The organism is Pseudomonas sp. UBA5568 (assembly GCF_002425525.1).
Classification (GTDB): domain Bacteria; phylum Pseudomonadota; class Gammaproteobacteria; order Pseudomonadales; family Pseudomonadaceae; genus Aquipseudomonas; species Aquipseudomonas fulva.
The window spans coordinates 1-112541 of record NZ_DIMK01000054.1; the positions used below are offsets into that span (position 1 = coordinate 1).

At 61.6% G+C, this 112541-nt stretch carries 114 protein-coding genes, 1 tRNA gene, 2 pseudogenes and 1 riboswitch (1 of these 118 running past the window's edge); of the genes and pseudogenes, 67 read left to right on the forward strand and 50 right to left on the reverse strand.

Features of this window, described 5'->3' with window-relative positions; translation table 11 throughout:
• The 26 genes and pseudogenes from B2S33_RS17395 to bfr all read left to right on the forward strand — a co-directional run.
• Positions 1-135: pseudogene (locus tag B2S33_RS17395) on the forward strand (50S ribosomal protein L2); the annotation flags it as partial.
• Between the two features lie 16 nt (positions 136-151).
• Positions 152-427: a 30S ribosomal protein S19 gene (rpsS, locus tag B2S33_RS17400; RefSeq protein ID WP_003255482.1), complete on the forward strand. Its 276-nt coding sequence runs from the start codon at positions 152-154 to the stop codon at positions 425-427.
• A gap of 11 nt (positions 428-438) precedes the next feature.
• Positions 439-771: a 50S ribosomal protein L22 gene (rplV, locus tag B2S33_RS17405; protein WP_003103908.1), complete on the forward strand. Its 333-nt coding sequence runs from the start codon at positions 439-441 to the stop codon at positions 769-771.
• A 13-nt stretch (positions 772-784) separates the two neighbouring features.
• The gene (gene rpsC, locus B2S33_RS17410; RefSeq protein WP_023535026.1) at positions 785-1471 is read left to right on the forward strand and encodes a 30S ribosomal protein S3; all 687 of its coding nucleotides are present in this window, start codon (positions 785-787) and stop codon (positions 1469-1471) included.
• A 12-nt stretch (positions 1472-1483) separates the two neighbouring features.
• Positions 1484-1897 (forward strand): 50S ribosomal protein L16, encoded by a 414-nt coding sequence (gene rplP, locus B2S33_RS17415; protein WP_003255479.1) that lies wholly within the window; start codon positions 1484-1486, stop codon positions 1895-1897.
• Positions 1897-2088 (forward strand): 50S ribosomal protein L29, encoded by a 192-nt coding sequence (rpmC, locus tag B2S33_RS17420; protein WP_002555481.1) that lies wholly within the window; start codon positions 1897-1899, stop codon positions 2086-2088. Before rplP ends, rpmC begins: the two co-directional genes overlap by 1 nt.
• A 2-nt stretch (positions 2089-2090) precedes the next feature.
• Positions 2091-2357, forward strand: coding sequence for a 30S ribosomal protein S17 (gene rpsQ / locus B2S33_RS17425; protein WP_023534981.1), 267 nt, complete (start codon positions 2091-2093; stop codon positions 2355-2357).
• Between the two features lie 23 nt (positions 2358-2380).
• Complete coding sequence (rplN, locus tag B2S33_RS17430) at positions 2381-2749, forward strand: 50S ribosomal protein L14 (protein WP_002555479.1); 369 nt, start codon at positions 2381-2383, stop codon at positions 2747-2749.
• A gap of 11 nt (positions 2750-2760) precedes the next feature.
• Positions 2761-3075, forward strand: a complete 315-nt coding sequence (rplX, locus tag B2S33_RS17435) for a 50S ribosomal protein L24 (RefSeq protein WP_003255476.1) — start codon at positions 2761-2763, stop codon at positions 3073-3075.
• A 20-nt stretch (positions 3076-3095) separates the two neighbouring features.
• Positions 3096-3635 carry a 50S ribosomal protein L5 gene (gene rplE, locus B2S33_RS17440; RefSeq protein ID WP_023535025.1) on the forward strand — a complete coding sequence of 180 codons (540 nt, stop codon included), beginning with the start codon at positions 3096-3098 and terminating at the stop codon, positions 3633-3635.
• A 13-nt stretch (positions 3636-3648) separates the two neighbouring features.
• Positions 3649-3954: a 30S ribosomal protein S14 gene (gene rpsN / locus B2S33_RS17445; RefSeq protein WP_023534988.1), complete on the forward strand. Its 306-nt coding sequence runs from the start codon at positions 3649-3651 to the stop codon at positions 3952-3954.
• 209 nt (positions 3955-4163) lie between these two features.
• The gene (rpsH, locus tag B2S33_RS17450; RefSeq protein WP_008089805.1) at positions 4164-4556 is read left to right on the forward strand and encodes a 30S ribosomal protein S8; all 393 of its coding nucleotides are present in this window, start codon (positions 4164-4166) and stop codon (positions 4554-4556) included.
• Positions 4557-4568: 12 nt separating this feature from the next.
• Positions 4569-5102 carry a 50S ribosomal protein L6 gene (gene rplF, locus B2S33_RS17455; RefSeq protein WP_009681972.1) on the forward strand — a complete coding sequence of 178 codons (534 nt, stop codon included), beginning with the start codon at positions 4569-4571 and terminating at the stop codon, positions 5100-5102.
• Positions 5103-5112: 10 nt separating this feature from the next.
• On the forward strand, positions 5113-5463 hold the full coding sequence (gene rplR, locus B2S33_RS17460; RefSeq protein WP_008089801.1) for a 50S ribosomal protein L18: 351 nt from the start codon (positions 5113-5115) through the stop codon (positions 5461-5463).
• Between the two features lie 3 nt (positions 5464-5466).
• Positions 5467-5967 (forward strand): 30S ribosomal protein S5, encoded by a 501-nt coding sequence (gene rpsE, locus B2S33_RS17465; protein WP_003255465.1) that lies wholly within the window; start codon positions 5467-5469, stop codon positions 5965-5967.
• A gap of 2 nt (positions 5968-5969) precedes the next feature.
• Positions 5970-6146 (forward strand): 50S ribosomal protein L30, encoded by a 177-nt coding sequence (gene rpmD / locus B2S33_RS17470; RefSeq protein ID WP_023535007.1) that lies wholly within the window; start codon positions 5970-5972, stop codon positions 6144-6146.
• 3 nt (positions 6147-6149) lie between these two features.
• A complete protein-coding gene (rplO, locus tag B2S33_RS17475; RefSeq protein WP_023535012.1) occupies positions 6150-6584 on the forward strand; it encodes a 50S ribosomal protein L15 in 435 nt (144 codons plus the stop codon).
• Positions 6585-7916, forward strand: coding sequence for a preprotein translocase subunit SecY (gene secY / locus B2S33_RS17480; protein ID WP_003257108.1), 1332 nt, complete (start codon positions 6585-6587; stop codon positions 7914-7916). It abuts the gene before it with no gap.
• A 28-nt stretch (positions 7917-7944) separates the two neighbouring features.
• Positions 7945-8061 carry a 50S ribosomal protein L36 gene (rpmJ, locus tag B2S33_RS17485; RefSeq protein ID WP_002555468.1) on the forward strand — a complete coding sequence of 39 codons (117 nt, stop codon included), beginning with the start codon at positions 7945-7947 and terminating at the stop codon, positions 8059-8061.
• 131 nt (positions 8062-8192) lie between these two features.
• Positions 8193-8549 (forward strand): 30S ribosomal protein S13, encoded by a 357-nt coding sequence (gene rpsM, locus B2S33_RS17490; protein WP_009681976.1) that lies wholly within the window; start codon positions 8193-8195, stop codon positions 8547-8549.
• Between the two features lie 18 nt (positions 8550-8567).
• A complete protein-coding gene (gene rpsK, locus B2S33_RS17495) occupies positions 8568-8957 on the forward strand; it encodes a 30S ribosomal protein S11 (protein ID WP_003255454.1) in 390 nt (129 codons plus the stop codon).
• Positions 8958-8972: 15 nt separating this feature from the next.
• Positions 8973-9593 carry a 30S ribosomal protein S4 gene (gene rpsD / locus B2S33_RS17500; RefSeq protein WP_003257114.1) on the forward strand — a complete coding sequence of 207 codons (621 nt, stop codon included), beginning with the start codon at positions 8973-8975 and terminating at the stop codon, positions 9591-9593.
• A 22-nt stretch (positions 9594-9615) separates the two neighbouring features.
• Entirely contained in the window at positions 9616-10617 is a 1002-nt protein-coding gene (locus B2S33_RS17505) for a DNA-directed RNA polymerase subunit alpha (RefSeq protein WP_003255452.1), read from the forward strand.
• 42 nt (positions 10618-10659) lie between these two features.
• A complete protein-coding gene (gene rplQ / locus B2S33_RS17510) occupies positions 10660-11046 on the forward strand; it encodes a 50S ribosomal protein L17 (protein WP_003255451.1) in 387 nt (128 codons plus the stop codon).
• A gap of 171 nt (positions 11047-11217) precedes the next feature.
• On the forward strand, positions 11218-12657 hold the full coding sequence (locus tag B2S33_RS17515; RefSeq protein WP_197874202.1) for a catalase: 1440 nt from the start codon (positions 11218-11220) through the stop codon (positions 12655-12657).
• Positions 12658-12820: 163 nt separating this feature from the next.
• Positions 12821-13285, forward strand: coding sequence for a bacterioferritin (gene bfr, locus B2S33_RS17520; RefSeq protein WP_023534970.1), 465 nt, complete (start codon positions 12821-12823; stop codon positions 13283-13285).
• Positions 13286-13380: 95 nt separating this feature from the next.
• Here the strand turns inward: bfr and uvrA are convergent, their stop codons facing one another.
• Positions 13381-16215, reverse strand: a complete 2835-nt coding sequence (gene uvrA / locus B2S33_RS17525) for an excinuclease ABC subunit UvrA (protein WP_028687678.1) — start codon at positions 16213-16215, stop codon at positions 13381-13383.
• A gap of 129 nt (positions 16216-16344) precedes the next feature.
• On the opposite strand from uvrA, the gene B2S33_RS17530 reads away from it, so the two are divergent.
• The 3 genes from B2S33_RS17530 to B2S33_RS17540 all read left to right on the forward strand — a co-directional run bounded on the left by B2S33_RS17530 (position 16345) and on the right by B2S33_RS17540 (position 18963).
• Positions 16345-17739, forward strand: a complete 1395-nt coding sequence (locus B2S33_RS17530) for an MFS transporter (protein WP_023534992.1) — start codon at positions 16345-16347, stop codon at positions 17737-17739.
• A gap of 9 nt (positions 17740-17748) precedes the next feature.
• A complete protein-coding gene (locus tag B2S33_RS17535) occupies positions 17749-18300 on the forward strand; it encodes a single-stranded DNA-binding protein (protein ID WP_023534972.1) in 552 nt (183 codons plus the stop codon).
• A 216-nt stretch (positions 18301-18516) separates the two neighbouring features.
• Positions 18517-18963: a hypothetical protein gene (locus tag B2S33_RS17540; RefSeq protein ID WP_050587330.1), complete on the forward strand. Its 447-nt coding sequence runs from the start codon at positions 18517-18519 to the stop codon at positions 18961-18963.
• 58 nt (positions 18964-19021) lie between these two features.
• Here the strand turns inward: B2S33_RS17540 and B2S33_RS17545 are convergent.
• A pseudogene (locus B2S33_RS17545) lies at positions 19022-19321 on the reverse strand (transposase); the annotation flags it as partial.
• Between the two features lie 165 nt (positions 19322-19486).
• Here B2S33_RS17545 and fdnG point away from each other — a divergent pair.
• The 7 genes from fdnG (at position 19487) to B2S33_RS17580 (ending at position 28687) form a co-directional block, all read left to right on the forward strand.
• On the forward strand, positions 19487-22555 hold the full coding sequence (gene fdnG, locus B2S33_RS17550) for a formate dehydrogenase-N subunit alpha (protein WP_288650734.1): 3069 nt from the start codon (positions 19487-19489) through the stop codon (positions 22553-22555).
• On the forward strand, positions 22555-23505 hold the full coding sequence (gene fdxH, locus B2S33_RS17555; protein ID WP_028687677.1) for a formate dehydrogenase subunit beta: 951 nt from the start codon (positions 22555-22557) through the stop codon (positions 23503-23505). Before fdnG ends, fdxH begins: the two co-directional genes overlap by 1 nt.
• On the forward strand, positions 23502-24158 hold the full coding sequence (locus B2S33_RS17560) for a formate dehydrogenase subunit gamma (protein WP_288650736.1): 657 nt from the start codon (positions 23502-23504) through the stop codon (positions 24156-24158). Before fdxH ends, B2S33_RS17560 begins: the two co-directional genes overlap by 4 nt.
• A 4-nt stretch (positions 24159-24162) precedes the next feature.
• A complete protein-coding gene (fdhE, locus tag B2S33_RS17565; protein ID WP_197874201.1) occupies positions 24163-25083 on the forward strand; it encodes a formate dehydrogenase accessory protein FdhE in 921 nt (306 codons plus the stop codon).
• Positions 25084-25238: 155 nt separating this feature from the next.
• Positions 25239-26666: an L-seryl-tRNA(Sec) selenium transferase gene (selA, locus tag B2S33_RS17570; protein WP_280078111.1), complete on the forward strand. Its 1428-nt coding sequence runs from the start codon at positions 25239-25241 to the stop codon at positions 26664-26666.
• Positions 26663-28570, forward strand: a complete 1908-nt coding sequence (gene selB, locus B2S33_RS17575; protein WP_288650838.1) for a selenocysteine-specific translation elongation factor — start codon at positions 26663-26665, stop codon at positions 28568-28570. The genes selA and selB overlap by 4 nt, the downstream gene beginning before the upstream one ends.
• Before the next feature lie 21 nt (positions 28571-28591).
• Positions 28592-28687 (forward strand) — tRNA-Sec (locus B2S33_RS17580).
• Between the two features lie 3 nt (positions 28688-28690).
• Here B2S33_RS17580 and B2S33_RS17585 read toward each other — a convergent pair.
• On the reverse strand, positions 28691-29677 hold the full coding sequence (locus B2S33_RS17585; RefSeq protein ID WP_028687674.1) for an asparaginase: 987 nt from the start codon (positions 29675-29677) through the stop codon (positions 28691-28693).
• A 134-nt stretch (positions 29678-29811) separates the two neighbouring features.
• Positions 29812-31254: an alanine/glycine:cation symporter family protein gene (locus B2S33_RS17590; protein ID WP_059183593.1), complete on the reverse strand. Its 1443-nt coding sequence runs from the start codon at positions 31252-31254 to the stop codon at positions 29812-29814.
• Positions 31255-31432: 178 nt separating this feature from the next.
• Here B2S33_RS17590 and B2S33_RS17595 point away from each other — a divergent pair, with 178 nt between their 5' ends.
• From B2S33_RS17595 to B2S33_RS17605, 3 genes are all read left to right on the forward strand, one after another.
• A complete protein-coding gene (locus B2S33_RS17595) occupies positions 31433-32242 on the forward strand; it encodes a helix-turn-helix domain-containing protein (protein WP_028687672.1) in 810 nt (269 codons plus the stop codon).
• 149 nt (positions 32243-32391) lie between these two features.
• Positions 32392-33276 (forward strand): sugar nucleotide-binding protein, encoded by an 885-nt coding sequence (locus B2S33_RS17600; protein ID WP_033695074.1) that lies wholly within the window; start codon positions 32392-32394, stop codon positions 33274-33276.
• Positions 33269-34204 (forward strand): NAD-dependent epimerase/dehydratase family protein, encoded by a 936-nt coding sequence (locus tag B2S33_RS17605; protein ID WP_288502093.1) that lies wholly within the window; start codon positions 33269-33271, stop codon positions 34202-34204. Before B2S33_RS17600 ends, B2S33_RS17605 begins: the two co-directional genes overlap by 8 nt.
• 88 nt (positions 34205-34292) lie before the next feature.
• Here B2S33_RS17605 and B2S33_RS17610 read toward each other — a convergent pair whose 3' ends face one another.
• The 5 genes from B2S33_RS17610 to B2S33_RS17630 form a co-directional block, all read right to left on the reverse strand.
• Positions 34293-34976 carry an OmpW/AlkL family protein gene (locus B2S33_RS17610; protein WP_023534960.1) on the reverse strand — a complete coding sequence of 228 codons (684 nt, stop codon included), beginning with the start codon at positions 34974-34976 and terminating at the stop codon, positions 34293-34295.
• A gap of 108 nt (positions 34977-35084) precedes the next feature.
• Complete coding sequence (locus B2S33_RS17615; RefSeq protein ID WP_033695077.1) at positions 35085-35570, reverse strand: DUF3299 domain-containing protein; 486 nt, start codon at positions 35568-35570, stop codon at positions 35085-35087.
• 135 nt (positions 35571-35705) lie between these two features.
• Positions 35706-36971 carry an ABC transporter permease gene (locus B2S33_RS17620; protein ID WP_027915120.1) on the reverse strand — a complete coding sequence of 422 codons (1266 nt, stop codon included), beginning with the start codon at positions 36969-36971 and terminating at the stop codon, positions 35706-35708.
• On the reverse strand, positions 36971-37681 hold the full coding sequence (locus tag B2S33_RS17625; protein ID WP_288650739.1) for an ABC transporter ATP-binding protein: 711 nt from the start codon (positions 37679-37681) through the stop codon (positions 36971-36973). Before B2S33_RS17625 ends, B2S33_RS17620 begins: the two co-directional genes overlap by 1 nt.
• A complete protein-coding gene (locus B2S33_RS17630; RefSeq protein WP_027915122.1) occupies positions 37682-38260 on the reverse strand; it encodes a DUF2796 domain-containing protein in 579 nt (192 codons plus the stop codon).
• Positions 38261-38387: 127 nt separating this feature from the next.
• Between B2S33_RS17630 and B2S33_RS17635 the strand changes: the two genes are divergently transcribed.
• Positions 38388-38747, forward strand: coding sequence for a hypothetical protein (locus tag B2S33_RS17635; RefSeq protein ID WP_104926564.1), 360 nt, complete (start codon positions 38388-38390; stop codon positions 38745-38747).
• 195 nt (positions 38748-38942) lie between these two features.
• On the opposite strand, the gene trxA is transcribed toward B2S33_RS17635, so the two are convergent.
• The 3 genes from trxA to B2S33_RS17650 are packed head-to-tail and all read right to left on the reverse strand — an operon-like array spanning position 38943 to position 40959.
• On the reverse strand, positions 38943-39815 hold the full coding sequence (trxA, locus tag B2S33_RS17640; protein ID WP_027915124.1) for a thioredoxin: 873 nt from the start codon (positions 39813-39815) through the stop codon (positions 38943-38945).
• Between the two features lie 31 nt (positions 39816-39846).
• Complete coding sequence (locus tag B2S33_RS17645; protein WP_027915125.1) at positions 39847-40506, reverse strand: class I SAM-dependent methyltransferase; 660 nt, start codon at positions 40504-40506, stop codon at positions 39847-39849.
• A complete protein-coding gene (locus B2S33_RS17650) occupies positions 40507-40959 on the reverse strand; it encodes a YbaY family lipoprotein (RefSeq protein WP_288650741.1) in 453 nt (150 codons plus the stop codon).
• 105 nt (positions 40960-41064) lie between these two features.
• On the opposite strand from B2S33_RS17650, the gene nrdR reads away from it, so the two are divergent.
• From nrdR to B2S33_RS17710, 12 genes are all read left to right on the forward strand, one after another.
• On the forward strand, positions 41065-41529 hold the full coding sequence (gene nrdR / locus B2S33_RS17655; protein ID WP_027915127.1) for a transcriptional regulator NrdR: 465 nt from the start codon (positions 41065-41067) through the stop codon (positions 41527-41529).
• Positions 41530-41531: 2 nt separating this feature from the next.
• Positions 41532-42662 carry a bifunctional diaminohydroxyphosphoribosylaminopyrimidine deaminase/5-amino-6-(5-phosphoribosylamino)uracil reductase RibD gene (gene ribD, locus B2S33_RS17660; RefSeq protein WP_023535003.1) on the forward strand — a complete coding sequence of 377 codons (1131 nt, stop codon included), beginning with the start codon at positions 41532-41534 and terminating at the stop codon, positions 42660-42662.
• A 40-nt stretch (positions 42663-42702) separates the two neighbouring features.
• Positions 42703-43368 (forward strand): riboflavin synthase, encoded by a 666-nt coding sequence (locus B2S33_RS17665; RefSeq protein WP_023534964.1) that lies wholly within the window; start codon positions 42703-42705, stop codon positions 43366-43368.
• An 18-nt stretch (positions 43369-43386) separates the two neighbouring features.
• Positions 43387-44478 carry a bifunctional 3,4-dihydroxy-2-butanone-4-phosphate synthase/GTP cyclohydrolase II gene (ribBA, locus tag B2S33_RS17670; protein ID WP_027915129.1) on the forward strand — a complete coding sequence of 364 codons (1092 nt, stop codon included), beginning with the start codon at positions 43387-43389 and terminating at the stop codon, positions 44476-44478.
• Positions 44479-44570: 92 nt separating this feature from the next.
• On the forward strand, positions 44571-45047 hold the full coding sequence (gene ribE, locus B2S33_RS17675) for a 6,7-dimethyl-8-ribityllumazine synthase (protein WP_023534949.1): 477 nt from the start codon (positions 44571-44573) through the stop codon (positions 45045-45047).
• Positions 45044-45544: a transcription antitermination factor NusB gene (gene nusB / locus B2S33_RS17680; RefSeq protein ID WP_288650742.1), complete on the forward strand. Its 501-nt coding sequence runs from the start codon at positions 45044-45046 to the stop codon at positions 45542-45544. Before ribE ends, nusB begins: the two co-directional genes overlap by 4 nt.
• A gap of 18 nt (positions 45545-45562) precedes the next feature.
• Positions 45563-46537, forward strand: a complete 975-nt coding sequence (gene thiL / locus B2S33_RS17685) for a thiamine-phosphate kinase (RefSeq protein ID WP_027915131.1) — start codon at positions 45563-45565, stop codon at positions 46535-46537.
• On the forward strand, positions 46534-47037 hold the full coding sequence (locus B2S33_RS17690; protein WP_023535011.1) for a phosphatidylglycerophosphatase A family protein: 504 nt from the start codon (positions 46534-46536) through the stop codon (positions 47035-47037). The genes thiL and B2S33_RS17690 overlap by 4 nt, the downstream gene beginning before the upstream one ends.
• Positions 47038-47050: 13 nt before the next feature.
• Entirely contained in the window at positions 47051-47791 is a 741-nt protein-coding gene (locus tag B2S33_RS17695) for a substrate-binding periplasmic protein (RefSeq protein ID WP_027915132.1), read from the forward strand.
• Positions 47792-47924: 133 nt separating this feature from the next.
• A complete protein-coding gene (ribA, locus tag B2S33_RS17700; RefSeq protein ID WP_023534989.1) occupies positions 47925-48542 on the forward strand; it encodes a GTP cyclohydrolase II in 618 nt (205 codons plus the stop codon).
• Positions 48539-48958, forward strand: coding sequence for an MFS transporter (locus B2S33_RS17705; RefSeq protein WP_288650744.1), 420 nt, complete (start codon positions 48539-48541; stop codon positions 48956-48958). The genes ribA and B2S33_RS17705 overlap by 4 nt, the downstream gene beginning before the upstream one ends.
• Positions 48958-49776, forward strand: coding sequence for a cobalamin-binding protein (locus B2S33_RS17710; RefSeq protein ID WP_288650745.1), 819 nt, complete (start codon positions 48958-48960; stop codon positions 49774-49776). The genes B2S33_RS17705 and B2S33_RS17710 overlap by 1 nt, the downstream gene beginning before the upstream one ends.
• Here B2S33_RS17710 and B2S33_RS17715 read toward each other — a convergent pair.
• The 8 genes from B2S33_RS17715 to B2S33_RS17750 form a co-directional block, all read right to left on the reverse strand.
• Positions 49748-51619 carry a TonB-dependent receptor domain-containing protein gene (locus B2S33_RS17715; protein ID WP_280077149.1) on the reverse strand — a complete coding sequence of 624 codons (1872 nt, stop codon included), beginning with the start codon at positions 51617-51619 and terminating at the stop codon, positions 49748-49750. The two genes, B2S33_RS17710 and B2S33_RS17715, sit on opposite strands and share 29 nt — an antisense overlap.
• A 176-nt stretch (positions 51620-51795) precedes the next feature.
• The gene (gene dxs, locus B2S33_RS17720; RefSeq protein WP_288650746.1) at positions 51796-53691 is read right to left on the reverse strand and encodes a 1-deoxy-D-xylulose-5-phosphate synthase; all 1896 of its coding nucleotides are present in this window, start codon (positions 53689-53691) and stop codon (positions 51796-51798) included.
• A gap of 118 nt (positions 53692-53809) precedes the next feature.
• Positions 53810-54697, reverse strand: coding sequence for a farnesyl diphosphate synthase (locus B2S33_RS17725; RefSeq protein WP_236167186.1), 888 nt, complete (start codon positions 54695-54697; stop codon positions 53810-53812).
• Positions 54694-54936 (reverse strand): exodeoxyribonuclease VII small subunit, encoded by a 243-nt coding sequence (locus B2S33_RS17730; RefSeq protein ID WP_023534977.1) that lies wholly within the window; start codon positions 54934-54936, stop codon positions 54694-54696. Before B2S33_RS17730 ends, B2S33_RS17725 begins: the two co-directional genes overlap by 4 nt.
• Positions 54937-55062: 126 nt before the next feature.
• On the reverse strand, positions 55063-55713 hold the full coding sequence (ribB, locus tag B2S33_RS17735) for a 3,4-dihydroxy-2-butanone-4-phosphate synthase (protein ID WP_023534985.1): 651 nt from the start codon (positions 55711-55713) through the stop codon (positions 55063-55065).
• Between the two features lie 80 nt (positions 55714-55793).
• Positions 55794-55935, reverse strand: a riboswitch (FMN riboswitch).
• Positions 55936-55993: 58 nt separating this feature from the next.
• Complete coding sequence (locus B2S33_RS17740; protein ID WP_288650747.1) at positions 55994-56914, reverse strand: alpha/beta hydrolase; 921 nt, start codon at positions 56912-56914, stop codon at positions 55994-55996.
• 80 nt (positions 56915-56994) lie between these two features.
• Positions 56995-58341: a HAMP domain-containing sensor histidine kinase gene (locus tag B2S33_RS17745; RefSeq protein ID WP_028687659.1), complete on the reverse strand. Its 1347-nt coding sequence runs from the start codon at positions 58339-58341 to the stop codon at positions 56995-56997.
• The gene (locus B2S33_RS17750; RefSeq protein WP_027915140.1) at positions 58341-59033 is read right to left on the reverse strand and encodes a response regulator transcription factor; all 693 of its coding nucleotides are present in this window, start codon (positions 59031-59033) and stop codon (positions 58341-58343) included. Before B2S33_RS17750 ends, B2S33_RS17745 begins: the two co-directional genes overlap by 1 nt.
• A 183-nt stretch (positions 59034-59216) precedes the next feature.
• Here B2S33_RS17750 and B2S33_RS17755 point away from each other — a divergent pair, with 183 nt between their 5' ends.
• A complete protein-coding gene (locus tag B2S33_RS17755; protein ID WP_028687658.1) occupies positions 59217-61391 on the forward strand; it encodes a TonB-dependent siderophore receptor in 2175 nt (724 codons plus the stop codon).
• 298 nt (positions 61392-61689) lie between these two features.
• Here the strand turns inward: B2S33_RS17755 and B2S33_RS17760 are convergent, their stop codons facing one another.
• The 8 genes from B2S33_RS17760 to B2S33_RS17795 all read right to left on the reverse strand — a co-directional run bounded on the left by B2S33_RS17760 (position 61690) and on the right by B2S33_RS17795 (position 70372).
• The gene (locus B2S33_RS17760; RefSeq protein ID WP_027915144.1) at positions 61690-62391 is read right to left on the reverse strand and encodes a LexA family transcriptional regulator; all 702 of its coding nucleotides are present in this window, start codon (positions 62389-62391) and stop codon (positions 61690-61692) included.
• 182 nt (positions 62392-62573) lie between these two features.
• Positions 62574-63101: an inorganic diphosphatase gene (gene ppa / locus B2S33_RS17765; RefSeq protein ID WP_023534987.1), complete on the reverse strand. Its 528-nt coding sequence runs from the start codon at positions 63099-63101 to the stop codon at positions 62574-62576.
• Between the two features lie 92 nt (positions 63102-63193).
• Positions 63194-64009: a zinc-dependent peptidase gene (locus B2S33_RS17770; protein ID WP_110607339.1), complete on the reverse strand. Its 816-nt coding sequence runs from the start codon at positions 64007-64009 to the stop codon at positions 63194-63196.
• A 15-nt stretch (positions 64010-64024) separates the two neighbouring features.
• On the reverse strand, positions 64025-64672 hold the full coding sequence (locus B2S33_RS17775) for a DedA family protein (RefSeq protein ID WP_023535016.1): 648 nt from the start codon (positions 64670-64672) through the stop codon (positions 64025-64027).
• 295 nt (positions 64673-64967) lie between these two features.
• Entirely contained in the window at positions 64968-65786 is an 819-nt protein-coding gene (gene eutC, locus B2S33_RS17780; protein WP_027915146.1) for an ethanolamine ammonia-lyase subunit EutC, read from the reverse strand.
• Between the two features lie 12 nt (positions 65787-65798).
• Entirely contained in the window at positions 65799-67193 is a 1395-nt protein-coding gene (locus B2S33_RS17785; RefSeq protein ID WP_027915147.1) for an ethanolamine ammonia-lyase subunit EutB, read from the reverse strand.
• Positions 67194-67239: 46 nt separating this feature from the next.
• Positions 67240-68688 (reverse strand): ethanolamine permease, encoded by a 1449-nt coding sequence (gene eat / locus B2S33_RS17790; RefSeq protein ID WP_027915148.1) that lies wholly within the window; start codon positions 68686-68688, stop codon positions 67240-67242.
• Positions 68689-68851: 163 nt separating this feature from the next.
• A complete protein-coding gene (locus tag B2S33_RS17795) occupies positions 68852-70372 on the reverse strand; it encodes an aldehyde dehydrogenase family protein (RefSeq protein WP_023534991.1) in 1521 nt (506 codons plus the stop codon).
• Between the two features lie 254 nt (positions 70373-70626).
• Here B2S33_RS17795 and B2S33_RS17800 point away from each other — a divergent pair, with 254 nt between their 5' ends.
• The 4 genes from B2S33_RS17800 (at position 70627) to B2S33_RS17815 (ending at position 74898) form a co-directional block, all read left to right on the forward strand.
• Positions 70627-72573, forward strand: a complete 1947-nt coding sequence (locus tag B2S33_RS17800) for a sigma-54-dependent Fis family transcriptional regulator (RefSeq protein ID WP_128610109.1) — start codon at positions 70627-70629, stop codon at positions 72571-72573.
• A 65-nt stretch (positions 72574-72638) separates the two neighbouring features.
• Complete coding sequence (gene mpl / locus B2S33_RS17805; RefSeq protein ID WP_059183607.1) at positions 72639-73988, forward strand: UDP-N-acetylmuramate:L-alanyl-gamma-D-glutamyl-meso-diaminopimelate ligase; 1350 nt, start codon at positions 72639-72641, stop codon at positions 73986-73988.
• A complete protein-coding gene (ubiX, locus tag B2S33_RS17810) occupies positions 73985-74614 on the forward strand; it encodes a flavin prenyltransferase UbiX (RefSeq protein WP_027915152.1) in 630 nt (209 codons plus the stop codon). Before mpl ends, ubiX begins: the two co-directional genes overlap by 4 nt.
• Positions 74611-74898, forward strand: a complete 288-nt coding sequence (locus B2S33_RS17815; protein WP_027915153.1) for a YceK/YidQ family lipoprotein — start codon at positions 74611-74613, stop codon at positions 74896-74898. Before ubiX ends, B2S33_RS17815 begins: the two co-directional genes overlap by 4 nt.
• Before the next feature lie 35 nt (positions 74899-74933).
• On the opposite strand, the gene B2S33_RS17820 is transcribed toward B2S33_RS17815, so the two are convergent.
• The 7 genes from B2S33_RS17820 to B2S33_RS17850 form a co-directional block, all read right to left on the reverse strand.
• On the reverse strand, positions 74934-75578 hold the full coding sequence (locus B2S33_RS17820; protein WP_023534952.1) for an oxidoreductase: 645 nt from the start codon (positions 75576-75578) through the stop codon (positions 74934-74936).
• A 27-nt stretch (positions 75579-75605) separates the two neighbouring features.
• Complete coding sequence (locus B2S33_RS17825; protein WP_027915155.1) at positions 75606-77339, reverse strand: C13 family peptidase; 1734 nt, start codon at positions 77337-77339, stop codon at positions 75606-75608.
• A gap of 186 nt (positions 77340-77525) precedes the next feature.
• Positions 77526-78593 carry a 2,3-butanediol dehydrogenase gene (locus tag B2S33_RS17830; protein WP_225806720.1) on the reverse strand — a complete coding sequence of 356 codons (1068 nt, stop codon included), beginning with the start codon at positions 78591-78593 and terminating at the stop codon, positions 77526-77528.
• 49 nt (positions 78594-78642) lie between these two features.
• On the reverse strand, positions 78643-79749 hold the full coding sequence (locus tag B2S33_RS17835; protein WP_128610111.1) for an acetoin dehydrogenase dihydrolipoyllysine-residue acetyltransferase subunit: 1107 nt from the start codon (positions 79747-79749) through the stop codon (positions 78643-78645).
• On the reverse strand, positions 79746-80768 hold the full coding sequence (locus tag B2S33_RS17840) for an alpha-ketoacid dehydrogenase subunit beta (protein WP_027915158.1): 1023 nt from the start codon (positions 80766-80768) through the stop codon (positions 79746-79748). Before B2S33_RS17840 ends, B2S33_RS17835 begins: the two co-directional genes overlap by 4 nt.
• 33 nt (positions 80769-80801) lie before the next feature.
• Complete coding sequence (locus B2S33_RS17845) at positions 80802-81779, reverse strand: thiamine pyrophosphate-dependent dehydrogenase E1 component subunit alpha (RefSeq protein ID WP_023534974.1); 978 nt, start codon at positions 81777-81779, stop codon at positions 80802-80804.
• 22 nt (positions 81780-81801) lie between these two features.
• The gene (locus B2S33_RS17850) at positions 81802-82854 is read right to left on the reverse strand and encodes an NAD(+)/NADH kinase (protein WP_288650749.1); all 1053 of its coding nucleotides are present in this window, start codon (positions 82852-82854) and stop codon (positions 81802-81804) included.
• 282 nt (positions 82855-83136) lie between these two features.
• Here B2S33_RS17850 and B2S33_RS17855 point away from each other — a divergent pair, with 282 nt between their 5' ends.
• Positions 83137-84990: a sigma-54-dependent Fis family transcriptional regulator gene (locus B2S33_RS17855; protein ID WP_028687647.1), complete on the forward strand. Its 1854-nt coding sequence runs from the start codon at positions 83137-83139 to the stop codon at positions 84988-84990.
• A 211-nt stretch (positions 84991-85201) separates the two neighbouring features.
• Here the strand turns inward: B2S33_RS17855 and B2S33_RS17860 are convergent, their stop codons facing one another.
• From B2S33_RS17860 to icmH, 5 genes are all read right to left on the reverse strand, one after another.
• Positions 85202-86404, reverse strand: coding sequence for a DUF6708 domain-containing protein (locus B2S33_RS17860; protein ID WP_050438002.1), 1203 nt, complete (start codon positions 86402-86404; stop codon positions 85202-85204).
• Positions 86404-89010: a T6SS effector BTH_I2691 family protein gene (locus B2S33_RS17865; protein ID WP_042139571.1), complete on the reverse strand. Its 2607-nt coding sequence runs from the start codon at positions 89008-89010 to the stop codon at positions 86404-86406. Before B2S33_RS17865 ends, B2S33_RS17860 begins: the two co-directional genes overlap by 1 nt.
• Positions 88998-89900 (reverse strand): DUF4123 domain-containing protein, encoded by a 903-nt coding sequence (locus B2S33_RS17870; protein WP_288650751.1) that lies wholly within the window; start codon positions 89898-89900, stop codon positions 88998-89000. Before B2S33_RS17870 ends, B2S33_RS17865 begins: the two co-directional genes overlap by 13 nt.
• Entirely contained in the window at positions 89897-92083 is a 2187-nt protein-coding gene (locus tag B2S33_RS17875) for a type VI secretion system Vgr family protein (protein WP_140174241.1), read from the reverse strand. The genes B2S33_RS17870 and B2S33_RS17875 overlap by 4 nt, the downstream gene beginning before the upstream one ends.
• Before the next feature lie 116 nt (positions 92084-92199).
• Positions 92200-92928: a type IVB secretion system protein IcmH/DotU gene (icmH, locus tag B2S33_RS17880; protein WP_414707733.1), complete on the reverse strand. Its 729-nt coding sequence runs from the start codon at positions 92926-92928 to the stop codon at positions 92200-92202.
• Positions 92929-93552: 624 nt separating this feature from the next.
• On the opposite strand from icmH, the gene B2S33_RS17885 reads away from it, so the two are divergent.
• Positions 93553-94299: an SDR family oxidoreductase gene (locus B2S33_RS17885; protein WP_028687497.1), complete on the forward strand. Its 747-nt coding sequence runs from the start codon at positions 93553-93555 to the stop codon at positions 94297-94299.
• Positions 94300-94315: 16 nt separating this feature from the next.
• On the opposite strand, the gene B2S33_RS17890 is transcribed toward B2S33_RS17885, so the two are convergent.
• The 4 genes from B2S33_RS17890 to B2S33_RS17905 all read right to left on the reverse strand — a co-directional run bounded on the left by B2S33_RS17890 (position 94316) and on the right by B2S33_RS17905 (position 99666).
• Positions 94316-95959, reverse strand: coding sequence for a PAS domain-containing sensor histidine kinase (locus tag B2S33_RS17890; protein ID WP_050587321.1), 1644 nt, complete (start codon positions 95957-95959; stop codon positions 94316-94318).
• A gap of 484 nt (positions 95960-96443) precedes the next feature.
• Positions 96444-97853, reverse strand: coding sequence for a GntR family transcriptional regulator MpaR (gene mapR / locus B2S33_RS17895; protein ID WP_027914888.1), 1410 nt, complete (start codon positions 97851-97853; stop codon positions 96444-96446).
• 49 nt (positions 97854-97902) lie between these two features.
• A complete protein-coding gene (gene ccoG, locus B2S33_RS17900; protein WP_288650752.1) occupies positions 97903-99306 on the reverse strand; it encodes a cytochrome c oxidase accessory protein CcoG in 1404 nt (467 codons plus the stop codon).
• Positions 99307-99426: 120 nt separating this feature from the next.
• Positions 99427-99666 (reverse strand): DUF3203 family protein, encoded by a 240-nt coding sequence (locus tag B2S33_RS17905; RefSeq protein WP_059183964.1) that lies wholly within the window; start codon positions 99664-99666, stop codon positions 99427-99429.
• 275 nt (positions 99667-99941) lie between these two features.
• Here B2S33_RS17905 and B2S33_RS17910 point away from each other — a divergent pair, with 275 nt between their 5' ends.
• Positions 99942-100448, forward strand: coding sequence for an MgtC/SapB family protein (locus B2S33_RS17910; RefSeq protein ID WP_028687493.1), 507 nt, complete (start codon positions 99942-99944; stop codon positions 100446-100448).
• Positions 100449-100981: 533 nt separating this feature from the next.
• Here B2S33_RS17910 and B2S33_RS17915 read toward each other — a convergent pair.
• Together B2S33_RS17915 and B2S33_RS17920 are read right to left on the reverse strand one after the other, a co-directional pair.
• Positions 100982-101881: a hydroxymethylglutaryl-CoA lyase gene (locus B2S33_RS17915; protein ID WP_027914892.1), complete on the reverse strand. Its 900-nt coding sequence runs from the start codon at positions 101879-101881 to the stop codon at positions 100982-100984.
• Between the two features lie 19 nt (positions 101882-101900).
• Entirely contained in the window at positions 101901-102299 is a 399-nt protein-coding gene (locus B2S33_RS17920; RefSeq protein WP_288650753.1) for a MerR family transcriptional regulator, read from the reverse strand.
• Between the two features lie 227 nt (positions 102300-102526).
• On the opposite strand from B2S33_RS17920, the gene ggt reads away from it, so the two are divergent.
• The 3 genes from ggt to sodC all read left to right on the forward strand — a co-directional run bounded on the left by ggt (position 102527) and on the right by sodC (position 105883).
• Positions 102527-104317, forward strand: a complete 1791-nt coding sequence (ggt, locus tag B2S33_RS17925; protein ID WP_288650755.1) for a gamma-glutamyltransferase — start codon at positions 102527-102529, stop codon at positions 104315-104317.
• A gap of 69 nt (positions 104318-104386) precedes the next feature.
• Positions 104387-105268 carry a LysR substrate-binding domain-containing protein gene (locus B2S33_RS17930; RefSeq protein WP_027914895.1) on the forward strand — a complete coding sequence of 294 codons (882 nt, stop codon included), beginning with the start codon at positions 104387-104389 and terminating at the stop codon, positions 105266-105268.
• Positions 105269-105367: 99 nt separating this feature from the next.
• On the forward strand, positions 105368-105883 hold the full coding sequence (sodC, locus tag B2S33_RS17935; protein ID WP_023535661.1) for a superoxide dismutase family protein: 516 nt from the start codon (positions 105368-105370) through the stop codon (positions 105881-105883).
• Positions 105884-105942: 59 nt separating this feature from the next.
• Here the strand turns inward: sodC and B2S33_RS17940 are convergent, their stop codons facing one another.
• The 3 genes from B2S33_RS17940 to B2S33_RS17950 form a co-directional block, all read right to left on the reverse strand.
• A complete protein-coding gene (locus tag B2S33_RS17940) occupies positions 105943-106779 on the reverse strand; it encodes a bifunctional allantoicase/(S)-ureidoglycine aminohydrolase (protein ID WP_023535538.1) in 837 nt (278 codons plus the stop codon).
• A gap of 106 nt (positions 106780-106885) precedes the next feature.
• The gene (locus tag B2S33_RS17945) at positions 106886-108277 is read right to left on the reverse strand and encodes an LLM class flavin-dependent oxidoreductase (RefSeq protein WP_288650757.1); all 1392 of its coding nucleotides are present in this window, start codon (positions 108275-108277) and stop codon (positions 106886-106888) included.
• 14 nt (positions 108278-108291) lie between these two features.
• Positions 108292-109272, reverse strand: coding sequence for an aliphatic sulfonate ABC transporter substrate-binding protein (locus B2S33_RS17950; protein WP_288650759.1), 981 nt, complete (start codon positions 109270-109272; stop codon positions 108292-108294).
• A 196-nt stretch (positions 109273-109468) separates the two neighbouring features.
• Between B2S33_RS17950 and B2S33_RS17955 the strand changes: the two genes are divergently transcribed.
• Positions 109469-110350: a hypothetical protein gene (locus tag B2S33_RS17955; RefSeq protein WP_128610453.1), complete on the forward strand. Its 882-nt coding sequence runs from the start codon at positions 109469-109471 to the stop codon at positions 110348-110350.
• A gap of 31 nt (positions 110351-110381) precedes the next feature.
• Here B2S33_RS17955 and B2S33_RS17960 read toward each other — a convergent pair whose 3' ends face one another.
• Complete coding sequence (locus B2S33_RS17960) at positions 110382-111389, reverse strand: GlxA family transcriptional regulator (protein ID WP_288650760.1); 1008 nt, start codon at positions 111387-111389, stop codon at positions 110382-110384.
• 220 nt (positions 111390-111609) lie between these two features.
• Here B2S33_RS17960 and B2S33_RS17965 point away from each other — a divergent pair, with 220 nt between their 5' ends.
• From B2S33_RS17965 to B2S33_RS17975, 3 genes are all read left to right on the forward strand, one after another.
• Positions 111610-111822: a PLDc N-terminal domain-containing protein gene (locus B2S33_RS17965; RefSeq protein ID WP_023535666.1), complete on the forward strand. Its 213-nt coding sequence runs from the start codon at positions 111610-111612 to the stop codon at positions 111820-111822.
• A gap of 142 nt (positions 111823-111964) precedes the next feature.
• Positions 111965-112393 (forward strand): RidA family protein, encoded by a 429-nt coding sequence (locus B2S33_RS17970; protein ID WP_027914900.1) that lies wholly within the window; start codon positions 111965-111967, stop codon positions 112391-112393.
• Between the two features lie 88 nt (positions 112394-112481).
• A protein-coding gene (locus B2S33_RS17975; RefSeq protein WP_288650761.1) for a DMT family transporter crosses the window boundary here: on the forward strand, positions 112482-112541 show its beginning. The gene runs 834 nt beyond the window's last position; the window shows 60 of its 894 coding nt (coding positions 1-60); the start codon lies at positions 112482-112484; its stop codon lies beyond the right edge, outside the window.

A 112541-nucleotide genomic window follows, 5' to 3' on the forward strand; every position in this document is an offset into this window, starting at 1 on the left:
CACCCACATGGTGGTGGTGAAGGTCGTACCTCCGGTGGTCGTCATCCGGTATCGCCATGGGGCTTCCCAACCAAGGGTGCTAAAACCCGTGGTAATAAGCGTACCGACAACATGATCGTCCGTCGTCGCAAGTAACTAGAGGGATACGACAGTGCCACGTTCTCTGAAAAAAGGTCCTTTTATCGATCTTCACCTCTTGAAGAAGGTCGAAGTGGCGGTGGAGAAGAACGATCGCAAACCAGTTAAAACCTGGTCGCGTCGCTCGATGATCCTGCCACAAATGGTCGGTCTGACCATCGCGGTTCACAACGGTCGCCAGCATGTTCCAGTTCTCGTGAACGAAGACATGGTCGGCCACAAACTGGGCGAGTTCGCCGGTACCCGCACCTATCGCGGGCACGTGGCTGACAAGAAAGCCAAGCGTTAAGGGGTAAGGAAATGGAAGTAGCCGCTAAGTTGTCGGGCGCTCGAATCTCCGCCCAGAAAGCCCGCTTGGTCGCCGACCAGATCCGCGGGAAGAAGGTGGGCGAAGCGCTCAACCTGTTGGCCTTCAGCAGCAAAAAAGCCGCTGAAATCATGAAGAAAGTCCTCGAGTCGGCCGTAGCCAACGCCGAACACAACGAAGGCGCAGACGTTGATGACCTGAAGGTCTCCACCGTCTTCGTCAACGAAGGGCGTTCGCTGAAGCGCATCATGCCACGTGCCAAAGGCCGTGCTGATCGCATCGTCAAGCGGTCTTGCCATATCACTGTCAAGGTTGCGGACAAGTAACGGAGTCGATCAGATGGGTCAGAAAGTACATCCCACTGGCATTCGCCTGGGAATCGTCAAGGAGCACACCTCCGTCTGGTACGCAGACGGTGCTACTTACGCAGATTACCTGTTGAAGGATCTGAAAACGCGTGAGTACCTCCACGACAAACTAAAAAGCGCGTCCGTAAGCCGTATCGATATTCATCGTCCGGCTCAAACTGCACGCATCACCATCCACACCGCTCGTCCAGGTATCGTTATCGGGAAGAAAGGTGAGGATGTCGAGAAGCTGCGCCAGGACCTGACCAAGCAGATGGGTGTGCCTGTGCACATCAACATCGAAGAGATCCGCAAGCCGGAACTCGACGCCATGCTGGTTGCGCAAAGCGTAGCTCAGCAGCTGGAACGCCGCGTTATGTTCCGTCGCGCCATGAAGCGCGCCGTACAGAACGCCATGCGTATTGGTGCCAAGGGCATCAAGATCCAGGTGAGCGGTCGTCTCGGCGGCGCTGAGATTGCTCGTACCGAGTGGTATCGCGAAGGTCGTGTGCCTCTGCACACCCTGCGTGCCGATATCGACTACAACACCTACGAAGCTCACACCACTTACGGTGTGATCGGTGTGAAGGTTTGGATTTTCAAAGGCGAAGTTATTGGTGGTCGCCAAGAAGAACTGAAACCACAAGCACCAGCGCCTCGTAAAAAAGCTGCTAAGTAAGGGGTACGCCAAATGTTGCAACCTAAGCGTACAAAATTCCGCAAGCAGATGACTGGCCACAACCGTGGTCTGGCACTGCGCGGTAGCAAAGTCAGCTTCGGCGAATTCGCCCTGAAAGCTGTTGCTCGCGGTCGCCTCACCGCCCGCCAGATCGAGTCCGCACGTCGTGCGCTGACCCGTCACGTAAAACGTGGCGGCAAGATCTGGATCCGTGTATTCCCGGACAAGCCGATCTCCAAGAAACCTCTCGAGGTTCGTATGGGTAAAGGTAAGGGTTCCGTTGAGTACTGGGTTGCCCAGATCCAGCCAGGCAAAGTCCTGTACGAGATCGAGGGTGTTTCTGAAGAGCTGGCGCGCGAAGCTTTCGCTCTGGCCGCTGCGAAGCTGCCTCTCGCCACCTCCTTTGTTAAGCGGACGGTGATGTGATGAAAGCGAATGAACTTCGTGAAAAATCCGCACAGCAACTGAACGAGCAACTGCTCGGCTTGCTGCGCGACCAGTTCAATCTGCGTATGCAGAAAGCAACTGGCCAGTTGGGGCAGTCGCACCTGCTCTCGCAAGTCAAGCGTGACATCGCTCGCGTGAAGACTGTGCTCAACCAGCAGGCAGGTAAGTGATCATGGCTGAAGCTGAAAAAACCGTCCGTACGCTGACTGGCCGTGTCGTCAGCGACAAAATGGACAAGACCATCACCGTTCTGATCGAGCGTCGCGTTAAGCACCCGATCTACGGTAAATACGTTAAGCGTTCGACTAAGCTGCACGCGCACGACGAAACCAATCAGTGCAAGATCGGCGACAAGGTTTCCATTACCGAAACCCGTCCGCTGGCCAAGACCAAGTCCTGGGCACTGGTTGAAGTCCTCGAACGCGCTGTTGAAGTCTAAGGGCTAGGGGTCGGAGAAATTTTATGATTCAGACTCAATCCATGCTCGATGTGGCCGATAACAGCGGCGCTCGTCGCGTCATGTGCATCAAGGTGCTCGGCGGTTCTCACCGCCGTTACGCCGGCATCGGTGACATCATCAAAGTTACCGTCAAGGAAGCAATTCCGCGCGGTAAGGTCAAAAAAGGCCAAGTGATGACTGCTGTTGTCGTGCGCACCCGTCACGGTGTTCGTCGCGCTGACGGTTCCATCATTCGTTTCGACGGCAACGCTGCTGTTCTGCTGAACAACAAGCAAGAGCCGATCGGCACTCGCATCTTCGGGCCAGTGACCCGTGAACTTCGTACTGAGAAGTTCATGAAGATCGTCTCGCTCGCCCCTGAAGTGCTGTAAGGAGATCCGACATGCAAAAGATTCGTCGTGACGACGAGATCATCGTGATCGCCGGCAAAGACAAAGGTAAGCGCGGTAAGGTGCTGAAGGTTCTCGCTGACGACCGTCTGGTCATCGGTGGTGTGAACCTGGTCAAGCGTCATACCAAGCCTAACCCGATGGCGGGCGTTCAGGGCGGTATCGTCGAAAAAGAAGCGCCTCTGCACGCTTCCAACGTTGCCATCTTCAACGGTGAAACCAACAAGGCTGACCGCGTTGGTTTCAAAGTAGAAGACGGTAAGAAAATTCGTGTCTTCAAGTCGACCCAAAAAGCGGTTGATGCTTGAACACTGCTAGGTAGAAGACCATGGCACGACTGAAAGAGATTTACCGGAACGAGATCGCTCCTAAGCTTAAGGATGAACTTAAGCTGTCGAACGTGATGGAAGTTCCGCGCGTTACCAAAATCACCCTGAACATGGGTCTGGGCGAAGCGATCGGTGACAAGAAGGTCATCGAGCACGCTGTTGCCGACCTGGAAAAGATCACCGGTCAAAAGCCGGTCGTGACTTTCGCTCGCAAATCCATCGCTGGCTTCAAAGTCCGCGAAGGCTGGCCGATCGGCGTCAAGGTGACCCTGCGTAGCGACAAGATGTACGAATTCCTGGACCGCCTGCTGGCGATCTCCCTGCCTCGGGTTCGCGACTTCCGCGGCCTGAATGCCAAGTCCTTCGACGGTCGTGGCAACTACAGCATGGGCGTGAAAGAGCAGATCATCTTCCCGGAAATCGACTACGACAAGATCGATGCTCTGCGCGGTTTGGACATCACCCTGACCACCACTGCTCGTTCGGACGACGAAGGCCGCGCTCTGCTGCGTGCTTTCAAGTTCCCGTTCCGCAACTGATTGGAGTAGGAAAATGGCCAAGAAGAGCATGAAAAACCGTGAGCTGAAGCGTCAGCAAACGGTAGCCAAGTACGCTAAAAAGCGCGCTGAGCTGAAAGCGACCATCGTCAATCTGAACGCCTCTCCTGAAGAGCGTTTCGCTGCCGTTGTCGCTCTGCAAAAGCAGCCTCGCGATGCTAGCGCTGCACGCCTGCGCAACCGTTGCCGCCTGACCGGTCGTCCTCACGGTGTATACCGTAAGTTCGGCCTGGGCCGTAACATGCTGCGTCAAGCGGCAATGCGTGGCGACGTACCAGGTCTGGTCAAGGCCTCCTGGTAATCGCTGCAGGTTGAGTCGTCGGCGTAGGGGGTTAATCTTCCGACCGCCGGTGACGCTTCCCACGAACAAGCCCCTACATGGGGCTTGTTTCGTTTCTGGCTTGTGTCTAGAATGACCGGCTCACCTGAGCCTGGGCTTCTTGCCCTGCCTGTTCAGGTGGTTGTGATAGCCGCAAGGCTAATAATTCTTGTATCAGGAGCATCTAGCCCATGAGTATGCAGGACCCGTTAGCGGACATGCTAACTCGCATCCGTAATGCCCAGATGGCTGAAAAGTCCGTCGTAAGCATGCCTTCCTCCACCCTGAAGGTCGCGGTTGCCAAAGTTCTGAAAGATGAAGGTTACATCGCTGGTTACCAGGTAACTGGTGAAGCCAAGCCTTCCCTGTCGATCGAACTCAAGTACTTCGAAGGCCGTCCGGTCATCGAGGAACTGAAGCGCTCCAGCCGTCCAGGCCTGCGCCAGTACAAGTCCGTCACAGATCTGCCGAAAGTACGTGGCGGCCTGGGCGTGTCTATCGTCTCCACCAACAAAGGTGTGATGACTGACCGCGCTGCGCGCGCTGCCGGTGTCGGCGGCGAAGTTCTGTGCACAGTGTTCTAAGGGGAGATAGGCATGTCTCGCGTCGCTAAGAACCCCGTTAAGCTGCCAGCAGGCGTCGAAGTAAAATTCGCCGGCCAGCAGCTTTCGGTGAAGGGTGCCAAGGGCACTCTCGAACTGAACGTTCACTCGTCTGTTGAAGTTACCGAAGAGTCCGGCGAACTGCGCTTCGTCGCTCGCAACGGTGATCAGCAAGCTCGCGCCATGGCCGGTACTACCCGCGCTCTGGTGAACAACATGGTCCAAGGCGTAAGCCAAGGCTTCGAGCGCAAGCTCCAGCTGGTCGGTGTTGGTTACAAGGCACAGGCAAAAGGCACCGTCCTGAACCTGGCTCTGGGCTTCTCGCATCCAGTGGACTACGAACTGCCAGCCGGTATCACCGCAGAAACCCCAAGCCAAACCGACATCCTGATCAAGGGTATCGATAAGCAGCTGGTGGGTCAGGTGGCCGCTGAAATCCGCGATTTCCGTCCGCCAGAGCCTTACAAAGGCAAGGGTGTGCGTTACGCGGACGAAGTAGTCCGTCGTAAAGAAGCCAAGAAGAAGTAGGGCCTAGCAAATGACCGACAAAAAAGTTACTCGACTGCGTCGCGCTCGCAAAGCACGTCTCAAGATGCACGAACTCGAAGTCGTGCGCCTGTGCGTGTTCCGCTCCTCGCAGCATATCTACGCCCAGGTCATTTCGGCCGACGGCAGCAAGGTTCTGGCAAGCGCCTCGACCTTGGACAAAGACCTGCGTGATGGCGCCACTGGCAACATCGACGCGGCCACTAAGGTTGGCAAGCTGGTAGCTGAGCGTGCGAAAGCCGCCGGTGTATCTCAAGTTGCCTTTGACCGTTCCGGCTTCAAGTACCATGGCCGCGTCAAAGCGCTGGCTGATGCTGCTCGTGAAGGCGGGCTGGAGTTCTAAGTTATGGCAAATAACGATCAAAAGCGCGACGAAGGCTACATCGAGAAGCTGGTTCAAGTTAACCGCGTTGCCAAAACCGTAAAAGGCGGCCGTATCTTCACCTTCACCGCGCTGACCGTGGTGGGTGATGGCAAGGGTCGTGTTGGCTTCGGCCGTGGCAAGTCGCGCGAAGTACCTGCCGCGATCCAGAAAGCCATGGAAGCTGCTCGTCGCAACATGATTCAGGTAGACCTGAAGGGCACCACTCTGCAGTACGCCACCAAGGCCGCCCACGGCGCCTCGAAGGTTTACATGCAGCCTGCCTCGGAAGGTACCGGTATCATCGCCGGTGGCGCAATGCGTGCCGTCCTGGAAGTTGCTGGTGTTCAGAACGTTCTGGCCAAGTGCTACGGTTCGACCAACCCAGTGAACGTGGTTTACGCCACCTTCAAGGGTCTGAAAGCCATGCAATCTCCTGAATCCATTGCTGCCAAGCGCGGCAAGAGCGTCGAGGAGATCTTCTGATCATGGCAACCGTTAAAGTAACGCTGATCAAAAGCACCGCCGGCCGTCTGCCTAACCACATTCTGTGCGTTAAAGGCCTGGGTCTGCGTCGCATCGGTCACACTGTAGAAGTCCAGGATACTCCCGAGAACCGCGGGATGATCAACAAGGCTTACTACATGCTGAAGGTCGAGGGTTAATCAATGAAACTCAATGATCTGAGTCCAGCGCCGGGTTCCCGTCGCGAGAAGCATCGTCCGGGCCGTGGTATCGGTAGCGGTTTGGGTAAGACTGGTGGCCGTGGTCACAAAGGTCAGACCTCCCGTTCCGGTGGCACCATCGCTCCGGGCTTCGAAGGCGGTCAACAGCCGCTGCACCGTCGTCTGCCGAAGTTCGGCTTCGTTTCCCTGAAAGCCATGGACCGCGCAGAAGTGCGTCTGTCCGAGTTGGCCAAAGTGGACGGCGACGTGATCTCCGTGCAATCCCTGAAGGATGCCAACGTGATCGGCCAGAACGTACAGCGTGTGAAAATCATGCTGTCTGGCGAAGTCACTCGCGCAGTCACCATCAAGGGTATCGCAGCCACCAAGGGTGCGCGTGCGGCTATCGAAGCAGCTGGCGGCAAGTTCGAGGAATAAATGGCTAAGCAAGGTGCTCTCTCTTCGCTCGGTAAGGGCGGGATGTCGGAACTCTGGGCTCGTCTGCGCTTTCTGTTCATGGCGATCATCGTCTATCGGATAGGTGCGCATATCCCGGTTCCCGGCATCAATCCGGACCGTCTGGCGGATCTGTTTCGGCAGAATGAGGGGACCATTCTTAGCTTGTTCAACATGTTTTCCGGTGGCGCGCTTGAGCGCATGAGCATCTTTGCATTGGGGATCATGCCGTACATTTCGGCATCGATCATCATGCAGCTGATGACCGCGGTCAGCCCGCAACTGGAGCAGTTGAAGAAGGAAGGTGAAGCTGGCCGTCGCAAGATCAGCCAGTACACCCGCTACGGCACCGTTATCCTGGCGCTGGTCCAAGCCATTGGCATGTCCATTGGCCTGGCCAACCAGGGCGTGGCGTTTTCTGTAGGCCTCGGCTTCCATGTCGTTGCCGTCTCCACCTTTGTGGCAGGCGCAATGTTCATGATGTGGCTGGGCGAGCAGATCACCGAGCGCGGTGTGGGCAACGGTATCTCGATGTTGATTTTCGCAGGTATCGTTGCCGGTCTTCCGAGAGCAATCGGGCAGTCTTTCGAGTCTGCACGCACGGGTGATATCAACATTTTCGCCCTGGTCGCTATCGGTTTGCTGGCAGTAGCGATCATCGGTTTCGTGGTGTTCATCGAGCGTGGTCAGCGGCGTATTGCCGTTCATTACGCCAAGCGCCAGCAGGGCCGCAAGGTCTTCGCTGCGCAGACCAGCCACTTGCCGCTGAAGGTGAACATGGCGGGGGTTATCCCGGCCATCTTCGCGAGCAGCATCTTGCTGTTCCCGGCTTCGCTGGGTGCCTGGTTCGGTCAGTCCGAAGGTATGGGCTGGCTGCAGGACATCTCGCAGTCGATCGCTCCTGGTCAGCCGTTGAACATTCTGCTGTTTAGTGCAGGGATCATTTTCTTCTGCTTCTTCTACACAGCATTGATGTTCAATCCGAAAGACGTAGCGGAAAACCTGAAGAAGTCCGGTGCCTTTATTCCGGGTATCCGTCCTGGTGAGCAGTCGGCGCGCTACATTGATGGCGTTCTGACTCGTCTGACCATGTTCGGTGCTCTTTACATGATGGCCGTCTGCCTTCTGCCCCAGTTCCTGGTGGTGGCAGCAAATGTGCCGTTCTACCTTGGCGGGACCTCGTTGCTGATTGTGGTAGTGGTTGTGATGGACTTCATGTCCCAAGTACAATCGCACCTCGTTTCGCACCAGTACGAATCCCTGATGAAGAAAGCCAACCTGAAAGGCTACGGTGGCAGCGGTTTGCTGCGCTGATAAGCCCCTAAGGTTCGAGGAGTCGGTAATGAAAGTTCGTGCATCGGTGAAAAAGCTGTGCCGCAACTGCAAGATCATCCGTCGCGAAGGCGTCGTACGAGTGATCTGCAGCGCGGAACCGCGTCACAAACAGCGCCAAGGCTGAGTGTGATTCGCGCTTCAAACCCAGCAGCTAGTGTGCTGCTGGGTTGATTATTTGTTTCTACAGCGATATTATCTCGCGCCCTATTTCTTGGCTTCCGGGGCGTAGGTAGCTGTCAATTGGAGTCCCACTGAATGGCCCGTATTGCAGGCGTTAACATTCCAGATAACAAGCATACTGTTATCTCGCTGACCTACATCTATGGTGTCGGTCGCACTACTGCACAGAAAATCTGTGTAGATGCTGGTGTAAATCCAGCCGCTAAGATCAAGGATCTGAGCGACGAGCAAATCGAAACCCTGCGTGGCGAAGTCGCGAAGTTCACCACCGAAGGTGACCTGCGCCGTGACGTAAACATGAAGATCAAGCGCTTGATGGACCTGGGTTGCTACCGCGGCCTGCGTCATCGTAAAGGTCTGCCGGTTCGCGGTCAGCGCACCAAGACCAACGCACGCACCCGTAAGGGCCCGCGTAAGCCGATCCGCAAGTAATCGCCCAGGAATATAGACATGGCAAAACCTGCTGCTCGTCCTCGTAAAAAAGTCAAAAAGACAGTGGTTGATGGCATCGCCCACATCCACGCTTCTTTTAACAACACCATCGTGACCATCACCGACCGTCAGGGCAATGCTTTGTCCTGGGCGACCTCCGGTGGTTCGGGTTTCCGTGGTTCGCGCAAATCCACCCCGTTCGCAGCTCAGATCGCTGCTGAGCGTGCTGGTCAAGCTGCGCTGGAATACGGTCTGAAGAACCTCGACGTAAACGTCAAGGGTCCAGGTCCAGGTCGTGAGTCCGCCGTTCGTGCATTGAACAGCTGCGGCTACAAGATCGCCAGCATCACCGACGTGACGCCAATCCCGCATAACGGGTGCCGTCCGCCGAAGAAGCGTCGCGTGTAATCAGGAGACAGATAAATGGCACGTTACATTGGTCCAAAATGCAAACTGTCTCGTCGTGAAGGCACCGATCTGTTCCTGAAGAGCGGCGTTCGCGCTCTGGAATCGAAGTGCAACATCGAAGCAGCCCCAGGTATCCACGGCCAGCGCCGTGGCCGTCAGTCCGACTACGGTACCCAGCTGCGCGAGAAACAAAAAGTCCGTCGTATCTACGGTGTTCTGGAGCGTCAGTTCCGCGGTTACTACCAAGCTGCTGCCTCGAAAAAAGGCGCAACCGGTGAGAACCTGCTGCAACTGCTCGAGTGCCGTCTGGATAACGTCGTTTACCGTATGGGCTTCGGCTCGACTCGTTCCGAGTCCCGTCAGCTGGTTTCGCACAAAGCGATCAGCGTCAACGGTAAGACTGTAAACATTCCATCCTACCAAGTTCGTCCGGGTGACGTGGTCGCGGTTCGTGAGAAGTCGCTGAACCAGCTGCGCATTGTTCAAGCCCTTGAACTGTGTGCCCAGCGTGGCCGCGTTGAGTGGGTTGACGTGGATGCTGCCAAAAAGTCGGGCGTTTTCAAGAACGTTCCTGCTCGCAGCGACCTGTCTGCCGACATCAACGAAAACCTGATTGTCGAGCTCTACTCCAAGTAAGGGCTAGAAAATAGGTGCATCCATGCAGATTTCGGTAAATGAGTTCCTGACTCCCCGCCACATTGATGTGCAGGTAGTCAGTCCGACCCGCGCCAAGATCACGCTCGAGCCTCTCGAGCGTGGCTTCGGCCATACCCTGGGCAACGCGCTGCGCCGCATCCTGTTGTCCTCCATGCCTGGCTGTGCAGTAGTCGAGGCCGAGATCGATGGCGTACTCCACGAGTACTCCGCGATCGAAGGTGTACAGGAAGATGTCATTGAAATCCTGTTGAACCTGAAAGGCCTGGCTATCAAACTGCACGGTCGTGACGAAGTTACGCTGACCTTGTCGAAAAAGGGTTCGGGGGTGGTTACCGCTGCCGATATTCAGCTGGATCACGATGTCGAGATCGTCAACCCCGATCACGTAATCGCGAACCTGGCGTCGAATGGCGCCCTGAACATGAAGCTCACTGTAGCTCGTGGTCGCGGTTACGAGCCGGCCGACTCCCGTCAGACCGACGAAGACGAAAGCCGTAGCATTGGCCGTCTGCAGTTGGACGCTTCGTTCAGCCCTGTGCGTCGTATCGCCTATGTGGTCGAGAACGCACGTGTTGAACAGCGTACCAACTTGGACAAGCTGGTCATTGATCTGGAAACCAACGGCACCCTGGATCCTGAAGAGGCTATCCGCCGCGCTGCGACCATCCTGCAACAGCAGTTGGCCGCGTTCGTCGACCTCAAAGGTGACAGTGAGCCTGTCGTAGTCGAGCAGGAAGACGAGATCGATCCGATCCTGCTACGTCCGGTTGACGACCTGGAACTGACTGTACGTTCGGCCAACTGCCTGAAGGCGGAGAACATCTACTACATCGGCGACCTGATTCAGCGTACCGAAGTAGAGCTGTTGAAGACTCCTAACCTTGGCAAGAAGTCCCTGACTGAAATCAAGGACGTCCTGGCCTCTCGTGGTCTGTCTCTCGGCATGCGCCTCGACAACTGGCCGCCTGCAAGTCTTAAGAAGGACGACAAGGCGACCGCCTGATCGTCGTAATCACCGAACGTAGTGTTTGGTAAGGAATGAATCATGCGTCATCGTAAAAGTGGACGTCACCTGAGCCGCACCAGCTCTCACCGCAAGGCTATGTTCCAGAACATGGCAGTGTCGTTGATCGAGCACGAGCTGATCAAAACCACCCTGCCGAAAGCCAAGGAACTGCGTCGCGTTGCCGAGCCGCTGATCACCCTGGCCAAGGAAGACAGCGTTGCCAACCGTCGTCTGGCCTTCGACCGTACCCGTTCGAAGTCCGCTGTTGGTAAACTGTTCAACGATCTGGGCAAGCGCTACGCCACCCGTCAGGGCGGTTACCTGCGCATCCTGAAATGCGGTTTCCGCGCTGGCGACAACGCGCCAATGGCGTACGTCGAGCTGGTTGATCGTCCAGTCGGTGGTGCTGTAGAAGCTGCCGAGTAAGACGTTTTGTCTGCTACAAAGAACCGGGCCTAGTGCCCGGTTTTTTGTATTTCAGGTTATTAAAACTATCTATCACAGTCAGTAATTCAATAAATTTCCAGGTAGGGCTAATTCTGCTGATAATCCTCTCAAGCCGATAAACAGGCATTTGAGACTGATCGAGGAGAGCCCATGAGCAAAACGCTTACTACCGCCAGCGGTGCCCCTGTAGCGGATAACCAGAACTCCCGTACCGCAGGTCAACGCGGTCCATTGCTGCTCGATGACTTCCACCTGATCGAGAAGCTGGCGCATTTCAACCGCGAAAACATTCCTGAGCGACGTGTGCATGCCAAAGGCTCTGGTGCCTACGGTACGTTCACGGTGACGCGCGACATTACTCACCTCACCAGTGCGAAACTGTTTGAGCAAATTGGCAAGCAGACCGAAACGTTTCTGCGATTTTCCACGGTAGGTGGGGAGCGTGGCTCGGCCGACACAGAGCGTGACCCACGAGGGTTTGCGGTCAAGTTCTATACGGAAGAAGGCAACTGGGACATCGTCGGCAATAACACGCCGGTGTTCTTCATCCGTGATCCACTGAAGTTTCCAGACTTCATTCACACGCAAAAACGCCATCCTCAGACCAATCTGAAGAATGCCCAAATGATGTGGGACTTCTGGTCTCATTCGCCGGAAGCGCTGCACCAGGTTACGATCTTGTTTTCGGACCGCGGTATCCCCGACGGTTATCGGCATATGCACGGCTTCGGCAGTCATACCTACAGCTTGATCAGCGCCGACGGTCAGCGTACGTGGGTCAAATGGCACTTCAAGACCCAGCAGGGCATCAAGAACCTGGCGCCTGCTGAAGCTGCGCGTCTGGCCGGCACCGATCCGGATTACGCCCAGCGCGACCTGTACCAGGCCATCGAGCGTGGCGACCACCCGCGCTGGACGGTGTGCATTCAGGTCATGGCTGAAGCAGAGGCCGCGAACCGTTCCGAAAATCCGTTCGACGTGACCAAGACCTGGTCGCAGAAAGATTACCCGCTGATCGAAGTGGGTGTACTGGAGCTCAACCGCAACCCACTGAACTACTTCGCCGAAGTCGAGCAGGCTGCATTCGGTCCGAGCAACATGGTGCCTGGGGTGGGGCTGTCACCTGATCGCATGCTGCAAGGCCGCGTGTTCGCCTATGCCGATGCGCACCGCTATCGGGTAGGCACCAACCATCAGCAATTGCCGGTGAATGCCCCCCGGTGTGCTGTCAACAGCTACCAGCGTGATGGCTCGATGGCGCTGGGTACCTACGGTGGGGCACCCAATTATGAGCCCAACAGCTACGCGGATGCTCCCAAGCAATCGCCGCGTCATGGTGAGCCTGGGCTTGCGCTGAATGGTTTGGCCGACCGGTATGATCATCGCGAGGACACCGATTACTTCAGCCACGCGGGCGCCCTGTTCCGGCTGATGAGCCAGGCGCAGCAGGAGCTACTGGTCAACAACATTGCGGGGGCCATGTCCGGAGTTACCGACGATGTCATCCAGCGTCAATTGCAATACTTCTTCAAAGCCGATCCCGCTTACGGGGCAGGTGTCGCAAAGGCGCTTGGGATGAATATCGCCTAAGTCGAAGTGATAAGAATAACCGCCCTCATTTGGGCGGTTTTTCAATGAATATCACTACCGTTTGCCCGATTTTTTCCAGTGAGTCGCGCGGTTTTCAGTGACCAAGCGCACAACGTGGTTCACACTATGCGGCATACACGCTTTCACATGGAGAACCCCGGCGATGCAAGGCCACCCAGACGTCATCAATTACCTCGTCATGCTGCTGAAGGGCGAACTGGCTGCACGTGACCAGTACTTCATTCACTCGCGCATGTACGAAGACTGGGGCCTGACCAAGCTCTACGAGCGCATCAACCATGAGATGGAAGAAGAGGCGCAGCACGCTGACGCTTTGATGCGCCGCATTCTCATGCTCGAGGGCACCCCGGACATGCGTGCGGACGATCTCGAAGTGGGAACCACTGTCCCTGAAATGATCGAAGCGGATTTGAAGCTCGAATACAAAGTGCGAGCGGCGCTTTGCAAGGGGATCGAGTTGTGCGAACTGCACAAGGATTATGTGAGCCGTGACATTCTGCGCGCGCAATTGGCCGATACCGAGGAAGATCACACCTATTGGCTCGAGAAGCAGCAAGGCTTGATCAAGGCGATCGGTCTGCAGAATTACCTGCAATCACAGATGTAATGCTTCGATTGCATTGTGCTTGGGCCTTGTAGTGGCTCTAGCATGAAAGCGATGAGCCGATAAGAAAGGGGCGCCTAGGCGCCCCTTCACGTTCATCACGCTCGGTCTCGCTCCAGCAGAGGCTTGAGGTAGTGCCCGGTGTAGGATTGTTTCATCTTGCTCAGTTCCTCGGGCGTACCGCATGCGATGATCTGCCCACCCTTTGAGCCGCCCTCTGGCCCGAGGTCCACCAGCCAATCGGCTGTCTTGATGACGTCCAGGTTGTGCTCGATGACCACCACGGTGTTGCCATGGTCACGAAGCCGGTGCAGAACATCCAGCAGCTGCTGGATATCGGCGAAGTGCAGGCCCGTAGTAGGCTCGTCCAGGATATACAAGGTCTTACCGGTATCGCGCTTGGACAGCTCCCGTGACAGCTTCACGCGCTGGGCTTCGCCCCCCGAAAGCGTCGTCGCCGATTGACCTAGCTTGATGTAGGAAAGCCCTACGTCCATCAGGGTTTGGAGCTTGCGCGCCAATGCAGGCACCGCATCGAAGAACTCACGCGCATCCTCGATGGTCATTTCCAGCACCTCGTGGATGTTCTTGCCCTTGTACTTGATCTCCAGGGTTTCGCGGTTGTAGCGCTTGCTCTTGCACACATCGCAAGGCACGTAGATGTCCGGGAGGAAATGCATTTCCACCTTGATCAGGCCGTCGCCCTGGCACGCTTCGCAGCGCCCGCCTTTCACGTTGAACGAGAACCGGCCTGGGCCATACCCGCGCGAGCGTGATTCAGGCACCCCAGAGAACAGCTCGCGGATCGGCGTGAAGATCCCTGTGTAGGTGGCAGGGTTGGACCGGGGGGTGCGGCCGATGGGGCTCTGGTCGATATCCACCACCTTGTCCAGGTGCTGCAACCCGTCCATGCTGGCATGGGGCGCCGCTTCCAGGCTGCTCGCGCCGTTCAGGGCGGTGGCTGCGAGCGGGAACAGGGTGTTGTTGATGAGCGTGGACTTGCCGGAGCCTGAGACGCCGGTCACGCAGGTCAGCAGCCCGATGGGGATTTCCAGATCGACGTTCTGAAGGTTGTTGCCACGTGCGCCCTTGAGCTTGAGCTGCAGCTTTTTGTCGCGCGGTGTGCGCTTGGCAGGGACCACGATCTTTCTACGGCCGGACAGGTACTGGCCGGTTACGGAGTCCGGGTGGTCCATGACTTCCTGAGGTGTACCCTCAGCGACGATCTTGCCGCCATGCACGCCGGCCCCTGGCCCAATGTCCACCACGTAGTCGGCCAGGCGGATCGCATCCTCGTCATGCTCGACGACGATTACCGTGTTGCCCAGATCACGCAGGTGATTGAGGGTGGCGAGCAAGCGATCGTTGTCGCGCTGATGAAGGCCAATGGACGGCTCGTCCAGGATATACATCACCCCCACCAAGCCTGCCCCGATCTGGCTGGCGAGGCGGATGCGCTGAGCCTCACCACCGGACAGGGTTTCTGCGCTACGGTCAAGGGTGAGGTAATCCAGGCCCACGTTCACCAGGAACTGCAACCGTTCGCAGATTTCCTTGAGAATCTTGGCCGCGATTTCGCCACGGCGACCGGTCAGGGTCAGCGTGCTGAAGTAGCCACTGGCGTCACCGATCGGCATATTGGCGACCGCCGGCAGCGTCTTCTCACCGACCCACACATGACGCGCCTCGCGCCGCAGCCGCGTGCCACGGCAGTCCGGGCACGGCTGGGTGCCCAGGTACTTGGCCAGTTCCTCGCGTACGGTATTGGACTCGGTTTCGCGGTAGCGGCGTTCCAGGTTGGGGATGATCCCTTCGAACGGGTGCGAGCGCTTGACGATGTCACCCCGGTCGTTGAGGTACTTGAAGTCCACGCTGTGCTTGCCGCTGCCTTGCAGGATCACCTTCTGATGCTCCGGCGCAAGCTCGCCGAATGCTTCGTCCAGGCTGAAGTCATAATGCGCAGCCAGCGACCCCAGCATCTGGAAGTAGTAGACGTTACGGCGATCCCACCCGCGAATGGCGCCTTCGGCCAAGGTCAGTTCCGCATTGACCAGGCGCTTGGTATCGAAATACTGCTTAACGCCCAGGCCATCACAGGTCGGGCAGGCACCGGCCGGGTTGTTGAACGAGAACAGCTTGGGTTCCAGTTCGCTGATCGCATGACCGCAAATGGGGCAGGCAAAGCGCGCCGAAAAAATGGTCTCTTCGCCTTTCTCGTCGTCCATGGGAGCGATCAGCGCGATACCATCCGCCAGCTTCAACGCGGTCTCGAACGACTCGGCCAATCGCTGCTGAAGATCGGCACGCACTTTGAAACGATCGACCACCACATCGATACTGTGCTTTTTCTGCTTGTCCAGCTTGGGCAACTCGTCCAGTTCGTAGAGTTTGCCGTTGACGCGGGCGCGGACGAAGCCTTGGGCGCGCAGCTCGTCGAACACCGCCAGGTGCTCACCCTTGCGCTCACGGATGACCGGGGCCAGGAGCATCAACTTGCTGCCTTCCGGGCGCTCCAGTACCAGGTCGACCATCTGGCTGACCGTTTGCGCTTCCAGTGGTATGTCATGGTCTGGGCAGCGGGGTGTCCCGACCCTGGCGTACAGCAGGCGCAAGTAGTCGTAGATCTCGGTGATGGTGCCGACGGTGGAGCGGGGGTTGTGTGAGGTGGATTTCTGTTCGATGGAAATGGCCGGTGACAGCCCTTCGATGGTATCGACGTCAGGCTTTTCCATCATCGAGAGGAACTGGCGGGCATACGCCGACAGCGATTCCACATAACGACGCTGGCCCTCGGCGTACAGCGTATCGAAGGCCAGGGATGACTTGCCCGAGCCCGACAGGCCGGTAATGACGATGAGCTTGTCCCGGGGCAGGGTCAGGTCGATGTTCTTCAGGTTGTGGGTACGTGCCCCACGAATCAGGATCTTGTCCACTGCGGCCTCGCTCGGCGGGCATAAACGAAGAATTATACGGCGCCCTGCCAGTACGCGGCAAAGCGTCGCGTAGATGCCGTCAAGCTGTCGGACTGATAGAATCGCCGCCGGTTCACACGAGATTAATCCATGCACGACACCCACAACGAGCGCATGAGCGGCAATGAAACCCGCGCCGCCGGCGGTCTGGCTCTGGTCTTCGCTTTTCGTATGCTGGGCATGTTCATGGTCTTGCCGGTCCTGGCCACCTATGGCATGGACCTGGCCGGCGCCACGCCCGCGCTGATTGGCCTGGCCATTGGCGCCTATGGCCTCACCCAGGCCGTGTTGCAGATTCCCTTCGGGATGATTTCAGACCGCATCGGCCGTCGACCCGTCATCTACCTGGGCTTGATCGTGTTTGCCCTGGGCAGCGTCCTGGCAGCCCAGGCCGATTCCATCTGGGGCATCATCGCAGGGCGCATCCTGCAAGGGGCCGGCGCCATTTCGGCGGCGGTGATGGCGCTGCTGTCGGACCTCACCCGGGAACAGCACCGCACCAAGGCCATGGCCATGATCGGGATGAGCATTGGTCTTTCCTTTGCAGTGGCAATGGTCGTCGGGCCTTTGCTGACAAGTGCCTTTGGCTTGTCAGGATTGTTCCTTGCAACGGCCGGCTTGGCCTTGGTTGGCATCGCGTTGATTGCCTTCGTGGTACCTGCCACGCACAACATTCTGCAGCATCGCGAATCGGGCGTTGCGCGTCAGGCCATCGGCCCGACCCTGCGTCACCCGGACCTTCTACGGCTGGATGTGAGCATCTTCATCCTGCATGCCATTCTCATGGCCAGCTTCGTCGCGCTGCCTCTGGCCTTCGTCGAGCGCGGCGGACTGCCCAAGGAACAACACTGGTGGGTCTACCTGACCGCGCTGTTCGTCTCATTTTTTGCAATGGTACCGTTCATCATCTACGGCGAAAAAAAGCGCAAGATGAAACGTGTGCTGGCAGGGGCCGTCAGCGTATTGCTGTTGGTCGAGCTATTCTTCTGGCAGTGGGCTGACGGTTTGCGCGGACTGGTGATCGGCACCGTGGTATTCTTCACCGCATTCAACCTGCTGGAGGCTTCGTTGCCTTCGCTGGTCAGCAAGGTGTCGCCAGCAGGTGGCAAGGGAACGGCGATGGGGGTGTACTCCACCAGCCAGTTTCTCGGTGCTGCGCTAGGGGGCATCCTGGGTGGCTGGCTGTTCCAGCATGGTGGGCTGAACACCGTGTTCCTTGGCTGCGCGATACTGTGTGCCATCTGGTTGGCCGTTGCCTTGAGCATGAACGAGCCACCGTATGTGACCAGCTTGCGCATGCCTTTGTCGCCGGAGGCCGCCAAGGATGCTGGCCTGGCTGCACGGTTGATGGCCGTGCCCGGCGTGACCGACGCCGTTGTGGTCTCGGAAGAATCAGCCGTCTATATCAAACTGGATACGAAAATTTTGGACCGTACGACCCTGGAGCGCCTGATCAATCCGGCCTCAGCGGCGTGCGAAGCCTAGGAGAACGTTATGGCCCGTGGGGTTAACAAAGTCATTCTGGTCGGTACCTGTGGCCAGGATCCCGAAGTCCGCTACCTGCCCAACGGTAATGCCGTGACCAACCTGAGCCTGGCAACCAGCGAGCAATGGACCGACAAGCAGTCGGGCCAGAAGGTCGAGCGTACCGAATGGCACCGTGTGTCGCTGTTCGGCAAGGTTGCTGAGATTGCCGGCGAGTACCTGCGCAAAGGTTCGCAGTGCTACATCGAAGGCAAGCTGCAGACCCGTGAGTGGGAAAAAGACGGCATCAAGCGCTACACCACTGAAATCATCGTTGACATCAACGGCACCATGCAGCTGCTGGGCGGCCGTCCGCAGAACCAGCAAGGCGGCGGCGACCCGTACAACCAGGGTGGCGGTAACAACTACAACCAAGGTGGCGGTCAGCAGCAACAGTACAACCAGCAACCTGCGCGCCAGCAGGCCCCGCGCCCGCAACAGCAACAGCGCCCGGCGCCGCAGCAGCCAGCGCCGCAACCGGCGGCTGACTTCGACAGCTTTGATGATGATATTCCGTTCTGATTTGAACGGTAGGGCATCGCGCTACAGTAAAAACCCGGGGCAATTGCTCCGGGTTTTTTATACTTGGGGCATGGTCAACTATTAAGTTTGTTGGCGAGTAAGAACAGTACTCAATGAACTTTCTCCTTCTGCCGTAGGGTCTTTCCCAAGTTTGCATGACACCGACTATGCAGTGCCAATATTGCTTAGTATCTCAGCTTTGACAAGGAGAGGCTCATGCAATCAGGAACTGAACAGCGGGAGATAAAACTGACAGCGTCGACTGGGGACTATCACGTTTCGGGGTTCAGCGAAGACTACGCGGCATATCTCAAGGGTCGCGATAGAGGTGCTGAATATTCTGGCTGGTTCGTGATGGCGGTAGGTATCATCATCGCCTTGGTGGGCTTCGGTACGCTCGTTCTAGGCCCTGAAACGATTACGTACAACAGAGTGGCAGGCCCTACCTTGCTGCAGTACATACAGATGTACCCTGGGCCAATATTCAGTGTGGGTGGCGTCCTGTTTGCAATTGGTACCCGACTTCACGCCAGCAGCGAGGTCAGCCAGGAAGCGTTTCTACTGTCACGTTACAAGTTCATTGCTCCGGACGGCACATACGTCAATGACGACGTTAAACTTAGTTACTTGGGAGATGACAATTTTTCTATAACTACTCAATGATCTTTCAACTGACCACGCGGCCACTGCGGGGGCTACTGTCCGTCTCAATATCTGAGCGCTAGGTAGGGTACGGAGAAAGGCAACGTAAACACCGCATGGAGCAAGTCAGTGAGACCATCACGGCATGACTTCTGCGAGCTTGTCGAGACCCGTTCCAAGGGGGCGATCTTTTTTCAGCCAGCCGAACATGCGCTCGATGGACATGGTGTTGTCGGTATTTGCGCCGGTCGAACAACCTGGGCAAACCCGGCTTAGGCTTGCGCTTCATCGAGCGCTTCGGAATGACGGGCTGTATGCGGCACCGGTCGAAGTACTGACGCAACGCTTGCGCGTCATAGCCTTTGTCGGCGAGCAGCCACGTGCTGAGATGTATGATCTATCTTCAGCCTACCTGACCCACGTCATCGCACCTTTTCGATTCCTTGCTAGTCTTACCTGTTGGCGGTCATCAAACCGCCGTCACCGTGACTACCAAGAGGCGCCGGCCATGTTCCGTGCGTCCAAATCTGATCAGGAGTGCACGATGGATCTCAACCGTCGGCAATTCTTCAAGGTCGCCGCCGTCGGCCTTGGAGGCTCGAGCCTTGCGGCGCTGGGCATGGCCCCAACGCCTGCGTTCGCCGAGCAAGTGCGCCACTTCAAGCTGGCGCATACCAAAGAAACCCGTAACACCTGCCCCTACTGCTCGGTCGGCTGCGGCTTGATCCTGTACAGCCAGGGTGATGCAGGCAAGAACGTCAAGCAGAACATCATCCACATCGAAGGTGACGCCGACCATCCGGTGAACCGCGGCACCCTTTGCCCCAAAGGCGCAGGTTTGCTCGACTTCATCCACAGTCCAAGCCGTCTCAAGTACCCCGAGGTGCGCAAGCCGGGTAGCAACGAGTGGGTACGCGTCAGCTGGGACGAAGCGCTCGATCGCGTGGCCGCCTTGATGAAGGAAGATCGCGACGCGAACTTCATCGAGAAAAATGCCCAGGGGCAGACGGTCAACCGCTGGCTCACCACCGGTTTTCTTGCCGCTTCCGCCGCCTCCAGCGAGGCCGGCTACCTGACTCACAAGGTTGTTCGCGCAACAGGCATGCTGGGGTTCGATAACCAAGCACGTGTCTGACATGGCCCGACGGTGGCAAGTCTTGCCCCGACGTACGGCCGTGGCGCCATGACCAACCACTGGTCCGATATCGCCAACGCGAATCTGGTCCTTGTGATGGGTGGCAACGCAGCAGAAGCGCATCCGTGCGGCTTCAAATGGGTGACCGAGGCCAAGGCGCACAACAAGGCGCGGCTGATCGTGGTCGACCCAAGGTTTACCCGTACCGCTTCGGTGGCCGATTACTACGCGCCCATCCGCACCGGTACCGACATCGCGTTCATGGGCGGGTTGATCAATTACCTGCTGAGCAATGACAAGATCCAGCACGAATATGTGCGCAATTACACCGACGTATCCTTCATCGTCAAGGACACCTATGGCTTCGAGGATGGCCTGTTCAGCGGCTATGACGAGAGCAAGCGCATTTATGCCGACAAGTCGGGCTGGGGTTACGAGCTGGGCGAGGACGGTTTTGCCAAGATAGACCCGACACTTCAGCACCCACGCTGTGTGTTCCAGCTGATGAAGCAGCACTACAGCCGCTACACCCCAGAATTGGCGAGCATGACCTGTGGCATGCCGCAGGACGCCATGATGAAGGTGTGGGAAGAGATCGCCACCTGCTCGGCGCCGGGCAAGACCATGACGATCCTGTATGCGCTGGGGTGGACGCAACATTCGATCGGCGCGCAGATCATCCGCAGCGCGGCGATGGTGCAGCTGTTGTTGGGCAACGTGGGCATGCCAGGTGGGGGCGTGAATGCCTTGCGGGGACACTCCAACATTCAGGGCCTGACCGACCTGGGGTTGCTGTCCAACTCGCTGCCGGGTTACCTGACACTTGCCGGCGACGCCGAGCAGGACTACGCCGCGTTCATCGACAAGCGTGCGTCCAAGCCGCTGCGCCCGGGGCAGCTGTCCTACTGGCAGAACTACGGCAAGTTCCACGTCAGCCTCATGAAAGCCTGGTACGGCCCCAACGCCACTGCCGACAACAACTGGGGCTACGATTGGCTGCCCAAGCTCGACGTGCCTGCCTACGACGTGCTGCGCATGTTCGAGATGATGAGCCAAGGCAAGGTCAACGGCTACATGTGCCAAGGTTTCAACCCGATTGCCGCCCTCCCTGACAAGAACCGCGTGACCGCGGCACTGGCCAAGCTCAAGTGGTTGGTAGTCATGGACCCGCTGGCCACCGAGACGTCCGAGTTCTGGCGCAACGTGGGGCCGTTCAACGATGTGAACACGGCCGGTATCCAGACCGAGGTGATCCGCCTGCCCACCACCTGCTTCGCTGAAGAGGACGGCTCGCTGGTCAACAGCAGCCGCTGGCTGCAATGGCACTGGAAAGGCGCCGACGGCCCGGGTGAAACCCGCACTGACGTGCAGATCATGAGCGAGTTGTTCCTGCGCTTGCGTCAGCGTTACCAGAAGGAAGGGGGTACCTACCCCGATCCTCTGCTGAACATTCACTGGCCCTACAAGATCGCCGAAGAGCCGTCACCTGAGGAGCTGGCGAAGGAGATGAACGGCTGGGCCGTGACGGACTTCACCGACCCGACCGGTGCGACCGTCAAGTCCGGTCAGCAACTGTCGGGCTTCGGCCAGCTCAAGGATGACGGCAGCACGGCTTCGGGCTGCTGGATCTTCGCCGGTTGCTGGACCGAGCAGGGCAACCAGATGGCGCGCCGCGACAACAGCGACCCCTACGGCATGCACCAGGTCCAGAACTGGGCGTGGGCGTGGCCGGCCAACCGACGCATTCTCTATAACCGTGCTTCCAGCGACCCGCAGGGCAAGCCTTGGGATCCGGAGAAGAAGCGTCTGGTCTGGTGGAACGGCAAGGCGTGGGGCGGGACCGACGTGCCTGATTTCAAGGTCGATTCGCCGCCGGAAGCGGGCATGAACCCATTCATCATGAACCCCGAGGGTGTGGCGCGTTTCTTCGCCATCGACAAGATGGCCGAAGGGCCGTTCCCCGAGCATTACGAGCCTTTCGAAACACCGATTGGCATCAACCCCCTGCACCCGAACAACAAGAAGGTCGTCAGCAACCCGGCAGGCCGCATCTTCGATTCGGTGTGGGAAACCTTGGGCACACATGATGAATTCCCCTACGCGGCCACCACCTATCGCCTGACCGAGCATTTCCACTTCTGGAGCAAGCATTGCCGGCTCAACGCCATTGCCCAGCCTGAGCAGTTCGTCGAGATTGGTGAAGTCCTGGCCAATGAAAAAGGCATCAAGGCAGGCGACAGGGTGCGTGTATCGAGCAAGCGCGGGCATATCGATGCGGTTGCGGTAGTGACCAAGCGGATACGTCCGCTGCAGGTCAACAACCAGACGGTGCATCAGATCGGCATCCCGCTGCACTGGGGCTTTACCGGGTCCACGCGGCACGGGTACCTGACCAACACCCTGGTTCCGTTCCTGGGTGATGGTAATACCCAGACACCGGAGTCCAAGTCGTTCCTCGTCAAAGTGGAGAAACTCTGATGGCCAGCCAAGACATCATCGCCCGGTCGGCCACCACCACAGTGCCGCCTTCGGTACGCGAGCAGGAGCAGGTGGCCAAGCTGATCGACACCACCAAGTGTATCGGCTGCAAGGCCTGCCAGGTGGCGTGTTCGGAATGGAACGAGTTGCGTGACGAGGTTGGGCACAACCACGGGACCTACGACAACCCTCAGGACCTGAGCGCCGAAACCTGGACATTGATGCGCTTCACCGAGCACGAGCGCGACGACGGCAACCTGGAGTGGCTCATCCGCAAGGATGGCTGCATGCACTGCGCAGATCCCGGTTGCCTGAAGGCGTGCCCAAGCCCAGGTGCGATCATCAAGCACGCCAACGGCATCGTCGACTTCAACCAGGACCATTGCATAGGCTGCGGCTACTGCATCACCGGCTGCCCGTTCAATATCCCGCGCATTTCCCAGAAGGATCACAAGGCCTACAAGTGCACGCTGTGTTCCGACCGTGTCAGCGTAGGGCTGGAGCCAGCTTGCGTTAAAACCTGCCCGACCGGCGCCATCGTTTTCGGCAGCAAGGACGAGATGAAGGTGCATGCCGATGAACGCATCGTCGACCTCAAGTCCCGAGGCTACGAGAACGCTGGGCTGTATGACCCCGACGGGGTAGGGGGCACCCATGTGATGTACGTATTGCACCATGCCGACACACCTAAGCTGTATGCCGGGCTCCCGGACCAGCCGGTGATCAGCCCGCTGGTGGGGCTGTGGAAGGGCTTCACCAAGCCGCTGGCCTTGCTGGCCATGGGGGCGGCGGTGCTGGCCGGCTTCTTCCACTACGTACGGGTCGGGCCGCAACGTGTCGAGGAGGACGAGCAGCCTGTAGCGTCCGACACCAGCGTGCACCAAGTCGACCCGGCAGTGCATGTGTTCGATCCGAACAAGCCTGATGGGCAAGGGGAGCAGCGGCCATGAACGACAACAAGCCTATCCTGCGTTACAACGCCAACGAGCGCAGCAACCACTGGATAGTGGCGATCCTGTTCTTTCTGGCGGGCCTGTCGGGGCTGGCGCTGTTTCATCCCGCCTTGTTCTGGCTAAGCAATCTGTTCGGCGGCGGTCCATGGGCACGCATCCTGCACCCGTTCCTAGGTGTGGCGATGTTCGTTTTCTTCCTGGGCCTAGTGGTGCGTTTCTGGCGTGCCAACTTCATTACCGCCAACGACCGCCTGTGGTTGCGCAGAATCGATCGGGTCATGCGCAATCAGGAGGACGGTGTGCCTGCCATCGGCAAGTACAATGCCGGCCAGAAACTGCTGTTCTGGACGCTGCTAGTGTGCATGCTGATCCTGATGGTCAGTGGCGTGGTGATCTGGCGTGCTTACTTCAGTCACTACTTCGACATCGGCGCCATACGCCTGGCCACCTTGCTACACGCCTTCGCGGCGTTCGTGCTGGTGCTCAGCATCATCGTGCACATCTACGCCGGCATCTGGATCAAGGGGTCGGTAGGCGCCATGCTGCATGGCTGGGTCAGCCGGGCCTGGGCGCGCAAGCACCATGAACTGTGGTATCGCGACGTGACCGGTGACAAAACGCCGACCGAGCACCGACGAAAAGAAGGATGAACGCTTGAGTACCGTACTTGAACCTGGGCAGATCGAAGCGTCGGCCGTCATGCCGCCGTTTCTGCACCTGCCACCAGGCAACCTCTTCGACGTGCGGGCGGCTCGCCTGGAGCGCCTGGCCCAGGGCCATGCCATGGGCGACTACCTGCAGTTGATCGCGCGGCTTTGCCACATCCAACAGCAGCTTGTGGATAACCCGCCGAGTGCGCTGCCTGTTGCCGAGGACCGTCAGCGTCTGTGCATAAGTCACGGGCTGCCGCCCCTGGCTGCTGACAGCCTTGTGCGCGAAGGCGCATGGCTGGCGTGGTTGCAGGCGCTGCTCGATCATTTCGATGAGTCGGGCCAAGGGCCCCTGCAAGATGCACTGCACAGGCTGCGCATCAGTGACGATACCCAGCGCAAAGGTTGGGCAATTGCCCTGCTCAGCGGCCAGTACGATGCCGTGCCCCCTGCACTGGTGCCGTTCGTGGGCGCAGCCTTGCAGGCGGCCTGGTCAAGCTGGTTGCTGGCGCTGCCAAGCACCGAACTCAAGCCCGCTGCCAGCCTTGCCCAATGCCCGGCATGCGGCTCGCCGGCCATGGCGGGCGTGGTACGCAACCGTGGCAAGCACAACGGCTTGCGTTACCTTGCCTGTTCGTTGTGCGCCTGTGAGTGGCACGTGGTGCGGGTCAAGTGCGTGTACTGCGACTCCAGCAAAGACCTGCGCTACAGCGCGCTCGACGATGACCGTCACGGACCCGGCAAGGCACCGCTGCGTGCCGAGTGTTGCCCAGGGTGCAACAGCTACCTCAAGCAGCACTACCTGGAAAACGACGCAGCAGCCGAAGCGTTGGCCGACGACTTGGCCAGCCTGGCCCTGGACATGCGCCTGGACGAGGAGGGGTACCATCGTCTGGCACCCAACCTGATGGTCTCGCCCGGCTAGCGGTTGATTGTCTACACTGTGAGACCGAGTTGCCTTGCCCAGGCAAGCGTCCTTGACACGGGTTTCGAAGGTTCCCGGACCTGCGGATGCCTGCGTTGCCGTCGCTTGCCTGCCACAAGGCCAGCAGACAATGGACCCGTCCAAGGTAGTACCGCATGCCCTCCAGCTTAGCCAGCGTCACGCCTCGCCTGCCTTCCATCGATACACTCCTGCGCCATACCGCCTGTCTTGCGCTCATCGAGCGTTACGGCCGTGAAGCTGTTCTGTCGACCTTGCGCCACTTGCTGAATGATCTGCGCGACCTTGTCCGCAATGGCCAGCTGAGTGCCGCGGAGGTGGCGCCGGAGGTACTGCTGGGCCGCGCCGGCGAACGACTCGACGTCCAGCAACGCAGCCAGGTTCGCCGCGTGTTCAACCTCACCGGCACGGTGTTGCACACCAATCTGGGCCGCGCCTTGCTGCCCGAAGAAGCCATCGAGGCCATGGAGTGCGCAGCGCGCTACCCGCTGAACCTCGAGTTCGACTTGAGCACGGGCAAGCGCGGTGATCGCGATGACCTGATCGAAGGGTTGATTCGCGAACTGACAGGCGCCGAGGCCGTTACCGTGGTGAACAACAATGCAGCCGCTGTGTTGCTGGCGCTCAACAGCTTGGGCGCCCGCAAGGAAGGCATTATCTCCCGTGGCGAGCTGATCGAGATCGGGGGCGCCTTCCGGATACCCGACATCATGGCCCGGGCCGGCGTCAGGCTGCACGAGATCGGCACCACCAACCGCACCCACGCCCGCGACTACGAGGCGGCCATCAGCCCGCGCACTGGGTTGCTGATGCGCGTGCACTGCAGCAACTACAGCATCCAGGGCTTTACCACCCAGGTACCCACCCCGGAGCTGGCCCGCATTGCCCGTCAGCACAACCTGCCGCTACTCGAGGACCTGGGCAGTGGCAGCCTGCTGGACCTCACGCGCTGGGGGCTACCCGCCGAACCGACGGTGCGCCAGGCACTGAGCGATGGCGCCGACATTGTCACCTTCAGTGGTGACAAACTGCTGGGCGGTCCGCAGGCAGGGATCATCGTCGGGCGTAAGGACTTGATCGCCAGGATCAAGAAGAACCCGCTCAAGCGCGCCCTGCGCGTGGACAAGATCACCTTGGCCGCCCTGGAGGCCGTGTTGGCGCTGTACCGCAACCCTGATCGCCTGGCCGAGCGCCTGCCCAGCCTGCGCCTGCTCACGCGTGCCCAGGCGGAGATTCACACCCAGGCCCTGCGCGTGGCGCCCGCGATGCAAGCCTGCCTGGGCGAGCAGTGGCGCGTCAGCGTAGAGCCGACGCTGGGCATGATCGGCAGCGGCAGCCAGCCTGTCGCCCGCTTGCCCAGCGCCGCCTTGTGCCTGCGTCCACAGGTGTCCAAGCGGCTGCGCGGGCGCAGCTTGCATGCTTTGGAGCGAGCGCTGCGTGAATTACCGGTGCCTGTGCTTGGGCGCATCGACGACGATGCGTTGTGGCTGGACTTGCGCCAGCTGGACGATGAACCCCAATGGCTGGCGCAGCTGCCAAGCCTGCAGTTGGGGGCCTTGCAGTGATCGTCGGTACCGCCGGGCACATCGATCACGGCAAGACGGCGCTGCTGCAGGCGCTCACCGGCCAAGCCGGGGACCAGCGTCAGGAGGAACAGGCCCGCGGCATGACCATCGACCTGGGTTATCGCTACGCGTCGCTGGCCGAGGAGGCGCCACTGACTGGCTTCATCGACGTGCCGGGCCACGAGCGGTTTGTCCACAACATGCTGGCCGGTGCCCACGGCATCGACCTGGTATTGCTGGTGGTGGCGGCAGACGATGGCGTCATGCCGCAGACCCGCGAGCACCTGGCGATCATCGAACTGTTGGGCATTCCCCAGGCGCTGGTGGCCATCAGCAAGTGCGACCGGGTCGAGCCCGCACGCGTGGAAGCGGTGAAGCAGCAAGTCAGCCAACTGCTGGCGCCTGGCCCGTATGCCGATGCGCTGCACTTTCCCGTATCCAGTACCGTTGGTACCGGCATCGACGCCTTGCGCCAGGCCCTGCTGGCGGCAGCGCCCCATGCCCGCCGTCGCAGTGTGGCCGGAGGCTTTCGTCTTGCCGTGGACCGGGCGTTCGCCGTTACGGGCGCGGGGGTAGTGGTGACCGGCACGGCGCTGGCGGGGCGTGTAACTGCGGGCGACACGTTGCTGCTTGGCAAGGCCGGCAAACCGGTGAGGGTGCGTGGGTTGCATGCCCAGAATCAGCCCGCGCTGGTGGCCGAGGCAGGGCAACGTGTGGCGCTCAACATCGTCGCCGAGCGCCTGGCGGTGGACCAGATACGCCGGGGCGATTGGCTGGTGCCGCAGTGGTTGCACGCGCCCAGCACACGCATCGATATCACCTTGAGCCTGCTGCCCGGCCAAGCCCGTGCCTTCGAGCATTTCAGTGCAGTGCACGTGCACCTGGGTACTCAGGACGTGACAGCCAGGGTGGCTTTGCTCGAGGGGCAGAGCTTGGCGGCGGGGCAGCGCATGTTCGCACAGTTGCTGCTCAACGCGCCGTTGCAAGCGGTGCATGGCGACCGTCTGGTGCTGCGCGATCAGCGCGCTCAGTACACGCTGGGCGGCGGCACGGTCCTGGACCCGTTCGCCCCCAGTCGTCAACGCCGCAGCGTCGAAAGGCTGCAACAGTTGCAGGTGCTGCGCGACTGTACAGGTCTTGAGCAGGCCTTGCCGGGTTTGCTGGCCAGCGCACCGGGTGGGCTAGATCCACAGCGCCTGGAGCGGCAGTTCAATCGCCTGCGTGACAGCTGGCAGTTACCCGACGACGTACGCGTGATCGCCACCCGCCAAGGCCAGTTGTTGTTCGCTGCAAGCCAGTGGCAGGCGCTCAAGCAACGTGTGCTGGCCCAGTTGGCGGCCTTTCACGAGCAGGAGCCCGATCAATTGGGCCCGGACCGTGACAGGCTGCGCCGTTTCGCGGCGTTGCCACTGGACAGGCCGGGGTTCGTCAGTTTGCTCGAGCAGTTGCTGGCCGAAGGCGCCGTAGCCGGCAGCGGCCCCTGGCTGCATTTGCCTGATCATCAGGTTCAGCTCAGTGCCGCGGATGAGGCGCTCTGGGCGCGCCTGCAGCCAAGGTTGCAGGCTGGCGCTTACGATCCGCCTTGGGTAAGGACATTGGCGAGCGAGGAAAAATGCGCCGAGGCCGATGTACGCCTGCTGCTGCGCAAGCTGGCGCGACTGGGGTTGGTGCATCAGGTGGTGCGGGACCTGTTCTACCCAGAGTCGACCCTACGCCGCATGGCAGAGCTGCTACAGCATCACATAGGTGACACGCCGGTAGTGCAGGTTGCTGCATTTCGCGATATGTTGGGCATCGGTCGCAAGCGCAGTGTGCAGATTCTGGAATATTTCGACCGCATCGGTCTGACCCGCAGGGTCGGCGATCAGCGGTACATTCGCAGTGACAGTGCCCTGGCCCGCTAGCAGGCCAGGCACCGATTTCAAGGAAGGCAATCGCGCCCGGTGGCGCGGCCGGGCTTCAAACCCGGTTGGGGACGGCATCCGTTCCCGGGCAGGTTCGACTCCCGCTGCCTTCCGCCACTTCTAGCGTTCGCCGCACAAGTCCAGGGCAAACCAGTGCTCGGCCTCTTTCACGTCCAGCCCGGCACCCAGCAGCGCGAACATCTTGCCAAGGGCCGCCTCCCGCGTCATGCCGCCCCCGCTGACCAGGCCTGCTGCCCGCAGGCGGCTACCGGCGGCATAGGTATCGAACACCACGTCGCCTTCCGGGCACTGGGAAATGGCCACCAACATGACGCCACGCTGGCGTGCAGCACGCAAGGTGTCGAGCAGCGCCTGATCATCTGACGGCCCAGTGCCGCTGCCATAGCATTCCAGCAACAAGCCCTGCACGCCGCTGCCGAGCAAGGCTTCCAGATGACCTGCCTGCAAGCCAGGGAACACCGGCACTACCGCAAGGTTCACGCGCTGACGGGGCTGCTGGTAACCCAAGTGCGCCGGCAAGGGGGCTACGTGCTCACTCTGGCGATGGCGCGGCAAGGCCGCAAAGGCATCGAACGCTTCGCTGCGCAGCTTCGAGGCGCGGCAACCGTGCAGCAGCTTGCCCGCGAAGTACAGTTGCACACCCGCTTCGAGGGGATGATCGAACTGGCGCAGTGCGCCGCACAGGTTGTCCCAGGCGTCGCTGCCAGGTGCCCCTGCCGGCAGCATCGAGCCGGTCAGCAGGATGGGAACCGGCAGCCCCAGCAACAGGAACGACAGTGCCGCTGCACTGTAGGCCAGGGTGTCGGTGCCATGCAGCACCAGTACCGCATCATGGCCACGGACACGCACGGCATCGACGATCGCATCACGCATCGCCAGCCAGTTGTGCTGCTGCATGTTGGCACTGTCGAGCAGTGGGTCCAGTTCCTGGAGTGTCCAGGTGACTTCGGGGGCGTCTGCCATCATGGCGAAGTGATCGCGCATGCGGGACTCGAAGCCGCCGGATGGGGCCAGGCCTTCCGGCGTTTCGAGCATGCCGATGGTGCCACCGGTGTAGAGCACGAGGAGGTTCTTTACTGCGCGCATGGAAAGCGTCCGTAGCGATGAACGGGAAAGAAGAGCCGCGCTTTGCAGGGAAGGCTAGTGGGGCCGCAATGCGGCCCCTGGTGACTCAACCGACTGGCACAACCCTCGCTGGGGCGGCTGGCGATGTCAGCCTATCAGCGCAGCGGCTGAGCCTGGCCGACAGCTTTGTCAGCGGCTGTTTCCACCTGCGGGTTGGCAGGCCATGCAGTGCGGTCCAGGTCCAGGTCGGCGAACTTGGCCGAATCGAACACAGGCTGCTTGATGCCAGCCTTGCGCTGGTCATCGTAGTCGCGCATCACACGCAGGCCGACCTTGAACAGCAGGGCCAAGGCCATCAGGTTGACGAAGGCCAGGCACGTCATGGTGATGTCGGCGAAGGCGAACACGGTGGTCAGGTCCTGCATGGAGCCCCACACGACCAGCGCCAGCACCAAGGCACGGAAGCCCATCAATACTGCCCGGTTACGGGTGAGGAACTGCAGGCTGTTCTCGCCCAGGTAGTAGTTGTAGAGGATGCAGGTGAACACGAACAGCGACAGGGCCACGCTGACGAAGATACGGCCCCAGTCGCCTACCACGGCAGCCAGCGAGTTCTGGGTCAGGACAATGCCATCGCCCTCGAAGCCAGGGGTGTAGAAGCCCGACAGCAGGATCAGCAGCGCGGTGCAGGTGCAGATCACGAACGTATCCAGGAACACGCTGAACGCCTGTACCACACCCTGGGCACCTGGGTGCTTCACGGCTGCGACGGCGGCCACGTTCGGTGCGCTGCCAAGGCCGGCTTCGTTGGCGAATACGCCACGCTTCACGCCCATGACGATGGCGCTGCCCAGCAGGCCGCCAAACGCCGGGTCAAGACCGAAAGCGCTCTTGAAGATGGTTTCGAGCATGGCCGGCACGTGTTCGATCTGGGTACCGATCACGTACAGGGTCACGCCGATGTAGGCCAGGGTCTTGATCGGTACGAGCAGGTCGGACACCGCCGCGATGCGCTTGATGCCTCCAATGAAGGTGATGGCCAACAGCACTGCCAGCACGATGCCGGTATGGCGTGGGTCGAAGTGGAAGGCGTTTTGCAGCGAGTGGGTCACGGTGTACGACTGCAGGCCGATGAAGGCGAAGCCATAGGTGACCAGCAGCAGAATCGAGAAGACGATCGCCATGCCCTTGTACTTCAGGCCATGCTGAATGTAGTAGGCCGGGCCGCCACGGTACAGGCCGTCGCCGTCGGCGCGCTTGTACACCTGGGCCAGGGTACATTCGAAGAAGCTGCTCGACATGCCCACCAGCGCGGTGACCCACATCCAGAACACGGCACCTGGGCCGCCCAGCGTCACGGCGATGCCGACACCTGCAATGTTACCGGCGCCCACGCGGCCGGCCAGGCTCAGCATCAGGGCCTGGAATGAACTCAGTTGGCCTGCCTGGCCACGCAGCGATTCCTTGAATACGCTGAACATGTGTACGAAGTGGCGGAACTGGACGAACCGGGAACGGAGGGTGAAGTAGCTACCCAGCCCCACGATCAGCACGATGAGCAGTTTCCCCGAGAGGAAATCGTTGAGTACTTCGAGCATTGGAAAATGACCTCGATTCTTATTCTTCGTGTGGAAAGACCAGCGGCCGGCAGGCGTACCGCTATTCGTTGGGGCGCATGGTTGGCCATGACAAGAGTCGTTACAATTTCGCGGTTTGGTCTTAATTGATGCAACTTGATGCTAAACTGGCGTCATTCGCGTCACGTAGGCCTTTGTCATGAGCGAGCATTTCGCTACCAATCTCAAGCTGGCTTGCAGCCACTACCGCTCTATCTCCGAAGTTTGCCGCCAACTGTCGATCAATCGCGCCCAGTTCAACAAATACCTGAGCGGCCAAAGCCGTCCGACGGCTTACAACCTCAAACGCATTGGCGATTTCTTCGGGGTGGAGGAATACGAGCTCGACCTGCCCGCCGATCAGTTTTCACGCTTGATCGGCGCGCGAGTGCCGTCTTCGGTCGAGCAAACCGGCGATCCGATCAGCGAGCTGTTTCGGCCTTTGCATGATCACGCGGGCAACCTGTCGCGTTACTGCGGGTATTACTTCGAGTACTCCAACTGCATGTCGGTGCCGGGTACGGTCCTGGTGTCGCTGGTGCATCTGTGGGAGGAGGGCGGTCGCTTCCTGTTCGAGCGCCAGGAGCGTCAGGAGCGGTCTACCGCGACAGACCAGCACGCCGAAGTGCGCTGTCGTTACCTGGGGGCTGCCTTCCAGTTGCAGGACCGGGTGTTCCTGATCGACTACGAATCGCTTACCTTCAACGAAATGAGCCAGACCATTCTCATCCCAAGCTTCAAGAGCCGTATCACCCGCCTCAATGGCCTCAAGGCCGGCGTGTCCAGCGGGGACCGGCGCAATCCTGCCTGTACCCGAGTGGTGTGGGAGTACCTGGGGCAAGAGATCAATCGCATCAACGCGTACCGCCAGGTGAAACTGTACCGGCCTGATGATCCACGCATAGATGAAGACATCCGCGAGCGGCTGGATGTGGGCCCGCTCAGGAATGGGTTGTTTGAAGTCGAGTAGGGGGAGCCGCGTCATGCGTGGTAGAGGATGAGGTCGGCCACGGCGCAACCTCCTCCGCCGCAATGATCATACGGCCCCACGTTGGACTTCCCTGCCCGGAAACCGCAAAATGGCCGCTTTCCCTTACAACCTCCGGATCTGCTGACTCTATGCGTATGCGCCTAATGCTGTTGGGTGGTGGCAATGCCCTCGGGCAAGCGCTGATTCGTCTTGGGGCCGAGGAGGACATCGCTTTCATGGCGCCGCGCCCTCCAGAGGAGGGCTGGGCGCCTGCCAGCCTCACCCAGTTGCTCGACGATCATCGCCCCGACGCCGTGGTCAACCTGGCGTATTACTTCGACTGGTTCCAGGCCGAGTCGGTCAGCGAGCAGCGTCTGGCGCTTCAGGAGCGCGCGGTGGAGCGGCTGGCAGAGTTGTGCCAGCACCACCAGATCACACTGGTCCAGCCCTCGAGCTACCGTGTGTTCGATGGCTCGCGTGCCACCGCCTACAGCGAGAAGGACGAGCCATTGCCGCTTGGCCTGCGTGGGCAGGCCCTCTGGCGTATCGAACAAAGCGTGCGTGCGGCCTGCCCGCAACATGTGCTGTTGCGCTTCGGTTGGGTGCTGGACGAAAGCATCGATGGCCTGCTTGGCCGTTTCCTGACGCGCGCCGAGCTCCCCCAGGAATTGCTGCTGGCCGATGATCGCCGTGGCAACCCGACACCCGTCGACGATGCGGCCAGGGTCATTCTCTCGGTGCTCAAGCAGCTGGACTGCAATTCGCCGCTGTGGGGGACCTACCACTACGCCGGGAACGAAGCGACCACCCCCGTGGCGCTAGGCCAGGCGATTCTCGCCGAGGCCGGCCAGCATCGTCAGCTCGCGGTACAGACGCCAACGCCGCAGGCTCATGCCGCGCGCCCGGATGCCAGCGAAGAGCCGCAGAACGCCGTGCTGGCCTGCAAGAAAATCCTTCACACCTTCGGTATCAAGCCCCGTGCCTGGCGTGCAGGCTTGCCGCCTCTTCTGGACCGGTTCTATCGCCATGGCTGATGCCCCCATCCTGATCACCGGCGGTGCCGGCTTCATCGGCTCCCACCTGAGTGACGCCTTGCTGGCGCGTGGCTACGCCGTGCGCATCGTCGACGACCTCTCCACGGGCAAGCGCGACAACCTGCAACTGGACCACCCCCTGCTTGAGTTTGTCGAGGGGGACGTTGCCGACGCCAAGCTGGTCCAGCGCGCTGCGGCGGGCTGCCAGGCCGTGGTGCACCTGGCTGCGGTGGCCTCGGTGCAGGCTTCGGTCGACGACCCGGTGCGCACGCACCAGAGCAATTTCATCGGCACGCTCAACGTGTGCGAAGCCATGCGTGTTCACGGGGTGCGCCGCGTGTTGTTCGCGTCCAGTGCAGCGGTCTACGGCAATAACGGTGAAGGCCAGTCCATCGCCGAAGACACACCCAAGGCGCCGCTGACACCGTACGCCGTGGACAAGCTGGCCAGCGAGCAGTACCTGGAGTTCTATCGGCGCCAGCATGGCCTTGAGCCTGTAATCTTCCGGTTCTTCAATATCTTCGGGCCGCGGCAGGATCCTTCCTCGCCTTATTCGGGCGTCATCAGCATCTTCAGCGAGCGTGCAGTGCAAGGCCAGCCAATCACCGTGTTCGGTGACGGCGAGCAGACGCGGGATTTCCTGTATGTAGGTGACCTGGTGCAGGTCATGGTCCAGGCGCTCGAACAAGCGCAGGTCGAGGAGGGGGCCGTGAACATCGGTCTCAACCAGGCCACGTCGCTGAACCAGATGCTCGCTGCGCTCCAGCAGGTGGTGGGCAGCTTGCCAGCAGTCAGCTACACCACGCCGCGGTCGGGCGACATCCGCCATTCGCGTGCGGACAACAGGCGGTTGCTGGCTCGTTTCGACTTCCAGCGGGCCACCTCGATGGTGGAGGGGCTGGCCCGGTTGCTGGGCAAGCTCCGTTAGCAATCGAGGGGCGCTCTATTGGGCGTTCAGCAAGACGGTAACGAAAAAGGGGCGGCCTTGGCCGCCCCGTGCGTTTTGCAGCGGTCGATCAGAACTTGTAGCCCAGGCCGACCATGTAGACCCAAGGGTCAACGTCCACGTCGACCTTGGTCTTGCTATAACCCAAGGCGCTCGGGCCGTTCACGCTGGCCTTGGTGTCGATGTCCACGTACCAGACGGCGGCGTTGACCAGCAGGTTGTCGGTGATCATGTAATCCATGCCCAGCTGGCCGGCGAACCCGACCGAATCTTGCAGTTTCAGATTGCTGAACCCTTGCTGCTTGCGGTTGCTGCTCAGGTCTTCATCGAAGAACAAGGTGTAGTTGATGCCCACGCCCGCATAAGGTTGGAACTTCGACGACGCCTCCATCGGGTAGTACTGCAACGAAAGGGTCGGCGGCAGCTGCTTGATGTCGGCCAGCTTGCCATCCAGCCCGCCGCCCAGCCCTTTCACGCCTACCGTGTGCTTGAACGGCGTGGCTGCCAGCAGTTCCAGGCCAACGTGGTCGGTGAGCATGTAGGCGAATGCCAGACCCAGCTGGGTATCGCTGTCCAGGGTCGCCTTGGTGCCTGCCACCTTGTTGCCGTCGAACTTCAGGTCGCTGCTGCTCTCGTTGGGCGCAGTGGTGATGGCGCCTGCACGTACGATGAAATCACCGGGCTGATACGCGTGCGCAGCCGGGGCGGCGAGTGCCAGGGCCACGAGTGAGGCACCGAGCAAGGACTTGTTCATGGAAGCTCCCAAAGGACGTTGATAATCGTGTAGTCCAATGGTACGGATGCGATTAAACAGAAAGTTTGACCCAGCTCAACGAAGCGTCTGCACCGGCCTTCGGAAGGCTCATCTGAGTTCGTAGGCGTAGATCTTCTCGGCTTCCATCTGGTAACCCGCCTCAGCCAGTTCGCTGCTCGAAGGTTTGACGTGCATCGTGCCCTCTATCCAGTAGGGCTGGTACAGATCCTCTACCCGTACGCCCATTTCACTGACGATGTGCACAATCTGGTTCGACGGGGGCGGGGGCACATGGATGCACGCGCCGTAGTACGGCACCAGCAGAAATTCGGTGGTGCGGCCTTGCTCATTGACTTCCAGCGGCACGATGTAGCCCGGCAGCTTGATCTGCTGGCCATCGAGGCTGTTCACCACCGGTGCACCGGGCGCCTGCTGGCGCGCGGCTGGGGCGGACTCGGCAGACAGCGCATCGCTGAGCTGCGACATGTCATGCAGGGGTGCCAGTTGCGGTGCGACGACCGGTGCGCCCTCTGGGATCAGGGCGGGCCAGTCGAGCTCCCGGGGCTGCGATGCCCATGCAGGCACCGCGAGCATCACGAGCAGCGAACAAAGCAGACGCCGGGCGGGGCTGCTGATTGACAGGCCGGCGCCAAAACGGCCAGTCCATGCGCTTGCTAGCGCGTCGCGAGCCACGAAGCAGGCGGTGAGAAATCGCATCATCACAGGCTCTCAAAGGTGGATCGACAAGCCATCTGCCAACGACTGTCGATAGGCTCGCCATGCCGGAACGCTGCCCATCAACAGCGCTGCGCCAAGGATGATAGCCAGCAAGGACCATTCATGCGTGCTGGGCCAGGCCAGTGGCAGGTACAAGCCATAGTTGGCCTGCACGTAACCCTGGGCCAGGGCGATACCGGCGTACAGCAGGCCAAGCCCGGCAACGATCCCGGCAGTTGCCAGTGCCAGGGCCTCAAGCACTAGCAGCCCGGCGATGTGCCATGGCCGTGCACCGACCGAGCGCAGGATCGCCATTTCCCGGCGGCGCTCGTTCAGGCTGGTGAGGATCGCCGTGAGCATGCCAATCAGGCCAGTGAGCACGACGAACAGCGACACCACGAACAGGGCCTGTTCGGCAGTGCCCATCAGGCTCCACAACTCCTGCAACGCCACCCCTGGCAAAATCGCCAACAGCGGCTCGTTCCGGTACTCATTGATTTCGCGCTGCAGGCTGAAGGTGGCGATCTTGTTGTTCAAACCCAACATGAACGCCGTGATCGCAGCGGGTTGCAGGTCCATGCCACGCGCCTGTTCTGCACTGATGCGTCCCGCACCTCGGGCCGGCACGCCGTTGTGCCAGTCGATATGGATGGCCTCCATGCCGGCCAGGCTGATGTGCAAGGTGCGGTCAACCGGCGTGCCGGTGCGCTTGAGTACACCGACCACGGTAAAGGGTTTGTCGTCGTGCTTGACCAGGCTGATCGCCGCCACGCCATGGGCCAGCACCAGTTTGTCGCCCAGCTTGTAGTGCAAGGCATCGGCAACCTCTGCACCCAGTACCACCTCGAAAGGATCGTCGGCAAATTCCCGACCCTGGCGCAACGTCAGGTGCTGCTTGCGCCCGTACTGATAGTGGTCGAAATAGGCGCCGGTGGTGCCCATCACCCGGTAGCCGCGGTGCGAGTCGCCCAAGGAGATGGGGATCGCCCACTTCACCCGTGGGTCCTGGGCGTAGTGCTGGTAGCTGTCCCAGCGGATGTTGTTGGTGGCATTGCCGATGCGAAACACCGAGTACAGCAACAGGTTCACCGAGCCTGACCGCGCCCCGACAATCAGGTCAGTACCACTGATGGTGCTGGCAAAGCTGGCGCGGGCTTCGGTGCGCACCCGCTCGACGGCCAGCAGCAGGCACACCGACAAGGCGATGGCGAACGCGGTGAGAAAGGCGGTGAAGCGGCGGTTGGCCAGGCTGGCCAAGGCAAGACGAAGCAGGTACATCATGCCTCCCGGGGTTTGGCGGCGCGATTGAGCTCGGCCAGGGACAGGTGACGGTCGAACAGCGGGGCCAGGCTTTGGTCATGACTGACGAACAGCAAGCTCGAGCCTGCCGCGCGGCATTCGTTGAACAGCAAGGCGATGAACGCTTCGCGGGTATCGGCATCCAGCGCTGATGTGGGCTCATCGGCGATCACCAGCTCGGGCTGGCCGATCAAAGCGCGGGCGGCGGCGACGCGTTGCTGCTGGCCGATCGACAGGCTGTCGGCTCGCCGCGCCAGCAACTGCCTATCGCGCAGGCCCAGATGGGCGAGCAATTCGCTGGCGGCCTGGTCGACGCTACCGTGGCGCTCGATGGCACGCTGGGCGCGGCTGCGGGAGAAACGACAGGGCAGCTCGACATTTTCCCGTACCGAGAGAAACGGCAGCAGGTTGAATTGCTGGAAGATGTATCCGGTGTGGTCCACACGGAAACGGTCACGGGCACCTTGGCCGAGTAAGGCCAGGTCCTGCCCAAGCAGTTGGATTCGCCCACGGGCTGGCCGGTTGACCCCGCCGAGCAAGCCCAGCAGGGTGGTCTTGCCACTGCCGCTGGGGCCCTTGAGAAACACAGCCTCACCGGCTTGCAGGTCAAAGGCCGGGATATCCAGCAATGGCGGTTGTCCCGGCCAGGCGAACTCCACGCCTTGCAGGTGAATCAGCGGCTGGTTCATTCAGAGTGTGACCACGGCCTTGGTTGGCGCGGTTTCCACTCCCTTCTGGCCGTTCGGGCCGATCAATTGCACATTGATTTTCTGCGTGGCGGGGAAGGCCTTGAACAGCGGCGACAGGTCGATCTGGGTGAGCTTTTCGGGCGCTGCGCAGGTGAATTGGTAATGGGCGTTGATGTCGCTGTGGACGTGGCCTTTCTCGTGCTCGTCGCCATCGTCGTCAGCCTTGGCCGCATCCCCGAACAGTGGGCTTTGCAGTTCTTGCTGGTCTGGCGTGCAACCAGCGGCCGCCGTCAGGGCGAACAACTTCAGGGGCTGTTCCAATTGCTGACGCACGGCGGCTACCTTGGCCTTGTCGGCATCGCTGCTGGCCATGTGCTCGAAGCCGACCAGGTTCATCGCCGGGCTGTCCAGCTCAAGCTCCAGGGTTTTGCCGTCGAGCACGGCATTGAGCTTGGCCACACCATGCTCATGGGCGGCAAGCGTGCCATGGCCGTGATCATGCTCATGTTCATCGTGGGCATGGGCCATCATGGCCAGGGGCAAGCAGGCGAAGGGCAGGGCTAGCAGCAGACGACGCATGGATGACTCCAGGAGCAGGTCAATAGGAGTGGTTATGTTATAACGATTGTTTGGCGGGCCGCCAGCCTCGTGGCTCAGGTTTCATGTTGCGGTAGCATGGCGGCAATGACTTGAGTGAGGACCTACAGTGAGAATTCGTGGAACGATCGGTGAGTGGCCGGTGGACTTGACCATTGAGCTTGATCCCCAGGAATGGGCGCAGTTGGCGCGGCCAACCGAACAACTCCCCGCTTCGACACCCCAGCCAGCTGCCGCGATGCTTCCCGCAGCGACGAAGGATGACGGGCCATGGCGGGTAGCCTGCGAGTTGTTGCGCACGGCTGGCCGTATGGAGGGGCCAGAGCTGCTTGAGCAACTGCAGGGCGTCACGGGGGACTTTGGCGCAGCCAAGCGGTTGCTGGTGCGGTTGCGGCACCATGGGCAGGTACGGGTGTTCAGTGAGGGCGAAACGCCGGTGTATGTATGGCAGACCGACGAAAAGGTGTAGATGACCTTCAAAAGACGTGACAGGTGTACCTGTGGCCGGCTCGCGGGTCATGGATGAACAGCCCAGGCAACGGGTGCTGTGCAGTCATCGTCAAGCTGTAGCCCTCATCAGCCTCCAGCTAGCCCTCGGCGAAGCCTGAGCAAGGGCATGAGCAAGGCGGCGTGCCTCACTCGTGCCCTTCACGCCTGATAAGCGTCAGTACATCGCAGCGAACAGCTTACGGCGATACGTACCCACCAGCGGATGGGCACTGCCGAGCAACTCGAACACCTGCAGCAATGCCTTGTGCGGTAGCCCATTTTCGTAACCGCGATTGCGCTGGAACAACTTGAGCAGGCTTTCAAGCGCGGGCTCGTACTGCTGGCGTGCCAGCTGCTGGATGCACAGTTGGTACGTGGCCTCGTCATCTTGTGGGTTCTGTGCCAGACGGCTTTTCAGGTCTGCAACCTCCGGCAGGCTGGCGGCCTGGCGCAGGAAAGTCAGTTGCGCCTTGGCGCCGGCCAGGGCGGCCTTATGGTCCTCGGTCTTGACCGCGTCTAGCACCACCTGGGCCTCGCCCAGCTCGCCGCGCTCGGCCAGGCAGCGGGCGTACAGGATCAGGCCTTCGGCGTTGCTATTGTCTTCTGCAAGCAATTGCTGCAGCACCGCTTCGGCTTCGCCAAAACGGCTTTCGGCGAACAGCGCCTGAGCCTGTTCCAGCGGCGAGGCGGTGGGTGGCGCCGGCAGTTGCACATGTGGCTCGAGCATGGTGCGGATCGCCGATTCCGGCTGAGCACCGGCAAAACCGTCGACCGGCTGGCCATCCTTGAACAGCACCACGGTTGGCAGACTGCGGATGCCGAATTGCGCCACGACCTGTTGCTCGACGTCGCAGTTGATCTTGGCCAGCAGCAGTTCGCCCTGGTACTCCTCGGCAATTTTTGCCAGAAGCGGCATCAGCGCTTTGCAAGGCGCGCACCATTCGGCCCAGAAATCGACCAGCACTGGCTTGTGGAATGAATTCTCGATCACCAGCTGCTGGAAGGTGGCATCGGTGGCATCGAAGATATAGGGGGTGTCCTGGGTCATCGCGACTCTCGCAAATCCGTGAATGGCACCACTATAAAGGCTCGCGGCTGGCGTGGTACAGGCTGACCCGGCGGAATTCGTGCGGCTCGGCCAAGTCCGGCAGGGTCAAGGCGTCGAGCACCCCAAGTGGTCGGTACAACGGGTGGCTGAAGTCCCGTACGCGAGAGTCGGCCACCAGTGCCTGTCGGCCCCGGTCGAGGAAGGTATCGAGCAGCGGCAGGTTGGCGCGGTCGTAGAGTACATCGGCCACCAGGATCAGGTCGAAACGGTCATCCTCGGCAAAAAAGTCGCTGCTGTAGCCCAGTTCCACCTGGTTCAAGGCGGCGTTGGCACGGCAGGCGTCCAAGGCCAGCGGATCAAGGTCGCAGGCCACGACCTCCAGCGCACCTGCACGGGCAGCGGCGATGCCGGCGATACCGGAACCGGCGCCAAAATCGAGCACCCGCTTGCCGGCTACCCACTCCCGGTGCTCGGCCAGGTAGCGCGCCATGGCCAGGCCACTGGCCCAGCAGAAGCTCCAGTACGGCGGATCTTCGAGAATGCGCCGGGTTTCTTCGCTGCTAAAAGCGCGGTCCATGTTCTGATCATCGATCAGCCATAATTTCAACGCACAGTCAGGCAGGTCGCTGATCACCAGCCGTGCCTCGCCAATCAGGCCGCTCAAGGCCTGTTGCAACGCCACTGGCGCCACTTACGGTGCCTTTTCGAACTGCAGCGGGCCGGTGGCCTGGGTCTGTGCCTGGGTGATGCGCAGCGGCGGCAAGTGCATGATCAACTGGCCTGAGCGGCTGGCTCGTCCACGCAGCTCTACCCTGGCGTCGGCCGGAAATGCCTCGGGGTTGAAACGCAGCTGGTAGGGCAAGGCCTGGCCGGTACCCGGCAAGGTGCTACTGGCCAGTAGCTGTTGCGGCCTGTCGCGGTCATCGATCACCAGCAGGGCAAGTTCTACCTCTGCGCCGGCGGGGATGCCCAGCAACGTGCCGCTCAGCTCGCGCTGATAGGCCGGCAAGGGGCCAAGCGGCTGGGCCTTTTTGGACACTTTGGCGGGCGCCGGAGCAGGCGGTTGTTCGGTCTTGGGCTGGTCACTGCCGCAGGCGGTGAGCAGGGCGGCGCAGCACAGCACGGCAAGCGCTCGAAGTGGCATGGGGTAGTCCTTCAGGGGCAGAATTGCATGGATGTTAACCCCTTTGGCTTGTCTTGCCAGTGGGATGCGCTACCATGGCCCTCCCTTTTTTTGTTGCCTGCCACCATGCACTGTCCCTTTTGCGGTGCCAACGACACCAAGGTCATCGACTCGCGCCTGGTTGCCGAGGGCGAGCAAGTGCGGCGCCGTCGCGAATGCGTCGCCTGCGGCGAGCGCTTCACCACCTTCGAGACCGCCGAGCTGGTACTGCCCCGGCTGATCAAACAGGACGGTACTCGCCAGCCCTTCGACGAAGACAAGTTGCGGGCCGGCATGCAGCGTGCGCTGGAAAAACGCCCTGTCAGTGTCGAGCGCCTCGAGGCCGCCCTGGCCCACATCAAGAGTCGGCTGCGCGCCACCGGCGAGCGCGAGGTCAAGTCGCTGGTGGTGGGCGAGCTGGTGATGGGCGAGTTGCGCAAACTCGATGAAGTCGCCTACATCCGCTTCGCCTCGGTTTATCGGCGCTTCCAGGACCTTGACGAATTCCGCGAAGAAATCGACCGCCTGGCCCGTGAGCCGGCCAAAGAGTGAGCATGCAAACCCCCGCAGCTGTGCTTGACGCCCATTACATGGCCCGTGCCCTTGAGTTAGCGCGCAAGGGGCTCTACACCACCCACCCCAACCCGCGTGTGGGTTGCGTCATCGTCCGTGATGGCGAGGTGGTGGGCGAGGGCTGGCATGTGCGCGCCGGGGAGCCCCATGCCGAGGTGCATGCGCTTGCCCAGGCAGGCGAGCGTGCGCGGGGCGGCTGTGCCTATGTCACCCTCGAACCCTGCAGCCACCATGGCCGTACGCCGCCGTGTGCCGAAGCCTTGGTCAAGGCCGGTGTGGCGCGCGTAGTGGCCGCCATGCAGGACCCCAATCCCCAGGTGGCTGGGCGGGGCCTGCAGCGACTTGCCCAGGCCGGTATCGACGTGGCCAGCGGGGTGCTCGAAGAGCAGGCGCGGGCACTCAACCCCGGGTTCCTCAAGCGCATGGAACAGGGGTTGCCGTTCGTGCGCGCCAAGCTGGCCATGAGCCTGGATGGTCGTACCGCCATGGCCAGCGGCGAAAGCCAGTGGATCACCGGCCCTGCGGCGCGTTCTGCCGTGCAGCGTCTGCGCGCGCGCTCCAGCGTGGTGCTGACCAGTGCAAGCAGCGTACTGGCTGACGGTGCCCGCATGACGGTGCGTGGCGCCGAGTTGGGCCTGGACGCCGAAACCACCGCGCTTGCCCTGAGCCGGGCACCGCTGCGGGTGCTGGTCGATGGCCGTTTGCGCTTGCCCTTGCAGGCGCCCTTCTTTCAGGCCGGCCCCGCGCTGGTGGTGACCGCCGTCGCAGATGACCCACGTTATGCCGCTGCCGGCCATGAACTGCTCAGCCTGCCGGGCGACAATGGCCATGTGGACCTGCGTGCCCTGCTTCAAGCTCTGGCCGCCCGTGGCGTCAACGAAATCCTGCTGGAAGCCGGCGCCGGCCTGGTCGGGGCCTTCGCCCAGCAAGGCCTTGTCGACGAGTACCAGCTGTTCATGGCAGGCACCTTCCTGGGCTCAAGCGCACGCCCACTGCTGGACTGGCCACTGAACCGCATGAGCGAGGCACCGCGGCTGAAGATCACCGACATGCGCGCAGTAGGCGATGACTGGCGGGTCACAGCCGTACCGCTGCCTGCGCCCGGCGTATAATGCGCGGCTTGCCCCGCGCACACCGTTTTGAGGAAGACCCATGTTCACCGGCATCATCGAATCCATCGGCACTATCCGCAGTCTGACGCCCAAAGGTGGCGACGTGCGCGTGCACGTCGACACCGGCAAGCTTGACCTGGGTGACGTCAAGCTCGGCGACAGCATCGCCGTCAATGGCGTTTGCCTGACGGCGGTGGAATTGCCTGGCAACGGCTTCTGGGCCGATGTGAGCGTGGAGACCCTCAAGCGCACGGCTTTCGTCGACTTGAAAAGTGGCAGCAAGGTCAACCTTGAAAAAGCGCTGACGCCAACCACCCGGCTGGGGGGACACCTGGTCAGCGGTCACGTCGACGGTGTCGGCGAAATCATCTCGCGCAGCGATAACGCCCGCGCCATCCAGTTTCGCGTGCGTGCGCCGCGAGAACTGGCCAAGTACATCGCCCACAAGGGTTCGATTACCGTCGATGGCACCAGCCTGACGGTCAACGAGGTCAATGGCGCCGAATTCGAGCTGACCATCGTCCCGCACACCCTGTCCGAAACCATCATGGCCGACTACCGCGCAGGGCGTCGGGTAAACCTTGAGGTCGACCTGCTGGCCCGTTACCTGGAGCGCTTGCTGCTGGGCGACAAGGCGGCCGAGCCGAGCAAGGGCAGTGGCATCACCGAAAGTTTCCTGGCCGCCAACGGCTTCTTGAAATCCTGATTGAGAAGGGGGTGCCGCGTGGCGCTCAACAGCATCGAAGAACTGGTCGAAGACATCCGCCAGGGCAAAATGGTCATCCTGATGGATGACGAAGACCGTGAGAACGAAGGCGATATCATCATGGCAGCCGAATGCTGCCAGCCCGAGCACATCAACTTCATGGCCAAGCACGCCCGTGGCCTGATCTGCATGCCGATGACCCGCGAACGTTGCGAAACCCTCAAGCTGCCCCTGATGGCGCCGCGCAATGGTTCAGGCTTCGGCACCAAGTTCACCGTTTCGATCGAGGCTGCCGAGGGTGTCACCACCGGCATTTCCGCCGCCGACCGTGCCCGCACCGTGCAAGCGGCTGCCGCCAAGGACGCCAAGGCCGAAGACATCGTCAGCCCTGGGCATATCTTCCCGCTCATGGCTCAGCCAGGCGGTACGCTGGCTCGCGCCGGGCACACCGAGGCAGCCTGCGACCTGGCACGCATGGCCGGGTTCGAGCCCAGCGGCGTGATCTGCGAGGTGATGAACGACGACGGCACCATGTCGCGCCGCGCCGAACTGGAAGTGTTCGCTGCCGAGCACGGCCTGAAGATCGGCACCATCGCCGATCTCATTCACTACCGCATGATCCACGAGCGCACCGTGCAGCGGGTTTCCGAGCAGTCGGTGGAAAGCGAGCTGGGCGAGTTCAACCTGGTCACCTACCGCGATGCGGTTGAAGGTGACGTGCACATGGCCTTGACCCTGGGCGCCATCTGCGCCGAAGAGCCCACCCTGGTGCGCGTGCACAACATGGACCCGCTGCGCGACCTGCTGCTGGTCAAGCAGCCGGGTCGCTGGAGCCTGCGCGCCGCCATGGCCGCCGTGGCCGAAGCCGGAAGCGGTGTGGTGCTGCTGCTGGGGCACCCGCTCGATGGCGATGTGCTGCTTGCGCATATTCGCGAAAGTGCAGGCGATGCACCGGCCAAGACCCCGACCACCTACAGCACCGTGGGTGCCGGTTCGCAGATCCTGCGTGACCTCGGCGTGCGCAAGATGCGCCTGATGAGTTCGCCGATGAAGTTCAATGCGATATCCGGATTCGACCTGGAAGTTGTAGAATACGTGCCCTCCGAGTGACTTGAGGCGGCAATGACGCCCTGCAGCTCGAGTCCATACCCCTGTCGAGGCCGCCAGCAAGCGGCCTTGCGTTTGAAGATGAGAATATCGCAATGACCCTGAAGACCATCGAAGGTACCTTCATTGCCCCCAAAGGTCGCTATGCTTTGGTGGTTGGCCGCTTCAACAGCTTCGTCGTCGAAAGCCTGGTAAGTGGTGCCGTTGATGCCCTGGTACGCCATGGTGTCAGCGAAAACGACATCACCATCATCCGTGCGCCTGGTGCGTTCGAGATTCCGCTGGTTGCCCAGAAGGTCGCCCAGCAAGGTGCTTACGACGCGATCATCGCGCTGGGCGCTGTAATCCGTGGCGGTACCCCGCACTTTGAATACGTGGCGGGCGAGTGCACCAAGGGCCTGGCTCAGGTGTCCATGGAGTTCGGTGTTCCTGTGGCGTTCGGCGTACTGACCGTCGACTCCATCGAACAGGCCATCGAACGTTCCGGCACCAAGGCCGGCAACAAAGGTGCAGAAGCTGCCCTGTCTGCCCTGGAAATGGTAAGCCTGCTGGCGCAGTTGGAGGCCAAGTGATTAGCGACGAAAGCGATCGTTTCAACCCGCGCGATCCCAAGCCTGCGGATGCCGGCAAGCCATCGAAAAGCGCCAAACGCCGTGAAGCCCGCAAGCTCGCGACCCAGGCACTGTATCAATGGCACATGGCGCAGCATTCGTTGAACGAGATCGAAGCGCAGTTTCGGGTCGATAACGATTTTGCAGATGTCGACGGCGCCTACTTCCGTGAAATCCTGCATGGCGTTCCGGCCATCAAGGGCGAAATCGACGGTGCGCTCGAGCCCTGCCTGGACCTGAGCCTTGACGAACTCGACCCGGTCGAACTGGCCGTGTTGCGTCTGTCCACCTGGGAGTTCATCAAGCGCATCGACGTGCCTTACCGCGTTGTGATCAACGAAGGCGTCGAGCTGGCCAAGGTCTTCGGCGCCACCGACGGTCACAAGTTCGTCAACGGCGTGCTCGACAAACTGGCACCGACGCTGCGCGAAGCCGAAGTCAAGGCGAACAAGCGCTGATTGCGGCGCAGCCTGGCCATGGGTGAGTTCGAGCTGATCAACCGTTACTTCGCCTCCGCGCACTGTGCAGTGCACGGCGAGGGCGAAGGGGTGGCGCTGGGCATCGGTGACGACTGTGCTCTGCTGGATCTGCCTCCCGGTGAGCAGTTGGCCGTCTCGACCGATACTCTGGTAGCTGGGGTGCATTTCCCTGCCGTCTGCGACCCGAAGCTGCTGGGTCAGCGCTGCCTGGCAGTCGCCGTCAGTGACCTGGCCGCCATGGGCGCTACCGCGATCGGTTTCACGCTGGCCCTCACCCTGCCTGACGTCAGCCACGCGTGGTTGGAGGAATACTCGGCAGGGTTGAGCCGCATGGCTCACCGTTGCCGCATGAGCCTGATTGGCGGGGACACGACCCGGGGTCCGCTGAGCATCACCGTGACGGTGTTCGGCCGTGTGCCGGCCGGGCAGGCATTACGCCGCACTGGCGCCCAGCCGGGCGACCTGCTGTATGTCGGTGGCGTGCTGGGCAAGGCCGCTGGCGCCTTGCCTCTGGTGCTCGGGGAGCGCCAGGCGCCGCCGGACGTGGCAGAGCCGCTGCTGGCCCACTATTGGGCGCCCATGCCGCAGCTCACCCTCGGTGCCTTGCTCAGAGGGCACGCCACGGCGGCACTGGATATTTCCGATGGGTTGCTGGCCGATTGCGGTCATATCGCCAAGGCCTCTGGCGTGGCGCTCGAGGTGAACCTGGCGCAGGTGCCAGTGTCACCCGAAGTGGAGGCGTTCCTGGGCCGCGAGGCAGCCGTGCAAGCAGCGCTCGCCGGTGGCGACGACTACATACTGGCGTTCACGGCACCTCCGGACGCCTTGACGCACCTTGCGCACTTTGGCTTCATCCAGGTCTACCCCATTGGCCGCGTGCTGCAAGGGCAGGGCGTGTCCCTGCGCGATGCGCACGGTCAGGACATCACGCCTCGGCAGCGGGGCTATCAACACTTTAGGGAGATACCGTGACCGACCACCCCAATCAGGTGCCTGCGGAGTTCGTTCCGCCATCGGTCTGGCGCAACCCTTGGCACTTCATCGCGTTCGGGTTCGGCTCCGGCACCTTGCCCAAAGCGCCCGGCACCTGGGGCTCGCTGGTGGCGATACCCTTCATTCCGCTCTGGCAGATGCTGCCCGATTGGGGGTACTGGCTGGTACTGGGGATCACCATGCTGTTCGGCTTCTGGCTGTGCGGCAAGGTGGCCAATGACTTGCGCGTGCATGACCACGAAGGCATCGTCTGGGACGAAATGGTCGGCATGTGGATCACGCTGTGGTTGGTGCCCGATGGCTGGCAGTGGCTGTTGGCGGGTTTTTTGATGTTCCGTTTCTTCGACATCCTCAAGCCTTGGCCCATTCGCTGGATCGATCGTCACGTGCATGGCGGCGTCGGCATCATGCTCGATGACGTGCTGGCCGGCGTCTTCGCCTGGTTGGGCATGCAGGTTCTGGTATGGGCTGTCGCGTAGAACGGGGGCTGCCATGGTGCTGAAGGGTATGCTACTGGCATTGTTGATGGCCGCTGCCCCATGGGCGGCTGCCGGCGACAGCCAGCCTGGCCAGATTCGCCTGGTCAGCGAGGAGTGGGCCGACTACACCAACGCAGATGGCACCGGTGTGGCCTGGGACGTGATGCGCAAGGTGTTCCAGCCCGCAGGGATCGAGGTCGTGCCGCAGAGTGCGCCGTATAGCCGTGCCATTGGCCTGGTCAAACGTGGCGAGGCTGACGCCTGGGTTGGCTCGTACAAGGACGAAAGTGAAGACAACCTCTACCCTCGCTGGCATTTCGACGTCGACCATATCTACGCCCTGGGGCTTGCCAGCAAGCCGGCCCCTACACTGGCAACCATAGGCGACTATCGCCTGGCTTGGGTGCGTGGCTATGCCTATGGCAAATACCTGCCCCGCGTGCGGGAGTACCGTGAAATTCAGCGACGCGAAGGCATTCTGCCCATGCTGGAGCATGACCGGGTGGACTTCTATGTCGACGCCATGACCGAAGTGGACTACGTCATCGGGCAAAGCTCGCAACCCGATCGATTCCGGCGCACCCATGTGGTCGAGCTGCCCATGTACCTGGCGTTTGCCCGCAGTGAGCGGGGTGAGGCACTGCGTGATGTGTTCGACAAACGCATGGCCGAACTGGTGCGCAGCGGCGAACTCAAGCCGATATTCGAACGTTGGAAACAGCCTTATCCTTTCGATGCCAGTACCAAACCGTAGCGCGTGGTACATGCCCGCAACCGCTACGCATCGAGGTTTTCGATAATAACCGGCGGTATACTGCGGGAGCACTGCCTGTAAGCTGCTGATACAATCGGTCCATTGAAATTCCCACTTATCCCAGGAGCACAACGTGCCCGTCGTCTTTGTTGCCGCCTCTAAACTCCCGACGCCTTTCGCGACTTTCACCATGCACGGCTTTCTGGATGAAGCCACTGGCCGCGAGCATGTGGTGCTCAGCCTGGGTGATATCGCCGATGGGCAGCCGGTACTGGGGCGCCTGCATTCCGAATGCCTGACCGGCGATGCCTTGTTCAGTCAACGCTGTGATTGCGGGTCGCAACTCGAAGCTGCCCTCCAGGCGATCGCCCGAGAAGGTCGTGGCGTGCTGCTTTACCTGCGCCAGGAAGGCCGTGGCATTGGCCTGCTGAACAAGATCCGCGCCTACGAACTGCAGGACGGAGGGGCGGACACGGTCGAAGCCAACGAGCGCCTCGGGTTTGCTGCGGATCAGCGCGACTATGCCATCTGCCTGCCGATGCTCGAGCACCTGGGTGTCAAGGCGTTGCGCTTGATGACCAACAACCCGCGCAAGGTCAAGGCCTTGACCGACATGGATATCGTGGTGGCCGAGCGTGTGCCGCTACACACCGGGCACAACCCGCACAACAGCCATTACCTGGCAACCAAGGCCGGCAAGCTGGGCCACATGCTGGGCAATGAACACCAGGGCGAGGTGCCCCAGGCATGACCCGCGCCGAGGTCAAGCGGCGCCTCGCCCTGGCTTGGTGGCAGTACCTGGCGGTGGGGCTTGTGCCGCTGCCGGTCATGGCCTGGGCCTTTGGCGGTGGCGAGGCGATGATTCCCATGTTGGCCATGCCGCTGTTCATCGCTGGCGCAGCCACGTTGTTTCTCACCTTGCCGCGCTTCGGTGCCTACAAGCGCGCGCTGATTGCCACCTCCAAGGCGCTCGGTACCGAAGCCGAGCCTGCTGCGTGGATCGAACTGGCTCGCGTGCGGCGCCTGGCCATGACCTATGCCTGCTTCCCCGCCTGGGTAGCCGCCGTGTCGGTACTGGTGGGCCTGGAAACCGTCCCACAGGTGCTGCTGGCCTTGTCCACCGTGGGCTTGCTCTACTTGTACCGTCTGCCGTCTCAGCTCGGCTGATGCGCCGGCTCATAGCGGGGCTGGCGCTACTGGCCTGCAGCCTGGCGAGCGCTGGGCCGCTACGCGTCGTCAGCCTGGCACCGTCGTTGACGGAAATCATGCTCGAACTGCAGGCAGGCGACCTGCTGGTGGGGGTGCTCGATGGGGGTGAACGGCCACCGGCGTTGCGAGCGTTGCCCTCGGTGGGGCGCTATGGCCAGCTGGACATGGAGCGTTTGCTCAGTCTGCGCCCTGATCTGCTGCTGCTGTGGCCGGGCAGTGTACCGCCCGCGCAGCGCGACCAGCTCAAACGTCTGGGCATCCCTGCCTTCAGCGCAGAGCCGCACAGCATCGAGCAGTTGATTGGCCAGATCGAAGAAATCGCTGAACACGTAGGCCACGCTGACCAAGGCCGCCGCTACGCTCGCGCCCTGCGTGCACGATTGAAAACACTGCGCCAGCAGTACCGTCGCGACAGGCCCCTGCAGGTCTTCTACCAGGTCTGGGATCGCCCCTTGTACACCTTGGGTGGTCAGCAAGTGATCAGCGATGCACTGGCCGTCTGTGGTGCGCGTAATGTCTTTGCGGATTTGAACCCGGCAGCGCCCCAGGTGAGCGTAGAGTCGGTCATTGCGCGCGACCCCGACATCATCCTGGCCGCCGATGCGCAACAGTTGGCCAGTTGGAAGGCCTGGCCGGCGCTGCGCGCGGTGGCGCAAGACGGGTTACTGGTGGTGCCGGACAACGGCATCGAGCGCCCCAGTGGGCAGATGATCGAAGCGACGGCTCGCCTGTGCGAACTGCTGGCCGCTAGAGCGCCGGTGCCCACGTCACGCTGAACAACAGCGTGCGCCCTTCTTCCTGGTAGGCATGGGGGCTGCCCTCGTAGCTGTACAGGGCGCGGCTGTAGCCACGGTCGAACAGGTTGTCCAGCTTCGCCTCCACGGTCAGCGCCTCGGTGGCTGCCCAACTGCCGCGCAGGCCCAGCAACCCATATCCACCCAAACGGTTGCGGTTGGCTTCGTCATCGTAGCTGCTGCTGACAGCCTGTACGCTGGCACCGATGCCGAAGGGTCCCACACGGCGGTCCAGGTCCAGGCTCAGGGTGCGGCGTGCCCGTCGGGCCAATGTATGGCCACTGTCGCGGTCACGGGGGTCGATCATCGCCAGGCCCAGCTGGCTGCTCCATTCGCCCCACTGTTGGGCCAGGGCCAGCTCTACACCGTCGACGCGCGCCGAGGCCACGTTGCGGGGAATGGCGTCCTGACCGAACACGATCGCATCGCGCAGGTCGGTGCGGTACAGGGAAGCCTCCAGGCGGGTGTCGGTAGACAGCTGGCTGCGCCACTGCACTTCATAGGTCCTGGCGTGCTCGGGGTCAAGGTCAGGGTTGCTGAACTGCGGGTAATACAGGTCGTTGAACGTCGGGGCCCGGAAGCCTTCGCTGTAGGACAGCACCACATCATTGCGATCATCGAGCGCAACGCTCACGCTGCCACTCCAGGTGGTGTGAGTGCCGAACTGCTCGTTGCGGTCCTGGCGTACGCCCGCTTCGGTGGAGAACAGCGGGCCTTGATAGCGGTGCTGAAGAAACACCGCCCGGTTCCAGCGGCTGTCCTTCTCGAAGTCGGTACTGGCGTGCACGCGGTCCTGATACCAGTCGGCGCCGGCGAGCAGGCTGTGCTGATCGTTCAGGGCCAGGTCGTTCTGCCAGGTCATCTGGTCGCGGTAGGTGTTGAACACAAAGCGTTCTGAGCTCAACGTGTCGCGCTTGTCGTCACGGTTTTCGCTGTGCGCCACCTCCATCCGCGTGTGCCAGTTGTCGGTGAGCTGGGCGTCGAGGTAACTGCCCAGGCTGGCGACGGTGAAGTCGGTGTACGGCTGTTGGCCGACGCTTTGGAAGGTGACAGGGTCGAAGCCGCCGAATGGATTGTCGTATTGACTGCGGCCCTGACTGTGCAGCAGGTTCAGGCCGACTTCGATGCGCTCGCCGAGCGTCTGGCTCAGGCTGAAGTTGAGCGATTTGTTGCGGTAAGCGTCATGGTCGGCGTCACTGCTGAACGACGGTCCGGTTGAATCGATGCCTGCCGTTTCGTCCAGGCTTGCGCCCAGGTTGAAGCGCGTTGAGCCATCGGCGCCCGACACACCCAGGCTGCGCTGGAAGGTTTTTCGGCTACCGGCAGCCAGGCGCACGCGCGGGTGCAGGCCGTCACCGAGGCTCCGTCGGGTGAACACTTGGATGACCCCGCCAATGGCATCGCTGCCATATACCGCCGACCGAGAGCCGCGAAGCACTTCGACACGCTCGATCTGGTCGACGTTGAGAAACTGCAGGCCGCTGTCGCCTGAGGTCGCGTTGGCGATGCGTACACCATCGACCAGCACCAGCGTTTGCGCGGTCTTGGTGCCGCGAATGAAAAGGCCTGGCAAGCTGCCGCGCCCGCCGGTCGGTGCCACTTGCACGCCCGGCACGCGGCTGAGCAGGTCCATGACGCTACTCGGTTGCAGGCGGTCGATATCGGCCCGGGTAAACACGGTGTTCGCAGCACTGGTGGCGGTGCGCGATTCGACCTGTCGGCTGGCGCTGATGAGCACGTCAGGCAGTTTCAGGGCGTCATCTCGTTCGGACGCCAGCAGGGGCAGAGGGAGGCAAAGCAGGGTGGCAAGGGTCGGGTTTTTCACGGGCGGTACATATCTGCGAAGTCTGCGCACTCCAACACAGCGGAGCCCAGCGCAGAAAGGCCCTTGCCCTCAGAGTCGCCATGAACGAAAAAGAAGCCGGCAATCACAGACCCCGTTGGGTAAATGACTGCCTGCTCGTTTGGCTGAGCACCCGGGCTGCAGCGCAGCCCTGCACATCAAAGTCCCAGCTTGACCATGCGGGCCTTGACGCTAGCTTCGATGCCCGCTGCATCCAGCCCACACTCTGCCAGCATCTGCGCGGGCTTGGCGTGTTCCACATAAAGGTCCGGCAAGCCCAGGTGCAGCAACGGCTTGACCACCGCTTCCCTGGCCAGGCACTCGCCAACGGCAGCACCGGCGCCGCCCATGATGGCATTTTCTTCGAGGGTCACCAGCAGTTCGTGGCTACCTGCCATTTCCAGCACCAGGGCATCATCCAGCGGCTTGACGAAGCGCATGTCGACGACCGTGGCGTTGATCTGTTCGGCTACTTGCAGGGCTTCGGCCAGCTGCACGCCAAAGACCAGCAGCGCGACCTTTTCACCTTGGCGACGCACCACGCCCTTGCCAATCTCCAGCGGTTCCAAGCCCTCGCCGACAGCAGCGCCAGGGCCTGTACCGCGCGGATAGCGCACGGCAGCCGGGCCGTTGTAGAGGTGGCCCGTGCTGAGCATCTGGCGCAACTCGCTTTCGTCGCTGGGGGTCATCACCAGCATGCCAGGGATGCAGCGCAGGTAGGACAGGTCATAGCTACCGGCATGGGTCGGGCCATCTTCACCCACCAGACCGGCGCGGTCGATGGCGAACAGCACGTCCAGGTTCTGCACGGCCACGTCATGAATCAACTGGTCATAGGCCCTCTGCAGGAAGGTCGAGTAGATAGCCACTACCGGTTTGCTACCTTCGCAAGCCATGCCCGCCGCGAGCGTGACGGCATGCTGTTCGGCAATTGCCACGTCGAAATAACGTTCAGGGTAGCGCTCGCTGAACGCCACCAGGTCGGAGCCTTCCTTCATGGCCGGCGTAATGCCCACCAGGCGATCGTCGGCAGCGGCCATGTCGCAGAGCCACTGGCCGAACACGGCGGAATATTTCGGTCCGCTGGCCTGTTTCGGCGCAACCGGCTTGTCCACAGGCTCGAGCTTGGTGATGGCGTGGTAGCCGATCGGGTCGATCTCGGCCGGGGCGAACCCCTTGCCCTTTTTTGTCACCACGTGCAGGAACTGCGGGCCCTTGAGGTCGCGCATGTTGCGCAGGGTGGCGATCATCGTGGGCAGGTCGTGACCATCGATGGGACCGATGTAGTTCCAGCCCAGCTCTTCGAACAGCGTGCCGGGTACCAGCATGCCCTTGGCATATTCTTCGGTACGCCGCGCTATTTCCCACGCACCTGGCAGGCGCGACAGCACTTTCTTGCTGCCTTCGCGCATGCTGGAGTAGGTGCGGCTGGAGAGGATCTTGGCCAGGTAGTTGGACAAGCCCCCCACATTGCGCGAGATCGACATGTCATTGTCGTTGAGGATCACCAGCATGTCGGCGTTGACTTCCTGGGCGTGGTTCAACGCCTCGAACGCCATGCCTGCGGTGAGGGCGCCGTCGCCGATGACCGCAATCGACTTGCGAGCGCTGTTTTGCAGGCGCGCCGCGATGGCCATGCCAAGGGCTGCGCTGATCGATGTGCTGGAGTGACCGACGCCGAAGGTGTCGTACACGCTTTCGCTGCGGCGCGGGAAGGCGGCTACGCCGTCCTTCTGGCGGAGGCTGAGCATGCGGTTGCGGCGCCCGGTCAGAATCTTGTGCGGGTAGGCCTGGTGGCCCACGTCCCATACCAACCGGTCATCGGGGGTATCGAAGACGTAGTGCAGGGCGATGGTCAGCTCGATGACGCCCAGGCCGGCACCGAAGTGCCCACCGGTCTGGCCCACGGTATACAGAAGTTCCTGGCGCAACTCGTCGGCCAGGGTCTCCAGGTCGGCTTCGGCCAGACGGCGCAAGCCATCTGGCGTGTCAGCGCGGTCGAGCAGCGGCGTGACCGGGCGTTCGCGGGGGATCTCTTGAAACGTCGTGGGCATCAGGCGAGTCGTTATAGGTGTATTAAGACGCGGCAGTTTACCCCATTGTAGGAAAAGCTGCCCATTCAGACGGGTGACGCGCTGGCGGCTTAACAGCCATCACGCGCTACTCGCCAGGTCAGTTGCGGCGTTCGACGATGTAGCACGCCAGGGCTCGCAGTGGCTCGGCCTTTTCGTCGAACCTTTCCAATGCGACCAATGCCTGGTCGCGCAGTTCGATCGCGTAGGCCTTGGCCGCCTCCATGCCCAGCAGGGCGGGGTAGGTCGGCTTGTCGCGGGCGATGTCGGCGCCCTGGCGTTTACCCAGTGTAGCCGTATCGCTTTCCACATCGAGGATGTCGTCCTGAACCTGGAAGGCCAGGCCGATGGCCTGCGCATACACCTGCAAGGCATCGAGCTGCGCCTGGTCGGCGCGGGCACTGGCCAGCCCGCCAAGGCGGACGCTGGCCTCGATCAGTGCACCGGTCTTGTGCCGGTGCATGAACGCCAAGGCTTGCTGGTCCAGCTTCATGCCCACCGAGCCCAGGTCGATGGCTTGCCCGCCCACCATGCCAGCGGGGCCGGCGGCCGAGGCCAAGGCCTGCACCATGGCCAGGCGAAGTGCGTCGGTCTGGGGGCTCAGGTGGGGGTCGAGCAGTGCGCTGAAGGCCAGGCTTTGCAGGCCGTCACCGGCAAGAATGGCACAGGCCTCGTCGAACGCCTTGTGCGTGGTCGGCTGGCCGCGGCGCAGGTCGTCGTCATCCATGGCCGGCAAGTCGTCGTGGACCAGCGAGTAAGCGTGGATGAGCTCGACGGCGCAAGCGGCGCCGTTGGCGTGCTCCGCCGGAGCGCCCAAGGCCTCGCAGGCCGCGTAGGCGAGCAGCGGGCGTACGCGTTTGCCGCCGTTCATCACGCTGTAGCGCATTGCGGCGTACAGGCGTTCAAGCTCGGCCGTGGGGGCGATGAACAGCGGCTCGAGTGCGCCATCGACGCGTGCCTGGCAGGCGGACTGATAGGCACCGATCATGCCTCGGGCTCCACGTCGAAGGGCTGGGCAGTCAGCTCGCCATCGCGCTCCAGCAGAACCTGCACCTTCTGTTCGGCCTGAGCCAGTGCGCCTTGGCAATCACGCGTCAGGGCAATGCCTTGTTCGAAAGCGGCAAGCGAGTCCTCCAGGGACAACTCGCCGTTCTCCAGGCGCTCGACCAGTGCCTGCAACTCGGCAAGGGATTGCTCGAAATCAAGGGAAGCTTTTTTGCGGGCCATGGCGGCAGTCTCGGCGGTAGTCTGAACGCCGCGACACTAGCAGAGCGGGGCGGGGTGAGCAAACCGCCATTGGCACGGCAGCGCCGGGTTGGCGCTACCGTTCAGGCCCTGGCGTGGCCAGGTCGATCAGATCGCCGCAGCCGTTTGCGCCTGCAGCGCCAGTCGATACTGCGCCAACTCGTCGATGGTCAGCATGGGAAGGTTGTACTGGCGTGCGTAGACGGCCACTTCCTCACCGCGAGCCATCGTGCCGTCAGGGTTCATCAATTCGCACAAGACGGCTGCCGGCCGCAGTCCGGCCAGGCGGGCCAGGTCAACCGACCCTTCGGTGTGACCGCGACGCGTGAGCACACCGCCATTGCGCGCGCGCAGCGGAAACACATGCCCAGGGCTGACGATATGCCGTTGCTCGGCCGAAGAGCGCAGTGCAGCGGCAATCGTGGTGACCCGGTCCTGGGCGCTTACGCCAGTGCTGATGCCCTCGGCAGCTTCGATGGTGACCGTGAACCCGGTGCCGTGGCGGGCCTGGTTGTTCTGGACCATGGGTGCCAGTTGCAGCTCATCGACCGTTGCCTCGTCCAGGCACAGGCAGACGATACCGCTGCAATCGCGGATCATCATGGCCATGGTCTGCAACGAAATGTTCTCGGCAGCGGCAATGATGTCCGCTTCATCTTCACGGTCGTCATCGTCAAGCAGCAGCACGGGGCGACCGGCCTTGAACGCGGCGATGGCGGCGGTGACATTGGGAAAGTGCACAGGGTGCAAGGTAGACATGAAACGCTCCTCGTAAGTGATCGATGAACGTCTCGGGGCGAGCAAAATGCGTGCGCAAGGGTGCCCGTGGGGCCCCTGCCTGACGCCTTCTTTCATCCGGACTATGACCGTCGGCCCTGGAATCTCACCAGGTCTGCTGACCTCCGGCATGACCGGAGCGCTCGCGGGCTCATCTTTCGATTTACCGCCGGTGGGGACTTTCACCCCGCCCTGAAGACCGGGCAAGCATACCGCACCCTGTGCCTGGGTTGGCAACCCGCCGTTATGATCTAGACCGCTGTCAGCGGCTGGGCGAGGTGCCCTGCGGTGCTGCTTTGCTCAAGGTGTCGATCACCCAGTGCAGCGACGCCGGAAGCATCGGCCCATGCCCAAGGCCGTCGAACTGCTTGAAAGACACCTGCACGCCCTTGAGCTGGGTCAGGCTAGCGGCGAGGCTCCGTGCCGTCTGATCGGCGTGGGGCTGGGCCGGTTCGCGGGGGCTGGCCGGCTCCAGTGAGCCGCGCATCAACAGCACCTGCGGTTGGGTATCCCCCAACCGCGCCGGCAGGCTTGCCGCTTCGCGCAGGATCGCGCCGTCATGCCACCACAGCGATGGGCTGGCCGCCGCATAGACGGCGAATGACTTGGGCCGGGTGAAGAGGGCATGGAGCACGGCCAGGCCGCCATACGAGTGCCCCCACAGCGTCTGCTGCTGGGGGTCGATGCTCACCAGTGCTGCCAGCCCCGAGCGCATGCGGGTCTCCAGCAGGTCAAGAAAGGCATCCACCCCGCCGCTGGGTAACCCGGTGAGTGGGTCGCGTTGCTCTGTCTGCCCGGCCAGCGCCGGCGTGTAGTCGTAGGTTCGGCTGGTTCTGTCGATGCGCTGGCGGGTCTGGTAACCCACGGCGACCAGTACGGGGGCCTGGCCGGCGGCCAAGGCATCGAGTCGTTGTGGGTCCAGTGCGCTCAGGGCTGCATTGCCGTCGAGCATCCACAACACAGGGTAGCCGGTTGCGGGGGCGGCGCGCTTGGGCAGTCCTATCCACAGCCGGTAGTGACGCGCGCCGTCTGCCGAGTCGAGGTTCAGGTGGGTGAATCGATAGGCCAGGTCCTGGCGAGCCAGCAGCGTCGTATCCATCGGCTGGTCATGCTCGGGCTGGGCCGTGGCGGCACCGGTCACAAAGGCCAGCACAAGCGCCAGGCCCCGGATCATTCTGTTCATCAGGCATCTCTTCACGGCATTGCAGGCGCTGCAACTCAAGCAGCCAGATGATAATCAGCCTTTGACATGCGTAAAGCGCCTTAACTTTCTAAACCGTTGACGCTGGCCGGCAGGGTAAGGTGCAGGCGCAAGCCTGGGTGAGCATTGCAGGCCCAGAGTCTGCCACCCTGCAATTGGACGGCGCGGCGGGCAATGGCCAGGCCCAGTCCGAAGCCTGCGCCGCTGGCGGTCAGCCGCTGGTACGGTTGGAAAATGCGCTCAAGCGCGGCCTCAGGCACGCCGGGGCCTTGATCGCGCACGCACAGGTGCCAATGCGTACCCTCGCGCCAGCCCTCCAGGCAGACGGTTCCCTCGGGCGGAGAGTGCCGGATGGCGTTTCGCAGCAGGTTCTCCAGCGCCTGGGCCACGCTGTCCAGGTGCACCTGGACCACGCAGTCCTGCCCGAGTGTGCACGGCAGGCGTGCGGGGCTCCAGCCGCTTTCGAAGCAGATGTCCTGGCACAGCGCCTCCCACAGTGATGCCATCAGTACCGGTTCGGTGGCCAGGACGGGCTGCTCGGTATCCATCCAGGCCAGGTCGAGGGTGTCTTCCAGCAGTTTCTGCATATGGCTCGTTTCATAATCCATGCGCGCGCGTAACTGGGCGGCGGGCAAGTTGCTGTCATGGGCAATACGCAGGCGTGCCAGCGGCGTGCGCAGTTCGTGGGACAGTGTGCGCAGCAGCAGCCGCTGCTGTTCCAGGCTCTGGCGCAAGCGATTGGCCATATGATCGAAGGCCTGCGCCAGTTCGCCCAGCTCATCGCGCCGGTCTTGCAGGGGCAGGCCTGGGCTGTCCAGGTCGTTGGCCCGCAGCGCATCGGCGCGGTCACGCAGGCGGTTCAACGGGGCGACAAGGTGACGGTACAGTGCCAGCCCCATCAGCAGGGCCAGCAAGGCCGGCGCCACACCGTGGGTAACCAGGTGAGTCCAAGGCGTCAGCCCGGTGGGCAGCAGCCGCTCGGGCAGTTGCATCACCAGGCGACCGTGCTCGGGATGGCGCGGGAAGGTAATGCTGACGTAAGGCAGTTCGCCTTGCAGGCGGCGGCTCATGGGCCAGTTCAGCTTGCGCATGAAGGTCAGGTGACCCGCTTCCTCGGCTGTGAGCTGTGTGGTCCCCAGGCTTTGCAGGTAAGGGCCGACGACGGCTGCCCAGGTGTCCTCGGCCCTTTGCACCTGCTTACGCCAGGTCTCGACCCCCACGGCGCCTCCTTGCTCCCAGGCGAGCTCGGCCTGCCGGGCATAGCGGGCCAGGTAGTCCTGGTCGGCCTGAGCCAGGAAATAGGTGCTGCGTTCCACCGTCAGGCCCCAGGTCCAGATCAACCAGGTGAGCAGCAGGCAGAAGCTGACCTGCAGCAGGGCCAGCTTCCACAGCAGCGGATGACGCCGCATCAGGCCGGGCTCTGCACGACCAGGACATAGCCCTGACCACGCACAGCCTGGATGAGCAGATGCTGTATGCCAATGTCCGCCAGCTTGCGGCGCACGTTGCACACATGCACATCCAGGCCCCGATCCAGGCGCGTGTAGCCACGGTGCAGGACGGTCTGGTACAGGAAAGGCTTGCTCAGCGGCTCCCCGGCATGGGCGTGCAGCGTGATCAACAGGCGGAACTCCGAGCCAGTCAACCCCGCCGGCATGCCGTTGTGCATGACGTCCTGGGCCGCGTGGTCGAATACGGGCTCATCAGCGCGCGTTGCCAGGGGCGGCGTGCTGTGGAAGGCGACCCGGCGCAACAGTGCGTCTACCCGCGCATCCAGTTCCGCCAGGCTGAAGGGCTTGGGCAGGTAATCGTCGGCGCCGCGGGTGAATCCGGTGATGCGGTCCTGCTCGGCACCCAATGCCGACATGAGGATCACCGGTACGGCCTGCTTGCGCCGCAGTGCATCGAGCAGGCTCAGGCCATCGAGACCTGGCAGCATGATGTCCAGCAGCGCTAGGTCGAATGCGCATCGCCGGGCATTGGCCAGCGCCGCTTCTCCCGTCGCGCATGCATGTACCTCGAAGCCACGGTCGATGAAATGGCGGTAAAGGTCGTGGCGTAAGCGTGGGTCGTCTTCGACCAGCAGCAAGGAGGTGGGCACGGCGAGCCTTGAATGAGAATTTATATCAGTTGCAAATCATCCCACCGGACTCGGCCCTAGGCAATGGCCCCAATGTGTTAAGAAGGTTAATGCTGCTGCATGCCCTGTACCTGCTCCGGTATCGTTCGCAAAAAGCAATATGTTTCGTTTGCGAATTACTATCATATGGGCGAAGGGTGCGGCATGAATGTTTTCAGTGGGGCAGGGCGCGCGCGGCGCGTGCGGGGATGGCTGGTGGCAGGGCTGGTGGCGCCGTTTTCACTTTCGGCGTTGGCGCAAGACGTAGCCGTGGTGGTCAATGCCGATGACCCCCTTGACCTGCCTGCATTGACCATCGAAGGCAATCGGCTATACGACATGCTGCCCTCCGAAGCCACTGGCGGGTACAGCGTGGACGCCGCCACCGTGGGCACCAAGACGCCAGCCGCCTTGAAGGACATCCCGCAGTCGATCACCGTCTATACCCAGGATTACGTCAAGGATCGGCAGTTTGTCCACCTCGATGACCTGGCCAAGTACACGGCCGGCTTGCGTACCCTGACCAACGACAGTGGTCGGTCGTCGATCTACGCCCGTGGCTATGAGTACAGCGAATTCAACATCGACGGCCTGCCAGCACCGATGGCGAGCATCTTCGGGACCGTGCCATCGCTTGTGGCCTTCGACCGTGTCGAGATCATGCGTGGCCCGGCCGGACTATTCAGCAGCACCAGCGAACTGGGCGGTATCGTCAATATGGTGCGCAAGCGGCCGACGGCGGACTTTCAGGGGCATGTCGAGGGTTACTACGGCACTTGGGATACCAATCACCAGGAACTGGACCTGAGCGGGCCGCTGGACGAAAACGGACGGGTGCGCGGTCGCTTCATCGCCTCGCGCGACGACACCAATGGCGAAGTCGACTACAACGCCAACACCAGCAACAGCTACTACGGCGCGCTCGATGTCGACCTGGACGAGGCCACCACCTTGTCGTTCGGCCTGATCCACGAGGTCAAGAACATCACGCCGCACAACGGCTACCCGGCAACGTTGGACGGCAAGGTCCCTGACTTCAGCCATTCCCGCTTTCTGGGCGCAGACTGGAACGCGTTCGACGGCAAGACCACCGATCTGGTCGCTGAGCTGACTCATCGATTCGACAACGGTGGTTATGGCCGCATTGCTGCCCGCGGGTCGCACCGCGATACCAACTATCTCTACGCCTTCACGGCCACGAACCCTACCACGGGCAAAAACTCCGAACGCGCCAGTGCACGTGATTTCACCCAGGACACCTACGCGGTCGATGCCAGCTACAGCCAGCCCTTCGAAACCTTTGGCCAGGTCAGCGAGTTCGTCGTCGGCAGCGATTACAAGAACTACGATACCGAGTACCTGAACGGGGCCACGACGCTGGGCAACATCAACGTCAACACCTACTCGCCCAAGCAGTTCGCTAAACCAGCTGCGAACTACACGACCGAGACGGGCATGCAGGAAGAGGAGTACGGCTTGTATTCCAAGGTGACCTTCCGCCCGGTCGAGCGCCTGGCGTTGATTGCCGGTGGGCGGTTCAGTTGGTACCGCGGCGATTTCTACACCACGACCCTCAAGAGCGGTGTCACTGCGGACGACAGCAAGCAGGTCGATGGTCATTTCACACCCTATGCGGGGGCAGTCTATGACCTTTCCGAAAACCATGCGCTGTATGCCAGCTATTCCCAGGTGTTCAAGCCGCAATCGGCAACCGATGGCGACGGCCGGGTACTCAAGCCACGCGAAGGCGAGCAGTACGAAGTGGGCATCAAGAGCAGCTACTTTGGTGGCGCGCTCAACACGCGCCTGTCGGCGTTTCGCCTGACCGACGAAAACCGCGCCACCACCCGTTACGACAGCGAAGGCGTTGCGACCAATGACTCGGTGGCTGCGGGCAAGACACGGGTTAAGGGCGCGGAAGTGGAAGTCAGCGGCAAGCTGACCGATAACTGGGAGCTGCTAGGCGGCTACACCTGGATGGACACCGAAACCGTGAAGGGCGATGCCGAAACCACGTTCTTCATCATGCCGCGCCACCAGGCGTCGCTGTGGAGCAAATACACCATCAGCCGTGGCGCGCTCACCGGGCTGGCCATCGGTGGCGGCGTTTCGGCAATGAGCAATTTCCACTCGGAAAACGGCGGGGTACGCATCGACGCGCCGGGTTATGCCACCGTGGACGCCATGCTTTCCTACCCGGTGACCTCCAGGCTGACTGCCACCGTCAACGTCAACAACCTGTTCGATCGCGATTACCTGTCGCGGGTGGGTTCGACTTCCACGTTCAACTTCTACGGCCCGTCGCGCAGCGTGCTGGTGGGTGCGCGTTACGATTTCTAGAGGCGTGTACCGACGGGTAATGCGGCGCCGCCTGAGCGTCTCGCCGCATTTTCCTGGCTGAAAAACAGGCATTAAAAAGCCGGCTTGTGGCCGGCTTCTCGGGGACGCTTCCGACTAATTTATGGTAAGCCGCAATCGCCTTAACGGTGTGGCCAAAAGAGGCCTGAAAGAGATGGCTGATGCCCGTATGGGGTATCGCCGAGCCCTCTGGACTGCGGCTTGGGCCGGTCGGGGCTGATGTGCGCGTAGCATACAAGGGCATGCACCTGATGCCCAGCAAAAAATGGCACAGGGTGTTTCAGCCAGGCCGCTGCCGTCGAAAATGGGACCAGTGATAGACCCATCCCAGGATCTCTAGCCCTTGCGCCTGGCGCTGGCTGGGGGTCAAGCGCTCGACGGCATAGTTGTGCCGGTCATGGCTGTGTAGGTAAAGCGTGCCGTGCTCACCCATGGTCAGGTTGTGCACGCGCAACGCACCATTGATCAGCAGGGCATAGGTTTCGCCCTCCACGATCTGGGTCATGCTCATGTCGATGGCCAGGGTCGCTTCGACGGGGATCAAGGGGGCCATGTTGCCGCCTGGCATGGCCATGCAGATGGACGTGTCGTGTTTGACACCCAGCATTCGCAGGGCGTTGGCCGGCAGGCGCAAGGCACGCCCCGACACCTTGCACAGCAGGCCATTGCGCACCTCGTGGAACGGCACGTGCACTACGCGCCCGCGATGAACCGCACGCGGAATGGGAGCATCTATCGGCACAGGGCGTGGCGGACAGGTGCGCAGGATGGCATTGGGATGCTTGGCGCCTTCACCCGTGCGCAGCCAGCGACGGTGCACGCAGAACAGGTCGGCAAGCTCGTCCAGGCGAGCCAGCGGGACCCCGCGATTGAACCAGTTGTTGACGTGCTGAGGCGTCACGCCGCGCTGTGCGGCGAAGTCGGCAGGGGTCAGTCCGCATTCCTGAAGAAGGGCTCTTAAACGTTCACCAGATGTGTTCATGGGGAAAGTTTAGCGGCACGGTGCCACCAAGGGTATGAACAAGATGTTGATGGGCAAAGGGGAAACGTAGGGCAGTCAGACGCGGGTGTAGGACGTTGTAGGACGCTTGCGCCGCGATTGGCTGTGAAGCGTATTGCGCGCCAAAAAAAACCCGCCGAAGCGGGTTTTTCGTGCAATCAGGATCAGCCTTTGTAGGCTTCGACCGATTTGGTGATCGCAGCGCGGGCGGCGTCAGCGCCGTCCCAGCCTTCGATCTTGACCCACTTGCCTTTCTCGAGATCTTTGTAGTTGGCAAAGAAATGCTCGATCTGCTGGATCAGCAGGGCAGGCAGGTCGGTGTACTCCTTCACGTCCACGTACAGCTGCGACAGCTTGTCGTGGGGGACCGCGATGACCTTGGCGTCGCCGCCGCCATCGTCGGTCATGTTCAAGACACCCACCGGGCGGGCGCGGATGACCGAACCTGGGGCCACTGGGTAAGGGGTAACCACCAGCACGTCCAGCGGATCACCGTCGTCAGCCAGGGTGTTAGGGATGAAGCCGTAGTTGGCCGGGTAGAACATAGGGGTGGCCATGAAACGGTCGACGAACAGCGTGTCGCTGTCCTTGTCGATCTCGTATTTGATCGGCGCGTGGTTGGCCGGGATCTCGATGGCGACGTAGATGTCGTTCGGCAGGTCTTTGCCCGCCGGAATCTTGCTGTAGCTCATTGGGCAGTGCCCCCGTGTTTGACCAAAAAAGTGGCGGCGATTATAGGCATATTCCGACGGGGCATGCCACGTCTGGCCCAATGAACCGGGCGCTAGACGGGGGGATGGCGATTGTCGGGATGCTCGCTTTGCAACCGGGTCAGGCGTGCAAGCGGGTTCTGCCGGTAGAACAGCGACAGTTGCTGGTAGACCTCGGGGTAGGCCTGGTGCAGCAGGTCGGGGGCGCTGAAGAAGTACTCGCTGGTTACGGCGAAGAACTCGGCGGGGTTTTCGGCGGCATAAGGGTCGATCGGCGTGTCGGCTTCCGGGTCCCGATCGAGTTGCCGGTTGAGGTCGTCGAAGGCGTGTTGCATGGCATTCGCCCAGCGTTGCACAGGCATGTCGCTGTGCAGGGGAGGCAGGCCATTGGCATCGCCATTGAGCATGTCCAGCTTGTGCGCCAGCTCATGGATGACCAGGTTGTAGGCTTCCCAGCCGCCGCTGCCGAATACGCCATTGCAGGCCAGGATGATCGGGCCCTGCTGCCAGGCCTCGCCACTGTGTTCGCCGTCCCAGGCGTGCTCCACGCCGCTGGCGTCCCGGTGGCGCTGCGGGCTTTTGAAGTCGTCGGGGTAGAGGATGATTTCGTGAAAGCCCTGGTACCAGTTCAGGTCGCCCAGGTGGAGTAACGGCAGTTGAGCTTGCGCTGCCAGTACCAGGCGTTGCTCATCGTCGAGCTCGACGCCTGGCAGGCACGTCAGGTGCTTTTCGTTCAGGAACAGGATGCTGGCCTCGCGCAACCATTGGTCTTCGGCCTCGTCGATACCGTCCAGTATGGGCAAGCGCTCGCGTACGGCTTGCCACTGCTGGACGCTGATCGGGAAGCGCGCCAACGTGCGCTTGCGCCGCCAGGCGCTGAACGACCACATGCCCGCTCAAGCGCCTCAGTGCGCTTTGGCCGTGCGGCCCAGGCGGGTGCGCAGCAGGCCGAGAATCATCGGGACCAGCGACAGCAGGATGATGCCCACTACCATCAGCGACAGGTGCTGCTTGATGAATGGCACGTTGCCGAAGAAGTACCCCAGCGTGACCAGGCCACCTACCCAGAGCAACGTACCGGCAATGCTGAAACCGAGAAAGCGCGGGTAGTGCATGCGGGCAATACCGGCCACGAACGGCGCGAACGTGCGCAGGATGGGCAGAAAACGCGCCATGGTGACCGTCTTGCCGCCGTGACGCTCGTAGAAGTCGTGAGTGCGCTGCAGGTAGTCGCGGCGGAAAATCTTCGAGTTCGGGTTGCTGAACAGGCGCTCGCCGGCCGTTCGCCCGATCACGTAGTTGGTGCTGTCGCCCAGGATGGCAGCGATCATGAGCAACCCGGCCAGCAGGACAGGGTCCATGCCGCCGCCGGCAGCGACTGCACCGGCGATGAACAGCAAGGAATCGCCTGGCAGGAAGGGCATCACCACCAGGCCGGTTTCGCAAAATATGACAGCAAACAAAATGGCATAGATCCAGGGCCCGTAATTGGTGACCAACAGATCAAGGTACGCATCGAGATGCAGGATGAGGTCCAGCGGGTTGAAATCCATGTACAGCACCTGTGGTCTGGGTCGAAGGCTCGGTTACCTGGAGGAGTGAAATTTCACACATGACAAGTGGGCCATTATACGGCGAAGTGAGGATCACGCCCGCACAGTTTGTAGCGAGGGATTACGGCAGTAGGAAGGCGTGAGCCGCGTTGTAGTAAGGCAGACAGACACTGAGGCCATGGGCATCGTTCATCGTCCACGTTCGACGCACGGAGGCTTCGACGAGCGTGTTCAGTCGCCCGTCTGTAGCGCGCAGCAGGGCAGCGGGGGCACCGCCATCCTCCTGCGCAGGTGCTCAGCCCTTGCCCAGCAGAAAATTACCTTTCTGGCTGGCCAGTTCGTCACTTTCCAGGCTGTGAACTTCAGCCTCATCCTTGAGGTTCACGCCTGACAGCTGGCGCCGACAGGCTTCACGCATCAGGTACAGCAGCCGATGCGCGGCCATGCCGTAGCTCAACCCCTCCAGGCGAACATTGGAAATGCAGTTGCGGTAGGCATCGGTCAGCCCGACCCTCGGGGCGTAGGTGAAGTAAAGCCCCAGGCTGTCCGGTGAACTGAGCCCTGGCCGCTCACCGATCAGCATCACGGTCATGCGAGCCCCGAGCAGCTCGCCGACCTCGTCTGCCACCGCCACGCGTCCTTGCTGAACCAAGGAGATGGGCGCGCAGGTCCAGCCTTCGGCATTGACCTGCTCCTCAAGGCGCGTCAGAAACGGGAGTGTATGACGGTGTACCGCCAAGGCAGACAGCCCGTCGGCAACCACGATTGCCAAGTCGACCCCGCCGGGGTTGGCCTGGGCATGCTGGCGCAAGGTGGCGACCGAATCCTCGTTCAGGCGCCGGCCCAGGTCGGGCCGCTGCAGGTATTGATGACGGTCGCTTGCGGCGCTGTGCAACACGAGGCTGTCGCGCCCGCGTTGATCGAGCTGTGCGGTCAGCTCAGCCACGTCGAATGGAAGGTGCACGGCGTCCCGAGCCTGGGCATGGGCGAACTGGAAGTCCAGTTGCGCACTGGTCGGAAGGCTGGTGCCCACGCGCCCCAAGGCGATACGCGCGGGGGTGAGGTTGCGCAGGGCCAGCCAAGGGTTTTCGGGGGTGGGGGTGCGGTTGTCCATGATCGGCGATTCCTATGCAAGCTGTGCCAAGGCCTGCCGGAAGGCTGGCGGCAGGTTGTCACCAAAGCGTATCCGGCCGTCGGCCTGGGTGAAGATGCCGGTCCGTGCCAGCCATGCTTCGAACTCAGGCCCAGGCTTGAGGCCCAGGGTTTGGCGGGCATACAGGGCGTCATGGAACGACGTGGTCTGGTAGTTGAGCATGATGTCGTCCGAGCCGGGAATGCCCATGATGAAGTTGATCCCGGCGACCCCCAGCAGCGTCAGCAGCGTGTCCATGTCGTCCTGATCGGCTTCGGCGTGGTTGGTGTAGCAGATGTCGCAGCCCATCGGCACGCCCAGCAACTTGCCGCAGAAGTGGTCTTCAAGGCCCGCGCGAATGATCTGCTTGCCGTTGTAGAGGTACTCCGGGCCAATGAAGCCGACCACGGTATTGACCAGAAACGGCTTGAAGTGGCGGGCGACGGCATAGGCGCGGGTTTCGCACGTCTGCTGGTCGACACCATGGTGGGCATTGGCCGACAGCGCACTGCCTTGGCCGGTTTCGAAATACATCAGGTTCTGCCCCAGAGTACCGCGCTTGAGCGACAGCCCTGCTTCATACCCTTCCTGCAACACGTTCAGGTTGATGCCAAACCCTGCATTGGCCGCCTCGGTGCCGGCGATGGACTGGAAGACCAGGTCCAGTGGCACGCCCCGGTTGACCGCCTCGATCGAGGTGGTGACATGGGTGAGCACGCAGGACTGGGTCGGAATGTCGTAGCGCTGGATGATGGCATCGAGCATTTCCAGCAGCGCGCAGATGGAGGCGGTGCTGTCCGTGGCCGGGTTGATGCCGATCATGGCATCGCCATTGCCGTACAGCAGGCCGTCGAGAATGCTCGCCGCGATACCGGCCGGTTCGTCGGTAGGGTGGTTGGGCTGCAGTCGCGTCGACAAGCGCCCGCGCAGGCCCATGGTGCCGCGAAACTGGGTGACGACACGGATCTTCTGGGCCACCAGCACCAGGTCCTGGACGCGCATGATCTTCGATACGGCGGCGGCCATTTCCGGTGTCAGGCCCGGCGCCAATGCGCGCAGGCTGTTTTCGTCGGCCTGCTCGCTCAACAGCCAGTCACGCAAGCCGCCCACGGTCAGGTGGCTGACCGGTGCGAACGCCTGTGCATCGTGAGTATCGATGATCAAGCGGGTGACTTCGTCGTCTTCGTAGGGGATCAGCGCTTCGCTCAGAAAATGCGAGAGCGGAATGTTGGCCAATGCCATTTGCGCAGCCACACGCTCGCCATCGCTTGAAGCCGCGACCTCGGCGAGGTAGTCGCCGGAGCGTGCCGGGCTGGCCTTGGCCATCACTTCCCTGAGGCTGTCGAAGCGATAGACCAGGTTGCCTACGGTGTGTACGAAACTTGCCATGCAGATTCTCCAAAGCCGCGGGGCGCCCCGCGGCGAGTGTCGTCGATCAGTGCAAGGCCTCTTCGGCCTTCTGGATCGCGGCGAATTCCTCTTCTGGCGTGCCCGCTACCAAGTGGTGACGGCTGTAGAACGCAAAGTACGCAATCAGCACCGCATAGATCACGGCAGCGCCAATCACCACGCGCGGGTCGACCAGGAAGCCGGCGACCACGGCGATGCAGGCCAGCACCAGGGCCAGGCCCGAGGTGAAGATGCCGCCTGGGGTGCGGTAAGGGCGCTCCATTTTCGGGCGACGGATGCGCAAGGTGATGTGCGCCGCCATCATCAGTACATAAGACAAAGTAGCCCCGAACACGGCAACCAGGATGAGCAAGTCGCCTTGACCTGTCAGCGACAGGGCAAAACCGATGATGCCTGGGATCACCAACGCCATGACCGGTGCCTTGCTCTTGTTGGTCTCGGACAGTTTGCGCGGCAGGTAACCGGCTCGCGACAGCGCGAAGATCTGGCGCGAGTAGGCATAGATGATCGAGAAGAAGCTGGCGATCAGGCCTGCCAGGCCCACCAGGTTGACGAAGCTGCCCATCCAGGTGGAACCGCCGTAAGCCTTGGCCAGCGCCTCGACCAGCGGATTGCCGGAGGCCTTGAGTGCTTCGGAGCCTGCGCCGCCGGGGCCGACGATCAGGATCAGCAGGGCGAATGCCACCAGCACCAGCATCGCGCCAATCAGGCCGCGAGGCAGGTCGCGCTTGGGGTTCTTGGTTTCTTCGGCAGCCAGTGGCACGCCCTCGACCGCCAGGAAGAACCAGATCGCGTAGGGAATGGCTGCCCACACGCCTACATAGCCAAACGGCAGGAAGCTGCTGGCCCCTGCGGCATCGGTGACGGCGATGTCGAACAGGTTGGCTGCATCAAAATGGGGCACCATGGCCACTAGGAACACGGCCAGTGCAACGGCGGCGATGGCGGTGATGATGAACATCAGCTTGAGCGCCTCGCCCACGCCAAAGATGTGGATGCCGATGAACACCACGTAGAACGCCAGGTAGATCATCCAGCCGCCGATGCCGAACAACGACTGGCAATAGGCGCCGATGAAGGTGGCAATGGCCGCCGGCGCGATGGCGTACTCGATCAGGATGGCGGTGCCGGTCAGGAACCCGCCCCAGGGCCCGAAGGCGCTGCGGGCGAACCCGTAGCCACCGCCGGCAGTAGGGATCATCGACGACAGTTCGGCCAGGGAGAAGCACATGCACAGGTACATGGTGGCCATCAGCAGGGTTGCGAGGAACATGCCGCCCCAGCCACCCTGGGCCAGGCCGAAGTTCCAGCCGGCGTAGTCGCCGGAGATGACGTAGGCAACGCCTAGGCCGACCAGAAGGACCCAGCCGGCGGCGCCTTTCTTGAGTTCACGCTGTTGGAAATAGTCGGAACCGACTTTCTCGAAATCTACGGAAGAGCCTGCCGGACTACCGGCTGGTTGTTCGCTTGGCATGGTTTCACCTGTTCTTTTTCTTGGTGGCCGGAAGGGGTTCGGGCCGATGGTGATCTGTACTGCAGGAAGCGAGCCAGAGCGGTTGGTGCATGACAACCGCCCTGGAAAGGGCCAGTCAACGCCGGTCTTTGCACCGTAACCGGTGGAAAGACCGGCGCAGGGCTTAGAAGAAGCCCAGTGGGTTGATGTCGTAGCTCACCAGCAGGTTCTTGGTCTGCTGGTAGTGATCGAGCATCATCTTGTGGGTCTCACGGCCAACACCGGACTTTTTGTAACCCCCGAAGGCCGCATGCGCCGGATACAGGTGGTAGCAGTTGGTCCACACACGCCCGGCCTTGATGCCGCGGCCCATGCGGTAGGCACGGTTGATGTCGCGGGTCCAGACCCCGGCGCCCAGGCCGAACTCGGTATCGTTGGCAATGGCCAGGGCTTCGGCCTCGTCCTTGAAGGTGGTGACGCTCACCACCGGGCCGAAGATTTCCTCCTGGAACACGCGCATCTTGTTGTTGCCCTTGAGCAGGGTCGGCTGGATGTAGTAACCGGTGGCCAGCGCGCCTTCGAGTTTCTCGACCTTGCCCCCGGTCAGCAGCTCGGCGCCTTCCTGCTGGGCGATCTCGAGGTAAGACAAGATCTTCTCGAACTGCTGTTGCGAGGCCTGTGCACCGACCATGGTGTCGGTGTCCAGCGGGTCGCCGCGCTTGATCTGCAGCACCTTCTTCATCACCACTTCCATGAACTGCGGGTAGATCGACTCCTGGACCAGGGCTCGGGATGGGCAGGTGCACACCTCGCCCTGGTTGAAAAATGCCAGGACCATGCCTTCGGCAGCCTTGTCGATGAAGCTCGGTTCGGCCTGCATGATGTCTTCGAAGTACACGTTCGGCGATTTACCGCCCAGTTCCACCGTCGACGGGATGATGTTCTCGGCCGCGCACTTCATGATGTGCGAGCCCACGGGCGTGGAGCCTGTGAAGGCAATCTTGGCGATGCGCTTGCTGGTGGCCAGCGCCTCGCCCGCTTCACGGCCATAGCCTTGCACCACGTTCAGCACGCCCTTGGGCAGCAGGTCGCCGATCAGCTCCACCAGCACGGTAATGCCCAGTGGCGTCTGTTCGGCGGGCTTGAGCACCACGCAGTTGCCTGCTGCCAGCGCCGGCGCGAGTTTCCAGGCGGCCATCAGGATCGGGAAGTTCCACGGGATGATCTGACCGACCACCCCCAGCGGCTCATGGATATGGTAGGCCACGGTGCTTTCGTTGATTTCCGCAGCGCCGCCTTCCTGGGCGCGGATGCATCCGGCGAAGTAGCGGAAGTGGTCGACGGCCAGCGGGATGTCGGCATTGAGGGTTTCCCGCACGGGTTTGCCGTTGTCCCAGGTTTCGGTGATGGCCAGCACTTCGAGGTTCTGTTCGATACGGTCGGCGATGCGCAGCAACACGTTGGAGCGGTCCTGGACGGACGTGCGGCCCCAGGCATCGGCAGCGGCGTGGGCAGCGTCCAGGGCCTTGTCGATGTCTTCGGCGGTGGAACGGGGGAATTCGGCAATCGGCTGCCCGTCCACGGGCGATGTGTTGGTGAAGTACTCACCCTTTACCGGAGGAACGAACTCACCACCGATGTAGTTGCCGTAGCGGCTTTTGAAGGAAACCTTCGCGCCTTCGGTACCGGGATGTGCATAACGCATGGTGTGTCTCCTGGCTATTGTGTTTGTGTGGAGTGCAAAGCGTAGAGCAAAGGTTGGGCCATCGTTTTGCGCTTCAATGAAATCAAGCAGTTGGCGCCGCACAGCGCCCACTGGCCACCCGCGATGTGCCGTGTTCGATACAGGCTTGGGTGACACTGTGTGCCGTCGATGACACGCCTTGTGGCGGGTGCATTGCAAACCGGCCTGCTGTGGAGGATGCTGGCTTTAGCCTCTATCTGCGGAGAACCACAATAATGCAGAGCAATCCATTTACCCGGCATGCCAGGCAAGTGCACACGGTCGCCCATGGCGGCGGTGTCGAAGGCGGCAGCGACCCGTCCATTGCCCGCTCCTGGCTGCGCTGCCTGGAGGACTATCATCTGGATCCCGCGCTGGCCGAAGCCCCGGTGGTCCTCGAGCATGGCCGCCTGCTGGAAAGCCGCGAACGCATGCGCCAGGTGCTGCAAATCGCCGATCAGGAAATGAACAGCCTGCACCAGCAGCTTTCCGGTGCCGGCCATGCGGTGCTGCTCACCGATGCCCGTGGTGTGATCCTCAATTGCGTCACCGCTCCTACCGAGCGGCGCAGCTTCGAGCAGGCCGGGCTGTGGCTGGGCGCTGACTGGAGCGAGGCGCGAGAGGGCACCAACGGCATCGGCACCTGCCTGGTCGAACGCCAGGCGTTGACCATTCACCAGCACGAACACTTTCGTGGGCGGCATACGGGGCTGACCTGTTCGGCCAGCCCGGTGTTCGACCCTCACGGGCACTTGCTGGCCGTGCTGGATGTGTCTTCAGCGCGGCCCGACGTCTCGCGCCAAAGCGAATTCCACACCATGGCCATGGTGACCCTGTCGGCCAAGATGATCGAAAGCTGCTATTTCATGCGCCAGTTCGAGCACCACTGGCTGCTGCGTTTTCACCTGCAGGCCGAGTCGGTCGGGCTGTTCAGCGAGGGGCTGCTGGCAGTCGACGGCGATGGCCGTATCTGCGCGGCCAACCAGAGTGCGCTGAACCTGCTGGGCCGCGTGCGCGCCGGCGTGGAAGGGCAGACCCTGGAGCAGTTTTTCGCCTGCACCCATGACGAGCTGTTCAGCCGTGCCATGCCCGATGGCAGCGCAGCCTGGCCGCTGCTGACCCTGGACGGGCGGCAGGTGTTCGCCAGCCTGCGTGGCCAGGCACGTACGCCGGTCTGGACCGTGCCCGCCGGGCATGCGCGCCGCGTCGTCCGGCAGCCTGCGCAGGTCTGCCTGCTGGACCCGGCACTGCAACACGATTTTCGCCGCAGTGTGCGGGTGTTCGAGCGCAATGTACCGCTGCTGCTGAGTGGAGAGACGGGCTGCGGCAAGGAAGCCTTCGCCCAGGCCGTGCATCAGGCCAGCGAACGCCGGGACAAGCCCTTCGTGGCCATCAACTGTGCATCCATCCCCGAAAGCCTGATCGAAAGCGAGTTGTTCGGCTATCGGGCCGGCAGCTTCACCGGGGCGCGCAAGGAGGGCATGCGCGGCAAGCTGCTGCAGGCCGACGGCGGCACCTTGCTGCTCGACGAGATCGGCGACATGCCCTTGGATCTGCAAACGCGGCTGCTGCGCGTGCTCGAAGAGCGGCAGGTGGTGCCAATCGGCGGCGAGCCGCAGGCTGTGGATGTACGCATCATCAGTGCCACCCACCGGGACCTGTTGCAACGAGTGGCCCAGGGTACATTCCGTGAAGATCTTTACTACCGCCTCAATGGGCTCGAAGTCGCATTGCCTGCCGTGCGCGAGCGCAGCGACAAAGCGCAGTTGCTGGACGTGCTGCTGCGCCAGGAAACCCAGGGCCAGCTGATCGAGCTCGAACCCAAGGCGCGTCAGGCACTGCTGGACTACCCCTGGCCTGGTAACGTGCGGCAGATGCGCAACGTGCTGCGCACCCTGGCAGCCTTGTGCGACGAGGGTCGCGTCACGCTGGCAGACTTGCCTGCCGTGGTGCGCACGCCGCGTGGGCAAGACGCCGCGCCCGTGGCCATGTCGGGCTTGCCGAATGAGGGTTCATCGGTACCTGGGAACAAGACCACATTGGAGGCGGCCGAACGCCATGCGCTGCTGGCCGTTCTCGAGGCCCGGCATTGGCAGCTTACCCGGGTAGCTGAACATCTGGGCATCAGCCGTAACACGCTGTATCGCAAACTGCGCAAGCATGGCATCAGTCGGCCCTTGTAACGAAACAGCGGGTGCGATTTGTCGCGCCCTGGGCTACCCTGCCTCGAAGTTTTGCGAGGTCGACCATGCACATTCACATTCTCGGTATTTGCGGCACTTTCATGGGCTCGCTGGCGGTGCTGGCCAAGGAACTTGGCCACCGCGTCACCGGATCGGACGCCAACGTCTATCCGCCGATGAGCACCCAGCTCCAAGCCCAGGGCATCGAGCTGACTCAGGGATATGACCCTGCCCAGCTGGAGCCGGCTCCCGATCTGGTCGTCATTGGCAACGCCATGTCCCGTGGCAACCCGGCGGTGGAGCATGTGCTCAACAAGGGCCTGCCTTATGTGTCGGGCCCGCAGTGGTTGGCCGACCATGTGCTGCAGGGCCGCTGGGTGTTGGCAGTCGCCGGTACCCACGGCAAAACCACCACCAGCAGCATGCTGGCCTGGGTGCTCGAGCATGCCGGCATGAGCCCTGGGTTCCTGATCGGTGGGGTGCCGCAGAATTTCTCCGTATCGGCGCGGCTGGGTGATACGCCGTTCTTCGTGGTCGAAGCGGACGAGTACGACAGCGCCTTCTTCGACAAGCGCTCGAAGTTCGTGCATTACCATCCGCGCACGGCAATCCTGAACAACCTGGAATTCGACCACGCCGACATTTTCCCTGACCTTGCTGCCATCGAGCGTCAATTCCATCACTTGGTGCGCACCATCCCCAGCGAAGGGCTGGTGATCCATCCCACGTCCGAACACGCGCTGGCCCGGGTCATCGAGATGGGCTGCTGGACGCCCGTGCAGACCACCGGTGACGGCGGTCAGTGGCAGGCACGCCTGCTCAGCCCGGACGGATCGCGTTTCGAGGTGCTGTTCGACGGGCACGTGCAAGGCGTGGTGGAGTGGGCCCTGACCGGTCAGCACAACGTGGCCAACGCCTTGGCGACCCTGGCGGCCGCTCGTCACGTTGGCGTGGCACCGGCGATGGGCATCGAGGGCCTCAGTGCGTTCAAGAGCGTCAAGCGGCGCATGGAAAAGGTCGCCGAAGTGCAAGGCGTGACCATCTTCGATGATTTCGCCCATCACCCCACGGCCATCGCCACCACCCTGGACGGCCTGCGCAAGCGCGTGGGTGATGCATCGGTGATCGCCGTCATCGAGCCGCGCTCCAATTCGATGAAACTGGGCGCGCACCGCGATGGCCTGCCTGAAAGCGTCAACGATGCTGACCAGGTGATCTGGTATGCCCCGGCCAACCTGGGTTGGGACCTGGCAGCCACGGCCGCGCAATGCAAAGTCCCCAGCGTAGTGGCCGACAGCCTCGAGGCGATCATCGAGCAGGTCAAGCGCCAGGCGCGACCCGGTACCCAGGTGGTGATCATGAGCAACGGCGGCTTTGGCGGCCTGCACGGCAAGCTGGCCGAGGCGCTCAAGTGAACGGGCCGCAACGCATTACCCTGGCGATGACCGGGGCGTCGGGTGCGCAGTACGGCCTGCGCCTGCTCGATTGCCTGGTGCGCGAAGATCGGGAGGTGCACTTTCTGATTTCCAAGGCGGCACAGCTGGTCATGGCGACCGAAACCGACGTCCTGCTGCCTGCCAAGCCGCAGGCGATGCAGGCGTTTCTGACCGAGTACACCGGGGCTGCCGACGGGCAAATTCGGGTGTACGGCAAGGAAGACTGGATGTCGCCCGTGGCCTCGGGTTCCGGCGCACCGGCGGCCATGGTGGTGGTGCCGTGCTCCACCGGCACGCTGTCGGCGATCGCCACCGGTGCGTGCAACAACCTGATCGAGCGGGCTGCCGATGTCACCCTCAAGGAGCGTCGGCAGTTGATCCTGGTGCCTCGTGAGGCGCCGTTTTCTACCATTCACCTCGAGAACATGCTCAAGCTGTCGCAGATGGGTGCGGTGATGCTACCGGCCTCGCCTGGCTTCTATCATCAGCCGCAGACCATCGACGATCTGGTCGACTTCGTGGTGGCGCGCATCCTCAACCTGCTGAACATCCCTCAGGACATGCTGCCGCGTTGGGGTGAACATCACTATGGGGTGGATGATTGAAAAGAGGGCTGGCCGGGACATTGGCTGTGTTGATGCTTGGTGGGTGCGCCACGGTACGCACCCTGGATGGCACCAAGCCAGGGGCGCCCGTGGTCTATGCAGGCACCCGGCTGGATTGGTATGCGATCAGCGGTGGCTGTTGCCCCCAGGCCCGCTTCGGCGTCGAGGCGCCTCGGTTCGCCTCCCTCGATCTGCCGGCGAGTTTTCTGCTCGATACCTTGTTACTGCCGTTGACCCTGCCAGCTGCCGCCGGCATCTACTATCACGGCAGCGGCGGCTTCTGAGTGCTGCACCTAGCCGCTTGCGAGCAGGCAGCGGCTCAGTTTTTCCCCAACTTGCGCAACTCGTCCGACTCCACGATCCGGATACCGTCCTCTTCCTCCAGCGCCAGGCGCCACAGCGCTCGCGCCAGGGTGCAGGCCTCTATGCCCCGGTACTTGCCAGGAATCAGTTTGGAAAAGGGAGCGGCCAGGGTTTCAGTGAGCCTTGGCTCGGTGCGTTCCCCGAGCAACAGCGACGGGCGGACGATGGTCAGCTGAGGCCAGTCCTGGGCTTTGAGGGCTTCTTCCATCTCACCTTTGACGCGGTTGTAGAAGATCGAGGAAGTCGGGTCGGCACCCACGGCACTGATTACCAGCAAGTGCCTGGCCCCCATCTCACGGGCCCGCTTGCTGAAGGCCACCACCATGTCCAGGTCCACGGCCTTGAATGCAGACTCCGAGCCTGCCTGCTTCAATGTCGTGCCCAGGCAGCAGTAGGCAATGTCCACGCGGCCCTCCAGCTGGGGTAAAAAGACAGCCGGATCGCCCACGGGGTTTTCCAAGTGTGGATGTTCTGCCAAAGGCCGGCGTGTAGGCGCCAGCACCCGGGTGATGGTGGGCTCGTTGAGCAGGCGGTCGAGCAGGTGCTCGCCAGTCAGGCCGGTCGCTCCGGCAAGCAAGACATGCTGAGGCGTCAAGTACATGATGTCTCTCCCTTGTTACACACAAGCTTAGTGGGTGCGCGGCGTTTTCGCCTGTGCCCCCACCGCGGCCTGTGTCGTATTGCGCAAGGCCTCTTCGGCTTGATGCCGGCGTAGGCGCTGCCAGTGCTCCAGTACGTTTGGCGGTGCCCACAGCTGCGGCTCGGACGCTTCGAAGCCTTCGTTTCGTTCACGTTCGGCAACGCGGGTGCGCGCCAGTTCAAACGCCTGTTTCAGATCGTCCGTCTGGTTCAGCGCCTGCGCGAAAAGGGCATCGCCAAAATAGGTGAAGTCGGCTTCTTCCGAGCAACCGAAGGAAACCCGGTCGGCTCGGGCTGCTGTCATCAGAAGTGTGCGCGAGTCCTTCAGGGCATCGATGTAACCACCGGAATAACACGCGGAAATGACGATGACCTTGTCACGATTTTTCAAGGGGGCCAGTGCATCGGCCAACTCGTCGGCGGAAATATCGGCCAGTTGCAGGCGTGGTTGATCGAGGACCAGTTGGTGGTCCTGACTGCCGTGGCTGGTGAGGTAGATAAACAGCAGGTCTTCCGGGCCGCTGCGCTCGGCCAGGGTGCTGGCTGCGCGGGTGATGCTCTGCCGCGTGGCCATGGGGCGCGTCGCCATGAAGTCGCGATGGTTGACCAGCGTCACCTGCCCTTTGGCACCAAAGCGTACCTTCAGCAGGTTGCTCACGTAATCGGCTTCGCGCAGAAAAACGCTCTGCTGCCCGTCGCCACCCACCACCAGGCTGTACAGCTCGACCGCCGGCTGGGACCGGGGCACGGCGGCCAAGGCTTCCTTCAGCAAGCGCCCTTGATTGAGCAGTGCCATGTCGAGCGGGTCCGGCAGCAAGGTGCCGTGTTCATCGCGGACCCGAACGCCATTGGCCCAGATACCGGCTTGTACCTTGCCGTCAGCCAGCGTCAGGCGCCCCTGCCCGTGGTAGGCATCATCGAGCATGTGGCCCACATATTGACTGCCATCTGCCAGTTGCAGGCTGCCCTGGCCCGACATGCGCCAGTCGAGGAAAGTGCCTTTGTAATGGCTGCCATCGCTGCCCAGCATTTCACCCTCGCCGCTGAGCGAACCGTCCTTGAACTGACCGATCCACACGTCGCCTTCGGCGTTTTCATAGCGCCCGCGGCCTTCGAGGCGGTTGTCCTTGAACTCGCCGATGTACTGCTCGCCTTCGACGCTGTCGTAGGTGCCAGTGCCTTGCAATTGGCCATCCACGAACCTGCCGCTGAACTGATTACCGCTGGCGTCGCTGCGCACGCCGGCGCCGTTGGGCTTGCCCTTGGCGAACAGGCCCCGGTAGCGACTGCCGTCGGCCAGCTCCAGTTCGCCTGCGCCGTCGTAGAGGTCGTCCTTGAACTGCCCGCGGTAGGTTTGCCCGGTCTGCTTGAGGGTGCCTTCGCCATCGCGCCTGCCATGGCGGAAGGTACCCGCATAGTGGCTACCCGGAGTGGTCAGGTCGCCAAGCCCTTCGAACAGGCCAGCGGCGAACTGGCCGCGGTAGACTTCGCCGTTCTGCCCATGCCATTCCCCCTGACCGTGCCACAAGCCGTCCTTGAAGCCGCCGGCATACCAGCTGCCATTGGGGTAATCGATACGTCCTTGGCCCTGCAGCAAGCCGTCGACCACCTGGCCACGGTAGCGGCCGCCGTCCGGCAGGCGTGCATCGGGTGGGCTCAGGGATTCGCCATCCCCACAGGCAGCGAGCAACAGGAGCAGGGTCAGGGGAAGCAGTGGACGCATGGCGAGGACCGGGCAGTGAGTGCGCCGATTATGACTCAGATCGGGCGCCTGAAACAGCGAGTGGTGCGGGCGGGGCGAGGGGGCTTTGCGCCACGTTTGCAAGCTGTGGGGGCCTTGGGTAGAAGCGGCCTTGCCGGGGCGCCGGACCGGCAAGGCCGCTCTAGAGGGAGCTTCGATACCGTGCGCTTAGCGACCCAATCCCGGCGACACAATGATCTTCACGTTTTCCTCCTTGTTGTTCACCAGTTCCTCGAACCCCAGCTCGACGATTTGCTCCAGCCCGATGCGGCCGGTCACCAGCGGGCGTATGTCCAGCCGACCATCGGCGATGAAGGCGATCACGTCGGCGAACTCGCCGTTGTAGGCCAGGGCGCCGATCACCTGCTTCTCGGTGGACACCAGTTCGAAGAAGTTGAATTCGCTCGGCTCTTCGAAAATCCCCACCATCACACACTTGCCGGCCTTGCGAAGGGTGTCGATGGCCAGCTTGGCCGTGTGCTTGTTGCCGATGCACTCGAAGCTCACGTCAGCCCCCAGCCCGGCGGTGAGCACGCGAACCTCGGCCAACACATCGCACTGGTTAGGGTCCAGGACCACGCTGGCGCCCACTTCCAATGCCTTGGCCTTGCGCGCCGAAGACATCTCCAAGGCGATCACCCGCGCCGCGCCTGCCGCCTTGGCGCACATGATGGTGCACAGCCCGATGGTACCGGCGCCCACCACCACCACGGTCTGGCCCAGCAGGCTGCCCGCTTTTTTCACCGCGTGCATGCCGACCGCCAGCGGTTCGATCAGCGCCCCTGCCTCCGCTGGAAAACCGGGCGGCAGCCGGTAGAGCAGATTGGCCGGCACATTGACCCGCTCGGCGAAGGCGCCATTGTTCATCAGCCCTGTGAACGCCAGTCGCTCACAGATGTTGTACATCCCATGGGTACAGTAATAACAGGTCCCGCAGTGCTGGCAGGCGTCCGCCGCCACCGGATCGCCCACCGCATAGCCCTCGACCCCTGCGCCGAGCTTGGCGATCCGGCCGCAGAACTCGTGGCCAAGGATGCACTGGCCCTGAATACCGGTAAGAGGATGTGGCGCGTCTACCGGGATGAAGACCGGCCCGGCCACGTATTCGTGCAGGTCCGAGCCGCAGATGCCGCACCAGTCCACCTGGATCTGCACCCACCCAGGTGCAGGATCGGCCGGCAGAGGTACCTGCTCGACGCGGATGTCGTTGCGCCCGTGCCAGACCGCCGCGCGCATGTGTGGGTTGCTCAAGTCGTTCATAGGAATCTCCAGAAGCCAGGAAGGGTCAATGGCTGCGCAGGAAAGCGAGCAGGTGCTGGTTGACCGCGTCGGCGGCCTCCATCTGCACCATGTGGCCAGCGTCCGGCATGACCACCACCTGGGCTTCCAGGCCCTGGGCGTGACTGGCCGGAATGATCGCGTCCTTGCCGCCCCAGATCACCAGGGCGGGGTGCTGGTCCAGGACGCCGCGCAGGTCGTGCCGTTGCCGATCGCCCTCGGCCAGGGCCGAGGCCAGCACCTGCAGCGCCTGGTCTACGCCCTCAAGACGCTTGAACTTGAGCATGTCTTCGAGCAGCTGCCGCGTGACCAAGGCCGGATCGGCGAACAGTTGCACCATCTGCGGCTTGAGGGCGTTGCGGCTACTTGCCGCGACGAACCCTTGCAGGTATTGCCCATTGATCGCCTCGCCCAGACCCGCGCTGGCGATCAGACCAAGGCTGGCCACCCGGTGCGGTGCCAGGCGCGCAAGGCCCAGGCAAACCGCGCCGCCCATGGAGTGGCCGACCAGGTGCGCCCGGGGAAGGTCCAGGTGATCGAGCAGGGCCAGCACCGTTTCGCTCAGTTCCTCCAGGTCACCGCGCTGCAAGGCTTTCGCCGACTCGCCATGGCCCGGCAAGTCGAGGGCGATCACGCGTCGCTCGGTGGCCAGGGCAGGGTGGTTGAACAACCAGTTGTTGAGGTCGCCGCCAAAGCCATGTACCAGCACCAAGGGCGTCCCGCCTTCGCCCAGTTCGAACCAACGCAACAAGCGACCCTTCACCTCGGCTTTCTGGGGCGCCGGGCCTTGGGCCTGGTCGGTACTACCTTCGGCCACGAACTCGGCCTGGAAGCGCTGTACCACAGCGTCGATGTCGGCGTCGTCGGCTTCGCCTTCAACCACCACGGCCAACAGCGCACCTACAGGCAGGGTCTCATCCGGCCTGGCCACCAGGCGGCGCAGCACGCCACTGAACGGCGCCTCGACGCTGCTGCTGATCTTGTCCGTCTCCACGTCCAGCACTTCGTCGCCCTTGGTGATGACGTCGCCTTCCTGTTTGAGCCAGGTGTCTACCCGGCCTTCGGTCATCGACAAGCCCCATTTGGGCATGGTCAGGGTATGGATCTGGCTCATGCGGCGCTCCTTGTAGCGTCGAGGACGGTGCGCACGGCTGCTTCGATTTTGGCAGCGTCGGGGATGTACAGGTCTTCCAGGGCGTCGGAAAACGGAACGGGCGTGTGCGGCGCCGTCACCATTTCGATGGGCCCTTTCAGCGCGCCGAATGCCTTCTGCGCAACCAGGGCGCTGATGTCCGTGGCCATCGAACAACGGGGGTTGGCCTCGTCGATCACCACCAGGCGCCCGGTCTTCTCGACACTCTCAAGGATGCTGTCTTCATCCAGTGGACTGGTGGTGCGCAGGTCCAGGACTTCGCAGTCGATGCCCTGGCGGGCCAGGTTGTTGGCGGCTTCCATGGCCACATGCACCATGCGGCCATACGTCACCAAGGTGACATCGCTGCCGTCGCGCAGGTAGTTGGCTTCGCCGAACGGCACCGTGTACACCTCTTCCGGTACGTCGCCCTGCATGCTGTACAGCAGCTTGTGCTCGCAGAAGATCACCGGGTCGTTGTCGCGGATGGCCTGGATCAGCAGGCCCTTGGCGTCATACGGTGAGGACGGGCACACCACCTTCAGGCCTGGGATATGCGTCCACAGCGAGGTGAGCATTTGCGAATGCTGGGCCGCGGCGCGCAGCCCGGCACCGTACATGGTGCGCATGACCAGCGGCGTCACGGCCTTACCGCCGAACATGTAGCGAAACTTGGCCGCCTGGTTGAGGATCTGGTCCAGGCAGCAGCCGGCGAAGTCGACGAACATCAGTTCGCAGACCGGGCGCAAGCCCTGGGTGGCCGCACCAACGGCAGCGCCTACGTAGCCGATCTCCGAGAGGGGCGCATCCAGCACGCGGCCTGGAAACTGGTGGTACAAGCCCTTGGTCACGCCCAGCACGCCACCCCAGGCATCGTCTTCGCCTGGCGCGCCTGCACCGCCGGCCACATCTTCGCCAATGATGAACACGGTATCGTCACGACGCATCTCCTGAGCCAGGGCTTCGTTGATGGCCTGCTGGTAACTGATCTTTCTTGCCATGGTGGTTCTCCTGTTGTTCTTGTTCTGAGCGGCTCAGGGATAGGCGACGTAGACGTCGGTGAGCAGGTCGGCAGGTTGTGGCTTGGGGTCGGACTTGGCGCGTTGCACGGCGTCCTCGATCAGGTCCTCGACGCGGGCGTCGATGCTGTCCAGCTGCCCTGCTTCGAGCAGCCCCGCGCGCACGGTCTTGTCGCGGAACTGCAGCAGGCAGTCACGGGTTTCGCGCAAGTTCTTCACCTCATCGGGCGCGCGGTAGGTTTGCGCATCGCCTTCGAAGTGACCGTAGTAGCGGCTGAGCTTGACCTCGATCAGCGACGGCCCCTGGCCGGAACGTGCGCGCTCGATGGCGGCACCAGCGGCTTCGTGAACCGCGAAGAAATCGAAACCGTCGATGGTGACCCCTGGCATGCCGAAGCCGGCGGCGCGGTCGGCTATGTGATCGCAGGCCACTGACCAGTTGGACGCCGTGGCTTCGGCATAACCATTGTTCTCGGCGACGAAGATGCACGGCAGGTTCATGATCGCGGCCATGTTCATGGCTTCGAACACCGCGCCTTCATTGGAGGCGCCATCTCCGAAGAAGACCACGGACACATCGTCGCGGCCCTTGAGCTTGGCTGCCAGCGCAGCGCCCACCACCAACGGTGCGCCGGCGCCGACGATACCGTTGGCGCCGAGCATGCCCTTGCCCAGGTCGGCAATGTGCATCGAGCCGCCCTTGCCGCCGCAGACCCCGGTCTTCTTGCCGTAGATCTCGGCCATCATGCCGTACACATCCACGCCCTTGGCGATGCAGTGGCCATGGCCGCGATGGTTGGAGGCGATGCAGTCGCTGTCGCGCAGGTGGGCCATCACCCCCGCCGCGCTGGCCTCTTCACCCGCGTAAAGGTGGACGAAGCCGGGTATTTCGCCTGTGGCGAACTCGACGTGCAGGCGTTCTTCGAAGGCACGAATGGTGCGCATCACTTCATAGGCATGCAGCAGTTGTGCGGAACTCGGTTGATTGGACATCTTGTTGTTCTCCGGGGTTGTCTCAACGGGTCGCGGGGTGCAGCGGGTGGCCCAGGGGTACAGCCAGCAGACGATGCTGGGCGGCATGCGTGAGCACCGCCTGCACGTCCACACTCAAAGGGCCCAGGTGATCGAGGGTGATGGTGGGGGTGTCATGGGCGCAGAATTCGATTTCCCGCTCGCCGTCCAGCGCCAAGGTGCCCTGGACGAGGACCGGGCGGTACGGCGCGTCAGGCGCCATGTAGCCCGAGGCAGTAATGCCGCAGGCTTGCAGCACGCCGGGTGTCACGGGGGCCAGCAGCGCCTGCCCGGCGTCTTCGCCCAGGCGCACCCAGGCCCCGTGAGGCGCTTGCCGCGAGACCGGGCTCCACAGGCCGCACAGTGCCGACAAGCCGATGGCGTGGGGCTCGGCAAAGCAGGCGAAGATTTCGCTCAGGTCCTCGCTGCGGCTCAGGGCCCGCGCACCGATGAAACGCTGAGGCGATACCGCGACCTCCACCAGCGCCCATTCGCTCAGTTGCTGTTGGGGCACCCTGACCAGCAAGCGTTTGTTGCGGCGCAGGCCGATGGAGGTTGGCACCTTGCCGCTGACCACCAGGCCGCCTGCAAGGCCCGCACTGGTGGCTTCGCGCAGCTCCGGGAAGGCGTTGTTGGTGCCGGTGGACAAGGTCAGCAAGGGTACGTCGCCAGCTTCTGCCGCGACGGCCTTGTGCGTACCGTCGCCCCCCAGCACAGCGATCATCGACACCCCCCGCGCCACCATGTTGCGCGTGGCAAGCCGTGTGTCGCTGACGGTCTGGGTCAGCGGCAGGTCGAGTATCTCGAGGGCAGGCCAGTGTTGATCGCGCGCCATCGGCCCGGCGCAGGCTTTGACCACGGCGGCGGCGATGCCAGTCATGTCGCTGGGCATCAGCACGTGGCCGACACCTGTTGCGCCGAATGCGGCGAGCAGGCGCGCGATGGCAGCGGCTTTGTCAGTGCTGGAGTACAAGCCGGCAGTGGCTGTCAGGCGACGCAGGTCTCGGCCTGAAGCAGGGTTGGCAATGATGCCGACCAGTGGGGCGGGTAGCGGCATGGCGCACCTCGTGTTCTTGTTTGCAAGGACAAGAGCAAGCGCGGTGCCAGCTTTGAATGAAATCCCGCAAAGGCCCGCCGCAGAGGCCTGGGATCGTCTTGCCTGCTGCCAGGCGGGTCGCCGTGCTGAGACGCCAGGTGCCGCTCTGGGCGTTGTGCGGCGAGACGCTGAGACGCTGCGTCTCAATCACACCTTTGATCACACCGTGCTTGTCCATGCCTGCGCGCAGGCGCTTAATGGCTGCACAACCACAAGAACAGCAACGAGAACCGGAGGGCCCGAATGCTTGCCGCGAACTCCCGCGCTCATGTCGACTGCGTCAGCAGGGTACTGAAGAACGCCGACCGTCTGCCCCAGGCGCCAGTACCGCCGTTGATCCTCGATTCCTGGCGTCGCTCCATGGAGCTGTACCGTCTCGATCCCGCCTCCGAGCAAGGGCCGCGTATCCTTTCCCAGGCCCTGCTCAACGAATGCCGAGAGCGCTCGGAGCTGTTCCTGCGCATTGCCGGGGATGCCGTGGCACGCTTGCACGAACAGGTGCGCGAGGCCGACTACTGCGTGCTGCTGACCGATGCCCAGGGCCGCACCATCGATTACCGGGTCGAGTCGGCCATTCGCACTGACTGCCGCAAGGCCGGCCTGTACCTGGGCACCTGCTGGTCGGAAGGAGAAGAGGGTACCTGCGGGGTGGCGGCGGTGCTGACCACCAAGGCACCGGTCACCGTGCACAAGCGCGATCACTTTCGCGCTGCCTTCATCGGCCTGACCTGTAGCGCGGCGCCTGTTTTCGACCCCTTTGGCGAGTTGCTGGGGGTGCTGGACGTCTCTGCGCTGCGCTCGCCCGACGACCGCCGCAGCCAGCACCTGATCCGGCAATTGGTCGAGCAGACCGCACGCGAAATCGAAAACGCCTTTTTCATGCACAGCGCCCAAGGCCACTGGGTGATGCGTGCCCACGGCACCCCAGGCTACGTGGAAAGCCAGCCTGACTATCTACTGGCCTGGGACGCCGACGGTCGCCTGCAGGCGATGAACAGCCTGACACGGCAACGCCTGATGCAGCGCCTGGGACGCTTGCCTGCTCACATTGGTGAGCTGTTCGACCAAGAGCAATTGCGACGGGTCAGCAACGCGTCTGCGCAACGTCTGCCAGGGTTGGGCGAGCTGTATGGCCGGGTCAGCGCCCCCCAGCGCAAGCAGCCGGTCGAGCCCTTGCTGCAAGGCTTGGACCGGCGCATCGAACAACACTTGCGCCTGGCCACACGGGTCAAGGACTGTAACCTAGCAGTACTGGTGCAGGGTGAGACGGGTACAGGCAAGGAAGTTTTTGCTCGCCAGGTGCACCAGCAAAGCAAGCGCGGCACCGGCCCGTTCGTCACGCTCAACTGCGCCGCCATCCCCGAGAACCTGATCGAGAGCGAGTTGTTTGGTTATGTCGCGGGCGCCTTTACCGGGGCTTCGAGCAAGGGTATGCAAGGGCTTGTACACCAGGCCGATGGCGGCACGCTGTTTCTGGACGAGATTGGCGACATGCCACTGAGCCTGCAGACCCGCCTGTTGCGGGTACTGGCAGAAGGTGAGGTAGCCCCCTTGGGGGCTGCGCGGCGCCAGCGCGTGGACATTCAGGTGATCTGCGCCACGCACCGCGACCTCGCGGCGAGGGTGGAGCAGGGACAGTTTCGTGAGGACTTGTATTTTCGCCTGGCCAACGCCCGCTTCGCGTTGCCGGCGCTGCGCGAGCGCGAAGACCGGCTGGGGCTCATTCACCAGTTGCTGGCCGAAGAGGCCGACGCGTGTGGCGTGAGCGTGGCGCTAGCCGACGATGCCTTGCAGGCGTTGCTGGAGTACCGCTGGCCGGGGAACCTGCGCCAGTTGCGGCAGGTGTTGCGTTATGCGTGCGCTGTGAACGAGGGTGGGCAGCTGCGCCTGCTTGACCTGCCTGAGGAAGTTCGTGGGCAGGAGGTTGGCCGAGTCACGAGCGAAGCGTCCTGCCCGGCGCGGCAGCGGTTGTTGGATGCGTTGATCCGGCATCGTTGGAAGCCCGCCGAGGCTGCCCAGGCGTTGGGCATTTCGCGTGCGACATTGTATCGGCGCGTGCACGAGCATCGCATCGAGATGCCTCGTATGAAAGGGTAGCGTCGTGGCGGCATCTTTTTGCTGTTGTTGCTGACCGCGCAATCGTTCAGGCGCCGCAGCTTGCCGCTTCAGAGCCGTGCCCTACGCACAGGCTGCGTTCGGCCTGCTGAAGTCGCGAAGATCAACAGCACAATACACATGGCTGGAAGCAGCGTTCAGTGAATAACCCATGTGGAGTGATCATAGCCAAGAGAAAAACTTCAAGTTGATATCAGCCCGATGAGCCGTCCGCACGATGTGTTTCACCGGAGATATCGTTTTGTAGGCACGCGGTGGCAATTTCGGTCTTTGGCTTACGGGTAGAGGTGCGTTTCTTTCTCTGCGGGCGTTTGCCTGGGCGAGTAGCCCATAGGTAAGCGTTTTCACGCAACCGTGCTTGGATAGCGGGTGGATAATCATCAAGTGTGGTCAGCGGCGGGACGGGTTTTCCGGGCAAACCGGCTTCACGAATGATCCTGGGCCAGCGCGGTTTCCAGCACAGCATCAGGCTTAGCCAATGGCCGGTGCCGATGATCAGGAAGGCGGGCGAGATCAAGACCAGGCCGAGTTTGGTGATTCGAGAGGATTTTCGAAAGTAGTGGGTCAGGCCTTCGAATTGAGGCGTGAAGGCTTGCCAGGGCCAGGGAAAATGCGAGGTGATAGACGGGCGCGGCAGGCCCTCAGGGCCCTCGTCCATGAAGCGGCGGATGAACTCCCACTCGGATTGCTGCTCCGCAAAGTTGTTGGAGGCTTTGCCGACGTGGACGAGTTCTGGATGAAGTGTGCCGGTGAATGAAGGCGGCCATAGGAGTTCCAATGGAAGGCCTACGCCTGCGGCTGTAGCGTATTTTTTATCTGAGCCACTGGAGGTGACGCCGTGCCAGGGAAGTGTGGCGATACCCCCACAGGACGTCGGACGATGCAGGTAGACCTGTTGGGTAATTCGGTTGAAGCGTACTAGCAAATGGCGGGATGTGAACATTTCCAAACGTGAAATACGTAAGCCATATTTTACGTAAGGTATGAAAATCAATAGCGCCAAGCTGGTACTAAATAGCGCTATGAATAGCTGGGGTCCGTATGACTCATCCTGAACGCTTTTATCCATTTCCAACAGTCGCATCAACGATATTGCCGCCATGTATAAGAAAGATGCGGCCGTACCTATGACAGTAGCGGAAATCAGGCTGATAAGTCCGCGTTTATCCTCCCACATGCCACTGCGTATTTCCAGAACGTGCTCGTTATAAATATAAATTGGTCCGCGACTTTTAGGGATATTGCTGGCTGATTTCTTCGCGGCCTCAATCATTTCCTGATCGTCGCTTTCATACACGATTTTTTTTCTGGTTTTTTTATGTCGCTTTTCGAAAGCTTCGCGCTCGTCCTTCGGATCGGTGTAGGCAAGCCATGTAAGCCACTCAAAAAGGTACACTAGGTGGTCTCCCAGATTGCGCTGAACAGGTCTTTGAGTTCTTCTGAGTCTTCGGCATAACCTTTGTCAGATAGTTGAATGCGAAAGCAGCATTTGTTGCACCATTTTTCAAGGGCGTCTTTGTCGATAATAAGTAAGACGGTACTGCTAATGAGCACGATGGCGCCTCCGAACCAGCTCAGGCGACTAAGCCAAAGCATGGCAGCATTGTTCGCGGCCAGTCGTGCTGATAATAGTGACAGCGTAGTGCTTAAGCTACTTGTGTATGTGCTTTTGACGCTGATGGATAGCCAACTTAGAAGCGCACTAGCCTGGGAAAACGCTATTCCTCCTTGTCCCGTGAGTAAGGCAAGAGTAGCGCCTATCCTGGCGCCATAAGCTGCTACTGATAACTGTTCAGATTTAGCTTGTGCATCAAGGGCATCGGAATAGTCCCACCTAATGCTTATGATTCCCCCCACCGCCGCCAAACCAGCCCCCCACAACCGATACCGTCCCAGGCTAACTTGCGCGCCCCGCGCAGTGACGCTGTTCCCACCAACACCCCTGAGTGTCAGTTCAGTGCCCACTGCAAGCAGCTCCATCCCCGCAGCCGCACTGGTAAATGCGGCCGCAGTCACTTCGCTCCAGAAGCGTCGGTCCTTGTCATCCCGTCTGCCTTGTAACAACAGCAGCCCGGCCTCCAACAGCAGCAATCCGCTGGCGACCCGCAAGCGATAGAACTGATTCCCGTGCACCCCGTTCAACGTCTCGGCATAAGCTCGATCAAGCCGGCGCACGATGGGGGCCGCGACGCGACCGGGCGAGGGCGTTTTACCGTCCAGCGCCTGCTCACTCAAGCGCAGTTCCACGGCTTGCTTACCCAGTGAGGCAATGAGGTAGGTGCTCAGGCGTCGATACAGCAACCGGTCAGTGCTACCGGGCGCACCTACTGACAGGCTCTGGCGCCCCAGCTGCCCGAGCCAGGCCAGCGCGCCAGCAGTGTTGGTGGGGCTGTGTTGCGTGAGCTGGTCCAGGTGGCTGTCCAGCCGGCTGAAGTGTGCGGCGAGCTCTTTGGCTTGTTTGAGGGCCGCCTCCAGTTGAAGAATAGGGTCGCTGCCCGGTGCCAGTGCGTCCAGCGCTGTGCGTGTCTGCGCAAGCACCTCTGCGATCTCGCGCTGATTATGGACAAACGAGCGCAGCGCCAGGTTGTCGGGGGTGATAGCGTCGGCGCGCCACCATTGAGCAAGCAGCGCTGCGCCGGATGGCACGCCTTCGAGGCCGGCTACGCACAGCCCTGTCTGGTGCGCAAAGCACAGGCCATTGGCAGGGTCGTTTTCGTCGTAGTGGGCAAGTGCGTCCACCAGCGCGGACGACTTCAACCATGCGAGGTGATCTGCCGCTCTGGACTCGGCGAGACGTTGGGCTTCGGCGCTCTGCGCCTCAAACACATCAAGGTGCTGGTACATACCTTTTAGGTTAACGAGTGACAGATAGCGCTCTTCGAATTGCTTGGCAAATTCTCCATTTTTAGCGCGCGTTTCGAGTTTCTGCCTTTCAAGTTCAGCGGCGCTGTCCAGAATGTGCTCTTTAGCTGTTGCCCACCACTCGGCCATGTACCGTGGAACCGCCTCGTCGCTGCCGAGATAGCCGCGCATCGCCTCTCTGCGGCGATCGACCATTGCGGCAACCTTCCGCTCCGTGAATTGCTGATGCAGTTCGGTGAATGTTTGCGCAACCAACACCTTTCGCTCGTTACTAGGGCCACCGCTCTCAGTGCTGGCTTCCAGCCAATGCTTGAGGTGTTCCATGCCAGCGTTGCGCCAGGCATTGAGTTCCTGGGTAATGCCGATGGCATCCTCCACCACCACGGCAACGCCCCGTGCTTCAGGTTTACTGCCCAAGGGGCCCAAGGCTTGGCGGGCCGCCGCCAGCGAGCTGATGCTTGGTGTACTGAAGACCTGAGCGTCCAACAGCGTGCGCAACACGTCGTTGGATTCCGCGGCAAAGTCGGCGACAAGGTTCAACTGGTCATGACGTATCGTGTAGGGCCTGGGCATTGGGCAGCTGGGGCTGGCGAAGGGCGCTATGTCTACGGCAGGCAGCAGGTCGCGTCGACGCAGCAATTGCCGCTGCGCCGCGATGGTCAACGGATCGGGGCTGTAGAACAGGCGAAGCTCGAGCAAGTCGTCGAGATCATGAACCGTGAATGCCCAGGTCATAGCGCGCACGACATCCTGGAATGTGGAGATGCCAGGCGGTTTTGGCTCTGGATGTTCAGGGTCGAAGAGCGACAGGGCGCCGTTCGCGGCGATTCGGTAGGGAGGGTGAAGGCTGTATTGCCCACTGAGCCTGCGCTTTTCCATGACATACAGGAAACCTTCACGCAGCGGGCGAATGGCATAGTCCGCCTGATGCAGCGCGGCGGTGCGATGCGGGTGGCGCAGGTGTTGAGGCAGAGTAGGGAGCTGCTGACGCTGGTGGGGATTACCGCCCACGGCGGCATAGCGTAATGGCAGAACGGTGAAGGTGCGGGTGCATGAGACGGCGGGCCCTATGGATAAAGGGTCTTGCAAGGCTTCGCAGTTCTGCCGATTGATTTCCATCAGCATCTTCAGATCGAACATGAGGGCCCCTGGCGAATTAGACGGTGCAGGTGTGTTTGAAGGCGTTGATCAAGGGGCAAGCTTTGCTCGAGCGACTCCTTGACGGCGGTCTGCCAGATGGGCTCGAGTGTCAATCTGTCGCCAAGCAGGGCGAAATGGGTGACGTAGGTGATCAGGTCTTGCTGCTCGATGAACCCAGCTTCTCGCGCAGCCTTGAGGTATTTACGTACTCTCCCCAGGCGGACGCTGTGGCACTGTTTGGCTTGCCCACTGACGGTCAGCGAGGTTTTCAATTGATCGGCAAGGCGATGTTCGGTGGGGTCTACTGCCAGCGCTTCCCAGCACGCAGCGTCCAGCGTGAGGTCTTTGAGCGCTTGGGTGGCCGGCCTGTCGCCGCCCATCAGGCAGCCCCAAATTTCTTCATTGGCGTCCGGATAAGGCACCCACCAACTGTGGATCGGAGCGAACCATTCGACGAGTTCAGGCAGATCCTTACGGCCATGCAGCACGCGCAGGCAGTGTTCGGTGTGATAACGCAGTAAATAACGTTGCCCGTCAGGTCCCAGCACGGTATTGGCTTGCGCCAGGTGCGAGGCCAAGGCAGCAGTGGGCAATGCGCTGACGATCCAGCCGCATATGGCATCGGCTGCTAACTCGTTCAATTGCCAGAAAAGGTTGGATTGGCTTTGTACTGTAGCCTTGCCTTTGACGGCATACAAACCGATGCCGCACTGACGCACGTTGCTAAATTCGGCTTGTTGCATCAGGGGGTGCAGTATTCTGTGATCACGTGGGACAAGGCGTTTTAACTGTTCAGGGCCTAATGTGGAAAGTTCGAGAACGGCGCTAAGTTGGTAGCGTTCTGCTTGTCGCAGAGGAAGAAAAAGTTTTTTGGACAAGGTGTTTGTCATGACGGGTTCCCCTCCAGGCGAACGACATTCCGACCTTCTGTGATTGCTTTCAATAAACAGCTGATGCAGATGGCTTCACCAGGCGTTGGCGTGGCACGGATGGCCAGGTCATGTGAACGCCCTGTTGGGGTTTGTGCGACCGGGCCTTTGATGTTGATTGCAATGGCGTCAATGGTAAGGCCGCTGCCGTCGAGCCTTAATGTTGCGCCGGGTGCCCTGATGGTCAGGCTTTCTGATGCCTGGAGCTCCAAGACTTGCGTCCCTTGGCGAATCGCTTGCCCTGCCCGTAGCTCGACATGACCGGCGACGTGTTGCTCCAGGTGGCCGCCAATTTCTATCGAATGATTGGCTGTGGTCTTGTCATAGCGATTGTTACCGACTTGCTCCGTACGATCTTGTGCCACGTTGAGCACGCGATGACGTCCGATCTCAAGTACATCATCCTGGCCGATCTGGCAGTGATGATCTTTCCCAACGTTCAAACGTTGATCGTTGCCCACGTCCTCGTGTCGGTCATGACCGATATCGATGTGCTCATCCCGCGCTACACGTTCACACCTGTCGTTCCCAATCTGCGTCGTCTCATCGTGCTTGACCACATTGTTCTGATCCCTTTCGGCATGGATGAACACCTCCTGGCGTCCCAGTTCATCCTCGAAGCGCAGCTCATTGAAGCCGTCACCCTTGTGGGTCTGGCTCTTGATGGTCATGCGGGTCTTGTGCTCAGGCAGGTCGTAGGGCGGCAGCTGATTGCCACAGTACGTGCGCCCGGTGATCATCGGCTGGTCAGGATCACCGTTGACGTACTGGATGATCACGTCCTGGCCGATTCGCGGAATGGCCATCGAGCCCCAGCTGCCACCGGCCCAGCCTTGTGACACCCGCACCCAGCAGGAGCTGAATTCGTTGTTCTCGCTCTCGCGATCCCAGGGAAAGCTGACCTTGACCCGCCCCCACTCATCGCAATAGATCTCTTCGCCCTTCGGCCCGACCACGGTAGCCATGTGCGGGCCGTCAATGCGCGGTTTTGCCAGAGGCGAGGGTCGCCATTCGATCCTGCCGGGGACCAGGACGGCGCTCAGCGCGTACTGCGTGCTCTGCTCGGCATTGGTCGCCTCTTCCTGCAGGCTGGTGAGCTGACTGCCTTGGTGAGTGACCGTGTTCACCCGCCAGTGCGCATTGAGGTCGCGTCTGGGGTGACCGGTCAGCGTGAAGCTCAGGCCCGGTTGCAGGCGCACATCATCACCTTGCACGTGCGCCAGCCGCACATCGTGACGCAACGCCATGACCCGGTTTTCCGTGAACGGTTTACCTACGGCATCGCGCTTGTAGCGCCCTGGATAGTCGAAATACTCGTAGTCCCTGGATTGGTGCTCCAGGAACGGGCCCGTGGCCCTGTGTTCCTGGCGGTAGGCCGGGTTGGTGAAGGTGTAGTCACGCTGAACCTGGCTTGCCGTGCGAACCTGTTCGCTGTAGTTCAAGCGGCGCAAGCAAAAAACCGGTTGGTCCCCACCGCTGTTGGCGTGGTACAGGACGGTATGGGCGCCCAAGGGCTGATCGTCCCCGTGAAAGCCATCGTCTTCATCGTCGGCAGTGACGGCGCCATGGCTGATCAACCCCAGTGACAGCAGCCGATCGGTGATGATCAGCGTGTGCTGTTTTTCACTGTGGGCGAAGCGATAGACGAAGCCTTCTTCGGCTAAAAGGCGTGCGATGAACGCCAGGTCCGTCTCGCCGGCCTGAACGCAGAACTCGCGGACCTGATGGTCCAGGCTGGCGTGGATTTCGTACGGGTCGATGCCTTGGCGCTTAAGCATCAGCGCCAGTATTTGCGGCACGTTCTTGTGTTGGAAGATACGCCAGTTCGAGCGCAGGCCGGCGCGGGCCAGGCGTGGCTCGACCAGCGCATGATAGTAGGTGCGGTGGAAGCCGCTTTCAGCCTGGGTGAAACGGCTGACCAACCCGTGCACGTAGCGCACGGGACGCGCGCCGTTCCAGAGGGTGAACAGCACCGGCTTGTCGAGCAAATGGCCGAAGTCGATGTCCTGTTCGTGGCTGATCAGCTGCAGTTCGAGGGTGAATGGCTGACTGATGCCTTCATTGAGTGTGAACGACACCACTTCGAATTCCGCATCGCCAACCAGGGGTTGGAAGCTGTAACGCAGGTCAGATTGGCGAGGCATAAGCGATCCTTGTCTGCCGGTCGAGATTCAAACTATCCAGGTAACCCTGGCTGCCAGGGGCACGCCAGTGGGGTCAGGCGATCCGGTTGCGCCAGTTGTTGGCGTCTTTCTGCAACTCACTGCTGCAAGATGCCGTTCAGCGAACCCAGCACCTCAGTGGTAATCAGGTGCAGCCGGTAGCTGTAGATGCTGTAGGCCACGGCCATGGCCCCGGCAGATACCAGCAATGGGCTCCACGACGGCCATTGCCGGCGCATGCGTAAGTTACGGGGAGTCACATGGGGGTAGGGATCGCACACGTGTTCTGGCGTGGGTCCGCGCAGTTCACGGATGGTCCCGTGGAGTTGGTGGATAAGGGCGTTCAACGACGCCTCACCGTTCGGCGCAATGGCGTACCTGCCCTTGAGGCCCAGGCACAACGCGAAGTACATGAACTCCAATGCATCCAGATAACGCTTGGGTTCTTGCATCAGGCGCGAGAGCACGGTGAAGCACTTTTCCCCACCCCAGATTTCGTCGTGGAAGATGCTGAGCAGGGGTTCCTGGCTCCAGCAACTGGCTTTGCCCCAAGGCCGTTCCATGACTGCTTCATCGATGTACAGACACACGCCGTAGGAGTACGCGAGCAACTGAGCGTGCTCGTAGCCGTGCTGGCGCATTTCTTCCCTGATGGTGTGGATCTGGTTGCGTGCCTGTTGATGCACGGCCTTGATGTTCGGCAGTGAGTCCAGTATGCGCAGGCGAATCATCAGGCCGAACAGGGGAGCGGCGGCATCCAGCATGGGGTTGGCATAGCCGCCGCGTAGTTTAAAGTCGGGGTCGGCGCGGTAACCCTGCGAAGGCATTTGTGCCTGTGCGCGCGTGTTGGGGGCAGTAACGGATCTTCCTGCCGCCGTTCCTGGCTTAGCCATCGCATCGAAAAGGCCCGTGTTGTCATCCTGACGATCGTCACTCGCATTCCTCATCTCACCAACTCCTCTTTGCCTGGAACGATCGTTGCTGCCGACCGTTGTCACGGAGCTGATGGAAAGTTGCCGGCCTCTGGCAGTCGAAGCAGCGTTGGGCATCGTGCGACCCCCCGTTGCTGAAGTCGTGACGCTGCGTACGGGTTTGTTCCATGGCAATGGCTCTGTGTGGACGGTCATGCACACCGCGGCGATTGGGTGATCAGGACAGTGTTCCAGTTGCCATCTTTTATATTATTAATTGCTGTTTTCGTCGCGCAGGGATGTTCTTAACATATCGTAGGAAGTTTCGTTGTGCGACGCACTTCCTATAAGCGTTCTTGGACTTCAATTTTGGTGTTGCCGACAACGCACGCTTATCCTGCGTAAGGTTCAGTCGATCACTTCAAGCACTAATGCCCAACTGAAAATTCGCCTGCTCATTCCCATCACCGCCCGCTTAACTGGCAACCTACTTAAATGTCCTCTATCGTCAAACCACAGCCTCAACCTATTCGACACCTTATGAACCCTGTCATCCTGATTACCGGCGCCAGCCGCGGTATAGGTGCTGCCACTGCACTGTTAGCCGCCCGGCATGGCTACCACTTGTGCATCAACTACCTCAGCAACGATGAAGCTGCCCAAGCCATCCTCAGCCAAGTCCGTACCCTGGGTGCCAAGGCTATTGCCGTGCGCGCCGATGTCAGCAGCGAAGCCGAGATTATCGCGATGTTTCAGCGTATAGATAAAGATCTGGGGCCTATCGCGGCCCTGGTAAACAATGCCGCCACCATCGCTCCCCAAACCCGTCTCGAGCACATGACCGAGTCGCGATTGCTCAGCATGATGAAGACCAACATCGTCGGCCCCATGCTCTGCACCAAGCACGCCGTACTGCGTATGGCCGCACGACACGGCGGAAATGGCGGGGCCATCGTCAACGTCTCATCCCTGGCCGCCCGACTCGGGTCGCCGAACGAGTACATCGACTACGCCGCCTCGAAAGGAGGGCTCGACACGTTCACACTGGGCCTTGCCAAAGAGCTAGCTGCGGAAGGTGTAAGGGTCAACGGGGTCAGGCCCGGTTACATTCATACAGGCTTTCATGCGCTTTCGGGTGACCCAGATCGGGTCTGCAAACTCGAGTCCGGGTTGCCCATGGGCCGAGGCGGGCGGCCCGAGGAGGTGGCCGAGGCGATCATCTGGCTGCTGTCTGACAAAGCTTCCTATTCGACAGGTACATTCATCGACCTAAGTGGCGGAAGATAACCGGCCGCCCGCATCATCAAACGCGCCTGTTCGAGCCAGCGTCATGGCCGGCCAGCAGCAGGGCCACCTGTTCGACCAGCGCGGTCAGTGCAAAGGGCTTGCACATCACTGCACCCCTACGCGACATGGCGACGCCCTGTTCATCGGCATAGCCAGTGATGTAGAGCAGGGCTGCCGAGTCGGGCAGGGCGGTTTCCAGCTGCTTGCCACTGACTCTGCCTGGCAAGCCGATGTCGGTGATCAACAGCGACGGCTGCAGGCCGGCCCTCAAAGCTTCCAAGGCCTGCGAGCCTTCTGCAAAGGCGCGCACCTCCATCCCTTGATCAATCAGCAGTTCCTCTATCACCAGACGCAACGTGTCTTCGTCCTCCACCAGCATGACCAGATGTTTATCCTGCCGGGAGGGCCAGGATGGCGTTGGTACGTTGGCAATGCTCAGCGCGATCTGGCCTGTGTCCTTGGGTAGATAAAGGTCCACACACGTGCCTTGCCCCGGCGTGCTGGTGATCTTCACCTGACCGCCGGATTGACGAATGAAGCCATAGACCATGGGTAGCCCCAGTCCCGATCCCTGGCCAAGTGGCTTGGTGGTGAAAAACGGCTCCATGGCACGTTCTGCCACATCGCTGCTCATTCCCACGCCGGTGTCACTGATAGAAATCCTGACGTACTCGCCTACAGGCAAGTGAAGACGGTCGGCCAGCGAAGGCTGCACCCGCACGTCATTGTTGCGAATGTCCAGCATCCCGCCTAACGGCATGGCGTCGCGTGCATTGATGCACAGGTTGAGCAACGCGTTTTCCAGCTGGGAAGGGTCGACCTGGATAAGCCAGTGTCCAGGCGTGGTGTGGTCCTGGAACTCGATGCTGGCGTGCAACGAGCTCTTGATGAGATCGTGCATGCTGGTCACCAACGCATGGACGTCGACCGTCTGTGGGGTCAGTTTTTGTTGCCGGGCGAAGGTCAGCAGGCGTTGCACCAGGGTAGCCGCCCGCTTCGTATCCTGCCTGGCCAACCCGATGAGCCTGGCAACATCCGGATAGCGACCTTCGGTCTGCCGCTGAGCGGCAACCTCCAGCGCACCCATTATGCTGCCGAGCAAGTTGTTGAAGTCATGGGAGATCCCGCCAGTCAGCTGGCCGATGGCCTCCATTTTCTGGGACTGGCGCAGGGTTTCTTCCACTTGCTCAAGGCGCTGCTGCTCAGCGACGCGCTCGGTGATGTCATAGGCGAACATGAAACCACCCTGCACGACCTGGTCGGCATCGAGCAGCGGGTTGTAGCGCACCTCGTAGTGACGGACATCCGATTGCAGGCCAATGGCAACGGTGTCCACGAAAGACTTACCCGCCATGATCCTTGGCCACAGCCCGCTCAATTGTTTGACGATATCCGGCTGGTCGGCGATGAAGTCGGGGATGTACTCACCAACCCTGGGCACCAGGCCGCGCCACCGCTTGAAGGTTTCCTGCGCGGTACGGTTGATCGCCAGCAGCCTGAAGCTGCAATCGGCCGCGAATACGTTGGCAACGCTGTGATCGACCAAGTTGCCCAGCAGCTTGCGACTGGCAAGCTCTCTGTCTACTTGCTGTGCCAGTTCCTGGTTGAGCGCCTGCAACTGATTGACGTCAGCGTTTTCGTCGGGCCTGCCGGTGAACAGAACCAGCAATGTTCGCTCGCAGGCGGGCTCGAGGCGGCTGACTTTCAAGGTCAGCCAGCGATTCGAGACCGCCAGCCGCTGTTCGAAGTGCAGGGGCACACCCGTGCGAGCCACCTCGGCGAAATGTGGGAGCCATTGGTCCACTTCGTCAGGAATGGTTTGCCTTGCGGTCAAACCCACCTCTTTGACATGAAGAGTGTGGCGGGCGCAGGCCTCGTTGTACATCAGGTAGCGATAGTCATTGAGTTGGCCGTGCTCATCCTCAAGCACTTGCAAGATGCACAGGCCTTCATCGATTTGCTCGACGACGGCGTCATACGCAGCAGCCTTCAGGCGCAGCTGCTCGTGCTCGGCCTCGAGCTCAAGCAGCCTGGCCTGTAAGGCTGCGCGGTCGTCCAACGTCGTTTGTGATGTCATGCGGGCAATTGGGCTTGGAAATTTCGACAACTATAGCCGTGTGTGCATGAGAGGTTAAAGGCACAACTCAGAAAGAACGAATGATCCGCCCCAGGGTGGCCATTGCCTGTTCGGCACCTTCGTTCCAGGGACTGCCATAGTTGAGCCGGATGCAGTTGCCGAAGCGCCGGGTGGGCGAGAAGATCGGCCCCGGGGCAATGCTGATGCCTTGCGCCAGCGCCATGTGGAACAGCTTGAGCGCGTCCATCTGTTGCGGTAACTCCAGCCAGAGGAAATACCCCCCTGACGGTTGACTGACACGTGTCTGTGCCGGAAAGTGACGCCCGATCGCTGCCAGCATATTGGCTTGCTGGCCTTCGAGGGCATACCGCAACTTGCGCAGGTGCCGATCGTAGCCACCGTGCTGCAGGTAGTCGGCGATGGCAGCCTGGGCCGGCATCGAGGCGCAGAGCGAGGTCATGAGCTTCAACCGCTCGACCTTCTGTGCGAACCGCCCAGCGGCGACCCAGCCGATGCGATAGCCCGGGGCGAGGCTCTTTGCGAAGGAGCCGCAATGCATGACCAGGCCCTGGGTATCGAATGCTTTCGCAGGCTTGGGGGCCTGCTGGGCATAATAGAGCTCGGCGTAGACATCGTCTTCGATCAGGGGCACTTGATGGCGAGTCACCAGCTCGACCAACGCCTGCTTCTTGGCCTCCGGCATGCTCGCGCCGACCGGGTTCTGGAACGTGGTCATGCACCACACCGCCTTGACCGGGTGTTTTTGCAGCGTTTGGGCGAGCACCTCCAGGTCCATGCCATCGCGGGGATGTACGGGGATTTCGACGGCTTTGAGTTTGAGCCGTTCCAATACCTGCAGGCAGGCATAAAATGCGGGCGCTTCGATTGCAACCAGGTCACCTGGCTGGGTGACAGCTTGAAGACAGAGGTTCAAGGCCTCCAGTGCCCCGTTGGTGATCAGCAGTTCTTCCATCGGCAGCATCAGTCCGCCGACCATGTAGCGCAGGGCAATCTGCCGTCGCAGTTGCGGGTTGCCGGGCGACAGATCCGTGACCGCCACCCGAGGGTCCATGGCACGGCTGGCGCTGGCCAGTGACCGGGACAGGCGCTGGAGAGGGAATAGCGATGGGCTCGGGAAGGCTGAGCCAAAGGGTACCGTGTTGGGGTCTTTGATCGAGTCGAGGATGGAAAAGACCAGGGCACTTACGTCCACATCGGTGGACTCGCTGATCGGGTGCAGCGCTTGAGGCTCGCTGAATTGGCGAGTCGCATGGGCATTGACGAAGTAGCCCGAGCGCGGCCTGGCGCGGATCAGCCCACGCCGCTCCAGCAGGTAATACGCCTGGAATACCGTGGAGGGGCTGACCCCGTGCGTCTGGCTAGCGTACCGCACGGAGGGCACGCGCTCACCAGGGCCCAGTACGCCGGAGCGAATGAGTTCGGCGATGTCGTCGGCGAAGCGTTCGTAACGTTTCATTGTGGCCTTCTGTCGAAGCCTGGCAGGCAAGAAAAGTGGAGTGTAGGCGTCATCGGTTCATGGGCGCCACGAAGCGGCTGTGCGCAACGCTGCGCACCGAATCGTCGTCGCGTTCGCTGATTTCGAATGTAAGCGGCACCGCACTGCTTTCGGGTCGGTCGGCCAGCATCGCCACGGACACCGGCATTTCGCTCATGTCGCCGGCGGGTACAGTAAGCGCTGTCTGCCCCTGCAGGGTAAAGCCCTCGGCATCGAGCAACCGAAGCGCGTAGTGTTGAGTGTGCTCGGTCTTGTTGATCACCTTGAGCAGGTAGATGTTCTCGATCTGACCCATCGCATTTTCGCGGAACAGACCGCGGTCTTTGATCACATCCAGCGATACCATCGGCCGCAGGTACAATGCCACGCACAAGGCACCGATCATCACCAGCAGTGCTGCGGCGTAACCGAGCAGGCGTGGCCGTAGCCAGTGCGTAGTACCCCCTTGCAAGCTGTGCTCGGACTTGTACCCGATCAGCCCGCGTCGGTAGCCCATCTTGTCCATCACGCCGTCGCAGGCATCGATACAGGCCGCGCAGCCGATGCAGGCCATTTGCAAACCGTCGCGAATGTCGATGCCAGTAGGGCACACCTGCACGCACAAGGTGCAGTCGATACAGTCACCCAGGCCCTGGGCGCGGGGGTCGCTGCCTTTCTTGCGCGCGCCACGTGCTTCGCCACGGCGCGGATCGTAAGCGACGGCCAGGGTATCCTTATCGAACATCACGCTCTGGAAACGGGCGTAGGGGCACATGTGCAGGCAGACCGCTTCGCGCAGCAAGCCGGCATTGAAGTACGTGGCCGTTGTGAAGAACAACACCCAGAACAGCGCTACGCCGCCCAGTTGGAGTGTCAACAATTCGGCCGCCAGCGGACGAATTGGTGTGAAGTAGCCCACGAAGGTCATGCCGGTGACCAGCCCTATGGCCAGCCAGAGCGAGTGCTTGGCGATGCGCCGGGCGGCTTTGTCCACGCTCCAGGGGGCTGCGGCCAGCTTGATGCGTTGGTTGCGGTCGCCTTCAGTGACTTTTTCGCACCACAGGAACAACCAGGTCCAAGTACTTTGCGGGCAGCTGTAACCGCACCAGACGCGCCCGGCGTAGACGGTGATGGCGAACAGGCCGAACGCACAAATGATCAGCAGCGCCGAGAGCAGGATGAAGTCCTGCGGCCAGAAGGTAGCGCCAAAGATGTGGAATTTGCTGTTCTCCAGGTCCCACAGCACGGCCTGGCGGCCGTTCCAGTTCAGCCAGGCAGTGCCGAAGAACAGGGCGAACAGGGCGCCGGCGAAACCAATGCGCAGGGTGTGAAACAGCCCGTTGAAACTGCGCGTGTGGATGGCGGCTTCGCGAGTGCGCCGGGAAGGATTGGCAGGAACAGCGGCGATCACTGAGTAAGGCGTTCTATCGGTCATGGCTCCGTGCTCTTCTAGCCTGAATCAGGCCTGTGCACTATGGCCTTCACTCTGCTAGCAGCACAGGCTCAGCCTTGGCGATAAAAACCATATCAGTTGCGCCGCATGCCGTGCATCCCCCTATATGATCGAGCCTGGCGCGGTGCTCTTCAGATGCCTGCGGCTATCGACCGCACCGGCCACCGTCAGGGCATCTGCCTCTAATTCGGTGATAGGCGTGCGCATCTCGGCCAGTACCGCCACTGACATGCGCATTTGCTCGTCAGTCAAGATCTCGACGTCGCAAGCGGCGCCTTCAAGACGTTGCTGATCATTGATGAGCGTGCAGCGTTGGGTTTGGGCATCGATTTCCACTGGCATGACAAGTCTCCTGATGTGATTCGAACGGTTGACCGCAGGGTATTGGACATCGTTGCACCCTTAGGCTCAACGGCACTTTGCAGAGGCACTCAGGGTCCATGAATGTGAAGAGGGGATGCTGGGCCCGGTGTTGGGTGCAGCTGTGCAGCCCATTGCCGGCAAGCACGATCGTATGGGGGCCGTGGTTGGTGTATTAGCACTTGGGGCAAGCATGGCCCTGCCACCTAGGCACCTGACGTTCGCCAAGCAGCCAGCCTTAGAAGAGAACGTACAGGATGGAAACTATCTGGCACGCGATCCAGATCGAATTTGCAGACGTGACCGATGCGCACGAGGTGACACGCATTCTTGTGCGTTTGTTGATGGCAGCGTTGCTCGGCGCGGTATTGGGGTTCGAGCGGGAACATCGGGGCAAGTCTGCCGGGGTGCGCACGCACATGCTGGTGTCGCTCGGTGCTGCGCTGTTCGTGCTGGCGCCCAGCATGGCAGGCGCCGACGAACAGGCCCTCAGCCGCGTGATCCAGGGCATCGTCGCCGGCATCGGTTTTCTGGGGGCGGGCACCATCCTGAAAGGCAACGGACGGGACACCAGCCACGTGAAAGGGTTGACGACCGCCGCTGGCCTCTGGATGACCGCCGCCATAGGCACTGCCGCTGGGATGGGCCGGGAGGCCACCGCATTGATAAGCACGGTGCTGGCGTTGTTGGTGTTGGGCACGATGCCACTGCTGGTCGAGAAGGCCGAGGGCAAGCACGAAGAGAAGCAGAAGGAGGAGGGATAAGCACTAAGGGGAGCCGAAGCTCCCCCCAAAGCGTTGCTGCTTGCTCTTTTTATTATTAGGGCTGGCCTGTTGTTGTTTTTGTCAGCCTGCCCGGGTGGTGCAAGGCCCCCATTCGGGGCCAAGAGCAAACGTATTTTTTTGAGCGCTGACCGACCTTCATCACGTACGATCCGAGTTGGCTGCTGCTACCTGGAGGTAGTTTTGTTGTTCTGTGCCAATTCGCGGGGCTTGCCCCAGGAACGCGGGTCGACTCCAAAAAAATCTGCTTGCTACGCCTCTGCCGTGTTGTTCTTGTTCTGTCAGAGCCGTTCTCTATTATTTTTATTGAGTGATGCTTTGTTGTTCTTGTTATGCAAGAGATATAGCAGTTCGCGTGCCAGGTTTTAAAAATCCTTTTGAATCAATGGGATGAAGAAATTCGCAAAAGCGCGACGTCGGTAAAACCACACCAGATGTTTCCGTGATACCCGTATCTGGCCTCGTCTTCGCTAAGCGGTAACACTTCACCCACACGGACGTGACACCTTGATGACCTAGCGCGTCTGCCACGCACGTGCAACGCGCGATCCGTTAGCCCTTCCCAACACCGTGCTGATGCGCTGCCCGGCCTCGATCAGGCGTTGCAGGTCGATACCGGTCTCGATGCCCAACCCATCAAGCAGGTAAACGACATCTTCGGTTGCGACGTTACCCGTCGCGCCCTTGGCATAGGGGCAGCCACCCAAACCCGCCACTGAGCTGTCGAATATGCTGATGCCTTCAAGGAGGCTCGCATACACGTTGGCCAGGGCTTGGCCGTAAGTGTCGTGGAAGTGCCCCGCCAATTGCGCGCGGGGTATATGGCCCGCCACCACCTCGAACAAGCGTCGGACGTCACCAGCAGTACCGGTGCCGATGGTATCGCCCAGCGACACCTCGTAGCAGCCCATCTGGTGCAGGGCGCGCGCCACCGGCAGCACCTGCTCCGCACGGACCGAGCCTTCGTATGGGCAGCCGAGTACGCAAGATACATACCCACGCACCCGCACACCCTGGGCTCGCGCGGCCTCGATGATGGGTTCGAAACGTTCCAGGCTCTGCGAGATGGAGCAGTTGATATTGCGCTGCGAGAACGCTTCTGACGCGGCGGCGAATACCGCCACCTCCTTGACGCCCGCCGCCACGGCATCTTCGAAGCCTCGCAGGTTGGGCGCCAGGGCTGCGTAGGTGACGCCCGCACGCTGCTCGATACTCGCGAACACCTCGGCCGAACCGGCCATTTGCGGCACCCACTTGGGTGAAACGAAACTGCCCACTTCGATGTAGGCGACGCCAGACGCTGTCAGGTCGTCCACCAGCCGTACTTTGTCGGCAACAGGGATGGGCTGGGCTTCGTTCTGTAGCCCATCGCGAGGGCCAACTTCTACCAGACGAACTTTTTCAGGCAAGGACATGATGAGGTTCCTGTAACGGTCAACCGTGGTCTTTATTGGCAAGCGTGCAAGCCAGCGCCTGTTCACAGCGCTCCTGGGCAGTGTCCAGTTCGAGTTGCATCTGGTGGATGTCGAGCATTTGCTGTTCCAGTTGGGCGCGCCGCTCGGCGATCTTGGCGAGCATGCTGTTGAGTTGCTTGAGGTTGCCGCCCGATGGGTCGTACAGCTTGATCAACTCACGGCATTCTGCCAGCGAAAAGCCGATACGCTTGCCCCGCAAGATAAGTTTGAGGCTGACCTTGTCCCGCGCCGAATAGATGCGTTCAAGGCCGCGTCGCTCGGGACGAAGCAGCCCTTGCTCTTCATAGAAACGAATGGCACGCGTGGTGATGTCCAGCTCGCGGGACAGGTCGGAAATGCTGTAAGTCTGGGTACTCATACCAGGGCTCTGGACAGGATATGCCGCCATCCTGAAGCGTGCTTTACGTATACGTCAAGGTGAGCGACAGGAATCGAACCGCGCAACAACCGCGTGAGCGTCGATGGTCCCGGGCGTTGCAGTCGCGTTATCCTCGCCCAGCCAGAATGCTTACCTAAAAGCGTCAGCGCCCCTTTTCGATTCGACAGCCTGGCATCGATGCCAGGCCCAACGCAGGAAGCGGCTGTATGAACCCTCTCTTTGTATCCGTCAGCGCGCTGTGCCTGAGCCTGTCCTGTAACCTAGCCCAGGCCAGGCAAGTGCTGCCCGTAGCACCCGAACTTGGCTCCGGTTATCGCGCCGGCTTGCAGCCGGTGGCAGCCAAGCGTCATATGGTAGCAGCCGCCAACCCGCTGGCTAGCCAGGCTGGACAACGCATCCTTCGCGCCGGGGGCAGCGCGGTGGATGCGGCGATTGCGATGCAAATGGTACTGACACTTGTCGAACCCCAATCGAGTGGGATCGGCGGCGGTGCATTTATCCTCCACTGGGACGGGAAAAAGACGCAGGCATTCGATGGCCGGGAAACGGCGCCGTCACAGGTGACCGAACGGCTGTTTCTCGACGACAAAGGGGCACCCATACCCTTCAGGTCAGCCCAGATAGGCGGGCGAGCGGTGGGGGTGCCAGGCGTACTGCGGGCCTTGGAGCTGGCCCACAAGCAGCACGGCGTCCTGCCCTGGCAAGCGTTGTTCCAACCCGCCATCGAATTGGCCCGTACCGGGTTCCCAGTCTCGGCACGGCTACACGCGCTGCTGGAGGCTGACCCCTTCGTGGCCAGGTCGCCCAGCATGGCTGGCTATTTTCTGGACGCGACGGGGCGCCCGCTTGCGGTAGGCACACGACTGCGTAACCCCGCACTTGCCGACACATTCGAGCAGATCGCGCAGCACGGCGCGCAGGCGTTTTACAACGGCGAGGTCGCGCAGGCCATGGTGGCCGCTGTTCATAACCACGCTAACCCAGGGTATCTGTCCATCGATGACCTGAAGCACTACCGCGCCAGCGAGCGTGAACCTGTCTGCGGGCCCTACAAAGCTTGGCAGGTATGCGGCATGCCACCCCCATCCTCCGGGGGCGTGGCGGTATTGCAGACCTTGGGCATACTGGAGGCATTGCAACGCAGATCGGCCAGGGACGATCTAGCCCACCTCACACCCGTCCCCTCGACCACTGCTGCCACCTTGGAGGCGCCAGCACGCGCCGTGCACTTGGTTGCCGAAGCCGAACGACTGGTGTATGCCGATCGCGCCCAGTATCTGGCCGACAGTGACTATGTACCCGTTCCGCTCAAGGGCCTGCTCGACCCGGGCTACCTGGCACAGCGTGCCAGTCAGGTGGGTGAGCGCAGCATGAACAAGGCCAGCCCCGGCTATCCGAAGGGTGCGCTGTTGACGCTCGCGCCTGACCGATCGCCACCGCGCATAGCCACCTCCCACGTAAGCGCCATTGATGACCAAGGCAATGCCGTGGCCATGACCACCTCGGTAGAAGGCGCATTCGGCTCGCACCTGATGGTCAAAGGGTTCTTGCTCAACAACCAACTGACCGATTTTTCGTTCGTGCCCCGGGAACAGGGCAGGCCAGTGGCCAATCGCGTTCAGCCGGGTAAGCGACCCCTGTCAGCCATGGCGCCAACGTTGGTGTTCTCCCGAGGCAATGGGGCGTTGGTGGCCAGCCTTGGCTCGCCCGGCGGCTCGCAGATCATCGGTTACGTCAACAAGGCACTCATCGGGTTGCTGGACTGGCGGCTGAACCCCCAGCAAGCCGTCGGTTTGCCCAATTTCGGCAGCCGCAACGGCGCAACCGAGGTGGAATCAGGGTTGACCAGCGCTGCGTTGATCCGCCAGCTCGAGGCGTGGGGCCACACGGTAACGCCAATGGACATGACCAGCGGCCTGCAAGTCATTTGGCGAGCTGGGTCAGACTGGTCGGGGGGTGCCGACCCGCGCCGGGAGGGCGTGGCACTGGGGGACTAAGGCCAGCGTTGCGAGCTGTACAGGCGCGTGCTAGAAAACGCTCCTCCCATTCATTTGTCGAATACTCGCATGTCTCATAACGTTAAACCGAATAGGGCCTTATTCGACCTGGACCTCTTACGGGCGATCGTCGTGGTGGCCGACTGCGGCAGTTTCACCACGGCTGCCGCTCGCTTGCATTCGACCCAGTCCACCATCAGCCAGAAAGTCCGGCGCCTGGAAGACATGGTGGGGCATCGTTTACTGGTACGTGGCAACCGCGACGTGCTCCCGACCGACGCCGGGCAGACGTTGCTCGGGTACGCCCGGCACATGCTGGCCCTGAATGACCAGATGCTCGAAGCCTTGGCCGGTGCCATGGTCGGCTTCACGGTGCGCCTGGGTGTGCCCGAAGACTTCGTGGGCGGATCGACCACCCATGCCCTATCGGCCTTCAGTCGGCTCAATCCGCAGGTGAAGCTGGAGGTCACCAGTGGGCTGTGCCGGGATCTGAGCCAGGCCTACGACAATGGCGAGCTGGACCTGGTACTGCTCAAACAACGACGCAACAGTCGCGAAGGCGTCGCTTGTTGGCCAGAGCGCCTGCAATGGATCGACAGCGCGCGCCTGCCTGCCTTTGAACTGGACCCGGTGCCGTTGGTGACATTCCCGCCGCGGGGCTTGTACCGCGAGGACATGATTACCGCCATCGAGCGCAGTGGCAGGCGCTGGCGTATCAGCTTCACCAGTTCGAGCCTGAGTGGCATCCAGGCCGCGGTCGCCGATGGCATGGGCATCAGCCTGCTACCGCCGCGCGCCGCCACCACGGAGCATCGCGTGCTGGGCGTCGAGCAGGGGCTGGACGAAGTCGACAGCTATGAGATCGTCATCGTGCACCGCCCGACCGCCGATCCAACGGTCAAGGACCTGGCGCAGGTGCTCAAGCAGCTGTTGGCCGGTGGTAGCCTTTAAGTGTTTCAGGCTGTGGCACAAGGGAATGACTGCGCGATGATGCAGTCCCATGCACAACGCGGGTATGACGTCCGCCTTCACCACGCCATGGAGAACCCTATGAAAGCAGTTGTAATCGCTGCCCTGCTGGCCACTACCGGCCTGGCCCAAGCCGCCCAGACCGTCGAGCTCAAGCTGGCAGGCGCCGATGGCCCAGGCAAGTCGATCGGCACCATCAGTATCGAACAGAACAAGTACGGAACGCTGCTGACTCCGGACCTCAAAGACCTGCCACCAGGTGTGCACGGTTTCCACCTGCACCAGAATCCGTCCTGCGCACCTGCGCAGGACGCAGGCAAAACCGTGCCAGCAGGGGGAGCAGGGGGCCACTGGGACCCTCAATCGACCAACGCGCACAAAGGCCCTTATGATGACAGCGGTCACCGCGGTGACCTGCCGGCGTTGTATGTAGGTGCCGATGGCAAGGCAACCTATCCAGTACTGGCACCGCGCTTGAAGGCTGAGGACTTCAAAGGCCATGCTTTGATGGTGCACGCAGGTGGCGATAACCACAGCGACCACCCCGAGAAGTTGGGTGGCGGTGGTGCGCGCGTGGCGTGTGGGGTGGTTGAGTAACGGCGGGTTGGCGCACCCTGGTGGGTGCGCCTCGTCGACCGGCAGGCGGTCTTTTGACTTCAGCGCTTGGGGTTGAGCGTCAAGTGCACGTGACGGTTCACGTCCTTGTACAGCAGGTAGCTGAAGTTGCCAGGGCCGCCGGCATAGCAGGCCTGCGGGCAGAAGGCGCGCAGCCACATGAAGTCGCCGGCTTCTACCTCGACCCAGTCCTGATTCAGGCGGTAGACCGCCTTGCCTTCGAGAACGTAAAGCCCGTGCTCCATGACGTGGGTTTCAGCGAACGGAATGACGCCACCTGGTTGGAACGTGACGATATTGACGTGCATATCATGGCGCATGTCGGCCATGTCGACGAAGCGGGTGGTTTTCCAGCGGCCTTCGGTACCTGGCATCTCGATCACGGTGGCGTTGTCGCGATGGGTCACGAATGAGGACGGCACGTCCAGCCCCTCGACCTTCTGGTAGTGCTTGCGCAGCCAGTGGAAGGTGACATTGGCCTTGCTGTTGTTGCGCAAGCTCCATTCGGCGCCAGGCGCCAGAAACGCATAGCCCCCTGGCACCAGTGTGTGGTGCTGGCCCTCGACGGTGATGTCCAGCTCGCCCTCAACGATGAACAACACCGCTTCGGCGTTGGGGTCCAATTCAGGCCGTTCGCTCCCGCCTTCGGGCGCCACCTCGACGATGTACTGGGAGAACGTCTCGGCGAACCCTGTCAGCGGCCGGGCGATGACCCACATGCGCATCTTGTCCCAGAAGGGCAAGTGACTGGTGACGATGTCACGCATCACGCCCTTGGGAATGACCGCGTAAGCTTCGGTGAACATGGCACGGTCGGTCAGCAGCTCGGTTTGAGCCGGGTGGCCGCCGTGGGGCGCGAAATAGGCGTGGTTCGACATGAATGCTCTCGACTTGTTGTTCTATCCCCATGCCGTGGACCGCACCGGCCGGTGCGGTGCAGGGGACGTGGGCACAGGATAGGGTGGCGCGCCGAGCATCTACAAATTAAATGTTGGAATACCCGGTATTTGTTTGCTGAATACTCACTTGGCTACCCACATGGTGTGCCGCCAGGCGGTCTCCCTCGCCGAACAACTTGTGGCGCAATGTGCCATCGACGTAGCCCTTGGGATAACGGCCACGGCGCTGCAGCTCAGGAATGAGCAACTCCACGACGTGGGTCAGGTCATCAGGTTGGACAGCATAGGTGAGGTTGAAACCGTCGATACCGGTTTGATCGACCCACGCTTCCAACTGGTCAGCGACTTCGCTTGGCGTACCGACCAGGACGGGCCCGCGTCCTCCTAGCCCGATGAATTGCGCCGCTTCGCGCACCGTCCATTGGCGGCTAGGGTCAGCCGCCGTGAAGGCTGCCAGGGCCGCACGGCCTGCATCGTTTTCCACGTACTGGATCGGCGCATCAGGGTCCAGGCCATCCAGGTCGATACCGGTCCACCCTGACAGCAGGGTCAGGGCTGCTTCGATGTCGACGAAACTGCGGTATTGGGCAAAGCGTGCCTGCGCCTGCTCGTGGGTGGGCGCGACGATCAGTAACGCCTGGGCATAGATCAGCACATCGTCACGCGTGCGTCCTGCCGCTTCGCTGGCCTGACGAACACCATCGGCGTAGCGCCGCAGCACCGTGGGTGTAGGCCCGCTGATGAACACGCACTCGGCATGCCTTGCAGCGAACTGCTGACCACGCGCAGATGCGCCTGCTTGAAACAAGACGGGGGTCCGTTGCGGGGAGGGCTGGCACAGGTGAATACCAGGTACCTGGAAATGCTCGCCGAGGTGACCGATGGCGTGTACACGGGTTGGCTCGACGTAACGGCCAGTCTGACGGTCCAGCACCAGGGCATCCTCGTCCCAGCTTTTTTCCCAGAGCTTGTAGAGCACCTGCAGATACTCTTCGGCCAGGTCATAGCGCTGGTCATGCCCCAGTTGTCGATCCAGCCCAAGATTACGCGCGGCACTGTCCAGGTAGCCGGTGACGATATTCCAGCCCACGCGCCCGTCGCTGAGGTGATCGAGCGTGGACATGCGCCGGGCAAAGGGGTAGGGATGCTCGTAGGTCAGCGAGAAGGTGACCCCAAAACCCAGGTGCTTGGTCACAGCGGCCATGGCCGGGACCAGCAGCATCGGGTCGTTCACCGGCACCTGAACGCCGCCGCGCAAGGCCGGGCCTGGGCTGCCTTGATAGACGTCATAGATGCCCATTACATCGGCAATGAACAATGCGTCGAACACACCGCGTTCGAGCAGCCTCGCCAGGTCGGTCCAGTAGGCCAGGCGGTTGAAATCGGTGCTGGTGTTGCGTGGGTGGCGCCACAATCCAGGCGATTGGTGGCTGGCAGCATTCATGCTGAAGGCGTTGAAGCGTATAGGGCGGGGCATAGGCTGACCTCGCCTCAGGGCAGCACGGAAGCGGGATAAACCGCTTCGGCTACGTTCAGTTTGCGGGGGATCAGGCCAAGCCCTTGGAAGGTGTCGGCCAACTTCTGTTGTTCGGCAACGATCTCTGGCGTCACCGGCACGGCGTTGTAGTTGCGTCGTTGACTCGCCACCTCCAGTACATCGGCGTTGATGCCAAGCTGCGGTGCCAGCAATGCGGCGACGTCGGCAGGTTTGTCATTGGCCCACTGGCTGGCTTTGGCCAGTTCGCTGAAGAATGTTCTGAGCAACGCCTTGTTGCTGTCCGCGAAGTGGGCGGTGGACAAATAGAAAGTGCGATTATTGGTCAAGCCGGTCCCGTCACGCAGGTTTTTCAGCCCTGGCTGACGCTCTGCTGCAGCCAGGAACGGGTCCCATAGCGTAGCGGCCTGAACGCTGCCTGACTGCAGCGCGGCTATCGCGTCGGCTGCGTTGTTGACGTACGCCGGGGTGATGTCCTGGTAACTCAGCCCTGCCTGTTGCAAAGCCACGGCCAGCAAATACTGGGCATTCCACCCCCGGCCAGTGGCCACGCGCTTGCCCTTCAGATCCTGCACGTGCGTGACAGTGTCCTGCTGGCGCACCACCAGCCCGATCCCACGTGGATAGGGCTGTTCAGCAGCCAGGTAGACCACGGATTTGCCGGCCGCCTGGGCAAACACCGAAGGCGCATCGGCAGCGTGCCCCACGTCGATGGCACCCGTGCTCAACGCCTCGAGCAACTGAGGGCCCGCAGCAAACTCATGCCAGCTGACGCTCACCCCTTGAGGGGCAAGGGCCTTTTCCAGCGCACCGCTGCCTTTGAGGATGTTGAGGCTGTTGAATTTTTGGTATCCGATGCGCAGGGTGCTGTTTTCCCCCGCCTGGGCCGGTCCGGCTAACAGCAGGGCGCCGGTAAGCGAGGCCATTAGCCCTCCCAGTACTCGCCGACGTAGTGATGAAAAGAGGGGGTGGGGCATGGCGCGATCCTTGATGTTCAGTTCAACAGGAGCACCAGAAAATAAGCACATGAGCGCGCTTCTTCAATTTTTTTATTACCAATTATTAGACTGTTTAGTTATTTTTATATCCTTTTGTTTTGTAATCAGTTGTGCGCTGTCGACGTTTTTTTCACATCCCGTTGGTAGCATTCCTAGCAGAATCAAGGAGTTCTCCATGTCTACCTTCCTGCGCACACGCAGCACTCGCATCGTGCTAACCGCTACCACTGGCCTTGTAGTCGCAACCCTCGGGTTTTTCGCCTGGCAAAGCTTCTACCCCGTGCAAGCCGCCTCGGGCTGGCAGGTCGAGGTCGTGCACCGCAATGTGGACAAGGCTGCGTCACTGCTTCCCCAGGCCGACGGCAGCCTGTTGGTCAGCCAAGAGCTGGACGATGGTCGCGGCAGCATTCTCAAGATTGCTGCGGACGGTGAGCGCGAAGTGCTCGTGGATAAGCTGTCTAAGCCGGACGGCATGGTGGCGGCAAGAGGGGGCTGGGTCTTCAGCCAGGAAGGTGGGCTGGCGCCGGTGAGTCTGGCGGTCGATGGCCACGTCACACCACTTTTCGAGGGTATTGCGGTACAGGGCCTTTGGAACGAGGGCAACCACCTTTTCGCCATCGAAGACCGCAAGGGTGATGGCCGCTTGCTGCGCTATGACTGGCGCAGCGGCCAGGTGGAGGTGTTGCGTGCGGGCCTGACCGAAGCCGAAGGTTTGACCCGATGCGGGGGTGGCCGGCTACTGTATACCGAGAAAGCCGAAGGGCAGGTCCGGGCGCTGTCCAAGGATGGCAAGGACCCTGTGGTGATCGATGGCCTCAACAACCCTACATTCCTGTTTTGCGACCAGCGTGGCCTCTGGATCAGTGAAGACAACACTCACCGGGCGCGGCTGCTGCGCATAAAGCCCGATGGGACTCGCCAGACCGTGCTCTCGTTTCTCAAGGCGCCGCAGTCGATCGTGGCCGATGGCAGCGGTGGTTACTGGCTTGCAGAAGGCGGACGTGATCGCGTGCTGCACCTGACCCCTCCAGCGCAGCCGGCCGCTGCGTCAAACTGAAGTCTGAAAAAAGAGTCGATGACAGCAGCCATCAATCCCCCAGCCGCTGCTCACGCGACGGGGGATAGCCGAAGTAGGCGGCGTAGCATTTGCTGAAGTGCGACACCGAGACGAAGCCGCACGCTACCGCCACCTCCATCACCGAGAGATCGGAGTACTGCAACAGGCGGCGACTCTTGGTAATGCGAAGTTCCATGTAGTAACGCCGGGGGGAGGTGCCCAACTGCGCCTGGAACAGGCGGTCTATCTGGCGTCGGGACCGGCCGCTGTAAGCCGCCAACTGGTCCAGGCTGAGGGTTTCTTCGAGGTTGTTTTCCATCAGCTCGACGATGGTGCGCAGGTGCAGACTCATCGACTTCTTGGCCCCGGGACCTACTTGGCGATAGCGCGCACCAGAGAAGGACAGAATCTCCTCGACGGCCTCTGCCAGGCCATCACCGTACAGCCGTCGTACCAGTCCCAGCATCAGTTCCATCGCCCCGTTTGGGCTGGCGGCACTCAGCCGGTCCCGGTCGAGGGTAAAGCTTGCAGGCGTGATACGCGTCTGCGGGCTACGTTCGGCAAGGCTGGCACGTTGTTCGGGGTGAACGCTGCAGCCGTAGTCATCCAGCGCTCCGGCGCGCCCGAGAAACCATGCGCCATTCCACAAGCCGCCCAGGGCCATCCCGTGGGAAGCGCAGTCCTGGAGCAAGCGGTCGAGTTCAGGGTATTTGAGCGGCGTGCGTAAGCCGCCGCAGACCACCAGCAAGTCCAAGTGCTTGAGGGCGGTCGCCGAAAGCTCGGTGGTGATCAACTCGAGCCCCAGGTCACTCAGTACGCGGTCACCGGCAAGCGACAAGGGCGTGAATTGGAAGCTGTCGGCGCGCAAAAGGTTAGCCGTGACCAGTACGTCCATGGCCACGGTGAAGCTGGCCATGGAAAAGTGTTCGAGCAAAACGAAGTCGACCCGATAGGGCGCTTCAACGCTGGCGCTGCTGGTCTTTAACCGCAGCATGTTGCTGGTGCTGCTCTTTTTGCTGAACTGACGGGGTGTGGACACGCTGGACTCCGCTTCCTGGCTTCGCACCAAAGTGTGGCCGGTGCCCCTTGGAAAGACAATCGGCAAGGTGGCTGGCGCCAATGTGCAGGTCGTGTTCAGGCATGCGCTGGGCGTCGGCCTGGGGCAGGGAGGTTGCATGCGTGCTGGCGCCGTTCAAATCCAACGGAACCCTAGGCGTTATCGGGGAATCAATAGGGTAAGTGCCAATGGGAGGAAGCTCATGGAAATCGGAACGATTTGGTTCGTGGTGGCAATCATCTTGATTTTGCTGGAGATCTGGGCGATCTGGCACATCATGGGCAGCGATCGGCGCGCCGAGCGCAAGATGCTGTGGATTGTGTTCGTGGTGTGGGCACCGTTCCCTGGCCTGCCGATCTGGGCCTGGCGCGGGCCTCGCGCGGTCAAGGGCAAGGCTGTATTGGAAGAGAAGTGAATCGCGGGCCAGGCGCGGGGGCGTCTGGCGGCATCGCTGCTGTAATTCTACTGTCACGCTCAGGGCCGCTTTCGGCCCTTGACCTCAGGTCTGCTTGAGGTTGGATACTCGGCGTTCATTCCACAGACCGAAAGCCAATGCCATGCAGACCTCCGCCTTTGACCTGAGTAACCCTCAATCGCTGTATGACCCCAGTGGCAACGGTTACTCCCATGTGGCTGACGTGATTTCCGGGAGCAGGCTGCTGTTCATCGCGGGTCAAGGTGGGGAGCAGGCCAGTGGAACGCTGTCCCCTGATTTCGCCGTCCAGGCTCGACAGGCCATTGCCAATCTGGCGCTGGCCTTGTCCAGCAAAGGCGCGGGTCTTGAGCACGTGTGCAAGCTCACACTGCTTATCGTCGATCATAGCCAGGCACGCCTCAAGCAATGGGTGGACGCCGTAGACCGCGCCTGGGGCCAGGCTACCAAACCTACCTGCACGCTCATACCGGTTCCGCGACTGGCCCTGGACGGGATGCTAATCGAGGTGGATGCCGTAGCGGCGCTGCCCGCCTCCTCCCAAGGTAGGTAGCGCCAACGACTCGCTGTGTAGTAAACCTCTAATCAGGTTTGCGCCTTCCTGCGCGATGAGCACAGCAGTTCTCAGAGGTGAACACACCATGAGCACGACCTCTTCCCCGATCGACCGGCCGTTACTGAGCGCCTGGTTCTGGCCGGCC

Coding starts and splice junctions, on each gene's coding strand:
- rplV (WP_003103908.1), top strand. CDS start 439: ATGGAAGTAGCCGCTAAGTTGTCGGGCGCTCGAATCTCCGCCCAGAAA.
- rpsC (WP_023535026.1), top strand. CDS start 785: ATGGGTCAGAAAGTACATCCCACTGGCATTCGCCTGGGAATCGTCAAG.
- rplP (WP_003255479.1), top strand. CDS start 1,484: ATGTTGCAACCTAAGCGTACAAAATTCCGCAAGCAGATGACTGGCCAC.
- rpmC (WP_002555481.1), top strand. CDS start 1,897: ATGAAAGCGAATGAACTTCGTGAAAAATCCGCACAGCAACTGAACGAG.
- rpsQ (WP_023534981.1), top strand. CDS start 2,091: ATGGCTGAAGCTGAAAAAACCGTCCGTACGCTGACTGGCCGTGTCGTC.
- rplN (WP_002555479.1), top strand. CDS start 2,381: ATGATTCAGACTCAATCCATGCTCGATGTGGCCGATAACAGCGGCGCT.
- rplX (WP_003255476.1), top strand. CDS start 2,761: ATGCAAAAGATTCGTCGTGACGACGAGATCATCGTGATCGCCGGCAAA.
- rplE (WP_023535025.1), top strand. CDS start 3,096: ATGGCACGACTGAAAGAGATTTACCGGAACGAGATCGCTCCTAAGCTT.
- rpsN (WP_023534988.1), top strand. CDS start 3,649: ATGGCCAAGAAGAGCATGAAAAACCGTGAGCTGAAGCGTCAGCAAACG.
- rpsH (WP_008089805.1), top strand. CDS start 4,164: ATGAGTATGCAGGACCCGTTAGCGGACATGCTAACTCGCATCCGTAAT.
- rplF (WP_009681972.1), top strand. CDS start 4,569: ATGTCTCGCGTCGCTAAGAACCCCGTTAAGCTGCCAGCAGGCGTCGAA.
- rplR (WP_008089801.1), top strand. CDS start 5,113: ATGACCGACAAAAAAGTTACTCGACTGCGTCGCGCTCGCAAAGCACGT.
- rpsE (WP_003255465.1), top strand. CDS start 5,467: ATGGCAAATAACGATCAAAAGCGCGACGAAGGCTACATCGAGAAGCTG.
- rpmD (WP_023535007.1), top strand. CDS start 5,970: ATGGCAACCGTTAAAGTAACGCTGATCAAAAGCACCGCCGGCCGTCTG.
- rplO (WP_023535012.1), top strand. CDS start 6,150: ATGAAACTCAATGATCTGAGTCCAGCGCCGGGTTCCCGTCGCGAGAAG.
- secY (WP_003257108.1), top strand. CDS start 6,585: ATGGCTAAGCAAGGTGCTCTCTCTTCGCTCGGTAAGGGCGGGATGTCG.
- rpmJ (WP_002555468.1), top strand. CDS start 7,945: ATGAAAGTTCGTGCATCGGTGAAAAAGCTGTGCCGCAACTGCAAGATC.
- rpsM (WP_009681976.1), top strand. CDS start 8,193: ATGGCCCGTATTGCAGGCGTTAACATTCCAGATAACAAGCATACTGTT.
- rpsK (WP_003255454.1), top strand. CDS start 8,568: ATGGCAAAACCTGCTGCTCGTCCTCGTAAAAAAGTCAAAAAGACAGTG.
- rpsD (WP_003257114.1), top strand. CDS start 8,973: ATGGCACGTTACATTGGTCCAAAATGCAAACTGTCTCGTCGTGAAGGC.
- B2S33_RS17505 (WP_003255452.1), top strand. CDS start 9,616: ATGCAGATTTCGGTAAATGAGTTCCTGACTCCCCGCCACATTGATGTG.
- rplQ (WP_003255451.1), top strand. CDS start 10,660: ATGCGTCATCGTAAAAGTGGACGTCACCTGAGCCGCACCAGCTCTCAC.
- B2S33_RS17515 (WP_197874202.1), top strand. CDS start 11,218: ATGAGCAAAACGCTTACTACCGCCAGCGGTGCCCCTGTAGCGGATAAC.
- bfr (WP_023534970.1), top strand. CDS start 12,821: ATGCAAGGCCACCCAGACGTCATCAATTACCTCGTCATGCTGCTGAAG.
- B2S33_RS17530 (WP_023534992.1), top strand. CDS start 16,345: ATGCACGACACCCACAACGAGCGCATGAGCGGCAATGAAACCCGCGCC.
- B2S33_RS17535 (WP_023534972.1), top strand. CDS start 17,749: ATGGCCCGTGGGGTTAACAAAGTCATTCTGGTCGGTACCTGTGGCCAG.
- B2S33_RS17540 (WP_050587330.1), top strand. CDS start 18,517: ATGCAATCAGGAACTGAACAGCGGGAGATAAAACTGACAGCGTCGACT.
- fdxH (WP_028687677.1), top strand. CDS start 22,555: ATGGCCAGCCAAGACATCATCGCCCGGTCGGCCACCACCACAGTGCCG.
- B2S33_RS17560 (WP_288650736.1), top strand. CDS start 23,502: ATGAACGACAACAAGCCTATCCTGCGTTACAACGCCAACGAGCGCAGC.
- selA (WP_280078111.1), top strand. CDS start 25,239: ATGCCCTCCAGCTTAGCCAGCGTCACGCCTCGCCTGCCTTCCATCGAT.
- B2S33_RS17585 (WP_028687674.1), bottom strand. CDS start 29,677: ATGCGCGCAGTAAAGAACCTCCTCGTGCTCTACACCGGTGGCACCATC.
- B2S33_RS17590 (WP_059183593.1), bottom strand. CDS start 31,254: ATGCTCGAAGTACTCAACGATTTCCTCTCGGGGAAACTGCTCATCGTG.
- B2S33_RS17595 (WP_028687672.1), top strand. CDS start 31,433: ATGAGCGAGCATTTCGCTACCAATCTCAAGCTGGCTTGCAGCCACTAC.
- B2S33_RS17600 (WP_033695074.1), top strand. CDS start 32,392: ATGCGTATGCGCCTAATGCTGTTGGGTGGTGGCAATGCCCTCGGGCAA.
- B2S33_RS17605 (WP_288502093.1), top strand. CDS start 33,269: ATGGCTGATGCCCCCATCCTGATCACCGGCGGTGCCGGCTTCATCGGC.
- B2S33_RS17610 (WP_023534960.1), bottom strand. CDS start 34,976: ATGAACAAGTCCTTGCTCGGTGCCTCACTCGTGGCCCTGGCACTCGCC.
- B2S33_RS17615 (WP_033695077.1), bottom strand. CDS start 35,570: ATGCTCGCGGTGCCTGCATGGGCATCGCAGCCCCGGGAGCTCGACTGG.
- B2S33_RS17620 (WP_027915120.1), bottom strand. CDS start 36,971: ATGTACCTGCTTCGTCTTGCCTTGGCCAGCCTGGCCAACCGCCGCTTC.
- B2S33_RS17625 (WP_288650739.1), bottom strand. CDS start 37,681: ATGAACCAGCCGCTGATTCACCTGCAAGGCGTGGAGTTCGCCTGGCCG.
- B2S33_RS17630 (WP_027915122.1), bottom strand. CDS start 38,260: ATGCGTCGTCTGCTGCTAGCCCTGCCCTTCGCCTGCTTGCCCCTGGCC.
- trxA (WP_027915124.1), bottom strand. CDS start 39,815: ATGACCCAGGACACCCCCTATATCTTCGATGCCACCGATGCCACCTTC.
- B2S33_RS17650 (WP_288650741.1), bottom strand. CDS start 40,959: ATGCCACTTCGAGCGCTTGCCGTGCTGTGCTGCGCCGCCCTGCTCACC.
- nrdR (WP_027915127.1), top strand. CDS start 41,065: ATGCACTGTCCCTTTTGCGGTGCCAACGACACCAAGGTCATCGACTCG.
- ribD (WP_023535003.1), top strand. CDS start 41,532: ATGCAAACCCCCGCAGCTGTGCTTGACGCCCATTACATGGCCCGTGCC.
- B2S33_RS17665 (WP_023534964.1), top strand. CDS start 42,703: ATGTTCACCGGCATCATCGAATCCATCGGCACTATCCGCAGTCTGACG.
- ribE (WP_023534949.1), top strand. CDS start 44,571: ATGACCCTGAAGACCATCGAAGGTACCTTCATTGCCCCCAAAGGTCGC.
- thiL (WP_027915131.1), top strand. CDS start 45,563: ATGGGTGAGTTCGAGCTGATCAACCGTTACTTCGCCTCCGCGCACTGT.
- B2S33_RS17695 (WP_027915132.1), top strand. CDS start 47,051: ATGGTGCTGAAGGGTATGCTACTGGCATTGTTGATGGCCGCTGCCCCA.
- B2S33_RS17705 (WP_288650744.1), top strand. CDS start 48,539: ATGACCCGCGCCGAGGTCAAGCGGCGCCTCGCCCTGGCTTGGTGGCAG.
- B2S33_RS17710 (WP_288650745.1), top strand. CDS start 48,958: ATGCGCCGGCTCATAGCGGGGCTGGCGCTACTGGCCTGCAGCCTGGCG.
- dxs (WP_288650746.1), bottom strand. CDS start 53,691: ATGCCCACGACGTTTCAAGAGATCCCCCGCGAACGCCCGGTCACGCCG.
- B2S33_RS17725 (WP_236167186.1), bottom strand. CDS start 54,697: ATGATCGGTGCCTATCAGTCCGCCTGCCAGGCACGCGTCGATGGCGCA.
- B2S33_RS17730 (WP_023534977.1), bottom strand. CDS start 54,936: ATGGCCCGCAAAAAAGCTTCCCTTGATTTCGAGCAATCCCTTGCCGAG.
- ribB (WP_023534985.1), bottom strand. CDS start 55,713: ATGTCTACCTTGCACCCTGTGCACTTTCCCAATGTCACCGCCGCCATC.
- B2S33_RS17740 (WP_288650747.1), bottom strand. CDS start 56,914: ATGAACAGAATGATCCGGGGCCTGGCGCTTGTGCTGGCCTTTGTGACC.
- B2S33_RS17745 (WP_028687659.1), bottom strand. CDS start 58,341: ATGCGGCGTCATCCGCTGCTGTGGAAGCTGGCCCTGCTGCAGGTCAGC.
- B2S33_RS17755 (WP_028687658.1), top strand. CDS start 59,217: ATGAATGTTTTCAGTGGGGCAGGGCGCGCGCGGCGCGTGCGGGGATGG.
- B2S33_RS17760 (WP_027915144.1), bottom strand. CDS start 62,391: ATGAACACATCTGGTGAACGTTTAAGAGCCCTTCTTCAGGAATGCGGA.
- ppa (WP_023534987.1), bottom strand. CDS start 63,101: ATGAGCTACAGCAAGATTCCGGCGGGCAAAGACCTGCCGAACGACATC.
- B2S33_RS17770 (WP_110607339.1), bottom strand. CDS start 64,009: ATGTGGTCGTTCAGCGCCTGGCGGCGCAAGCGCACGTTGGCGCGCTTC.
- B2S33_RS17775 (WP_023535016.1), bottom strand. CDS start 64,672: ATGGATTTCAACCCGCTGGACCTCATCCTGCATCTCGATGCGTACCTT.
- eutC (WP_027915146.1), bottom strand. CDS start 65,786: ATGGACAACCGCACCCCCACCCCCGAAAACCCTTGGCTGGCCCTGCGC.
- B2S33_RS17785 (WP_027915147.1), bottom strand. CDS start 67,193: ATGGCAAGTTTCGTACACACCGTAGGCAACCTGGTCTATCGCTTCGAC.
- eat (WP_027915148.1), bottom strand. CDS start 68,688: ATGCCAAGCGAACAACCAGCCGGTAGTCCGGCAGGCTCTTCCGTAGAT.
- B2S33_RS17795 (WP_023534991.1), bottom strand. CDS start 70,372: ATGCGTTATGCACATCCCGGTACCGAAGGCGCGAAGGTTTCCTTCAAA.
- B2S33_RS17800 (WP_128610109.1), top strand. CDS start 70,627: ATGCAGAGCAATCCATTTACCCGGCATGCCAGGCAAGTGCACACGGTC.
- mpl (WP_059183607.1), top strand. CDS start 72,639: ATGCACATTCACATTCTCGGTATTTGCGGCACTTTCATGGGCTCGCTG.
- B2S33_RS17820 (WP_023534952.1), bottom strand. CDS start 75,578: ATGTACTTGACGCCTCAGCATGTCTTGCTTGCCGGAGCGACCGGCCTG.
- B2S33_RS17825 (WP_027915155.1), bottom strand. CDS start 77,339: ATGCGTCCACTGCTTCCCCTGACCCTGCTCCTGTTGCTCGCTGCCTGT.
- B2S33_RS17830 (WP_225806720.1), bottom strand. CDS start 78,593: ATGCGCGCGGCGGTCTGGCACGGGCGCAACGACATCCGCGTCGAGCAG.
- B2S33_RS17835 (WP_128610111.1), bottom strand. CDS start 79,749: ATGAGCCAGATCCATACCCTGACCATGCCCAAATGGGGCTTGTCGATG.
- B2S33_RS17840 (WP_027915158.1), bottom strand. CDS start 80,768: ATGGCAAGAAAGATCAGTTACCAGCAGGCCATCAACGAAGCCCTGGCT.
- B2S33_RS17845 (WP_023534974.1), bottom strand. CDS start 81,779: ATGTCCAATCAACCGAGTTCCGCACAACTGCTGCATGCCTATGAAGTG.
- B2S33_RS17850 (WP_288650749.1), bottom strand. CDS start 82,854: ATGCCGCTACCCGCCCCACTGGTCGGCATCATTGCCAACCCTGCTTCA.
- B2S33_RS17855 (WP_028687647.1), top strand. CDS start 83,137: ATGCTTGCCGCGAACTCCCGCGCTCATGTCGACTGCGTCAGCAGGGTA.
- B2S33_RS17865 (WP_042139571.1), bottom strand. CDS start 89,010: ATGTTCGATCTGAAGATGCTGATGGAAATCAATCGGCAGAACTGCGAA.
- B2S33_RS17870 (WP_288650751.1), bottom strand. CDS start 89,900: ATGACAAACACCTTGTCCAAAAAACTTTTTCTTCCTCTGCGACAAGCA.
- B2S33_RS17875 (WP_140174241.1), bottom strand. CDS start 92,083: ATGCCTCGCCAATCTGACCTGCGTTACAGCTTCCAACCCCTGGTTGGC.
- icmH (WP_414707733.1), bottom strand. CDS start 92,928: ATGCCTTCGCAGGGTTACCGCGCCGACCCCGACTTTAAACTACGCGGC.
- B2S33_RS17885 (WP_028687497.1), top strand. CDS start 93,553: ATGAACCCTGTCATCCTGATTACCGGCGCCAGCCGCGGTATAGGTGCT.
- mapR (WP_027914888.1), bottom strand. CDS start 97,853: ATGAAACGTTACGAACGCTTCGCCGACGACATCGCCGAACTCATTCGC.
- ccoG (WP_288650752.1), bottom strand. CDS start 99,306: ATGACCGATAGAACGCCTTACTCAGTGATCGCCGCTGTTCCTGCCAAT.
- B2S33_RS17905 (WP_059183964.1), bottom strand. CDS start 99,666: ATGCCAGTGGAAATCGATGCCCAAACCCAACGCTGCACGCTCATCAAT.
- B2S33_RS17910 (WP_028687493.1), top strand. CDS start 99,942: ATGGAAACTATCTGGCACGCGATCCAGATCGAATTTGCAGACGTGACC.
- B2S33_RS17915 (WP_027914892.1), bottom strand. CDS start 101,881: ATGTCCTTGCCTGAAAAAGTTCGTCTGGTAGAAGTTGGCCCTCGCGAT.
- B2S33_RS17920 (WP_288650753.1), bottom strand. CDS start 102,299: ATGAGTACCCAGACTTACAGCATTTCCGACCTGTCCCGCGAGCTGGAC.
- ggt (WP_288650755.1), top strand. CDS start 102,527: ATGAACCCTCTCTTTGTATCCGTCAGCGCGCTGTGCCTGAGCCTGTCC.
- B2S33_RS17930 (WP_027914895.1), top strand. CDS start 104,387: ATGTCTCATAACGTTAAACCGAATAGGGCCTTATTCGACCTGGACCTC.
- sodC (WP_023535661.1), top strand. CDS start 105,368: ATGAAAGCAGTTGTAATCGCTGCCCTGCTGGCCACTACCGGCCTGGCC.
- B2S33_RS17940 (WP_023535538.1), bottom strand. CDS start 106,779: ATGTCGAACCACGCCTATTTCGCGCCCCACGGCGGCCACCCGGCTCAA.
- B2S33_RS17945 (WP_288650757.1), bottom strand. CDS start 108,277: ATGCCCCGCCCTATACGCTTCAACGCCTTCAGCATGAATGCTGCCAGC.
- B2S33_RS17950 (WP_288650759.1), bottom strand. CDS start 109,272: ATGCCCCACCCCCTCTTTTCATCACTACGTCGGCGAGTACTGGGAGGG.
- B2S33_RS17955 (WP_128610453.1), top strand. CDS start 109,469: ATGTCTACCTTCCTGCGCACACGCAGCACTCGCATCGTGCTAACCGCT.
- B2S33_RS17965 (WP_023535666.1), top strand. CDS start 111,610: ATGGAAATCGGAACGATTTGGTTCGTGGTGGCAATCATCTTGATTTTG.
- B2S33_RS17970 (WP_027914900.1), top strand. CDS start 111,965: ATGCAGACCTCCGCCTTTGACCTGAGTAACCCTCAATCGCTGTATGAC.